The organism is Nocardia sp. NPDC088792, from assembly GCF_044750615.1.
Lineage (GTDB): Bacteria > Actinomycetota > Actinomycetes > Mycobacteriales > Mycobacteriaceae > Nocardia.
In genome coordinates this window covers 336946-452288 of sequence record NZ_JBIVKC010000007.1, presented here as the reverse complement: position 1 = coordinate 452288, position 115343 = coordinate 336946, and the positions used below count along the sequence as shown (strand labels likewise).

General features: G+C 68.1%; 103 protein-coding genes (2 of these 103 only partly in view). 70 read left to right on the top strand and 33 right to left on the bottom strand.

The window, feature by feature from the left end; genetic code table 11:
- Positions 1-726 carry the 5' portion of an IclR family transcriptional regulator gene (locus ACIP5Y_RS42040; protein ID WP_400358787.1) on the bottom strand. 168 nt of this gene lie to the left of the window's left edge, so the window shows 726 of its 894 coding nt (coding positions 1-726); it begins with the start codon at positions 724-726; its stop codon lies off the left edge, out of view.
- 194 nt (positions 727-920) lie between these two features.
- On the opposite strand from ACIP5Y_RS42040, the gene cysD reads away from it, so the two are divergent.
- From cysD to ACIP5Y_RS42015, 5 genes are read left to right on the top strand one after another with little or no spacing between them, the layout of a single operon-like run.
- Positions 921-1826, top strand: a complete 906-nt coding sequence (gene cysD, locus ACIP5Y_RS42035; protein ID WP_400358785.1) for a sulfate adenylyltransferase subunit CysD — start codon at positions 921-923, stop codon at positions 1824-1826.
- Positions 1826-3682, top strand: coding sequence for an adenylyl-sulfate kinase (gene cysC, locus ACIP5Y_RS42030; RefSeq protein WP_400358783.1), 1857 nt, complete (start codon positions 1826-1828; stop codon positions 3680-3682). Before cysD ends, cysC begins: the two co-directional genes overlap by 1 nt.
- A 19-nt stretch (positions 3683-3701) precedes the next feature.
- A complete protein-coding gene (locus ACIP5Y_RS42025) occupies positions 3702-4904 on the top strand; it encodes a hypothetical protein (RefSeq protein ID WP_400358782.1) in 1203 nt (400 codons plus the stop codon).
- Positions 4901-5683: an SDR family oxidoreductase gene (locus tag ACIP5Y_RS42020; protein ID WP_400358780.1), complete on the top strand. Its 783-nt coding sequence runs from the start codon at positions 4901-4903 to the stop codon at positions 5681-5683. Before ACIP5Y_RS42025 ends, ACIP5Y_RS42020 begins: the two co-directional genes overlap by 4 nt.
- 21 nt (positions 5684-5704) lie before the next feature.
- On the top strand, positions 5705-6841 hold the full coding sequence (locus ACIP5Y_RS42015) for a sulfotransferase family protein (RefSeq protein WP_400358778.1): 1137 nt from the start codon (positions 5705-5707) through the stop codon (positions 6839-6841).
- 116 nt (positions 6842-6957) lie between these two features.
- On the opposite strand, the gene ACIP5Y_RS42010 is transcribed toward ACIP5Y_RS42015, so the two are convergent.
- Positions 6958-7662, bottom strand: coding sequence for a TetR/AcrR family transcriptional regulator (locus tag ACIP5Y_RS42010; protein WP_400358776.1), 705 nt, complete (start codon positions 7660-7662; stop codon positions 6958-6960).
- Between the two features lie 96 nt (positions 7663-7758).
- Between ACIP5Y_RS42010 and ACIP5Y_RS42005 the strand changes: the two genes are divergently transcribed.
- Both ACIP5Y_RS42005 and ACIP5Y_RS42000 read left to right on the top strand, forming a co-directional pair.
- On the top strand, positions 7759-8982 hold the full coding sequence (locus tag ACIP5Y_RS42005; protein WP_400358774.1) for an oxygenase MpaB family protein: 1224 nt from the start codon (positions 7759-7761) through the stop codon (positions 8980-8982).
- A 93-nt stretch (positions 8983-9075) separates the two neighbouring features.
- A complete protein-coding gene (locus tag ACIP5Y_RS42000; RefSeq protein WP_400358772.1) occupies positions 9076-9690 on the top strand; it encodes a dihydrofolate reductase family protein in 615 nt (204 codons plus the stop codon).
- A 13-nt stretch (positions 9691-9703) separates the two neighbouring features.
- Here ACIP5Y_RS42000 and ACIP5Y_RS41995 read toward each other — a convergent pair whose 3' ends face one another.
- A complete protein-coding gene (locus ACIP5Y_RS41995; RefSeq protein ID WP_400358770.1) occupies positions 9704-10351 on the bottom strand; it encodes a TetR family transcriptional regulator in 648 nt (215 codons plus the stop codon).
- Between the two features lie 110 nt (positions 10352-10461).
- Between ACIP5Y_RS41995 and ACIP5Y_RS41990 the strand changes: the two genes are divergently transcribed.
- The 5 genes from ACIP5Y_RS41990 to ACIP5Y_RS41970 are packed head-to-tail and all read left to right on the top strand — an operon-like array spanning position 10462 to position 15532.
- The gene (locus ACIP5Y_RS41990; RefSeq protein ID WP_400358768.1) at positions 10462-11613 is read left to right on the top strand and encodes an acyl-CoA dehydrogenase family protein; all 1152 of its coding nucleotides are present in this window, start codon (positions 10462-10464) and stop codon (positions 11611-11613) included.
- A gap of 26 nt (positions 11614-11639) precedes the next feature.
- Entirely contained in the window at positions 11640-12389 is a 750-nt protein-coding gene (fabG, locus tag ACIP5Y_RS41985) for a 3-oxoacyl-ACP reductase FabG (RefSeq protein ID WP_400358766.1), read from the top strand.
- Between the two features lie 20 nt (positions 12390-12409).
- Positions 12410-13567, top strand: a complete 1158-nt coding sequence (locus tag ACIP5Y_RS41980) for an acyl-CoA dehydrogenase family protein (RefSeq protein ID WP_400358764.1) — start codon at positions 12410-12412, stop codon at positions 13565-13567.
- Between the two features lie 31 nt (positions 13568-13598).
- Positions 13599-15083: a long-chain fatty acid--CoA ligase gene (locus ACIP5Y_RS41975; protein ID WP_400358762.1), complete on the top strand. Its 1485-nt coding sequence runs from the start codon at positions 13599-13601 to the stop codon at positions 15081-15083.
- Entirely contained in the window at positions 15080-15532 is a 453-nt protein-coding gene (locus ACIP5Y_RS41970) for a MaoC family dehydratase (protein ID WP_400358760.1), read from the top strand. Before ACIP5Y_RS41975 ends, ACIP5Y_RS41970 begins: the two co-directional genes overlap by 4 nt.
- A 5-nt stretch (positions 15533-15537) precedes the next feature.
- On the opposite strand, the gene ACIP5Y_RS41965 is transcribed toward ACIP5Y_RS41970, so the two are convergent.
- Positions 15538-16209 (bottom strand): YdcF family protein, encoded by a 672-nt coding sequence (locus ACIP5Y_RS41965; protein ID WP_400358758.1) that lies wholly within the window; start codon positions 16207-16209, stop codon positions 15538-15540.
- Positions 16210-16415: 206 nt separating this feature from the next.
- On the opposite strand from ACIP5Y_RS41965, the gene ACIP5Y_RS41960 reads away from it, so the two are divergent.
- Positions 16416-16883 (top strand): carboxymuconolactone decarboxylase family protein, encoded by a 468-nt coding sequence (locus tag ACIP5Y_RS41960; RefSeq protein WP_400358756.1) that lies wholly within the window; start codon positions 16416-16418, stop codon positions 16881-16883.
- Between the two features lie 4 nt (positions 16884-16887).
- Here the strand turns inward: ACIP5Y_RS41960 and ACIP5Y_RS41955 are convergent, their stop codons facing one another.
- Positions 16888-17736, bottom strand: a complete 849-nt coding sequence (locus tag ACIP5Y_RS41955) for an NAD(P)H-binding protein (RefSeq protein ID WP_400358754.1) — start codon at positions 17734-17736, stop codon at positions 16888-16890.
- Between the two features lie 89 nt (positions 17737-17825).
- Between ACIP5Y_RS41955 and ACIP5Y_RS41950 the strand changes: the two genes are divergently transcribed.
- The gene (locus ACIP5Y_RS41950; RefSeq protein ID WP_400358752.1) at positions 17826-18263 is read left to right on the top strand and encodes a MarR family winged helix-turn-helix transcriptional regulator; all 438 of its coding nucleotides are present in this window, start codon (positions 17826-17828) and stop codon (positions 18261-18263) included.
- Positions 18264-18270: 7 nt separating this feature from the next.
- On the opposite strand, the gene ACIP5Y_RS41945 is transcribed toward ACIP5Y_RS41950, so the two are convergent.
- Positions 18271-18837: a TetR/AcrR family transcriptional regulator gene (locus ACIP5Y_RS41945; protein ID WP_400358750.1), complete on the bottom strand. Its 567-nt coding sequence runs from the start codon at positions 18835-18837 to the stop codon at positions 18271-18273.
- A gap of 141 nt (positions 18838-18978) precedes the next feature.
- On the opposite strand from ACIP5Y_RS41945, the gene ACIP5Y_RS41940 reads away from it, so the two are divergent.
- The gene (locus ACIP5Y_RS41940) at positions 18979-19902 is read left to right on the top strand and encodes an NADP-dependent oxidoreductase (protein ID WP_400358748.1); all 924 of its coding nucleotides are present in this window, start codon (positions 18979-18981) and stop codon (positions 19900-19902) included.
- Positions 19903-19939: 37 nt separating this feature from the next.
- Here the strand turns inward: ACIP5Y_RS41940 and ACIP5Y_RS41935 are convergent, their stop codons facing one another.
- Genes ACIP5Y_RS41935 through ACIP5Y_RS41920 form a run of 4 tightly spaced genes read right to left on the bottom strand, consistent with a single transcriptional unit; the run spans position 19940 to position 25449 of the window.
- Positions 19940-21220, bottom strand: a complete 1281-nt coding sequence (locus ACIP5Y_RS41935) for an aspartate aminotransferase family protein (protein ID WP_400358746.1) — start codon at positions 21218-21220, stop codon at positions 19940-19942.
- Complete coding sequence (locus tag ACIP5Y_RS41930; RefSeq protein ID WP_400358744.1) at positions 21217-22452, bottom strand: MFS transporter; 1236 nt, start codon at positions 22450-22452, stop codon at positions 21217-21219. Before ACIP5Y_RS41930 ends, ACIP5Y_RS41935 begins: the two co-directional genes overlap by 4 nt.
- Entirely contained in the window at positions 22449-23711 is a 1263-nt protein-coding gene (gene hemA / locus ACIP5Y_RS41925; protein ID WP_400358742.1) for a 5-aminolevulinate synthase, read from the bottom strand. The genes ACIP5Y_RS41930 and hemA overlap by 4 nt, the downstream gene beginning before the upstream one ends.
- Positions 23712-23730: 19 nt before the next feature.
- On the bottom strand, positions 23731-25449 hold the full coding sequence (locus ACIP5Y_RS41920; RefSeq protein WP_400358739.1) for an acetolactate synthase catalytic subunit: 1719 nt from the start codon (positions 25447-25449) through the stop codon (positions 23731-23733).
- Between the two features lie 123 nt (positions 25450-25572).
- Between ACIP5Y_RS41920 and ACIP5Y_RS41915 the strand changes: the two genes are divergently transcribed.
- Both ACIP5Y_RS41915 and ACIP5Y_RS41910 read left to right on the top strand, forming a co-directional pair.
- Entirely contained in the window at positions 25573-26472 is a 900-nt protein-coding gene (locus ACIP5Y_RS41915) for a LysR family transcriptional regulator (RefSeq protein ID WP_400358738.1), read from the top strand.
- 172 nt (positions 26473-26644) lie between these two features.
- Positions 26645-26920 (top strand): Lrp/AsnC family transcriptional regulator, encoded by a 276-nt coding sequence (locus ACIP5Y_RS41910; RefSeq protein WP_397014055.1) that lies wholly within the window; start codon positions 26645-26647, stop codon positions 26918-26920.
- Positions 26921-26937: 17 nt separating this feature from the next.
- Here ACIP5Y_RS41910 and ACIP5Y_RS41905 read toward each other — a convergent pair whose 3' ends face one another.
- The 3 genes from ACIP5Y_RS41905 to ACIP5Y_RS41895 form a co-directional block, all read right to left on the bottom strand.
- On the bottom strand, positions 26938-27294 hold the full coding sequence (locus ACIP5Y_RS41905; RefSeq protein WP_400358736.1) for a hypothetical protein: 357 nt from the start codon (positions 27292-27294) through the stop codon (positions 26938-26940).
- A gap of 82 nt (positions 27295-27376) precedes the next feature.
- A complete protein-coding gene (gene trpD / locus ACIP5Y_RS41900; RefSeq protein ID WP_400358734.1) occupies positions 27377-28432 on the bottom strand; it encodes an anthranilate phosphoribosyltransferase in 1056 nt (351 codons plus the stop codon).
- A 24-nt stretch (positions 28433-28456) separates the two neighbouring features.
- Positions 28457-28873, bottom strand: a complete 417-nt coding sequence (locus ACIP5Y_RS41895) for a hypothetical protein (RefSeq protein WP_400359012.1) — start codon at positions 28871-28873, stop codon at positions 28457-28459.
- A 157-nt stretch (positions 28874-29030) separates the two neighbouring features.
- On the opposite strand from ACIP5Y_RS41895, the gene ACIP5Y_RS41890 reads away from it, so the two are divergent.
- The 4 genes from ACIP5Y_RS41890 to ACIP5Y_RS41875 all read left to right on the top strand — a co-directional run bounded on the left by ACIP5Y_RS41890 (position 29031) and on the right by ACIP5Y_RS41875 (position 33380).
- Entirely contained in the window at positions 29031-29642 is a 612-nt protein-coding gene (locus tag ACIP5Y_RS41890; RefSeq protein ID WP_397014061.1) for a heme-copper oxidase subunit III, read from the top strand.
- Positions 29643-29728: 86 nt separating this feature from the next.
- Positions 29729-30589 (top strand): c-type cytochrome, encoded by an 861-nt coding sequence (locus tag ACIP5Y_RS41885; protein ID WP_397014063.1) that lies wholly within the window; start codon positions 29729-29731, stop codon positions 30587-30589.
- Positions 30590-30609: 20 nt separating this feature from the next.
- A complete protein-coding gene (locus ACIP5Y_RS41880; protein ID WP_400359010.1) occupies positions 30610-31758 on the top strand; it encodes a ubiquinol-cytochrome c reductase iron-sulfur subunit in 1149 nt (382 codons plus the stop codon).
- A complete protein-coding gene (locus ACIP5Y_RS41875; RefSeq protein WP_400358731.1) occupies positions 31755-33380 on the top strand; it encodes a cytochrome bc complex cytochrome b subunit in 1626 nt (541 codons plus the stop codon). Before ACIP5Y_RS41880 ends, ACIP5Y_RS41875 begins: the two co-directional genes overlap by 4 nt.
- 63 nt (positions 33381-33443) lie before the next feature.
- Here ACIP5Y_RS41875 and ACIP5Y_RS41870 read toward each other — a convergent pair whose 3' ends face one another.
- A complete protein-coding gene (locus ACIP5Y_RS41870) occupies positions 33444-34655 on the bottom strand; it encodes an oxygenase MpaB family protein (RefSeq protein ID WP_400358729.1) in 1212 nt (403 codons plus the stop codon).
- A gap of 98 nt (positions 34656-34753) precedes the next feature.
- Here ACIP5Y_RS41870 and ACIP5Y_RS41865 point away from each other — a divergent pair, with 98 nt between their 5' ends.
- Positions 34754-35803, top strand: a complete 1050-nt coding sequence (locus ACIP5Y_RS41865; protein WP_400358728.1) for an AraC family transcriptional regulator ligand-binding domain-containing protein — start codon at positions 34754-34756, stop codon at positions 35801-35803.
- A gap of 77 nt (positions 35804-35880) precedes the next feature.
- Entirely contained in the window at positions 35881-36096 is a 216-nt protein-coding gene (locus ACIP5Y_RS41860; protein WP_400358726.1) for a heavy-metal-associated domain-containing protein, read from the top strand.
- A 43-nt stretch (positions 36097-36139) separates the two neighbouring features.
- Here ACIP5Y_RS41860 and ACIP5Y_RS41855 read toward each other — a convergent pair whose 3' ends face one another.
- The 3 genes from ACIP5Y_RS41855 to ACIP5Y_RS41845 all read right to left on the bottom strand — a co-directional run bounded on the left by ACIP5Y_RS41855 (position 36140) and on the right by ACIP5Y_RS41845 (position 38705).
- A complete protein-coding gene (locus tag ACIP5Y_RS41855; RefSeq protein ID WP_400359025.1) occupies positions 36140-36331 on the bottom strand; it encodes a hypothetical protein in 192 nt (63 codons plus the stop codon).
- Positions 36279-36536 carry a zf-HC2 domain-containing protein gene (locus ACIP5Y_RS41850; RefSeq protein WP_400358724.1) on the bottom strand — a complete coding sequence of 86 codons (258 nt, stop codon included), beginning with the start codon at positions 36534-36536 and terminating at the stop codon, positions 36279-36281. The genes ACIP5Y_RS41855 and ACIP5Y_RS41850 overlap by 53 nt, the downstream gene beginning before the upstream one ends.
- A gap of 285 nt (positions 36537-36821) precedes the next feature.
- Entirely contained in the window at positions 36822-38705 is a 1884-nt protein-coding gene (locus tag ACIP5Y_RS41845; protein ID WP_400358722.1) for a DEDD exonuclease domain-containing protein, read from the bottom strand.
- A gap of 577 nt (positions 38706-39282) precedes the next feature.
- Here ACIP5Y_RS41845 and ACIP5Y_RS41840 point away from each other — a divergent pair.
- The 10 genes from ACIP5Y_RS41840 (at position 39283) to ACIP5Y_RS41795 (ending at position 49042) form a co-directional block, all read left to right on the top strand.
- Positions 39283-39912: a C40 family peptidase gene (locus tag ACIP5Y_RS41840; protein WP_400358720.1), complete on the top strand. Its 630-nt coding sequence runs from the start codon at positions 39283-39285 to the stop codon at positions 39910-39912.
- Between the two features lie 144 nt (positions 39913-40056).
- On the top strand, positions 40057-41121 hold the full coding sequence (locus ACIP5Y_RS41835) for an NlpC/P60 family protein (protein ID WP_400358718.1): 1065 nt from the start codon (positions 40057-40059) through the stop codon (positions 41119-41121).
- Positions 41122-41154: 33 nt separating this feature from the next.
- Positions 41155-42147: a hypothetical protein gene (locus ACIP5Y_RS41830; protein ID WP_400358716.1), complete on the top strand. Its 993-nt coding sequence runs from the start codon at positions 41155-41157 to the stop codon at positions 42145-42147.
- Between the two features lie 101 nt (positions 42148-42248).
- A complete protein-coding gene (locus ACIP5Y_RS41825) occupies positions 42249-43406 on the top strand; it encodes a glycosyltransferase family 4 protein (protein WP_400358714.1) in 1158 nt (385 codons plus the stop codon).
- 38 nt (positions 43407-43444) lie between these two features.
- Complete coding sequence (locus ACIP5Y_RS41820; protein WP_400358713.1) at positions 43445-43837, top strand: polyketide cyclase / dehydrase and lipid transport; 393 nt, start codon at positions 43445-43447, stop codon at positions 43835-43837.
- 74 nt (positions 43838-43911) lie between these two features.
- Positions 43912-44349 (top strand): SRPBCC family protein, encoded by a 438-nt coding sequence (locus ACIP5Y_RS41815; RefSeq protein ID WP_397014089.1) that lies wholly within the window; start codon positions 43912-43914, stop codon positions 44347-44349.
- Positions 44350-44378: 29 nt separating this feature from the next.
- Positions 44379-45995 carry a TRC40/GET3/ArsA family transport-energizing ATPase gene (locus ACIP5Y_RS41810; RefSeq protein WP_400358711.1) on the top strand — a complete coding sequence of 539 codons (1617 nt, stop codon included), beginning with the start codon at positions 44379-44381 and terminating at the stop codon, positions 45993-45995.
- The gene (locus tag ACIP5Y_RS41805) at positions 45992-47044 is read left to right on the top strand and encodes a hypothetical protein (RefSeq protein WP_400358709.1); all 1053 of its coding nucleotides are present in this window, start codon (positions 45992-45994) and stop codon (positions 47042-47044) included. Before ACIP5Y_RS41810 ends, ACIP5Y_RS41805 begins: the two co-directional genes overlap by 4 nt.
- Positions 47041-48042 carry an ROK family protein gene (locus tag ACIP5Y_RS41800; protein WP_400358707.1) on the top strand — a complete coding sequence of 334 codons (1002 nt, stop codon included), beginning with the start codon at positions 47041-47043 and terminating at the stop codon, positions 48040-48042. Before ACIP5Y_RS41805 ends, ACIP5Y_RS41800 begins: the two co-directional genes overlap by 4 nt.
- 274 nt (positions 48043-48316) lie before the next feature.
- Positions 48317-49042, top strand: a complete 726-nt coding sequence (locus ACIP5Y_RS41795; protein WP_397014097.1) for a lysophospholipid acyltransferase family protein — start codon at positions 48317-48319, stop codon at positions 49040-49042.
- A 62-nt stretch (positions 49043-49104) separates the two neighbouring features.
- On the opposite strand, the gene ACIP5Y_RS41790 is transcribed toward ACIP5Y_RS41795, so the two are convergent.
- On the bottom strand, positions 49105-49608 hold the full coding sequence (locus ACIP5Y_RS41790; protein WP_400359009.1) for a polyadenylate-specific 3'-exoribonuclease AS: 504 nt from the start codon (positions 49606-49608) through the stop codon (positions 49105-49107).
- A gap of 223 nt (positions 49609-49831) precedes the next feature.
- Here ACIP5Y_RS41790 and ACIP5Y_RS41785 point away from each other — a divergent pair, with 223 nt between their 5' ends.
- Positions 49832-51220, top strand: a complete 1389-nt coding sequence (locus ACIP5Y_RS41785; protein WP_400358705.1) for a class II 3-deoxy-7-phosphoheptulonate synthase — start codon at positions 49832-49834, stop codon at positions 51218-51220.
- Between the two features lie 201 nt (positions 51221-51421).
- On the opposite strand, the gene pknB is transcribed toward ACIP5Y_RS41785, so the two are convergent.
- Positions 51422-53419 (bottom strand): Stk1 family PASTA domain-containing Ser/Thr kinase, encoded by a 1998-nt coding sequence (pknB, locus tag ACIP5Y_RS41780; RefSeq protein ID WP_400358703.1) that lies wholly within the window; start codon positions 53417-53419, stop codon positions 51422-51424.
- Positions 53420-53526: 107 nt separating this feature from the next.
- Here pknB and ACIP5Y_RS41775 point away from each other — a divergent pair, with 107 nt between their 5' ends.
- Positions 53527-53895, top strand: coding sequence for an Rv2175c family DNA-binding protein (locus ACIP5Y_RS41775; protein WP_400358701.1), 369 nt, complete (start codon positions 53527-53529; stop codon positions 53893-53895).
- Positions 53896-54182: 287 nt separating this feature from the next.
- Here ACIP5Y_RS41775 and ACIP5Y_RS41770 read toward each other — a convergent pair whose 3' ends face one another.
- From ACIP5Y_RS41770 to ACIP5Y_RS41755, 4 genes are all read right to left on the bottom strand, one after another.
- Positions 54183-55109 (bottom strand): phytoene/squalene synthase family protein, encoded by a 927-nt coding sequence (locus tag ACIP5Y_RS41770; protein WP_400358699.1) that lies wholly within the window; start codon positions 55107-55109, stop codon positions 54183-54185.
- Positions 55106-56797, bottom strand: coding sequence for an alpha-(1->6)-mannopyranosyltransferase A (locus ACIP5Y_RS41765; RefSeq protein WP_400359007.1), 1692 nt, complete (start codon positions 56795-56797; stop codon positions 55106-55108). The genes ACIP5Y_RS41770 and ACIP5Y_RS41765 overlap by 4 nt, the downstream gene beginning before the upstream one ends.
- Before the next feature lie 162 nt (positions 56798-56959).
- Positions 56960-58594 (bottom strand): phytoene desaturase family protein, encoded by a 1635-nt coding sequence (crtI, locus tag ACIP5Y_RS41760; RefSeq protein WP_400359005.1) that lies wholly within the window; start codon positions 58592-58594, stop codon positions 56960-56962.
- 17 nt (positions 58595-58611) lie between these two features.
- Positions 58612-59781: a polyprenyl synthetase family protein gene (locus ACIP5Y_RS41755; protein WP_400359003.1), complete on the bottom strand. Its 1170-nt coding sequence runs from the start codon at positions 59779-59781 to the stop codon at positions 58612-58614.
- 412 nt (positions 59782-60193) lie between these two features.
- Here ACIP5Y_RS41755 and ACIP5Y_RS41750 point away from each other — a divergent pair, with 412 nt between their 5' ends.
- Together ACIP5Y_RS41750 and ACIP5Y_RS41745 are read left to right on the top strand one after the other, a co-directional pair.
- On the top strand, positions 60194-61132 hold the full coding sequence (locus ACIP5Y_RS41750) for a methylenetetrahydrofolate reductase (RefSeq protein ID WP_400358697.1): 939 nt from the start codon (positions 60194-60196) through the stop codon (positions 61130-61132).
- 155 nt (positions 61133-61287) lie between these two features.
- Complete coding sequence (locus tag ACIP5Y_RS41745) at positions 61288-62088, top strand: hypothetical protein (protein ID WP_400358696.1); 801 nt, start codon at positions 61288-61290, stop codon at positions 62086-62088.
- Positions 62089-62283: 195 nt separating this feature from the next.
- Here the strand turns inward: ACIP5Y_RS41745 and ACIP5Y_RS41740 are convergent, their stop codons facing one another.
- The 5 genes from ACIP5Y_RS41740 to ACIP5Y_RS41720 all read right to left on the bottom strand — a co-directional run bounded on the left by ACIP5Y_RS41740 (position 62284) and on the right by ACIP5Y_RS41720 (position 67439).
- Positions 62284-63606 (bottom strand): glycosyltransferase, encoded by a 1323-nt coding sequence (locus ACIP5Y_RS41740; protein ID WP_400358694.1) that lies wholly within the window; start codon positions 63604-63606, stop codon positions 62284-62286.
- A complete protein-coding gene (locus ACIP5Y_RS41735; protein WP_400359001.1) occupies positions 63603-64250 on the bottom strand; it encodes an LppM family (lipo)protein in 648 nt (215 codons plus the stop codon). The genes ACIP5Y_RS41740 and ACIP5Y_RS41735 overlap by 4 nt, the downstream gene beginning before the upstream one ends.
- Positions 64251-64373: 123 nt before the next feature.
- Positions 64374-65162 carry a carotenoid biosynthesis protein gene (locus tag ACIP5Y_RS41730; RefSeq protein WP_400358692.1) on the bottom strand — a complete coding sequence of 263 codons (789 nt, stop codon included), beginning with the start codon at positions 65160-65162 and terminating at the stop codon, positions 64374-64376.
- Positions 65163-65259: 97 nt separating this feature from the next.
- On the bottom strand, positions 65260-66831 hold the full coding sequence (locus ACIP5Y_RS41725) for a phytoene desaturase family protein (RefSeq protein WP_400358691.1): 1572 nt from the start codon (positions 66829-66831) through the stop codon (positions 65260-65262).
- The gene (locus tag ACIP5Y_RS41720; RefSeq protein ID WP_400358689.1) at positions 66828-67439 is read right to left on the bottom strand and encodes a GNAT family N-acetyltransferase; all 612 of its coding nucleotides are present in this window, start codon (positions 67437-67439) and stop codon (positions 66828-66830) included. Before ACIP5Y_RS41720 ends, ACIP5Y_RS41725 begins: the two co-directional genes overlap by 4 nt.
- A 259-nt stretch (positions 67440-67698) precedes the next feature.
- Between ACIP5Y_RS41720 and ACIP5Y_RS41715 the strand changes: the two genes are divergently transcribed.
- From ACIP5Y_RS41715 to ACIP5Y_RS41600, 24 genes are all read left to right on the top strand, one after another.
- Complete coding sequence (locus tag ACIP5Y_RS41715; protein ID WP_400358687.1) at positions 67699-68139, top strand: SAV_6107 family HEPN domain-containing protein; 441 nt, start codon at positions 67699-67701, stop codon at positions 68137-68139.
- A gap of 125 nt (positions 68140-68264) precedes the next feature.
- Positions 68265-68693 (top strand): DUF3040 domain-containing protein, encoded by a 429-nt coding sequence (locus ACIP5Y_RS41710; protein WP_400358685.1) that lies wholly within the window; start codon positions 68265-68267, stop codon positions 68691-68693.
- 458 nt (positions 68694-69151) lie between these two features.
- Positions 69152-69583 (top strand): division/cell wall cluster transcriptional repressor MraZ, encoded by a 432-nt coding sequence (gene mraZ, locus ACIP5Y_RS41705; protein ID WP_397014122.1) that lies wholly within the window; start codon positions 69152-69154, stop codon positions 69581-69583.
- 169 nt (positions 69584-69752) lie between these two features.
- Complete coding sequence (gene rsmH / locus ACIP5Y_RS41700; protein ID WP_400358999.1) at positions 69753-70748, top strand: 16S rRNA (cytosine(1402)-N(4))-methyltransferase RsmH; 996 nt, start codon at positions 69753-69755, stop codon at positions 70746-70748.
- A 268-nt stretch (positions 70749-71016) separates the two neighbouring features.
- Positions 71017-72036, top strand: coding sequence for a hypothetical protein (locus ACIP5Y_RS41695; RefSeq protein WP_400358683.1), 1020 nt, complete (start codon positions 71017-71019; stop codon positions 72034-72036).
- 286 nt (positions 72037-72322) lie between these two features.
- Complete coding sequence (locus tag ACIP5Y_RS41690; protein ID WP_400358682.1) at positions 72323-74122, top strand: peptidoglycan D,D-transpeptidase FtsI family protein; 1800 nt, start codon at positions 72323-72325, stop codon at positions 74120-74122.
- 202 nt (positions 74123-74324) lie between these two features.
- Positions 74325-76262, top strand: coding sequence for a Mur ligase family protein (locus tag ACIP5Y_RS41685; protein ID WP_400358680.1), 1938 nt, complete (start codon positions 74325-74327; stop codon positions 76260-76262).
- The gene (gene murF / locus ACIP5Y_RS41680; RefSeq protein ID WP_400358678.1) at positions 76259-77851 is read left to right on the top strand and encodes a UDP-N-acetylmuramoyl-tripeptide--D-alanyl-D-alanine ligase; all 1593 of its coding nucleotides are present in this window, start codon (positions 76259-76261) and stop codon (positions 77849-77851) included. The genes ACIP5Y_RS41685 and murF overlap by 4 nt, the downstream gene beginning before the upstream one ends.
- Positions 77848-78924, top strand: coding sequence for a phospho-N-acetylmuramoyl-pentapeptide-transferase (gene mraY, locus ACIP5Y_RS41675; protein WP_397014134.1), 1077 nt, complete (start codon positions 77848-77850; stop codon positions 78922-78924). The genes murF and mraY overlap by 4 nt, the downstream gene beginning before the upstream one ends.
- A 49-nt stretch (positions 78925-78973) precedes the next feature.
- Entirely contained in the window at positions 78974-80416 is a 1443-nt protein-coding gene (murD, locus tag ACIP5Y_RS41670; protein ID WP_397014279.1) for a UDP-N-acetylmuramoyl-L-alanine--D-glutamate ligase, read from the top strand.
- A complete protein-coding gene (ftsW, locus tag ACIP5Y_RS41665; RefSeq protein WP_400358677.1) occupies positions 80413-81975 on the top strand; it encodes a putative lipid II flippase FtsW in 1563 nt (520 codons plus the stop codon). The genes murD and ftsW overlap by 4 nt, the downstream gene beginning before the upstream one ends.
- A 128-nt stretch (positions 81976-82103) precedes the next feature.
- Positions 82104-83738, top strand: coding sequence for a UDP-N-acetylmuramate--L-alanine ligase (murC, locus tag ACIP5Y_RS41660; RefSeq protein WP_400358996.1), 1635 nt, complete (start codon positions 82104-82106; stop codon positions 83736-83738).
- 6 nt (positions 83739-83744) lie between these two features.
- On the top strand, positions 83745-84884 hold the full coding sequence (locus ACIP5Y_RS41655; protein ID WP_400358675.1) for a cell division protein FtsQ/DivIB: 1140 nt from the start codon (positions 83745-83747) through the stop codon (positions 84882-84884).
- 321 nt (positions 84885-85205) lie between these two features.
- Positions 85206-86471 (top strand): cell division protein FtsZ, encoded by a 1266-nt coding sequence (ftsZ, locus tag ACIP5Y_RS41650; protein ID WP_400358673.1) that lies wholly within the window; start codon positions 85206-85208, stop codon positions 86469-86471.
- A gap of 202 nt (positions 86472-86673) precedes the next feature.
- Positions 86674-87276, top strand: a complete 603-nt coding sequence (locus tag ACIP5Y_RS41645) for a hypothetical protein (protein ID WP_400358672.1) — start codon at positions 86674-86676, stop codon at positions 87274-87276.
- A 100-nt stretch (positions 87277-87376) separates the two neighbouring features.
- Complete coding sequence (gene pgeF, locus ACIP5Y_RS41640; protein WP_400358670.1) at positions 87377-88117, top strand: peptidoglycan editing factor PgeF; 741 nt, start codon at positions 87377-87379, stop codon at positions 88115-88117.
- Positions 88114-88899 (top strand): YggS family pyridoxal phosphate-dependent enzyme, encoded by a 786-nt coding sequence (locus ACIP5Y_RS41635; protein WP_400358668.1) that lies wholly within the window; start codon positions 88114-88116, stop codon positions 88897-88899. Before pgeF ends, ACIP5Y_RS41635 begins: the two co-directional genes overlap by 4 nt.
- A gap of 104 nt (positions 88900-89003) precedes the next feature.
- Positions 89004-89786, top strand: a complete 783-nt coding sequence (locus ACIP5Y_RS41630) for a cell division protein SepF (RefSeq protein ID WP_400358666.1) — start codon at positions 89004-89006, stop codon at positions 89784-89786.
- 276 nt (positions 89787-90062) lie between these two features.
- Entirely contained in the window at positions 90063-90365 is a 303-nt protein-coding gene (locus ACIP5Y_RS41625; RefSeq protein ID WP_397014150.1) for a YggT family protein, read from the top strand.
- 72 nt (positions 90366-90437) lie between these two features.
- Positions 90438-91271 (top strand): DivIVA domain-containing protein, encoded by an 834-nt coding sequence (locus tag ACIP5Y_RS41620; RefSeq protein WP_397014152.1) that lies wholly within the window; start codon positions 90438-90440, stop codon positions 91269-91271.
- Between the two features lie 157 nt (positions 91272-91428).
- Positions 91429-91638: a hypothetical protein gene (locus tag ACIP5Y_RS41615; RefSeq protein ID WP_397014154.1), complete on the top strand. Its 210-nt coding sequence runs from the start codon at positions 91429-91431 to the stop codon at positions 91636-91638.
- Positions 91639-91945: 307 nt separating this feature from the next.
- Positions 91946-95122, top strand: a complete 3177-nt coding sequence (ileS, locus tag ACIP5Y_RS41610) for an isoleucine--tRNA ligase (RefSeq protein WP_400358665.1) — start codon at positions 91946-91948, stop codon at positions 95120-95122.
- Positions 95123-95537: 415 nt separating this feature from the next.
- Entirely contained in the window at positions 95538-96857 is a 1320-nt protein-coding gene (locus ACIP5Y_RS41605) for an MFS transporter (RefSeq protein ID WP_400358664.1), read from the top strand.
- Positions 96858-97009: 152 nt separating this feature from the next.
- Positions 97010-97546, top strand: a complete 537-nt coding sequence (locus ACIP5Y_RS41600) for an NlpC/P60 family protein (RefSeq protein ID WP_400358662.1) — start codon at positions 97010-97012, stop codon at positions 97544-97546.
- 52 nt (positions 97547-97598) lie between these two features.
- On the opposite strand, the gene ACIP5Y_RS41595 is transcribed toward ACIP5Y_RS41600, so the two are convergent.
- Positions 97599-98012 (bottom strand): organic hydroperoxide resistance protein, encoded by a 414-nt coding sequence (locus tag ACIP5Y_RS41595; RefSeq protein WP_400358661.1) that lies wholly within the window; start codon positions 98010-98012, stop codon positions 97599-97601.
- Between the two features lie 110 nt (positions 98013-98122).
- On the opposite strand from ACIP5Y_RS41595, the gene ACIP5Y_RS41590 reads away from it, so the two are divergent.
- Positions 98123-98659 carry a TetR/AcrR family transcriptional regulator gene (locus ACIP5Y_RS41590; RefSeq protein ID WP_400358659.1) on the top strand — a complete coding sequence of 179 codons (537 nt, stop codon included), beginning with the start codon at positions 98123-98125 and terminating at the stop codon, positions 98657-98659.
- Between the two features lie 22 nt (positions 98660-98681).
- Here the strand turns inward: ACIP5Y_RS41590 and ACIP5Y_RS41585 are convergent, their stop codons facing one another.
- A complete protein-coding gene (locus tag ACIP5Y_RS41585; RefSeq protein WP_400358657.1) occupies positions 98682-99776 on the bottom strand; it encodes a hypothetical protein in 1095 nt (364 codons plus the stop codon).
- Positions 99777-99833: 57 nt separating this feature from the next.
- Here ACIP5Y_RS41585 and ACIP5Y_RS41580 point away from each other — a divergent pair, with 57 nt between their 5' ends.
- Complete coding sequence (locus tag ACIP5Y_RS41580) at positions 99834-100277, top strand: MarR family winged helix-turn-helix transcriptional regulator (protein WP_400358656.1); 444 nt, start codon at positions 99834-99836, stop codon at positions 100275-100277.
- A 338-nt stretch (positions 100278-100615) separates the two neighbouring features.
- Here the strand turns inward: ACIP5Y_RS41580 and ACIP5Y_RS41575 are convergent, their stop codons facing one another.
- On the bottom strand, positions 100616-101503 hold the full coding sequence (locus ACIP5Y_RS41575; RefSeq protein WP_400358654.1) for a UTP--glucose-1-phosphate uridylyltransferase: 888 nt from the start codon (positions 101501-101503) through the stop codon (positions 100616-100618).
- Positions 101504-101964: 461 nt separating this feature from the next.
- Between ACIP5Y_RS41575 and ACIP5Y_RS41570 the strand changes: the two genes are divergently transcribed.
- The 5 genes from ACIP5Y_RS41570 to ACIP5Y_RS41550 all read left to right on the top strand — a co-directional run bounded on the left by ACIP5Y_RS41570 (position 101965) and on the right by ACIP5Y_RS41550 (position 111798).
- Positions 101965-103290 carry a DNA polymerase IV gene (locus ACIP5Y_RS41570; RefSeq protein WP_400358994.1) on the top strand — a complete coding sequence of 442 codons (1326 nt, stop codon included), beginning with the start codon at positions 101965-101967 and terminating at the stop codon, positions 103288-103290.
- 201 nt (positions 103291-103491) lie between these two features.
- Positions 103492-103992 (top strand): hypothetical protein, encoded by a 501-nt coding sequence (locus ACIP5Y_RS41565; RefSeq protein ID WP_400358652.1) that lies wholly within the window; start codon positions 103492-103494, stop codon positions 103990-103992.
- A 266-nt stretch (positions 103993-104258) separates the two neighbouring features.
- Positions 104259-104579, top strand: a complete 321-nt coding sequence (locus tag ACIP5Y_RS41560) for a WXG100 family type VII secretion target (RefSeq protein WP_400358651.1) — start codon at positions 104259-104261, stop codon at positions 104577-104579.
- Between the two features lie 5 nt (positions 104580-104584).
- Positions 104585-108448 carry a hypothetical protein gene (locus ACIP5Y_RS41555; protein WP_400358649.1) on the top strand — a complete coding sequence of 1288 codons (3864 nt, stop codon included), beginning with the start codon at positions 104585-104587 and terminating at the stop codon, positions 108446-108448.
- Positions 108449-108522: 74 nt separating this feature from the next.
- Complete coding sequence (locus ACIP5Y_RS41550) at positions 108523-111798, top strand: arabinosyltransferase domain-containing protein (RefSeq protein ID WP_400358993.1); 3276 nt, start codon at positions 108523-108525, stop codon at positions 111796-111798.
- 110 nt (positions 111799-111908) lie between these two features.
- Here the strand turns inward: ACIP5Y_RS41550 and ACIP5Y_RS41545 are convergent, their stop codons facing one another.
- Both ACIP5Y_RS41545 and ACIP5Y_RS41540 read right to left on the bottom strand, forming a co-directional pair.
- Positions 111909-112613 carry a hypothetical protein gene (locus tag ACIP5Y_RS41545; RefSeq protein WP_400358647.1) on the bottom strand — a complete coding sequence of 235 codons (705 nt, stop codon included), beginning with the start codon at positions 112611-112613 and terminating at the stop codon, positions 111909-111911.
- Positions 112601-113500 (bottom strand): hypothetical protein, encoded by a 900-nt coding sequence (locus tag ACIP5Y_RS41540; protein WP_400358645.1) that lies wholly within the window; start codon positions 113498-113500, stop codon positions 112601-112603. The genes ACIP5Y_RS41545 and ACIP5Y_RS41540 overlap by 13 nt, the downstream gene beginning before the upstream one ends.
- A 258-nt stretch (positions 113501-113758) precedes the next feature.
- Here ACIP5Y_RS41540 and lspA point away from each other — a divergent pair, with 258 nt between their 5' ends.
- Positions 113759-114502 carry a signal peptidase II gene (lspA, locus tag ACIP5Y_RS41535; RefSeq protein WP_400358991.1) on the top strand — a complete coding sequence of 248 codons (744 nt, stop codon included), beginning with the start codon at positions 113759-113761 and terminating at the stop codon, positions 114500-114502.
- Positions 114499-115343 carry the 5' portion of an RluA family pseudouridine synthase gene (locus ACIP5Y_RS41530; RefSeq protein WP_397014186.1) on the top strand. 82 nt of this gene lie beyond the right edge of the window, so the window shows 845 of its 927 coding nt (coding positions 1-845); the start codon lies at positions 114499-114501; its stop codon lies beyond the right edge, outside the window. Before lspA ends, ACIP5Y_RS41530 begins: the two co-directional genes overlap by 4 nt.

Here is a 115343-nt window from a genome sequence, read left to right as displayed (position 1 = left end):
GTGGCCGCCCAGTTCGTGGGGCAGGTAGTCGATGGTGATGAGTTCGGTGATCATGCTGCTGAGGCGGTGGCGGAGGGGGTCCGTCACCGGGGAGTGGCGGAGGGCCGTCAGGGCTTCGAGCATGGGGGCGGAGTCGTCGGCGAGGCGTTCTACGGAGTAGCCGCGGTCTCGGATGGCGTCCAGGACCGCGGTGAGGCGGGGGCGGTGGGCCGGGTCGGCGGCCTCCAGCCAGGCGCTGCGTTCGAAATCCGGGGCCCAGGCGATGAATTCGCGGCAGACCGGGGGTGCGAAGGGCATGCGGCGGGCGGTGCGGATCCAGGGGACCGAGGGGGTGCCGATCACCTCGGTGATGACGATGGCGTCCGCTTCGCGTTCGGCGAGGAAGACCGGAACCCGGTGTGCCGTGGCCAGATCGCGCATTCGATCCAGGGCCAGCCGGCGTAGGGGGAACGCCGCTTCGGCGCGGCGGGCCACGGTCAGCAGGCCGAGGCCGAGGCAGTAGTTGCCGTCCTGGTCGCGGAGGGTCCAGCCGTCGGCGGTGAGCTGGGTGAGGACCGCGTGGGCGGTGGCGCGGGACATGCCGGTGGCGCGCACGATTCGTGCGAGGGAGAGCTGTTCGCCGGAATGCCGGGACAAGAGGTCGATCGTCTGTACGACGCGCCGGGTCGGTGGGGAGACGGCGGCGTCGGCTTCGGATGCGGCTGGGGCGGTGCGAGTTTCGGCCAAGGCGTTCCCCGTCTGTCGGATCGTGCGGCGAATGCATGCTAGCGGCGTGCCGATGAAATCGGCGTGAGGTATTGACCGTCACGCCGCTCCCGACCTATCGTCGGTGTCACATAATCGAACAATAGCGTCGAATATTCGACAACGCAAGTTGTGGGCGACGTGGCAAGTGGGTGAAGCGGGCAGTGAGTACGAGCATGCGAGCGGGATACGAGTTGTCGCATCTGTCTGCCCTCGAGGCGGAATCGGTGCACATCATCAGGGAGGTGGCCGCCACCTTCGAGCGGCCCGTGCTGCTGTTCTCCGGCGGCAAGGATTCGGCGGTCATGCTGGAACTGGCGCGGCGGGCCTTCTGGCCCGCGCCACTGCCGTTCCCATTGCTGCACATCGATACCGGGCGGAACTTCGACGAGGTCATCGAATTCCGGGATCGCACCGTCGCCCGGCTGGGCGCACAGTTGCTGGTCGGCAGCGTGCAGGACGATATCGACGCGGGCCGGGTCACCGAACGACCCGGCGAGACCCGCAATCGGCTGCAGACCACCACGCTGCTGCGCACCATTCGCGAGCACCGCTTCGACGCGGTCTTCGGCGGTGCGCGCCGCGATGAGGAGAAGGCACGCGCCAAGGAACGCGTCTTCAGCTTCCGCGACGAATACGGCGCGTGGGAGCCGCGAGCACAGCGGCCCGAGGTGTGGAATCTCTACAACGGGCGGCACCGCAAGGGTGAGCACATCCGGGTGTTCCCGCTGTCGAACTGGACCGAGCTCGACATCTGGGAGTACATCGGGCAGGCCGAGGTGGAACTGCCCGCGCTGTATTACGCGCACCGCCGCACCGTCGTCGAACGCGACGGAATGCTGCTGGCGGACAACCGATTCCTGACCTTCGGCCCCGAGGAAAAGCGGTTCGAGGCGAACGTGCGCTTCCGCACCCTCGGCGACGCCGACTGCACCGGCTGCGTGGAATCCGACGCCACCGATCCGGCCGAGGTGATCGCCGAAACCGCGGTCACCCGCCTCACCGAACGCGGCGCCACCCGCGCCGACGACCGAATCTCCGAGTCCGGCATGGAAGATCGCAAGCGAGAGGGCTACTTCTGATGCGCCGAAACCTGTTGCGCCTGGCCACCGCCGGCAGCGTCGACGACGGCAAGTCCACCCTGATCGGGCGGCTGCTCTTCGACTCCAAGAGCCTGTTCACCGATCAGCTCGACGCCATCGAACGCGCCAGCGTCGCCCGCGGCAATGACGGACCCGACCTGTCCCTGGTCACCGACGGCCTGCGCGCCGAACGCGAGCAGGGCATCACCATAGATGTCGCCTACCGCTACTTCGCCACGCCGCGAAGGAAATTCATCATCGCCGACACCCCGGGGCATGTGCAGTACACCCGGAACATGGTCACCGGCGCCTCCACCGCCGACCTCGCACTCCTGCTGGTCGATGCCCGCAAGGGCGTCTCCGAGCAGACCCGGCGGCACGCCTTCCTGTCCTCGCTGCTGGGCGTCGGGCACCTGGTGCTGTGCGTGAACAAGATGGACCTGGTCGACTGGTCCGAGCAGCGGTTCGAGGAGATCCGCGCCGAATTCGCGGACTTCGCAACGAAACTCGATGTCGGCGATCTGAGTTTCATCCCGGTCTCCGCCCTGCACGGCGACAATGTGGTGGAGCTGTCCGAGCACACCGCGGGCTGGTATCCGGGCCCGCCGCTGCTGCGTCACCTCGAGGAGGTGCACGTCGCCTCCGACCGCAACCTCATCGACACCCGGCTGCCCGTGCAGTACGTCATCCGGCCGCACGGCGAGAACGTGCGCAGTTACGCCGGAACCGTGGCGGGCGGCATCTTCAAGCCCGGCGACGAGGTGGTGGTGCTGCCGTCCGGCCGCACCAGCAAGGTCGCGCAGATCTGGGCGCCCGGCGGCGGCAAGGTGGAGGAGGCCTTCACCGGAATGGCCGTATCCCTCACCCTCGATGACGATATCGACGTCGGCCGCGGCGATATGCTCGCCCGCCCCGGCAATCAGCCACACCAGGACCGCGAACTCGACGCCATGGTGTGCTGGTTCTCCGACGAGACCCAGTTGCGGCCCGGCAGTGAGTACTCCATCCGCACCGCCGCCCAGACCGCCAAGGTCGAGGTGACCGAACTGGACTACCGGCTCGACGTCAACACCCTGCACCGGCAGACCGACGCGGATGCCCTGGCGCTCAATGACATCGGGCGCATCACGCTGAAGAGCCGGCAGCCACTGCTGTTCGACCCGTACCGGGAGAACCGCACCACCGGCAGCTTCATCCTCATCGACGAGGCCACCGATCAGACCGTCGCCGCGGGCATGATCACCGGACGCTCCACCGGCGCACCGCGGGTCGAGCACAAGGCGTCGAACGTGGTGTGGCACAGCTCCGCCGTGGAACGCGAGCAGCGGCTCAGCGGCGGCGCCACCGTATGGCTGACCGGGCTCTCCGGCTCCGGGAAGTCCACCATCGCAGTCGAATTGGAACGGCAGCTGATCGCCTCCGGGCAGCCCGCCTACCTGCTCGACGGCGACAATCTGCGGCACGGCCTGAACCGCAATCTGGGCTTCACCGACGAGGACCGGCGCGAGAACATCCGCCGCGTCGCCGAGGTGGCCGCACTGTTCGCGGACGCCGGTGTGGTGGCGATCGTCTCGCTCATCAGCCCGTTCCGCGCCGAACGCCGCGCGGCCCGGAAGCTGCACGAGGACAAGCATTTGCCGTTCCGCGAGATCTTCGTCGACACCCCGCTCGAGGAATGCGAACTGCGCGACGCCAAGGGCCTGTACAAGCGCGCCCGCGCGGGCGAACTGCGCGAGTTCACCGGTATCAGCTCGCCCTACGAGCGGCCGGAATTCGCCGATCTGACCTTCACCCCCTCGGACGGGACGCCGTCCGAGATCGCCCACCGGATCCTCCGGGCAATAGGCAGGAACTAGAGAGAATGGCAGACATTCGATGACCCAGCCCGATATCGACAAGGCCGAACTGCCTTTGACGGAGCCGTTCCTCGCGGCCGTCGCCGAGGCCGAGAAGCTCATCGCCGCCGCTGATTTCGTTCGGGACGAGCACGATCTCGCCGAAGGATACGACTACCTGCAGGGCAGCATTGCCGCCGTGCTGCAGCTGTCGCGGGCGCACGGCACCTCGCACCCGTACTTCGTGAGCTCCACGGGGCCGTACACCAAGATGGGCCTGGACAACCCGGACACCCTCTACTACCACGCCAATATCGAACCCGGCGCGGAATACCTGGTGACCGGCGTGCGCGGCAGCACCACCGACCTGAGTTTCCAGGTGCTCAAGGGCGATTACACCGCCACCGACGTCCCCGGCGGCGAGGACGCGTTCGACGATCGGCGGCTCGACATCGCCGCCGACGGCAGCTTCCAGCTCCGCTTCGGCCCGCCCAAGGAGAATCCGGAGCCGAACTACTTCCAGCTCGGCGAGGGCGCGTCCATGCTGGCGGTGCGCGAGGTCTACAGCGACTGGAGCACCGAACGCAAGGGCAGTATTCGCATCGAACGCGTGGATACGATCGGCACCACGCCGGCCGAACCCGATGTGGCGCAACTGCGGAAGCGGTACCGGGCGGCGGGGCGCATGCTGCTGACCCGCGTGCACACCTGGTTCAACTTCCCCAAGTGGTTCTACCTGGATCTGCCGGTGAACACGCTCACCGAACCGCGGCTCACACCGGGCGGATTGAGCACGCAGTACTCGTCGGTGGGGCATTTCGATCTGACCGAGGATCAGGCGCTGATCATCACCGTGCCGAAATCCGATGCGCCGTACCAGGGATTCCAGCTGGGTAGCCGCTGGTACATCTCCCTGGATTACGTGAACCATCAGACGAGCCTGAATCACCAGCAGGCGCAGGTGGATCCGGACGGGTTCATCCGCATGGTCGTTTCCAAGCGGAATCCGGGTGTCGCCAACTGGATCGAGACTACGGGCCGTACCCAGGGCATTCTCCAGTTCCGCTGGCAGCGCGTCGGCCGGGTGATCACCCCCGCCGACGGTCCCACTTACGAACTGGTGCCTTTCGACAAAGTGGCGGAACAACTCCCGCACTACGAACACAATCGCATCGATGAGGCCGGCTGGCGCGAGCGGATCGCCGCTCGGCAGCGGGCCTTCGCTGAAAGGATGCTCGGATGACGGGACTGCTCACCGACAAAGTCGTCGTGGTCAGTGGTGTCGGACCCGGCCTCGGCCGGTCGATCTGCTTGGAGTCGGCCGCGGCCGGAGCCAAGGTGGTGCTCGCCGCACGGACGGAGTCACGGCTGAAGGAAGTCGCGGCCGAGGTGGAGGCCGCGGGCGGCGAAACGCTCTCGGTGCCTACGGATATCACCGATGACGCGGCCGTGCAGAATTTGGTGGCGCGCACTCTCGAGACGTTCGGCCGGGTGGATGCTCTGGTGAACAATGCGTTCTCGCTGCCGTCCATGAAGCCGCTGGCGCGCACCGACTTCCAGCAGATTCGCGACAGCGTCGACCTCACGGTGCTGGGCGGATTGCGCATGACGCAGGCGTTCACCGAGGCGCTCGCCGAGTCCAAGGGCGCGGTCGTCATGATCAACTCCATGGTGCTGCGGCACTCCCAGCCGCGCTACGGCAGCTACAAGCTGGCCAAGGCGGCGCTGCTGGCCATGTCGCAGACCCTGGCGACCGAGCTGGGGGAGAAGGGGATCCGGGTCAATTCGGTTGCCCCGGGCTATATCTGGACCGATCAGCTGAAGCAGTACTTCGCCGGGATCGCCGAGAAGTACGGCATCACCCCGGAGCAGGTGTACCAGCAGACAGCCGCCAATTCCGATCTGAAGCGACTGCCGGAGCCCGGCGAGATCGCTCGCGCCGTCGTCTTTCTCGCCTCACCGTGGGCCAATGCCATCACCGGCCAGACCCTCGATGTCAACTGCGGCGAATTCCATGTCTGAGTGTTCAGGAGTGACCAAGCAATGACCGGACGCACCAACGTCGGCACCCTCGAGGATCTGCACGCCTCGGCGACGAAGGTCGTGGGGCTCGACGATTTCGGGTCCGACGACTACCGGGAGGCGCTCGGCGTCCTACTGGAGTCCTACCAGCGCGACGCCGGGCTCACCGAGCTCGGCAGCAAGATGAGCCGGTACTTCCTGCGCAATGCGCTGGTGGCCCGCGCGCTCAGCGAGGCCTCCTGGAAGGCGAACCCGGAGTACGCCGAAACCCCGGTCGCCAGGCCGATTTTCGTGACCGGCCTGCCGCGCACCGGCACCACCGCGCTACACCGGTTGCTGGCCGCCGACCCACAGCATCAGGCCCTGGAAATGTGGCTGGCGGACTTCCCGCAGCCGCGCCCGCCGCGCGAGACCTGGGCCGACAATCCGATCTACCAGCAGCTCGACGCCGGATTCGCGCAGCATCGCATCGAGAATCCGGAATTCATGGGCGTGCACTACATGACCGCGGCCGAGGTGGAGGAGTGCTGGCAGCTACTGCGGCAGACGGTCAAATCCATTGCCTACGAGTCGCTGGCCTACCTGCCGACCTATTCGCAGTGGCTGCAACAGCAGGAGTGGACCGACGCCTACGCGCGGCACAAGGCGAACCTGCAGCTCATCGGCTTGGGTGATACCCGGCGCTGGGTGCTCAAGAACCCGAGCCATCTCTTCGCGCTGGACGCGCTCATGGAGGTGTACCCGGACGCGCTGATCATTCAGACGCACCGCGATCCGGTGACCATTGTCGGGTCCTCGTGCAGCCTGTCCGAACAGGCGACCAAGGGCTGGTCCACCACCTTCGTCGGCGAGAAGATCGGTGCGACGCAGCTGGAGCTCTGGTCACGCGGCCTGCGCGAATTCACCTCCGCGCGAAAGCGATACAACCCGGACCAGTTCCTGGACATCGAATTCGACGAACTGCGCGCCGACCCGTTCGGGACGGTCGAGAAGATCTACTCGACCTTCGGGCTGGAATCCACCGACACCGGTCGCGCGGCCATGCGGGCACTCGACGAGGACAGCAAGTCCGGTGACCGCAAACCCCAGCACAAGTACTCACTGGCCGACTACGGGCTGACCGAGGATCGGGTGCGGGCGGAATTCGAGATCGCCTGACCCGAGGCGATTTATCGTGCAGTGAGCGGTAGGTGGACCGGCGCGGCCGATCCGAAACCCGAAGAACCCAGGTCCAATTGGTTCAGGAAGTTCTGGATGAGGACGTACGGGTTCATCTACTGCTCCTTCTGCTGTTTCTTCTTCGGGGCGGGTCCGAGCATCGGCACCAGGTAGCGCTCGGCCAGGGCCGCCAATTGCGTCTCGTCGTCGAGATCGACTATCTGACTGGGGATCGCGAGGAACGACGCGCAGAGCCGGACCATCAGTTCCGCCACCATGTCGGCGTCCACCTCCGCCGCGATCAGGCCCGCGCGCTGCTCGCGGCGGAGTTGTGCCGCGGTGAATTCCCGCACGACGGCGACGGTCCGGCCTTGATCGCCCATGATCGAACCGACGAACATGTCCGGTTCGGCCGACAGCAGCCCGCCGATGATCGGGTTGCCGCGGATCGCGCGCAACGAGCCCACGAAACCGGCCACCACCCGCGCACCGGGCGTATCGGCCGGATGCACGTCAGCGCGGAATTGATCGAAGTAGCGCCGGAATTCGCGCAGGATCACCTGCTCGACCAGATCGTCCTTGGTCGCGAAGCGGCGATAGACCGTGATGCGTGAGACCCCCGCGCGGCGGGCCACATCGTCGATGGTCGAGCGGCGCACGCCCAGGGTGGCGAACTGCTCGCAGGCCGCATCCAGGATGCGGGAGCGGAGTTCGTCGCCGGCACCGGCACTTTCGCCTGCTGCGCCGTAGACGCGTTCCAGCAGCGAGGCGGTGTCCGGGGTCCGGTCGGGCGGCGAGGGCGGTGGCTTCACTTTTTCCATTCGGCTGTGGGGGCGGTCTTCGCGTGCTGTGATTCAGGATACATGGATACGAGAGCTGTATCTCTGTATCAGGGCCTCGATGAAGGGAATCGAAGCATGGACGCATATCGACTCACCCGGCGGGACGCATTGCGCGCGGCGGGCGGCGTGCTCGGTGCGGTCGGCACGCTCGCACTCGGCGCGCGCACCGCCAGAGCCGAACCGTGGACCTGGCAGGCCGACGGCTCGATCGCCGGAACCGGCAGCGGCGCAGACCCATTGACGGTCTACGACCCCGAAGCCGACCAAGTCGTCGCCGATGTCATGGACCACGAGGACGTGCCCGCGGTGAACCGGTTGCTGGCAACCTGGGTCAAGAACACCCAGCCCCTGCCCGCCGGACTGCCGAAGGGGCTGAGCGACTTCATCGAATCCGCCCGGCAGCTACCCGCCTGGACCGATCAGGGAAAACTGGCCCAGGCCTTCGAATTCAACAAGAAACGCGGCCTGTACCTCGGCGTGCTCTACGCCTTCGACAGCGGCATGATGTCCACCGTCATCCCGCACGAGGCCCGCGCGGTGTACTACTCCCGCGGCGGCTCCCATCTCAAGGAACGCATCTCCAAGACAGCCAAATTCGGCTACGACATCGGCACCGTCGACGCCTACGGCGACACCGGCGAAATGATCGTCACCTGCGTCAAGACCCGCATCATCCACGCCGCCGTGCGGCATCTGCTGCCGACCTCGCCGCAGTGGCCCGCCGGGGTGATCCCCATCAGCCAGGACGACATCATGGTCACCTGGCACAGCCTGGCCACCACCATCATGCGCACCCTGCGCTCCTGGAACCTGCAGATCCCAGTCGCCGAATCCGATGGCTACCTGCACAGTTGGCAGCTGGCCGCGCACTTCCTCGGTGTCCGTGACGAATACATCCCCAACTCCTGGGATCAGGCCGAAGCCCAGGCGGTCCAGGTCCTCGACCCCATCATCGCCCCCACCCCCGAAGGCAACGACCTCGCCGACCAGCTCCTGAATCTCGGTGAGGATCTCGACCTCACCCTCCTCAGCCGCGGCATCCTCGGCGCCTTCACCCGCTACATCCTCGGCGACAAGATCGCCGACTGGCTCGCCATCCCGCGCGAACCCCTCTGGAACCCCCTCCTCGACGTCGCCTGGCGCCCCTTCGTCGCCGTCCGCGAGGGCGTCGAATCCGTCATCCCCCCGATCGACAACGCCTACTGGATGTTCGACGAATTCCTCCGCCAATTCGCCCTCTGGTACCTAGCCGAACTCCGCATGCCCCTCAGCATCGAAATCCCTCGAACCAACCGATAGTGCGCGTTCGATGGATCGATTACTTTGGGGCTGTCGCGTCGTCCACATGAGCAACCGCGGTTTCCACAGCCCCACACTCACAGGAGAAATTCGATGCGCAAGATCACCGCAGGACTGTTCATCTCGCTCGACGGCGTTATCGGGGAACCGCAGGAATGGCATTTCCCCTACTTCAACGATGAGATGGGTGCGGCTGTGTCCGCCCAGCTCGGCACTGCCGACACGTTGCTGATCGGGCGCGTCACCTATGAGGGCTTCGCCGGCGCGTGGCCGGAGCGGGAGACCGCGGGTGGTCCGGATGAGCCCATGGCCAAGGGGCTCGGGGATGCTCGCAAGATCGTCGTCTCGCATCAGGATCTCGAGCTCACCTGGCGGAACTCCGAGCAGTTGAAGGGGGAGCTGGTCGAGGGGGTCAAGGCGCTGAAGGAGGAGGCGGGCGCGACCGATATCGCCATGAGCGGGTCACCGTCGATCATCCGGCAGTTGCTGGCGGCGGGGCTCATCGACGAATTGCATCTGCTGGTGCACCCGGTCGTCCGCAACAGCGGGCTGCGCCTGTTCGGCGAGGGGGAGCCGATCCCGCTGAAGCTGTTGTCCGCCACGCCGTTCGAGACCGGTGTCGTGCACCTGGTCTACGGGCCGTCCGAGCCGCCCGCCGCGGCCGGGTACGACGAGGCACGCGCGCATCTGGACCAGGACGCGCAGTAACCGCACAACAGAACTACCGACCGCGCTGAGCGCGTTCGCCGAGGAGCTCGTAACGGAGCTGCAGTCCGTCGGTGAACGCGCTCAAAGCCAATTCGAAACTCTCCGAATCGATTTCATCGGCCTTCGCGCGTAACAGGTGCGCCTGCTCCAGATGCGGGTAGCGGTCCCGATAGACCTGGACGTCATCGGCGAAACCGCGGGAGAACGAGCCGAGGGTCGCGCCCATCACCAGATAGCGGGTCGCGGCGCCGATCATGGTCGCGTCCCGCGGCGGCCAGCCCGCGCCGACCAGACCGCCGTGTACCGCGTCGGCGGCCCGCAGATTCTCGTCCCGCTTACCCGGGCCCGACGCCAGGTACGGCACGAAGTTGGGGTGCGCGATCAGGGCCGCGCGATACGAACGCGCCCAGGAGACCAGGCCGTCCCGCCAGCCGAGCCGTTCGAAGGCCGACGCGTCGACGCGGGCCATGATGCCGCTCGCGATATCGTCCAGCAGATCGTCCTTGGTGGGGTAGTGCCCGTATAGCGAAGGGGCTTGAACGCCCAGTTCAGCGGCCAATTTCCGCATGGACAGGTCGGACAGGCCGGCGCGGTCGACGATGGCCAGCGCGGCCTCGCGGATGCGTTCCCGGCTCAGTAGCGGCACTCGTGGCCTGGGCATCTAATCGCCTTCCTGGAAGCATTGCCACACCTCCCTTGAAAAACCGAACGCCGTTAGGATACCGTGGCGAGAGTAAACCTAACAGCGTTTGGTTAGGAGTGATCCGCACCATGGACTTCGAACTCGGCGAGGCGCAGCGCGAACTGCGCGACCTCGCCCGCGCCTGGGTCGACAAGGAGGTCATCCCGCACGCCGCGGCCTGGGATCGCGCCGAAGCGGTCGACACCGCCATCGTCGGCAAACTCGGCGATATGGGCTTCCTCGGCATCGAAATCCCCGAGGAATACGGCGGATCCGGCGGCACCGCCCTCGACTACTGCCTGCTGCTCGAGGAACTCGGGCGCGGCGACAGTTCGGTGCGCGGCATCGTCTCGGTGTCACTGGGACTGGTGGGCAAATCCATCAAGACCTACGGCACCGAGGCGCAGCGGCGGGAATGGCTGCCGCGCTTGTGTTCCGGCCAGGCCCTGGGCTGCTTCGGGCTCACCGAACCCGGCACCGGCTCCGACGCGGGCAACCTCACCACCAAAGCCGTTGCGGACGGCGAGGATTGGCTGCTGTCCGGTACCAAGATGTTCATCACCAACGGCACCTGGGCCGAGGTGGCCATTATCTTCGCCCGCACCGGCGGGCCCGGGCCCAAGGGCGTCACCGCCTTCCTGGTGCCCACCGACGCGCCCGGATTCACCCGCACCGAGATCAAGGGCAAGCTCGGGCTGCGCGGGCAGGCCACCGCGGAATTCGTACTCGACCAGGTCCGGGTGCCCGACGCCAATCGGCTCGGCGAACTCGGCCAGGGTTTCAAGATCGCCATGGGCGCCCTCGACAAGGGACGCATGGGTGTGGCCGCCGGTTGCGTCGGCGTCGCGCGCGGCTGCCTGGAAGCCGCGGTGAAGTACGCCGGGGAACGCGAGCAATTCGGTAAGCCGATCGCCTCCTACCAGCTGGTTCAGGAACTCCTCGCCGATATCGCCGTCGATGTCGAAGCGGCGCGGCTGCTCACCTGGCGGGTCGCGCATCTGATCGAGCACGGAAAGCCGTTCGGCACCGAGGCTTCGGTCGCCAAACTGTTCGCCAGCGAGGCCGCGGTGAAGGCCGCCGACAATGCCATCCAGGTCTTCGGCGGCTACGGCTACATCGACGAGTACCCGGTCTCCAAATACCTGCGCGACGCGCGCGTACTCACCCTCTACGAGGGCACCAGCCAGATTCAGAAACTGCTCATCGGGCGCGCCCTCACCGGCGTGAACGCCTTCCTCTGACGCACCTGACCCACAAGGAGATTCGAATGCCGAAAGTAGCTGTCGTCACGGGTGCGGCCCGGGGCATCGGCGCGGCCACCGCCCGGCGACTGGCCGCCGACGGCTTTACCGTGGTCGTCGCCGACCTCGACGAAGCGGCGGGCAAGGACACCGTCGACGCCATCGTGGCCGCGGGCGGCAAGGCCATCGCCGTCGCCTGCAATGTCGCCGACGAAGCCTCGGTGGACGCCGCCTTCGAACGCGTTGCCGCGGAACTGGGTTCGGTCGACATACTGGTCAACAATGCCGGCGTGCTGCGCGACAACCTGTTGTTCAAGATGTCGGTGGAGGACTGGGACACCGTCATGTCGGTGCACCTGCGCGGCGCCTTCCTGTGCAGCCGGGCCGCGCAGCGGTACATGGTGAAGCAGAAGTCCGGCAAGATCGTGAACACCTCCAGCGTGTCCGCGCTCGGCGCACGCGGGCAGGCCAACTACTCCGCCGCCAAGATGGGCATCCAGGGCTTCACCCGCACGCTCGCCATCGAACTCGGGCCGTACGGCATCAATGTCAATGCTGTCGCGCCGGGCTTCATCGTCACCGAGATGACCGATGCCACCGCCGCCCGCGTCGGCGTCAGCCCCGAGGACTTCCGGAAGGCCGCCGCGGATATCACCCCGCTGCGCCGGGTCGGCGAGCCCGCCGATATCGCGAACGTGGTGTCGTTCCTCGTTTCCGAGAACGCCTCCTTCGTCACCGGTCAGACCATCTACGTCGACGGCGGCCGCAAGCTCTAATCGAGAGAAGCAGAATCACCATGCAGAGAACAGTTTTCGACGCAGACCACGACGCCTTCCGCAAGACGGTGCGCGCGTTCATCGAGTCCGAGGTCGCACCCGTCTACGACGAGTGGTACCAGGCCGGCATCGTCCCGCGCGAGTTCTATTACAAGCTGGCCGATCTCGGCGTCTTCGGCATCGAAGTACCCGAGGAGTTCGGCGGTGCGGGCATCGAATCCTTCAAGTTCCAGACCATCCTCATCGAGGAAACCGCCCGCGCCGCGGTCTCGTTCGGCGGATCCAGCGTGCACGTCGGACTGTGCCTGCCGTACCTGAAGAAACTGGCCACCGCGGAGCAGCGGCGGCGCTGGCTGCCCGGCTTCGTCACCGCCGAGCTCATGTTCGCCATCGCCATGACCGAACCCGGCACCGGCTCCGACCTCGCCGGAATGCGCACCACCGCAAAGCTTTCCGAGGACGGCACCCATTACGTGCTGAACGGGTCCAAGACCTTCATCACCGGCGGCGTGCACGCCGACCGCGTCATCGTGTGCGCCCGCACGGCCCCGCCGAAGGACGAGGACCGCCGATTCGGCATCTCGCTGTTCGTGGTCGACACCGAGTCAACCGGCTACGCGGTCGGCCGCAAGCTGGACAAGCTGGGGCTCAAGGTTTCCGACACCGCCGAACTCAACTTCACCGATGTGCGGGTACCGGTCGAAGACCTGCTCGGCGCGGAGCACAAGGGCTTCCATTACCTCGGCCAGAACCTGCCGCAGGAGCGCCTGTCCATCGCCATCGGCGCCTACGCCCAGGCGACGGCCGCCATCCGCTTCGCCAAGGAATACACGCAGCAGCGCAATGTCTTCGGCCGGCCGGTCGCCGGATTCCAGAACACCAAGTTCGAACTCGCCGCCTGCCAGGCCGAAGTCGACGCCGCCGAAGCCGTCGTCGACCGCGGGCTGGAAGCCCTCGACGCCGGCACCCTGACCGCCGCCGACGCTGCCTCCGCCAAGCTCTTCTGTACCGAGGTCGCGGCCCGCGTCATCGACCGCTGCCTGCAACTGCACGGCGGGTACGGGTTCATCAACGAATATCCGATCGCCCGTTTGTACGCGGACAACCGCGTGAACCGCATCTACGGCGGCACGTCCGAGGTCATGAAGATGATCATCGCCAAGGACATGGGCCTGTAGCCACATCCCCGCTCGACACCACGAGGTCCCAATGAACGCGACTCTCTCCCTCGCCAGCATTCTCGCCGAACCGGCGCGGCGGCGGCCCGGCCATATCGCCCTCATCGAAGGCGAACAACGCGTCACCTTCGCCGAATTGTGGCGGCAGGCCCGCGAACAGGCCGCCGCACTCATCGAACTCGGGGTGCGGCCGGGGGACCGCGTCGCGCTCATGGGGCCCAATACGACCGACTTCCCGCGCGCCTACTTCGCGATCCTGGCGGCGGGGGCGACCGTGGTGCCGGTGCATCTGCTGCTCACCGCCGACGAGGCCGAGTACGTGCTGCGGGACAGTGGGGCCAAGCTGCTGGTCTGCCATGACATGGTGCAGGCCGTCGGCAAAGCGGCGGCGGCGCGGGCCGGAATCGACTGTGTCGCACCGCAGGAACTCACCGGGGAGCCCATCGCCACCTTCGTGACGCGCGGTCCGCTCGATATCGCGGTCGTGTTCTACACCAGCGGGACCACCGGGCGGCCCAAGGGCGCCGAACTCAGCCACCTCAATATGGTCATGTGCGCGACGGTGAATGCGTTCGACGCCAACGAGGTTCACCGTGACGACATCGCACTGGGCGCGTTGCCGCTGTTCCATGTGTTCGGGCAGACGGTGTCCATGAACTCGCACTGGCGGGTCGGGGCGACGCTGGTGCTACTGCCCAGATTCGATGCGGCCGCGGCCATCGACCTCATGGTGCGCGAGGGCGTCAACACCTTCCACGGGGTGCCGACCATGTATCACGGGCTGCTCGCGGCCGCCGGTGATGCGGCGGAGCTACCGCGACTGCGGCTGTGCATCAGCGGCGGCGCCGCCCTGCCGCCGGTCGTCATCGAGGACTTCGAGCGCGTGTACGGGAGCTACATCCTCGAGGGCTACGGACTGTCCGAAACCTCGCCCACCGCAACGGTGAATCAGCCGGAGCTCGGTCCCAGGGCCGGGACGGTCGGGCATCCGGTGTGGGGCGTCGACGTGGAGATCGCCGACCCGGACGCACGCGACAGCATCCGGCTGCTGTCCGCGGACACCGTCGGCGAGGTCGTGGTGCGCGGGCACAATGTGTTCGGCGGCTACACCGGACGGCCCGACGCCACCGCGGAAGTCATGTGCGACGGCTGGTTCCGCACCGGCGACCTCGGCACCAAGGACGCCGACGGGTACCTGCGCATCGTCGACCGCATCAAGGAGATGATCATTCGCGGCGGGTTCAATGTGTACCCGACCGAGGTCGAGGCCGCGTTGCTGCGGCACCCCAAGATCGCGCAGGTGGCGATCATCGGCGTGCCCGACGAGACCTACGGGGAAGAGATCCTCGCCGTGGTCGTGCCCGACGGGCCGCTCACCGCCGACGAAGTCATCGACTACGCCAAAGCACATGTGGCACGGTACAAGTACCCGCGCCGCGTCGAGTTCCTCACCGAACTGCCGCTCGGGCCCACGCACAAGATCCTCAAGCGAGAATTGAAGGAGCGTTTCGCGTGATCGATTTCGATGACTTCGAGAAGTTGCGTTCGGCAGTCGGCACGGAGATCGGGGTGAGCGACTGGATCACCATCGACCAGGCGCGCATCGACAAGTTCGCGGAGGCCACCGAGGACTACCAGTGGATCCACGTGGACGCCGAACGCGCGGCCGCCGGACCCTACGGCAGCACCATCGCGCACGGGTTTCTCACCCTGTCGCTGGTGGTGCCGATGACCGCGCAGATCATGACGGTCAGCGCGGCCGGAATGGCAATCAATTACGGGCTCAATAAGGTTCGCTTCATCAACCCCGTGCCGGTCGACAGCCGGATTCGCGGGCGCATCACCCTCGACACCGTCACCGATATCGCCGGCGGCGTGCAGGCCGAGCGCACCGTCACCGTCGAGATCGACGGCGTCGCGAAACCGGCCTGCGTCGCGCAGAGCATCGCGCGCTACCTCGCCTGAGCTGTCTAACCGGCCCACCGCCCCGGACCGAACGGTTCCGCACCCATCGGCGCCGCGTCCGGGGTCATGGTCGCCACCACGGCGATCCCCGCGGCCTGAAAGTTACTGAGCGCGCGTTGAATATGGTCGTCCGAGGTGACCAGAATGACCGCGTTCACGCCGATGGCCTGCATGAGCTGCGCCGAGAACAACGCGTTCTGCACCGTCGAATCCGCTTGCGTCTCAGTGTGAATGCGCGCCGGATCGATCCCGCGCGCGATCAGCCAATCCGCCATGGCCTGCGCCTCGGTCACGCCGTTCTGCGGATTACCGCCCGTCACGATGATCGGCGAAGCGGGGGACAGTAGGGCCGAGACATAACCGGTGTACAGCCGCGCCATGAGCTCCGGCCGCATCGACCCGTCCGGTTGCAGGCCGTAGCCGAGCACCACGATTGCGGTATTCGGGTTGAAGATCGCGGGCAGGTTCAAACCTGGTAGCCGGAAAGTGGTCAGCCCGTCGACCACGGCGAGCAGATCGCTCGGCAGCCCCGGAACCGGCGGCGGTGGGGCGGCGTGGGCCGGAGCAACAGCCACCGCGATGGCCACCACCGTCACGCTGGGCAGTAAGGCGCGGATCACCTTGGTGCGGAGATTTGTCGGGACCGAGATTTTCCGATGTCTGCGGACAGTGAACATCGCCACCCCCTGAATAGCCGATCGGTGACTACTGGTCGGTTCAGACTCTGCGATCCATGATCACCCCTAATCCGGTCTGCGGTAGGGGGTTTCGCGAAATCTTCGATCATGTGACTGCGATCACATCTCATGCCGTGTCACAGTCCGGGGCGCCGGTTCGTCGACCTGATGTAGCCAACGAACAACACACGGAAAGCGAGAAGACGATGGCACGCATCGACATCACCCAGAGCGAGACCGCCGGCAAGTTCATGAAGCGCTTCGTCACCGCCAGCCGCGCCCTCGAGGACGGCGGCCTGGCCGAGACCACCCAGGAACTCGTCAAGATCCGCGCCTCCCAGATCAACGGCTGCGGCGTCTGCCTCGACGCCCACGTCAAGGACGCCGCGGCCGCCGGCGAAACCCCCGTCCGCCTCGCACTGATCGCAGCCTGGCGCGACACCAACGTCTTCACCGACGCCGAACGCGCCGCCCTCGCCCTCACCGAGGAAGGCACCCGCATCGCCGACCGGAGCCACCCCATCTCCGACGCCACCTGGGCCGAAGTCACCAAGCACTACGACGACGACCAGGCCGCCATCCTCATCGGCCTGATCGCCGTCATCAACACCTACAACCGGATCAACGTCCTCACCGGCCAGCTCGGCGGCGACTACGTCCCCGGAGCCTGGTGACGGTTCACTCGAAGGCCGCCCGGTGGGCATCGCACCACTCCGCGAACGTGCGGGGCGGGCGGCCGAGAAGCGTTGCGACAGTATCGGTGTGGAGGCCCTCCGTGTCCGAGCGCAGGGCGATGAAGGACTCCAGAATGGCCGCCGCCAAGGCGGGCGGGGCGCCATTGGGGAAGCGGGCGCTGATCGCTTCCTCGGGGGTGGCGGCGGTGCGGATTGCTATGTCGCGGCCCAGTTCTCGGCCCAGGGCCGCTACCTGGCCGGCGAAGGTGAAGGATTCGGCGCCGGTGAGGGTATAGCCGGCGGACTCGGAGCTCGTGGTGGTGAGGGCCTGGGCGGCCACCGCGGCGATATCGGCCGGGTCGACAGGGAACGCGCGGCCGGGACCGGTGGGGTCCATCAGCGGGAGTCCGGCGCGGACGGCCGGGGCCCACTCCAGCACATTGGACATGAGCGCGCCCGGGCGCAGGATCGTATGGGGGACACCGCTTTCCGCGAGCAACTCCTCGCGGGCGTGGTGCCAGCGGCCCATGGCCGGGACGGGATCGCCGACGGCGTAAGCCGAGGAAAGCAGGACGATGCGGCGTAACCCGGCCTCCTGCGCGGCCTTCACCGCATGGCGGGTGTGATCCACGCCGGTGCCGGGGACCAGCAGGAACAATGCGGTGACACCGTCGAGAGCGCGCGCCACCGCATCGGGATCCTCCAGGTCACCCACCCGGCGTTCGATATGGGCGGGCAGTGCGGTGGCGCGGGCGGGATCCCGTACCAGAACACGGAATTCGGTCCCGGAAGCGATCAGGGCACGGGTGAGCTCCCGGCCGATGTTCCCGGTGGATCCGGTGAGAAGTAGCATGGCAACTCCAGTTCGTTAGCCGTCTATCGAAAAACGCTAGACGGCTAACGATCGCCCGTCAAGACCTGTCCGCCGACGCTGGAGACGCCATGCCCGACTTCCTCGACCTACACGGCAGTACCTCGAAAGCCTTGCGCGCCTTGGCCGATCGCGACATGCGCAAGTACGGTCTGCATCTGGGCCAGAATCATGTGCTGGCCGTGCTGTGGGAACGAGACGGCCGCACCCCCGGCGAGATGGCCGCTGTCCTCTCGGTGACCACCCCCACCGTCGTCAAGATGGCCACCCGCATGACCACCGCCGGCCTCCTCGTCCGCAAACGCGACGACCACGACAACCGCCTCGTCCGCCTCTGGCTCACCGACCGCGGCCGCGAACTCCGCGAACCCATCGAAGCGGATCGAAAAGCCCTGTCGGACAACGTCACCGCCGACCTGACCCCCACCGAACGGCGCCATCTCATGACCGCCCTCGAAAAGATCCACCGAGCCGCCACCGACCTCCTCGGCGAGTCTGCCGACGGCTGAGGTCGTGTTACTGCACGGCGGCGACTTGCACCTCCGTGAGGGTTCGCCCGACGAGGTCGGCGAAGTCCTCGGTATCGGTGGCGGCGATCCAGCGCTTGAAGGCGATCTCGATTGTGAGCCCGCCCAACTGGGCGGTCACGGCGGAGGTCAGCCCGGGGACGCCGCGCGCTTCGAGTGCCTCGGTCATGGACGTGATGAGAGTGAGGTTCTTCAACGCCTCGCGCTCCCGGAGTTCGGGATTGGCGTCGATGACGGATTGCCGGAGGGCGAGGATTTCGCGGCGTTCCGGAGTGAACCGCTCGCGGCCGGCCGCGGTCAGGGCGGCGGCTATCGCTTCGAGCGGGGTTGCCGAGGGAGGCGCCGAGGCTATTTCGGTGGCCAGTAGGTCGGGCCTCGAGTCGCCGCCGAAGAGAACTTCGCGTTTGTCGCGGAAGTAGCGGAAGAAGGTGGTCTTGCCCAGGCCGGCGCGCTCCACGATGTCGATGACGGTGGTGTTCTCGTATCCGCGCTCGACGAAGAGGGTGAGCGCGGCGCGCATGAGTCGTTCTCGGGCATTGGGCTCCCAGCGGGGCATGGACGCAGTTTAGGGCACTCGGTTCCATCATCGATGCAGTGATGGAACTCGGTTCCTTCATTTGATGGAACTTGGTTCCGTCATTGGGTACGATTATTGATGGAACCAAGTTCCGTCACCACTCTGGTTGGGAGTCCGCGCATGAGCCGAGCTGTTGTGTACGAGACCTATGGAGGTCCCGAAGTGCTGGAAGTACGGGAGGTACCCGAACCGCACGCCGGGCCGGGACAGGTCCGCATTCGGGTACGGGCGGCGGGGCTGAATCCGATGGACGGAGTGTTCTCCTCGCAGCCCGAGTTCGCCGCACGATTCGGCCTCACCGTGCCATCCGGTTTCGGATACGACTTCGCCGGCGTCGTCGACGAGGCCGGGACCGGCGCCACCGGCTTCGCCGTGGGCGACCGGGTCTACGGCGGCGCAATGGCAAGGGCCGTAGCCGATTTCGTGGTGATCGACACGCCCGCCGAGACGCTCTGGCATACGCCGGAGGGCATCGGCGACGAGGTGGCGAGCACCCTTCCGGTAGCCGGCCGCACTGCCGCGGCCGCCCTGGCGGCGATCGGGCTGCGGTCCGGTGACACCGTCCTGATCGGCGGCGCCGCCGGCGGCGTGGGCGTGTTCGCCGTGCAGCTCGCGCGACTTGCCGGGGCCACCGTCATCGGGACCGCTTCGGAAGGCACCTTCGGCTTCCTGCGGCAGCTGGGCGCCGAACCCGTGACCTACGGGCCGGGACTCGAAGACCGGGTGAAAGCGCTGGCGATCGGCGGCGTGCACGCGGCGGCAGACCTGTTCGGCACCGAAACAGCCCAGGCCGCACTCGCACTCGGCGTACCACCCGATCGCATCACCACGATCGCCGTCGGCCCCAACCCACCCCGCGGCGTCCGCGCCACCCGAGGCGGAGCCGATGGCACACCGGCCGATCTGGAGCGCCTCACCACCGGAATCCGCACCGGCGATATCACCGTCCCCATCGCGGCGACCTTCCCGATCGAGCAGATCCGCGACGCCGTGGCATTACAGGCAGGCCGCCACGTCCACGGCAAGATCGTGATCACGTTGTAGGACGGTCACGTTGCGGCAGTGAGGGTGTCGTCGCCGGTCAGGCCCGGGATTCGGTGATCGCCGTGAGCGTCCTGGCGAGCCGGACGGCGAGTTCGTCGATCACTTCCGGGGTGCTGTTGAGCGGCGGCGCCACCAGCACCGACTGAGTGGTCGGGTCGATCCCGGAGGCGCAGAGGACCAGGCCGTTCACCTTGGCGGCGGCCAGGATTCGTTTGTTGGTGTCGGCGGGCTGCCCCGGATCGATGTGCAGGGCGCGCATCAGGCCGATACCGGACTGGTCCGACAGCAGGTCCGGGAATCGTTCGCACAATGTGGTCAGTGCGGCCGCGAGGCGTTCACCCGCTGTGGCGGCGTTGCCCAGCAGCTGTTCGCCCTCGATGACGTCCAGTACCGCGTTGGCGGTGGCACAGGCCAGGGGGTTCGCGGACATGGTGTGGCCCAGCGCGATCGGGCCCAGCGGTTCGCCGATGGCCGCGGCGATCGATTCGGCGACCACGGTGACCGCGAGGCTGGTATAGCCGCCCGTCAGTCCCTTGCCCGAGGTCAGGATGTCGGGGGCGATATTGGAATGGTCACCGGCCCACCACTTTCCGGTGCGCCCGAAACCGGACATGACCTCGTCGGCGATCAGCACGATGCCGTGGTTCCGGGTCTCACGCCGCAGCCACTGCATCGTCTCGGCATCGATCGGCGACGCGCCCGACGACGCCCCGCCGAGGGGTTCGACGACTACCGCCGCCACCTTCGACGGGCCCGCCGCGAGCAGTGCCGTGGCCCATTCCTCATGGGTGGCGCGGCGCCGGCCGGGCTTGGGGCGCACCAGCACTCGCTCACCGGTCGGCCCCAACAACGGTTCGACGGAGGGATCACGCTTACCGGGACTGCCGGTGATCGACAGCGCCGCCGCGGTCATACCGTGGTAGCTCGGCTGTTCGGACAGGATGACCGTACGCCGGGCAGCCCCGCGACGGTGCTGGCAGGCGAAAGCCAGCCGCAGCGCGCACTCGTTGGCCTCCGATCCGGAATTGGTGTACTCGACAGCGGCGGCGCCCGGCACGATCCGGAGCAGCCGCGACGTCAACTCCACTGCCTGCTGGTTACGGAATTGGCTGCGATGCACGAAAGTCAACTGCCTGAGCTGCTTTTCGACAGCCCGCAGCACCGCCGGGTGCGAATGCCCGACATTCACATTGAGGACGCCGGAGGAGCCGTCCAGATAATCGTTTCCGTCGTCGTCATAGATGTAGGGCCCGGTGGCCCGCGCGGCAATGGGGAGTGCGGTTCGGCTGTGGGCCACGGCGGGCGGAACGATGGTCATGCCGGCTGAGAATCCTTTCGGAGGAGTGCGAGCAGCGCCGCCGACGCCACGGCGGCCACGATGCCCAGCGTGAAGGTCAGACCCGTGAAGGCGGCGCTGCCCACGACAGCCGCGCCGAGCACGGTGGTGCCGACGGCGATGCCCGCGTTCATCATCGAGTTGTTCCACGCGACCACCGAGGCGCGCTGGGTCGGGTCGGCAGAGGACAGATAGGCCTGCTGGCTCGAATAGAACGAGCCGCCGAAAACACACCACAATGCCAAGGCCGTCAGCGCGACGACCATATTGTGGGTGCTCAGAGCTACTGCGGCACAGGGTGCGAACGCCGTCGCGGAAACGACGGAAACCCAGACGCCCTTGATGTTTCGCCGATTCAGGCGATCCAGGATGGCCCCGGTGCTCAGCGAACCGATCAGCGATCCGGCGCCCACCAGCAGTCCGACCAGCCCGAGCGTGCCGAGACCGAAACCGAAGCGCTGGGAGAAGAGCACGCCGATGAAGGTGTAGGCGCCGAGCCGGCCCGCCTGCAGGAACAGTGTCGCTATGAGCCCCAGGCTGATTCGCGGTTGCCGCCACGGCGCGAGCAAGGCACGCAGGCCGCGCGAGGTACCGGTCACCGCAAGATGATCCAGGCGCGCGTACAACACCCCCGAGGTCACCACCATCAGCACGCCCACCGCGAGAAACGGCCAGCGCCAACTGGTCAGCGACGCCAGCGCCGCACCGAGCGGCACGCCCAGCACCTGTCCCAGCGAATAGATACTCGCGCCGAGCGAGATCACCCGCCCGCGCTGCTGCTGCGGAGTGCGCTCGGCCAGATAGGCCCAGATCGCGGGGGCCGCGATCGCCGCACCGAGACCGGTGAGGCCGCGCGCCGCCACCAGCAAGGTCAGGGTGCTCGCCGCCGCGCACGCCATATTGCCGAGCAGGAACACGATGGAGCCCACCAGGATCGACCACCGTCGTGGATAACGGTCGGCGATGATCCCGAACGGCGGCCCGGCAACGGCATAGACGAGCACATACGCGGTGACGATGGTGGCGGTGGTGGTCGCCGAGGCATGGAGCGAAAGCGCGATTTCTGGCAACATCGGTGCGACGAGATACATTTCGGCGCCCATGAGGAAGAACACGGCGTAGAGCAGAATGTGCTGAGCCCACGGCACTGTGGGCTCGGCACCCGCCGGAGCCAGGGTCCCCGAGGGAGTGCGCTCCGTCTCGATCGCACTCATACCGAGACCTTCTCCAGATCCGCCTGCGCGGCGAGCGAGACCGCCGGACGCCGCGGCAGACTCAGCCGGGACCACACGGAATCGATGATCTCGGCGAATCTGTGTACGGCCGTGGGACTGTGGACCGGTGACGGGTTGATCCGGAGCCGCTCGGTGCCCCGCGCGACGGACGGGAAGTTGATCGGCTGCGCGTACTGCAGGTGCTCCTCGAGCAGGATATCGGCCAGCTGCTTGCATTTGTGCGCGTCCCCCACCAGCACCGGGACGATATGACTCTCGGTGGACACCATGGGAATCTCGGCGTCGGCCAGCAGACCCTGCAGCAGTCCCGCACGGTGGTGCAACAGGATTCGCTCATTGTCGGACTCCCGCAGATGCCGCACACTCGCCAGCGCCGCCGCCGCGAGGGCCGGCGGCATGGCCAGGGTGAAGATGAACGCGGGCGCGAAACTACGCACGGCGTCGAGGATCGGCGCGGGTCCGGTCAGATAGCCGCCCAGCGTGCCGTAGCCCTTGGCGAAGGTGCCCATCAGCAGATCCACCTGGTCCGCGCAACCTAGTTCGGCGGCCATCCCGGATCCCTCCGGGCCGTACATGCCCACCGAATGCGCCTCGTCGACATAGACCAGCGCGCCATGCTTCTTCGCTACGGCGCACAGTTCGGGCATCGGCGCGATATCACCGTCCATCGAGTAGATCGACTCGAACGCGACGATCTTCGGGCGATCGGGCGCGGTGGCGGACAGGAGTTCGTCGAGATGGGCAAAATCGTTGTGGCGGAAGATCTGCCGCTCGGCGCGGGAGGCCCGCATGCCCAGGATCATCGAGGCATGGTTCTGCTCATCGGAAAAGAACACGGCCCCGGGCAGTTGCTTACCGAGCACCCCGAGTACGGCATCGTTCACCGCGTAGCCGGTAATGAACGTCAGGCCCGCTTCTTTCCGATGTAGTTGTGCCACTTCACGTTCCAGCAGGATGTGGGTGTGATTGTTGCCGGAGATATTGCGTGATCCGCCTGCCGCGACACCCGAGCGATTGACCGAGCGGTGCATCGCGTCGACCACCGCGGGAAACTGCCCCATGCCGAGGTGATCATTGCTGCACCACACGGTGATCTCGCGCAGACCGGCGCTGTGGTGATGCACCGCCTGGGGGAATCGGCCGGCGAGCCGTTCGATCTCCACGAATGTCCGGTACTGGCCCGAAGCGCGGATATCGTCGATCTTCTTCTCGAAAAAGGCCGTGAAATCGAAAGCCATGGAAATCTCCGATGTCGAGCTAATGGTGGGCAAGATGAGAGGTCAGCTCGCCGGCGGTATCCCAGCCCGTAATGGGTGGATAGGCGTCGGGGTCGGTGATGACGTCCAGGACGGTCGTCATCGGTTCGACAATCGCCTTCGCCAGCGCTTCACGCAGTTCCACATCGGTGTGGACGGTGCGACCGTGTGCACCGCACGCGATCGCGATCTGCGCATGATCGACGGAACCGAGTTCGACCGCCGACGTCGGCCGGCCGAATTGAACGATCTCGGCGTGCTTCTGATATCCGAGAATCGAGTTGTTGAGCACCACGACGACAACGGCGAGGCGCTCCCGGACGGCGGTTTCGATTTCGGCCCAGCAATGGGCGAAACCGCCGTCACCGACCAGGCAGATCACCGGGGCCGACGGCCGCGCCGCCTTCGCCCCCAGCGCCAGCGGCAGTCCCCAGCCGAGCCCGGCCATCCCGCGCGGCAGCAGGAAACGCTGACGATCGCTGGTCGCACGGATGTAGTTGGCCGCCCAGATCGAGGAGTAGGAGGCATCCGCGACGACGATCGCATCGCCGGGGAGGCAGGCGCTGATCTCGTCGGCTACCCGCTCCGGACGCAGCGGTTGTTGTGTGGAGGCCCGGACAGTGGCTGTGGCGCTCTCGAATTCGGCGCGTGAGCGGGCGATCTGCGCGACGGTGTCGAGGCGGTCGACGTGGCGGCGGGTCAGGTCGAGCCCCGTGAGTGCGGCCGTCAGATCCGTTATCCCGCTCCGCACGTCCCCGGGCAGCCGCAGCGAGGAGTAGTTGCGCCCGATTTCGATGGGATCGATATCGAGGTGGATGAAGGTCGCGTCGGGTGCGAACAGATTCCAGCCATCGGTGCCGTTCTCATTGGTGCGCGTCCCGGCGAGCAACACCGTGTCCGCCCCCGCGATCCAGTCCCGCATGCCGTGCGCGACGCCGCGCGGACCCATGTAATTGCCGACGACCCCGATACTCAGCTCGGCGGTGTCGAGGACGACCCCCTTTCCCATCGGTGTGGTCGCGACCGGTATCGACGCCAGCTCGCTCAGGCGGGCCAGCGCGGCCCCGGCAGCGGAGGAGACGGCGCCGCCGCCCGCGACGATGATCGGGCGGCGCGCACCGGCCAGCAGTTCCGCGGCGGTGCGGACGGCGGCCTCGGGCGGGCGGATCCGATCGAGCGGGAATGCGGCGGCACCGGGACGTCGGCCCTGCGGTGGCGCGGGCGCGGTCAGTTCCAGCACATCCTTGGGCAGCATCAGCACCGCGGGACCCGGCCGGCCGCTGGTCGCCGCCCGAAATGCCGCATCCAGGTAGTCGTGCCACCGATCCGGATCGTCGAGGCGATCGAACCATTTGGCGCATCCGGAAAACAGGCTGCGATGGTCTATTTCCTGGAACGCATTCTTGTTCCGGAACGGGCGCGGCACATCCTGCACCAGTGCCACCACCGGAATGGAAACCTTCGCGGCCTCGGTCAATGGCGGCACCAATAGCGTTGCCGCGGGACCGTTCTGGGCCACCACCACCGAACACCGGCGCGCAATCCGGGCGAAACCGTCGGCCATGGTGCCACCCGCATTCTCGGTGCGATAAACGATCTGGCGCAGGCCCAGATCCTCGGCGGCCAGCACCAGGCGGGACGGCAGACTTTGACCGAAGAACTCCGAAATTCCCCTGGCCCTGAGGCTTTCGGCAATAGCGGCGGCGACTGTGGTAGGCATCGGAATACCTTCTCGCGGTAGCGGACTGTTCGATGGGTTCAGTCTCTGGCGCGGAAGAGCCACAGGTCCAATACGTATTTGCTTGCCGTTGATAAGGATCGCTTATCCGGCTAGGCTGAGCGCGTGGACGACCTACGTCGTGTGCGTTATTTCCTGGCCGTCGCCGAGCACAAGCACTTCGGGCGGGCCGCCGACGCCCTGCACATCACCCAGCCGGCGCTCTCCCAGCAGATCAAAGCCCTCGAACGGGAACTCGGGGTCGAACTCCTGACCCGCAACGGGCGCACCTTCGCCCTGACACCCGCCGGTATCGCGCTGCACGAAGGCGGGCAGCAGATGCTCACGGCCGCCGCGGAACTCGAGCGTGTGGTCCGGGCCCGCGCCGCCGGCCGGTCGGGCGAACTGAAGGTCGCTCTCACCAGATCGGGTTCGGACAGCGCAATATCCCGGCGACTGCGCGCATTTCGGCAGGAATTCCCGGACGTCGCCGTGTCGACGATTACCGGTTGGACCTCCTGGAATCTGGAACTTCTCGAATCGGGCGCAATCGATATCGCACTCATACGCGGAAACATCGAATACCCGAAGATCCAGACCCAGCTCATAGGACGCGAGGAAGCCGCGGTCACCGTTCCCCGGGAACACCCCCTCGCGGAACGCAGCACCGTCGACTTCACCGACATCATCGACGAGCCGATAGTCCTCTGGGCGCGCGAATCCGGCCCGGAATACTACGACGAACTCGTCTGCCATATCTGGGGCGACGGCGCCCCGAATCTGGTCGCGGTCGAATCCGACGCCGAACAAGTCCTCGACTCGGTCTCCAGTGGCGTCGGAATCAGCGTGCTGGACCGAAGGCGCGCAACCCGAATCGCACACGAAAACATCGCCGTCATCCCATTCCGCGAAAACCCACCGAAAATAGCCATCCAACTCGCCTGGCTACGCGGATCGGACGCCCCCGCCCTCACCCAGTTCCTGGCCTGGTGGCGACGCGGCACAACACCTACCGAAATTGTCTGACAGCGCCCAATCAGATTGCCGCGGTAAAGATGTCGTAAGCATCCGAGCCGAACAACACGAAACGCACCTCCCGCACCGCCGGTTGCGACCGAAGGCGCGGCGCGCCGACGGGGTGGGGTGGGAAAGGCGGGGGACGGGTGGGGAAAGGGCAGGATCGCCTAGGCTTGGGCGCATGATTACCGCGATCGTGATGGTCTGGGCCGAGGCCGACCGGATTCCTGAGACCGCGCAGGAGCTGGCCGATATCGAGGGCGTGACCGAGGTGTACTCGTGCGCGGGCGACGTCGACCTGATCTCGATCGTGCGGGTGCGCGACCACGAGGAGATCGCCGAGGTGGTCACCGGGCGGATCAACAAGTCGCCGGGCGTGGTTCGCACCGCCACGCACATCGCCTTCAAGTCGTACTCGCGGTTCGACGTGGAAGCCGGATTCTCCATCGGCGAATAGCCGGATCGATCGATCGGTCAGCGCGGCAGGATCGAGGCGCCCAGCCCCCTGCCGTCGCGGCCCGCATCGACCACATGCGTGACGCCGCCCTTGCAACCGGGGAACAGGTAGATCCGCACCGATCGATCGAGACTGTTGCTCACCGAGATCCGGCGCGGCACCTTCCGGATCGTGACACACCCCGCCGGATCGCCGTAACCGCGACCGTCCACCGATACCGTGCCGGACGCCGCCTCGGCCCGCATCGCCGTCGTCGTATGCGCCGCACTCTGCGGCAGGCCGACACCCAGCAACGCCATGCCGAGCAGCAAACCGCTCGTCACGAGCAGGCCGCGCCACCACGGGCGGCCGGAGAGCACCAGTGCTTTTCGCATCGGGGAAACTCTAACGCCGCAGGTGGCACCGCGGCCGCAAACAACACGCCCCGGTGTGGTTCGTGCCGGTTCGTTTGATTTCTCAGTGCGAATCGAGCTTGTTGGTGAGCTCCGCCCAGCGTTCCAGCAACGCTCCGGCAGCCCCCGAATCGATTGCCGCCGACACGCGTTCCAGCGCCACCGCGAGCTTGCCGTGCAGATCCGACTCGACCTCGTCGGCGGTGAGCTCGAAGGCCACCACCGCGGCCGCCGAATTCAACAGCACCGCATCGCGCACCGGGCCCGGCTCACCAGCCAGCATATTGCGGGCGATCACCGCGTTCATGGCGGCGTCCCCGCCCTTCAACGCCTCCGGCGACACCCGCGGAATACCGAGTTTCGTTGGGTCGATGGTGGTTTCGGCCAAGCGCCGGCCCGCCACCACCCAGACATCGGTGGTATCCGCCGTGGTGATCTCGTCCAGGCCGTCATTACCGCGCACCACCAGCGCCGACGCGCCACGATCCGCGAACGCGCCCGCGATCACCGGCACCAGCTCCGCGAACGCGCAACCGATCAGCCCCGCCGAGGGCTGCGCCGGATTGGTCAGCGGACCGAGAATATTGAAGACCGTCGGAATGCCGATCTCACCGCGCGCCTGACTCGAATACCGCAGCGACGGATGGAACACCGGCGCGAAACAGAAACCGATACCCAGCTCCCGCACACACTCGGCCACCGACTCCGGGCCCAGCGCGATCCGCACCCCCAGCGCCTCCAGCACATCCGCCCCGCCGCTCTTCGACGACGCCGCCCGGTTACCGTGCTTCACCACCGGAATTCCACTGGCCGCCACCACGATCGAGGACATGGTGGAAATGTTCACGGTGCCGGAACGATCACCGCCCGTGCCCACGATGTCCACCGCCGGCATGTCGATCGGCACCCGCCGCGCGTGCGAGAGCATGCCCTGCGCCAGTCCGCCCAGCTCGACAGGGGTGGGGCCCTTCATCTTCAGCGCCACGCCGAAGGCCGCGATCTGCGCGGTGGTGGCGTTATCGGTGAAGATCTCGTTCATGGCCCACGCGGCCTCGTCCTCCGACAGATCCTTCCGATCGGTGAGGAGGCCCAGAATGTCCCGCCAGCTGCGCGCGCTCATGGGGGCAAGCCTAGTGGGCCGGGCCTATTTGTTTTCCCTCGACGCCGGTTGCAGTGCATCCCAGCCCAGCACGTCGCCATCGTGCCGCTGGGCGAGACCGGCCATCCGGGAACGCTCCTGGGAGCAGTGCAGTGCGTCCAGCACCTGAACCCGCTGCAAAACCAGCTTCGCCGGGTCCGCATCATTGACCGAGCCGGTGTTATAGCCATCCTGCGCGGCAATGATCTGCACCGCATTCACCTGTCCCGCTGGAACTCTGAGGTGGTGCCGGAGGACTACTGGTTCATCAACCGTCCAGTCCAAAGCCTTGCCCAGCGCCGCCGAACATGCCTCGGCGTCATCGAAACTCGACGCCACCACCACCAGATCCGGACGCTCCGGATCCAGCACCGCCGGACCGTTCCGTCCCAATAGCCGCTGCCACCACTTTTTCCCGTCCATCTGCACCTCAGCTTCCTCTTACCTGCACAATCTAGGCTCTGCCGAGACACGCCGAGAGCCCCGCGAGACGGCCGCTCGCCCTGGGCTTTCCGACACGTACGACAAAGTTTCGTACCCGCCTACTCCTGTCGTACTACGACAAGTCATACTTACCGGCGTGACGACCGCAGTAGGGACCCCAGGATCGGCCATTACCCAGCGTGTGCATTCGCTGAACCGGCCCAACATGGTCAGCGTCGGTACCATCATCTGGCTGTCGAGCGAGCTGATGTTCTTTGCCGGCCTGTTCGCCATGTACTTCGTTGCGCGCGCGCAGGCGCACGGAAACTGGCCGCCGGAGCCGACCGAGCTGAACATGAAGCTGGCCGTGCCGGTGACCTGCGTGCTGGTCGCGTCCTCCTTCACCTGCCAGATGGGCGTCTTCTCGGCGGAGCGCGGTGACGTCTTCGGCCTGCGGCGCTGGTACCTGCTCACGTTCATCATGGGCGCCTTCTTCGTCGCCGGTCAGGCCACCGAGTACCACGGCCTGTACTCCGAGGGCACCTCGATCTCCAGCAGCGTGTACGGCTCGGTGTTCTTCATCACCACCGGTTTCCACGGTCTGCACGTCATCGGTGGTCTGATCGCGTTCATCTTCCTGCTGATCCGCACCAAGATCAGTAAGTTCACCCCGGCGCAGGCCACGGCGGCGATCGTCGTCTCGTACTACTGGCACTTCGTCGACATCGTCTGGATCGGGCTCTTCGCCACCATCTACTTCGTCCGCTAGCCGGACCGCCAGCGCGGCAACCAGCCCCAGCCGCCGGCACCCCCAAACTTGTACAAGTCGGTTCCGTCTACTCCAAAGGGACACAGATGAGTTCATCTCCCCCGTCAGTGCCAGACCCCAAGGGGGTCGGCGAGGCCACCAAGACCCGGAAGCAGCGCCGCCTGCGGCGGAAACTTGTCGGCGGTCTGGTGCTGCTGATGGGCCTCGTCGGAGCCGGCTTCGCGGCGTCGGCCCTGACGCCGACGGCTCAGGTCGCGACCGCTAACGAGGACCAGTCCGCGCTGATCCGCGAGGGCAAGCAGATCTACGACACCTCCTGCGTCACCTGCCACGGTGCCAACCTGCAGGGCGTCCAGGATCGCGGCCCCAGCCTGATCGGCGTCGGCGAGGCCGCCGTCTACTTCCAGGTCTCCTCCGGCCGCATGCCGGCCGCCCGCAACGAGGCGCAGATCGAGCGCAAGCCCCCGAAGTTCGACGCGCACCAGACCGACGCGCTGAGCGCCTTCGTGCAGGCCAACGGTGGCGGCCCCACCATGCCGCGTGACGCCAACGGCGAGATCGCGCAGGAATCCCTCGAGCAGGGCACCGACCTCGGCCGCGGCGGCGAACTGTTCCGCATGAACTGCGCCTCCTGCCACAACTTCACCGGTAAGGGCGGCGCGCTGTCCTCCGGCAAGTTCGCGCCCCCGCTGGAAGAAGCCACGGACGCGCAGATCTACGCCGCGATGCTCACCGGCCCGCAGAACATGCCGAAGTTCTCCGACCGGCAGCTGACGCCGGAAGAGAAGCGCGACATCCTCGCCTACATCAAGGACCGCATGGAGACCAAGTCCGAGGGCGGCTACGGCCTCGGCGGCCTCGGTCCGGCTACCGAAGGCCTGGCCATCTGGGTCGTCGGCATCGTCGTCCTGGTCGGTTCCGCCATGTGGATCGGTTCCCGGTCATGAGTGAACAGGAGCGAAACAGCATGGGGGACAACCCCACCGAACCCACCGGGGTGAGCCCCGCAGAGCCCACCGAAGAGCAGCTCGAGGCCATGTCGCGGGACGAGCTGGTCAAGCTCGGTACCGAACTCGACGGCGTCGACGTCGCCTACCGCGCACCGCGCTGGCCGGTCCCGGGCACCCGGGCCGAGAAGCGCGCCGAGCGCCGCGTGGCGCTGTGGTTCGCCATCTCCGCCGTCATGGGCGCCGCGCTCATCGGCGTGTACCTGTTCTGGCCCTGGACCTACAAGGGCCGCCACGAGTCCGGCAACGCCGCGTACTCGCTGTACACCCCGCTGGTCGGCCTGACGCTCGGCATCGCCGTACTGGCCGTCGGCATCGCGGTCGTGCTCATCCGCAAGCACTTCGTCCCTGCCGAGATCTCCATCCAGGACCGCCACGACGGCCGGTCCTCGGAGGTCAACCGCCGCACCCTGGTCGCCGAGCTGTCCGACGCGCTCGACACCTCCACCCTGGGCCGCCGCAAGCTCATCACCCGCACCGCGGGCCTGGGCGCCGGTCTGCTCGGCGTGGGCGCACTGTTCGTCTTCGTCGGCGGCATGATCAAGAACCCGTGGTCCAAGGGCATGAAGTCCCCGCTGTGGGTCTCCGGCTGGACCCCGGACTACCCGGGCCAGACCATCTACCTGCGCCGTGACACCGGCCGCCCCGAGGACATCGTCCTGGTGCGCCCGGAGGACATGGACGCCGGCGCGATGGAGACCGTCTTCCCCTGGAAGGAAGAATGGCGCGGGAACGAAGAGGAGACCCTGCAGTCGCTGCGCGGAATCCGTAACGCGGTCATGCTGATTCGCCTGCGCACCGCCGACGCGGAGAAGGCCATCAAGCGCAAGGGCCAGGAGAGCTTCAACTACGGCGACTACTTCGCCTACTCGAAGATCTGCACCCACCTCGGCTGCCCCACTTCGCTTTTCGAGCAGCAGACCAACCGGATCCTGTGCCCCTGCCACCAGTCGCAGTTCCTCGCGACCGAATGGGGTAAGCCGATCTTCGGTCCCGCCGCTCGCGCGCTGCCGCAGCTGCCGATCACCGTCAACGCCGAGGGCTACATGGTCGCCCAGCACGACTTCATCGAGCCCCTCGGCCCGGCTTACTGGGAGCGTCGTTCATGAGTCCTAGCAAAGCGGCCGTGCAGGCCAACGAACTGGACGAGCGCTACCGCGGTGCTGCGTTCCTCAAGCGATCGATCAACAAGGTCTTCCCGACCCACTGGTCGTTCCTGCTCGGTGAGATCGCGCTGTACGCGTTCATCATCCTGCTGCTGTCGGGTATCTACCTGACGCTGTACTTCGACCCCTCCATGTCGGAGACCGTCTACAACGGCGCCTACCAGCCGCTGCGCGGTGTCACCATGTCGCGGGCCTACGAGACCGCGCTGAACATCTCCTTCGAGGTGCGCGGCGGTCTGTTCGTGCGTCAGGTCCACCACTGGGCGGCCCTGCTGTTCGCGTCGTCGATCATCATCCACCTGTTCCGCATCTTCTTCACCGGCGCTTTCCGCAAGCCGCGTGAGGCGAACTGGGTGATCGGCTCGCTGCTGCTGATCCTGGCCATGTTCGAGGGCTTCTTCGGCTACTCGCTCCCGGACGACCTGCTCTCGGGTACCGGTCTGCGCGCGGCCTTCTCGGGCATCACCATCGGTATCCCGGTCATCGGCACCTGGATGCACTGGCTGATCTTCGGCGGCGACTTCCCCGGCGAGATCATCATCCCGCGCCTGTACATCGCGCACGTGCTGCTCTTGCCGGGCATCATCCTGGCCTTGATCGGCGCGCACGTCGCGCTGGTCTGGTACCAGAAGCACACGCAGTTCCCCGGACCGGGCCGCACCGAGAAGAACGTCGTCGGCGCCCGCATCATCCCGGTGTTCGCCGCCGACCAGGGTGCGTTCTTCGCCTTCACCCTCGGCATCGTCGCCATCATGGGTGGCGTCCTGCAGATCAACCCGATCTGGAACCTGGGTCCCTACAACCCGTCCCAGGTCTCCGCGGGTTCGCAGCCGGACTTCTACATGATGTGGACCGACGGTATGGCTCGACTCATGCCGCCGTGGGAGCTGTACCTGGGCCGCTACACGATCCCGGCGCCGTTCTGGGTCGCGCTGATCATGGGCCTGGTGTTCACCGTGCTGATCGCCTACCCGTGGATCGAGAAGCGCCTCACCGGCGACACCGCCCGCCACAACCTGCTGCAGCGTCCGCGCGACGTGCCGGTCCGGACCGCGATCGGCGCCATGGCCATCGCCTTCTACCTGGTGCTGACCCTGGCCTGCGTGAACGACATCATCTCGCTCAAGTTCAGCATCTCGCTGAACGCGACGACCTGGTTCTTCCGCATCGCCCTGCTGCTGCTCCCGCCGATCGCCTACTTCGCGGCGTACCGGTTCTGCATCGGCCTGCAGCGCTCCGACCGCGCGGTGCTCGAGCACGGCATCGAGACCGGTGTCATCAAGCGGCTGCCGCACGGTGAGTACATCGAGGTGCACCAGCCCCTCGGCCCGGTCGACTCGCACGGCCACCCGATCCCGCTGGAGTACCAGGGCGCCCCGGTGCCCAAGAAGATGGTCAAGCTGGGCTCCGCCGGCAAGCCCGGCACCGGTTCCTTCATGTTCCCCGACCCCGCGTCGGAGCAGGAAGCGAACGTGGCCCTCGCCCACGAGGAGGAGCACAACATGCTCCGCGCCCTGGAAAGCCACCAGGACGCCGCCATCGGCGACAAGCACACCGAGCACTGATCAGCTCGAAAGGGAAGGCCCCGAGTCGAATTCGACTCGGGGCCTTCCCCGTTTTCCCGGGAGTCAGGGGCGGGGAGTGACCGCCGTGCGCGGATCGACCGGGGCGGGAGCGGCCTTCATGAGGTCGAGCGCGCCGGAGAGGACACGGCGCTGGGTCACGGCGATGTGTGCGTCGGCGCCGAGACGGCCGTTGCGGCGCAAGAGCTCTCGTAGTTTCGCGTGCTGCCGCAGGACGCGGATCACCGGGTGATTGCGCGGGAGTTCGGCCTCGGGATCGACGATGGTGGCCACGATCCGGCCCGTCGTGCCCCAGACCAGACTGGAGATCACGGGACGCAGGACCGGCGCCAGGTACGGGTGCAGTGGTTGCGGCAGTACACGTTCGGCGCGCAGCCCGCCCTTCAGCAGGGCGGTGGTCAGGACCGCGGTGTCCTCGTCGGGCGGGGCGAAGATGATGGTCGCGGCGCGGTTGAGGTCGGCGGCGTCCTCGATCGAATGGGGGAGCAGTTCGTCGGGGATGCCCATGAGAAAGGCGATCCAATACCACAGTTGGCGCATGGACTCCGCCTCGTCCGCGGTTATCGGCATGTCCAGCAGCTCGTACATGGTCAGCGGCGTGAGCAGGAAGGCCTGCGCGGTGACCGCCATACCGGTCGTGTGAATGGGTTCGCCCCAGGCTCGGGTGTCCCAGCGGCCGCAGGTACGCAGGTGACGGCGAACCATGGCGTGCACGAAGCGGATTCGGATGGTCGCGTCGAAACCCGTGCCGCCGGGGATCAGGGTGCCCGGGTCGGTGGCGGCCAGCACCCAGCGCGAGGTCTCCTCGTAGCGGCGGGCTGCCATGGTCTCCGAGCGGGAGTTCATGGCCTGCGGCTTGTTGAGATCGCCGAAGGCGTAGGCGGTCAGCAAGGTGCCGCCCAGGCCGACGATGACCGCGGGCGCGAAGCGCCACCAGAGTTCCGCGCCGCGCCGGATTCGGGCGGGATCCAGCCAGTCCGGCGGATTCAGCAGGGGCGTAAGGAGTTCCGTCAGTGACTCCGGGGCGCCGGGCGGGGCGGGATCCTGCGTCCGCAATGCCGTACCCAGTAGCTGCCAACCGGTTCCGCGGTCGAGGGCTGCGAAATCTGCCACGACCCGGTCGATGACGGTATCCGTCCGGAACATGCCCCGCACCACGCGATCCACGGCATGGTCCGGCGCGTACCGCCGAGCCTTCTGGATGCGCTCCACGCGTGCGGCGTCGAACGGAATCGCGGGCACGGTCACCGTGGTCATGAGCTTCCCCTCTGGTCGAAGTCCTGAATTCGACAGTAGGAATTGTGAATTCGCCCAGGTAGGTGACAATCCGACCGGCTTTTGTTAGCTTCCGCCATATGGGGGTGCGCCCGACTCGCTGGCAGGTCGCGAGACCGGCGGTGTCGACCCGGCTACTGGTCGACACCGGGCAGGCGCATGGGCTGTCGGCCGGGGACTGCCTGGCCGGAACCGGCTTGCGTGCAGCGGATCTCGATCAACTGCGGGCCGTCGTGCTGCCCGAGCAGGAATTACGGGTCATCCGGAATCTGCTGGCCTGCGGCGAGGATGCGCGGGTGCTCGGCCTGGAGACCGGGATGCGGTACTCGCTGACCAGCGCCGGCATCCTCGGATACGCCATGCTGTCCAGCGCCACCGTGCGGGAGGCGATCCGGCTACTGCAGCGGTTCACCGAACTCACCTCCGACTTCTTCGAGGTCACATATACCGAGACGGTCGCCGGGATGCTGATCGTGGTCGGCGACGGTGACGTGCCCGCCGACGTGCGGCCGTTCCTGCTGATCCGCGATCTGACGGCAGGATTCCGGATGGCCTCGATGCTGTTGTCGCCGGGCATCCGGGCGCTGATCGAGACCCTCGACCGTCCGGTCCGGCTCGAACTCGCCGCCGCCGAACTGCCCGAATACCTCCTGGTCGGGCGAGCGCTGGTGGAGCCGTTCGGCATTTCGCTCACCATCGAATTCGATGCTCCCCGCAATGCTTTCACCATTCCGCGCACCTTCCTCGACCAGCCGACCCCGGCGCCGGACCCGCATACCGCGGCGCTCTGCATCCAGCAGTGCGAGGAACTACTCGACGAGCACTGCCGCTTCACCGGCGTCGCGGCCCAGGTCCGGCATCTGCTGTTGCGAGATCCCGCCGCCATGCCCTCCCTCACCGTGGTCGCCCGCGAACTGGGTTTCTCCGAACGCACCCTGCACCGGCGGCTCGCCGACGAGCACCTCACCTTCCGGGCAGTACTCGACCAGGTCCGCCAACTCCTCGCCGAAGAACTCCTCGGCCAGGGCCTGACCATCGAAGCGGTCGGCCGGCGGCTCGGCTACTGCGATACCGCCGCATTCAGCCACGCCTACCGGCGCTGGCACGGGCATCCACCCGGTCGGCGGTAGCGCCGGGTGGCAATAGCGACCTGATATCGACCGAAGTAGGATCGGGTGCGCGAAACCCACGGAAGAAGGGACGGACCATGTCCAAGGCCACGTTTTCGGTAGATGGTTTGCACTGTCAGGGCTGCGTCGACACGGTCGAGAAGGCCATCTCGCACATTCCCGACGTCCACTCGGTATCGGTGGATCTGAACATCAAGGGAGTGTCGACGGTCGTCGTCGACGCCGACCACCAGCTGGACGCCGGTGAGGTACAGCAGGCGCTGGACTCGAGCGGAAACTTCAGCGTCGTCTGACGTAGCCGCGCCGGGTCGTCCCTGCGACGGCCCGGCGTCGCCGTCAAGCCGCCCGATGCCGGCTCGCGGGCCGCTGCTTCCGCCCCGAATCACGCTGGGACCCGGGCATATCCGGATGCTCCTCGAACATCGGTCGCCCGGATTCGGTCCAGGGCAGGGCGGCGGCGCGCTGCGGCCGATCGTCATCGCGATGCCGGCGATACACCAGATACAGCAGCGCCACACCGAGCAGCACGGGGCTCCATGATCGCCCCGGCGAGATCGGGTATCTCGGGCGCAGGCTGCAGAATCATGGTGCGCCGCAGGTCTTCCGCACTACGCAACCAGGACCGGCAGGTGGGACAACTCTCCACATGCCGATCCACCGCCTCCCCGGGAATCGGTTCCTGCTCCCCGTCGATGCGCGCGGACAGCGCCTCGCGAACCGTTTCGCACCTCATAACCCCTATGGTCGCGCGATCGGGCCCCGAAGTTCCAGCCGGTCCGTACCCGCCGGCACACGCGCCAACTCCCGCCAGCGGCGATGGCGATGCCGGGGGTCGAGAGGTACGGCCGCACTACGTATTCGAACATCTCGGGTGTGCGGGCGAGTGTGGAGGCCGCTTCGGCGGGGATCGGCAGCTCGGTACTTAGGGTCACCTTACTCGTATGGGAATGGTGAGCGCCCAATCGATCCCGGGCAAGAGCTATTCACGCATCCGAATGCCGCAATACGCCGGGAGGCCTCAGCTCGCATCGAGAGGGGAGGTGACGTCGGCTCGCGCGGCTGCTTCGGCGCGCTCCAGCCACGACAGCCAAGCCCCCGCGCCGAGCCGCGGCTCACCGTAGCCGTCGGTAGTCCGGACGATCCGCGTCCCCGGCTGCTCCAGCCACCGGACGAGCAGGCCCGCCTCCTCCGCGAGCGCGCCACGCAGCGGGGGATAGGCGGGTGTGAGATCCGCCCCGGTGAAATCGAATGCCGCGCCGGGCACTTCCACTCCCGCGTAGCCACCGTCCAACCCGTCCCCGGCGATGGCGTCCGGCTTGCCCCCGTCGGCCGGGTCTCCCGCAGTGCTGTCCAGCCGCGCGTCGGTGGTGCGGCGTGGGGTGTCGAGGCGGGCCGGGATAACGGTTTCGGCCGAGGCGACGAGGCGGTCGACTACGAGCATGGGGGAGATGCCGCGGCGGGCGCAGCCGGCGGCGGCCAGGCGGGCGTGGCGGATGATCGCGAACTCCCAGCCACCGGCGCCGTCGGGGTGGGCAGCTATCAGTTCGGGGATGGCGGCGAGCGCGGCCAGGCGCTGCGTGCGGCGCAGGGCGCGGATCACTGTGACGGTGCGGTCTCGCAGGCGGGCTGCGGCTTCGAAATGCTCTGCGGTCGAACAGGTTTCGATCTTCTGGTGCATGGAATGCAGGAGCGCGTCGTCGCGGCCGGAGAAGAGGGCGCGGACGGCTTCGGGAGCTCGTTCGTATTCCTTTATATATAGGGGGCTGTTTTGGGCGCTCGCGGGGCAACCGCCGACCACGGCCGGCGGGCAATCGTGGCGGCCCGTCTTCGGGATGCGGGTGGTGCAGGTGCGCAGACCGGCATGCTCGGCCACGGTGGCGGCCACCTCGAGCGCGTCGGCCCGGGAACCGAACGGGCCCAGCGCGTCCCGGGCCGGACTGCGGGACACCGTGAACCGAGGGAAGGGCTCCTCGGTGAGTGCCAGCCACCACGCGCGCTGCGGGAACTTGGAACGACGGTTGTAAGGCGGCGTGTGCGCGAGGAGCAGGCGGAGCTCGCGCACACCGGCTTCCAGGCCGTGCGCGCATTCGACGTGATCGACGCGCGTGGCCAGTTGCACCATCTCGCGCATGCGGGCGCGGGTGTCGGAACCGGTGAAGTAGTTGCGTACGCGGCGGCGCAGATTCACCGCTGTCCCTATATACAGGACTTCATCCGAAGGGCCCCGGAAGAGGTACACGCCCGGAGCCGCCGGAAGGTCGGAGGCCAGTACGCGTTTCGCGCGCTGCCGCCGCGTCACCTCGGGCAGGTAATCCAGTAGCTCGGTGAGGCTGTGCACGCCCTGATTGCCGACCCGCTCGATGAGCGCGTGCAGCACGTCCACCGTCGCGCGGGCATCGTCCAGTGCGCGGTGGGTGGGCCGGGTCTGCGCGCCCAGGATCTGCGCCAGCATGGACAGTTTCACCGAGGGTGCCTCGTCGCGGCCCAGCACGCGCCGCGCCAGCTGCACGGTGCACAGGACTTGGAAGGCGGGCCACGGGGTTTCGGTGCGGGCCGCGGCGGCGCGCAGGAAGCCGGTGTCGAAGCGGGCATTGTGGGCGACCAGTACCGCGCCCTCGGCGAACTCCAGGAAGCCGGGCAGCACCGATTCGATGTTCGGTGCGTCGATCAGCATGGCGGTGGTGATGCCGGTGATCTGCACGATCTGCGGCGGGATCGCGCGGCCGGGGTTCACCAGGGTGGCGAACTCGCCGAGCACTTCGCCGCCGCGCACCTTCACCGCGCCGATCTCGGTGATCATGTCGCCGTCGGGGCTGGTTCCGGTGGTCTCCAGGTCCACGACCACGAACGTTGTGTCATAGAGCGGTGATTCGAGCTCGTCGAAGGCCAGCTGTCCGGACACGGTCTGGAAGCCTAGGCGGGGGGTACGACAGTCTCGGGCGATATGGCGATGTGGAATATCGACCTGGAGAAATGTCCGTATATAACATCGAGATTCTCGAGATGAGATCTCCGAAATGTCGAATTATGCGCGATTGTGGTCAGGGTCACATTGATTCGGATATCACATCAATCCGGCTGGAGAGGCCGATCGGTTTACGACGGTTACCGGGACCCGGCGACGCGCTGTCGCGCGGTCGGGCGTGTCGATCGAGTGCCTCGAGTCCGCCCAGGTCGGAGCGTGATGCTTTGACCTGCTGTTATGCTGGATCGGCCCAGGCTGGGAGGGTCTTCGAGGCGCTTTTCCTACCCATGGGTAGCCAGCGGGACGCTCCTCTGAACATTGCCGCTGTTATCGTTTCGTGATTGCTGTGACATTTATCGCAGTGAAATGACACGCCGTAACAAATTCCGACCCCCGGACGTTGGTCTCGGCTTTACAAGGCACCGTTATGTCCTCGTAATCTTCCTGAGACCTCGCGGAGTCCGACGCACCAACCCGGGTGCAGCGTCGCGGGGCAGATTGGAAGTTCCTCACCATGGCGACCCCCACCGTCAAGCGTCAGGTTCGCGGCATGCAGCGCAATGCGCGTCGCATTGCCGTAGCCGGCGCCGTCGGCGCTGCCACGCTGAGCGCGCTGCTGCTGCCCGCAACGCCCGCCTCCGCCCAGCCCGTCTCGATCCCCGGTGTCGGCAACTTCGACGTCCCGGACGCCATCCAGCTGCCGCCCGGCATCCCCGGCCTGCCCGCGTCCATCCCGGTGCAGATCCCGCCGATCCCCGGCATCCAGGTGGGCCCCGCGGCCCCGGCGCCCGCCCCGCAGAACGGCATTCACCAGGCCGCCGTCGACGCCGCCATGAGCCGCCTCGGCGACCCCTACGTGTACGGCGCCGCCGGCCCGGACGCCTTCGACTGCTCCGGCCTCGTGCAGTGGGCCTACGCGCAGGCCGGCATCAGCCTGCCGCGCACCAGCTACGAGCAGCTCGACACCGGCGCCCCGGTGTCCTACGACGACCTGCAGCCCGGCGACGTGGTGTCGTTCTACGGCGGCAGCCACTCCGGCATCTACGTCGGCGACGGCAATGTCGTGCACGCCTCCACCGCGGGCCAGCCGGTGGCGATCGCGGCTGTCTCGTCCATGCCTTTTGCGGGTGCACGGCGCATCTGAGACACCAACGCGGGCCTGTGACCTGCGGCTGAAGCGGCGACCGTGATTATCTTGTGCCCTGCTGGACACAACCGGTCGCCGTTTCGTAATCTTATCGAGACCTTCCTTTCCAGCTCGGGGTAAGAGAACGGGACTGTGCAGACGGTGGTAGCGCGGACTCATCGCACGAAACAACTGCTAGGTGGTGCACTCACGGCAGGCGCCCTCGTCATAGTCGGCGGCACCTACGGAATCGTGCCCGCGGCAGCCGATCCGGCCGCTGCACCGGCCAACGCCGGGGAAGCAGTGCAGCGGCTCATCGACCTGTCGCGGCAATCCGAACAGCTCAACCAGCAGGCCCTCAACGCCCAATCCGACCTGGACACCAAGGTCACCGCCGCGCAGGACGCCGAACAGAAGGCGGTCGACGCCGCCGGCGTCCTCGACGCGGCCAAGGCGGAGGTCAAGCGCTACCAGCCGGTCGTCGACCGCGCCGCCAGTTCGGCCCTGCTCGGCAGCCGCACCAACCGGCTCACCTCGCTGCTCGTGAGCAGCTCACCGCAGCAGCTGCTGGACCAGATGTCCATCGTGGACCTGGTCGGGGCGCGCACGAATGATCAACTGAGCCAGTATCTCAAGGCCACCCAGGCGGCCACCGCCGCCGAAACCACCGCCCGCGCCGCCGCCGACGCCGCCAAGGCTGCCAGCGACCAGGCGGATGCGGTCCGCGTCGACCTGGAGAGCAAACGCGCCGCGCTGCAAGGCTCCATGGCCGGCGTCATCGCCGCCTGGGGACAGCTCTCCGCGGGCGACAAGTCCGCGCTCGCCGGATCCATGTTCCCGCCCGGATTCGACCGCGACTCCCTGCTCAAGGGCCTGGTCCCCGGCAGCGGCACCAGCGCGCTCGCCGCCGGGCTCACCCGCGTCGGCGACCCGTACGTGTGGGGCGCCACCGGACCCGACCAGTTCGACTGCTCCGGCCTCGTGCAATGGGCATTCCATCAGGTCGGCAAGGATGTGCCGCGCACCAGCCAGCAGCAGTCCACCTACGGCACGCCGGTGGACGAGAAGGACCTGCAGCCCGGCGATATCGTCTTCTTCTATTCGGACATTTCGCACGTGGGTATCTACGCTGGCAACGGACTGATGTTGCACGCCTCCACCTTCGGCGTCCCGGTTCAGGTCGCGCCGATGGGATCCACCCCCTTCCACTCGGCGCGACGGTTCTGATCGAGGGCCCGCGCCCATGACCACGAGGTGGCGATGACCGCTCTGCGGCAGGTGCGCGGCTGGCTGGCGGCTCGCCGGCGCTTCCAGTTCGTCGCCACGGTGGTCATGGTGGGCGCACTGACCGCCGCCTGCGGCGCACTGCTCCTGCTGCCGAAATCGGTACTGCCCGGCCTGCACGCCTCGGACGCGCCGGTCGCCACCGATCCCGAACTGCCCGCGGTCCGGCAGATCATGACCTCCTACGGGAAGATCGTCGCCGAAACCGTCGCCACCGGATCCGGTCACGTCGGCATCGTCCTCGGACATCCCGCACACCAGAGCGATATCGAGGTGCTGGCAGGCGAACTCGCCGCCTCCACCGACGCGGTCACCGGACTCTGGGGGACCGCCTGGTCACAGGCCCCCGTCGTGGTGGTCGCCTCCAGCCCCGCCGAATTCGCGGCCCTCACCAACGAAACCGGTGACCTGCCCACCGAAGTCGCGGCCGCAACCGTCGCCGATCCGTTCCGGCCCGGCACCCAGCCCAGCGGGCAACGCGTCGTCTTCGGCTCCACCTCCGGCCACATCCTCGGCGCGGACGGACTGCGCTCGGTGCTGCGCCACGAACTCACCCACTACGCGACCCGCGCCATCACCGCCGACGGCTCACCGCTGTGGATGCTCGAAGGCGCCGCCGAATACACCGCCCACCGCGGAAAAAACCGGCCCATCAGCGAAGTCGCACCCACCCTGACCACCCGCGCCCGCACCGGCGACATCCCCGCGGATCTCCCCGCCGACGCCATGTTCGGGCCCGCCGGCGGGCAGGCCGTCCTGGCCTACGAACAAGGCTGGTCCGCATGCGCTTTCATCGCCGACCGCTTCGGCGACGCCAAACTTGTGGACCTTTACCACCGGATCGCCACCGGCAAGAAGGACCGCGCCGCCAGCGACACGATCTTCCAGCAGACCCTGGGCCTGAACTATGCCGACTTCCTCGGCCACTGGCAGACCTGGATCAAGACCCGCACCGCCGCAGGCGCCTGACCATCGCCTCCGGCCCCATAGCCGGGAATCCTCGGCCGCGCCGCCAACCGACCTCCGGCGCCCAGGATTCCCGGCTATCACGGGTGCAGTAGGTTTGTGCCATGGGGCGAACTCTGCTGGTTACCAATGATTTCCCGCCACGACCGGGAGGTATCCAGTCCTATCTGCATGCGCTGACCATGCAGCTGCCCCCCGATGAGCTGGTGGTCTACGCGCCACGGTGGCGCGGCGACAGCCACTGGAAGTTCGATGCGGCCCAGCCGTTCCAGGTGGTCCGCCACCCCACCACGCTGATGCTGCCCACCCCGCTGGTGCTGCGCCGCGCCGCGAAACTGCTGCGCGACGAGCAGTGCGATCGCGTGTGGTTCGGGGCCGCCGCGCCGCTCGCGCTCATGTCGCCGTTCCTGCGCAAGGCCGGCGCCGAACGCATCATCGCCTCCACCCACGGGCACGAGGTGGGCTGGTCCATGCTGCCCGGCGCGCGGCAGGCGCTGCGAGCCATCGGCGACAACACCGATGTCATCACCTACGTCAGCAAATACACGCGCCGGCGGTTCGCGGCGGCGTTCGGGGCGGAGTCCGCGCTCGAATACCTGCCGCCCGCCGTCGATTCCGAGACCTTCAAACCCGATCCGGCCGCGCGCGAGGAACTGCGCGCCCGCTACGGGCTGGGGGATCGGCCGACCGTGCTGTGCCTGTCGCGGCTGGTGCCGCGCAAGGGACAGGACGTGCTCATCGCCGCCATCAAGGGGATTCGCGAGCGCGTCGACGGCGCGGTCCTGGTGATCGCGGGCGGCGGGCCCTACGAGCAGAAGCTGCGCGCCATGGCCCAGGCGCTCGGCGTCGCGGACCATGTGGTCTTCACCGGCCGCGTGCCCTCGAAAGAGCTGGCCGCCCACCACACCATCGCCGACGTCTTCGCCATGCCCTGCCGCACCCGCGGTTTCGGCCTGGACGTGGAGGGCCTGGGCATCGTCTTCCTGGAAGCCTCCGCCACCGGAGTACCCGTGGTCGCGGGCGATTCCGGCGGCGCCCCGGAAACCGTGCGCGAGGGCGAGACCGGCAAGGTCGTCAGCGGCCGCTCCGTCGCCGCCGTCACCGACGCGATCGTCGACATCCTCGCCGACCGCGACGCCGCCACCCGCATGGGCCACGCCGGCCGCGCCTGGGTCCAGCAACAGTGGCGCTGGGACCTGATGGGCAACCGACTACGCGAACTCCTCGATCCGGAGCTCGCCGTCGGCGGTCGTGTTCACTGAATCACTGCCTTGCGCAGCGCTGTTATAGGCTCAGCGCTGTGAGCAGTATCCAGGTTGCCGACCAGACGTTCATCGCCGCGCCCGGGTCGGCTGTGGGCGAGGTCTTGGCGGATCGGTCCAGGTGGCGCGGCTGGTGGCCCGATCTGCAGCTACAGGTCCGGGAAGACCGGGGCGACAAGGGAATTCGCTGGACGATCACCGGTGGCCTGGACGGCACCATGGAAGCCTGGCTGGAACCCATGCTGGACGGCGTCATCCTGCACTACTTCCTGCACGCCGAACCGCGCGGCGGTATCGACGGCCTGTCCGGACGTGACCTGCTGGCCGCCAACCGGGAACGCCGCGTCGCGGGCAAGAAGATGTCCTTCGAGATCAAGGCGCGCCTCGAAGCCGGGCGCAAGGCCGGCGTCGCACCCGCTCACGCACAGTAGGCTCCGCACCGCACGATCTCGTATCCTCCACCCTCGCACCGGCTTCAGAGCCTGGAAAGGAAGCGTTGTCACCCATGGCCGATCGCACTCAACGGTCGATCGTGATCGACGCCCCCTCGGATCGAGTGATGGGCGTCATCGCGGACCTGGAGTCGTATCCGGAATGGGTCTCCGCGGCCCGCTCGGTCGAAGTCCTGGACAAATACCCCGACGGCCGCGCCCACACGGCACGCTTCGTGCTGGATGCCGGCGTCGTCAAGGACACCTACACGCTGTCCTACACCTGGCGCCCGGACGGCAAGGCCGTCAGCTGGCAGCTGGTCAGCGGTGAACTGCAGAAGGCGCAGGACGGCACCTACGAGTGCATCGCCCTGCCCGACGGCACCACCCAGGTCGTGTACGAGCTGACCGTGGACCTGAACATCCCCATGATCGGCATGTTCAAACGCAAGGCCGAGAAGGTCATCACCGATACGGCGCTCAAGGAACTCAAGAAACGGGTCGAAGACTGACCAGCGGCACCGAACGCTCCGCCACCCGGGTGGAGCTGTTCATCGGTAAGGGCGGCGTGGGCAAGACGACGCTGGCCTGCGCGACCGCCATGGCGTACGCGCGCTGCGGGCAACGCGTGCTGCTCGCCTCCCTGGACCAGGCTCATTCGCTCGGTGACGCCCTCGGCTTCCGGTTCCGGCACGAACCCGGCAGCGTGGCCTCGGTCGCCTCCGGCCTCGACGTGATCGAGGTGGATTCCCTTGCGCTGCTGGAGGATCGGTTCCGGCAGGTGCTGCTCATGCTGTCCGGCGTCGGCCACGAACACGGACTCGACCTGGGCGCACTGGATCCCGCCGAAGTCACCGGCCTCCCCGGCGTGCAGGAACTGCTGGCATTGCTGGAACTGACCCGCTACGCCGCCGAAAAGCGCTGGGACGTCATCATCGTCGACTGCCCGCCCACCGCCGACATGCTCCGCATCCTCACCACCCCCGACACCCTGCTCGGCTATCTGGAACGCGTCTGGCCCGAACACTCCCGCACCATGATCACCGTCGGCGGCGACCTCCGCCGCGCCGTCCTCGCGGTAGCCGTCGAACAGATCGTGCACGCCATCTCCGGCGCCCGCGACCTCCTCGCCGACCGCACCCGCACCGGCGCCCGCCTCGTCACCGCCCCCGAACACGTAGCCGTAGCCGAATCCTCCCGCGTAGTCTCCGCCGCCGCCCTCCTCGGCCTCCGCCTCGACACGGTCCTGGTCAACAAGGTCCTGCCGGACCTGACCGGCTCGGCCGAACCCGGCTCCGCACCAAGCGATTTCGCCTCGGGGCCGCGAGAGTCCGGCATTGCGCCGGATGAATCAGGCCGCGCGCCCGCTGCTTTCGGCTCCGCGTCGGACGCCCACGGTTCGGCGCCGGACACATCAGCACCCGCGGGCTACTCTGCTGCGCCGGGCAGTTCCTATGGACCGGCGGGCTATCCGCCGGGATCAGGCAGTTCGCCCGCGCCGTCCGGTCACCCTGCCGGGCCGGACGGCTCGCGCGGTAGCACTGCCGCCGGTCCGCGTAGCGGCGATCTGCCGCACGGTGCGGATCTCCTGCACGATCGCTCCCGGTGGCGCGGTTTCGGGCCCGGGCCCGACGGCTTCGCGGCGACAGGTGAGCCGGCCGAGCATCCGGCGGTGCAGTGGTATCGGAATCGGCGGGCCGAGCAGCTGGAGGTGGTCGCTCAGTTGCGGAAGTCTCTTCGGGGGGTTCCGGTGCTGGTCGTGGGGCATGCGGGGGCGGAGCCGGTGGGGTTGAGCTCGATTTCGGCGCTGTCGTACGCGGTGGACGCGAGTGGTAACTGGGTGGGATCGGCTCCTGTCCCTATGCTTGGCACAGATGCGGACGGCGTGCTGTACACCGCTCCCGGGCCGGTGGTGCGGCTCGAGTCGGGGGCGGGCGTGCAGTCGGTGTTCGCTATGCGCATGCATCTGCCCGTGGTCGACCCGTCGACCCTGCGGCTGGGACGAGTGGAGGACGATTTGATCGTGGGAGCGGACGGGGTTCGGCGCCGCCTGCGGCTGGCGCCGGTATTGCGGCGGTGCACGGTCGACGCCGCCGAACTCGACGGCGACCAGCTGGTGATCCGTTTCCGGCCCGACCCGCAGGTCTGGCCGCAGTGACCAGCACCCACGGTGAGCCCCGCCTGGGCCACCCCGACGACAACCTCGGCGAGTTCGCCGAGGAACTCAAGCTGCTCGCGGAAGCCGTCCTCGAACGCGTCGAACCGGTGCTGCGCCGCACCGCCGCCGACGGCCGCTCCGATTGGGACAGCTGCAGCTGGTGCCCCGTCTGCGCCGCCGCGGCCATCGTCCGCGGCGAACACCATGACGTGGTAGCCGCTATCGCCGACCACGGCACCGCCATAGTCACCGTCCTCCGCGAGGCCCTCGCCGGCGTCCCCGTCGAACCGGTAATCCCCCCGGACCTCGACCCGGACTCCGCCGAATACCAAGCCTGGCAACAGCATTCACACAGCCGGCTCGCCGAAGACCTGGCCGACGCCTACGCGAACGCCCGCGGCGGCGCTGGCACATCCCAGAGTGACGCCACCGGCCGTCGCGGCGCCGGCGCCTCAGGTCAGGGCGCCGGAGCTGCGAGCCGGGGCGATCGCACCGCTGCAGGCCGAGGTGATCACACCGCTGCCGGTCGAGGTGATGCCGACGCTGCCGGTCGAGGTGATCACACCGCTGCCGGCGGGCGTGCCGCCGCTGGTGCGGGACGACGCGATGCCGCTGCCGCGGGCCGGAGCGATGAAACCGGGGCGGGCGAACATGGCGCGAATGCCGCGGCGCCTCGCGATTCCGCTGCAGGCCACCACGATTCCGCCGCGGGTCGCCCCGCTGCCGGTGCGGGTCACCGTGCGGGTGATGCCGAATCGTCCTCGGGTGGACGCAGGTTCGCTGATTCCGGGGCTCGGGCCGGCGGTGCGGGTCTCAGTGGTGTGTTCGCGCGATTCCTCGCGGGCGCGCAAGGGCATTCGTCCGGTGCACAGGGCCACACGTCATCCGGGCATCATGCGGCGCCTGCCGCGCCCGCCGCTTCGGCCGGTGCGGAGGATGCGCCGCCTGCGGAGGATCCGCTGGGAAACGGCCCGGGTGCTGCCCGCCGGCCCGAGAGCGGGCGGAGGAAGCCCGGGTACGTGCCGATCAATGTGACGATCAAGGCATGACGGGCGGTGATGGAGTGCCGCTGACAGTGGGAATCGATGTGGGCGGCACGAATATTCGTGCGTCGGTGGTCGACGGTGCGGGCGAGGTGCTCGATACCGTGACCGCGCCGACTCCGCATTCCGCGCGGGCCCTCGAGGACGGGTTGGCGCGGGCGGTGCGGGAGCTGTGCCAGCGGCACGCCATCGGCGCGGTCGGGCTGGCGGTCGCCGGATTCGTGGACGAGGACCGGGCGACGGTGCGGTTCGCGCCGCACCTGCCGTGGGAGGATGCGCCGGTCGCGCAACGGCTCACGGATCGCCTGGAACTGCCGGTCATCCTGGAACACGATGCGAATGCGGCGCTCTGGGCCGAGTACCGGTTCGGCGCCGCGGCCGGCGGCCACAATGTGGTGCTGGTGGCGATCGGGACCGGTATCGGGGCCGCGCTGCTCATCGGCGGTCAGCTGTATCGCGGAAGTTACGGTGTGGCACCGGAACTCGGTCATCTGCAGGTGGTGCCGCAGGGCCGCGCCTGCGCCTGCGGTAAGCGTGGCTGCTGGGAAAGGTATTGCAGCGGAACGGCTCTGGTGGATACGGCGTTGGAGCTGCTGGCCACCGATCCGGGCCGTTCGACCGTGCTGGCGCGGGAGGCCCGCCGCGATCCCGGTTCACTGACCGGCCGCCGCATCGCCGGCGCCGCGCAGGACGGTGATCCGCTGGCCATCGAGGTGATGGCGGAATTCGCGCGCTGGCTGGGCCTGGGCCTGGCGTTCGTGAGCGATATCTTCGACCCGGACCTGATCGTGGTGGCCGGTGGCGTGAGCAGTTCGGCGCCGCTGTTCCTCGACGATGCCCGCGACCATTACGCGGCCTCGATCACCGGGGCCCGGCATCGCCGGCTGCCGCGCATCCGGGTCGCTCAGCTGGGTGAGGCGGCGGGCATGATCGGCGCGGCGGAACTCGCTCGCGCGGCGCTGGTCGGCTCGACCAACGGTCTGCCGGCTCCGGCGCATCGCTGAGTGGACGGTCGCCGCGCCGGCCGGGTCCCGATCCTGCCATGTGGGATGGCTATCGGTTTCCGGCCCGATATGTGAGATTTTCCGGCCCGTGGATCGGCCGCCCGGACGGCCGCCCGGCGGACCGCATGATTTCCCCCGGTTAAAGCTTCGTGAAACGGCCGGATCAGGCACCCGATGGTTGGTCACCGGCTGGTCTCGGCGGTAGGGTAGGCAACTGAGTGTGGTGCCCGCAACGAGGCCGGTCCCGGGTATCGAAAACAGGGGAAAGGACACGATGTTCTACTGGCTGCTGAAGTTCGTGCTCGTGGGGCCGCTCATGCACCTCATCAACCGACCCAAGGTTGAAGGCGTCGAGAACATACCCCCGAAGGGTGCAGTCATTCTGGCCGGCAACCACTTGTCGTTCACCGATTGGCTCTTCACTCCGCTGCTGAGCCCGCGGCGCATCACCTATCTGGCCAAGGCCGAATACTTCACCACCCCTGGTCTGAAGGGCCGGCTGCAGAAGTTCTTCTTCTCCGGCACCGGCCAGTACCCGATCGACCGTTCCGGCGCCGACGCCGCCGAGTCCGCCCTCAATACCGCGCGCAAGCTGCTGGAGGACGGTCGCATGGTCGGTCTGTACCCGGAGGGCACCCGCTCTCCGGACGGCCGCTTGTACAAGGGCAAGACCGGTGTGGCACGCCTCGCCCTGGAGACCGGTGTCCCGGTGATCCCGGTGGCTCTGATCGGTACCGACGAGGTGTGCCCGCCCGGACCGTTCCGCTGGCGCCCGCGTCAGGTGACCGTCAAGTTCGGTGAGCCCATCGACTTCTCCCGCTACGAGGGCATGGGCGGGAACCGTTTCGTGGAGCGCGCCGTCACCGACGAGATCATGTACGAGCTCATGAACATGTCGGGCCAGGAATACGTCGACGTGTACGCCGCCAGCCTGAAGAAGGGCGTGCCCTCGGGCAGCCGCCCCGATGCGGACCGTATCCCGCAGACCATGGCGGGCTGACCTTCCCCGTACGAAACGGGCCCTGCGAGACCGAGTCTCGCAGGGCCCGTTCCGTTTTCGGGTCAGGAGGCGTGGCGGCGCCGGTACGCCTCGATGGCCTCGAACTTCGCGAAGTTGTGGCGGGCATCGGCGAGTGCGTCGTGCGCGTCCTTGGGGATGGGTGGCAGCGGCGGCCGCCCGGCCTGCTCCCAGTGCTGGCGCAGCTCATTGGTGTAGCGCGGCAAAGCATTGGGCAGATCGACCATGGATCCCCACAGCTGGCAGAGCGCGACGTGATCGTAAGCGCCCACCCAGGCCCACAGTTCGGGTTCGACCCCGGGCCGCGGCACCAGGAACCGGTACAGGTCGTCGCGGATCTTCTCGCGGCTGCGCCATAGTGGTGAGGACGGCGGCGGTAGCTTGGGCAGCACATTGCGGCGCACGAACGGCCCGGCCTTCTCCGGATCGAATTCGGTTGAGACGGCGTAGTATTCGCGTCCGTCCTCGCACACTACGGCGATGGAGACGAGGTCGATGACGACCCCGTCCTCGATGAATTCCGAGTCGTAAAAGTACCTGAGCGAGATCGGTCCACTCCTTGTTCGCGGTCGCCGGTCACTGGTCCCCGGCGCCGGGGCGCGGGACGATCCGGGCAGATCATCCGGTCTTCCAGCCTAGGTGCCGCCGATCCGGCGTGAGTCGGCGGCCGTGACCGGGGTCGGCCGGTGATCGCGGGCGCCGTCGCCGGTGTGACCGATTCCAGCCCTGGGGGTGGTCCAACTCACGTGGGGTGATCCGTATTCTGAACGGGTGAACTGGACCGTCGACGTACCGATCGATCGCCTGCCGGAACTTCCTCCGCTGCCCGCCGAACTGCGTCGGCGCCTCGACGAAGCCCTGTCGCGCCCCGCGCTGCAGCAGCCGTCCTGGGATCCCGAACAGGCCGCCAATATGCGCACGGTGCTGGAATCCGTGCCCCCTATCTGTGTCCCCGCCGAAGTCGAAGAGCTGCGCTTACGTCTGGCGGAGGTGGCGCGCGGCGAGGCCTTCCTGATGCAGGGCGGTGACTGCGCGGAGACATTCGCCGACAACACCGAGCCGCATATCCGCGGCAATATCCGCACCCTGCTGCAGATGGCGGTGGTGCTCACCTACGGTGCGAGCCTGCCCGTGGTGAAGGTGGCGCGCATTGCCGGTCAGTACGCGAAACCGCGTTCCGCCGATGTCGATTCGCTGGGCCTCAGGTCTTACCGCGGTGACATGGTGAACTCGCTGGTCGCGGATGCCGGTCTGCGCGAGCACGATCCGTCCCGCCTGGTCCGCGCGTACGCGAACGCGTCGGCGGCCATGAACCTGGTGCGTGCGCTCACCTCCGCCGGGATGGCGGATCTGCACAAGGTGCACGACTGGAACCGCGAGTTCGTCGCGCAGTCCCCGGCCGGCGCCCGCTACGAGCAGCTGGCCGCCGAGATCGATCGCGCGCTGGCGTTCATGAAGGCGTGCCGCGTCAACGATCCGAACCTGTCCACCGCCCGCCTGTACGCCTCGCACGAGGCGCTGGTCCTCGACTACGAGCGCGCCATGCTGCGCCTGAGCGCGCATCCGGTCACGGGTGACCCGGTGCTGTACGACCTTTCGGCGCATTTCCTCTGGATCGGTGAGCGCACCCGCCAGCTGGACGGCGCCCACATCGCGCTGGCCGAGCTGATCGCCAACCCGATCGGCCTGAAGATCGGCCCCGGCACCACGCCGGACCAGGCGGTCGAATACGTCGAGCGGCTCGACCCGAACAATGAGCCCGGCCGCTTGACCCTGGTCGCCCGCATGGGCAATCAGAAGGTCCGCGACGTGCTGCCCCCGATCATCGAGAAGGTGCAGGCCACCGGCCATCAGGTGATCTGGCAGTGCGATCCCATGCACGGCAACACGCACGAGGCGTCCACCGGCTACAAGACCCGCCACTTCGACCGCATCGTCGACGAGGTGCAGGGCTTCTTCGAGGTGCATCACGCGCTGGGCACCCACCCGGGTGGCCTGCACATCGAGCTCACCGGTGAGAACGTCACCGAATGCCTCGGTGGCGCGCAGGACATCTCGGACCTGAACCTCGAGGAGCGCTACGAAACCGCCTGCGACCCCCGCCTGAACACCCAGCAGTCGCTGGAGCTGGCCTTCCTCGTCGCGGAGATGCTGCGCTGACCGCCTCCCCGCGACTTCAGCGGGCGGGCCCGGGAGCCGTAGCCGGTTCGCACCCGTGCCGGCGGTAGCTGCCGAACCGATTTCGGCGTGCGCGGGGAGTTACCCCGGGCGGCGCGAAATCAGTTGTCGCCTTTGGCATCGTGCAAAGAGCCCGGACCGCGTCGGCGGCCGGGCTCGTAGCTTTCCTGTGCGCTATGAATGTTAGGGCAGTGCGACGATCGTGATGGTGGAACCGGTTTCGACTGTCCCGCCGGGCGCGGTGCTCTGCGAGACGACCACGGAACCGTCATTGGAGACCAGCTGGCGGACGTTCACCTGTAATCCGAGGGCCTCGAGTTTGGCGCGGGCATTGGCGACTGTCGCGCCGAGCACATTCGGCATCTCGACTCCGCTGTTGGTGATCAGGACGACCCCGTCACCGGATTGGGCGGAACTTCCGGCGGCCGGGTCGGTGCCGATGACCGTGCCGCCTTTGACCCTGTCGTTGAATTCGGCTCTGGTGGAGCTGACGGTGAGGCCGGCGCGTTGCAGGATGGCGCGGGCCTCGTCCTCGGTCTTGCCGCGTACGTCCGGGATCTTCACCGGCTGCGAGCCCTTGCTCTTGTACACCTGCACCATGGCATTGGCGGGGAGGATGGTGCCGGGCGCCGGATCCACCTTGGCGACAGTGCCTTTCGGGGCGGTACTGCTGACTTCCCCGGCCTCACTGGGGGTCAGTCCGGCGTCTCTGATGGCCTGTTCGACGGTCTTCACGTCCTGTCCGGGCGTGATGTTGGGAACCGTGGGTTTGCCGCTGGAGACGAGTACCGCGACCGTCGAACCTTTCACGACTCTGGTGCCCGCGGCCGGATCGGTGCCGACCACGCTCCCGACCGGGATCATATCGGAGGCCTTGTTTCTGGTCTGCGTCTTGAAGCCCGAATCCTGCAGTGTCGCAATGGCTTTCTGGGTATCGAGCCCGGCGATGGACGGGACCGAGGAATAGCGCCCGACGCCTAGCCACCAGCCGCCGATGCCGAGCAGGATGGCCAGTATCAGCACGATGCCGAGCCAGATGGCGACCTTGCGGCGGGATCTGCCGCGGTCCTCGATGAGGTCGTCGCGGTGGGGCGGCGTCCCCGGTGGTCCCGGCGGCGGCGCGTATTCGGGCACGTACTCGGTGGGTAGTTCGCGGGCCGCGGTCATGACTCTGGTGTTGTGCTGCGGCACATGCACGGTCGGCGCGTCGGCGGGTAGCCGGGTGGTGAGGTCGGTGGCGCCGACGGGGACCGGGCGGGCGGCGTGCCGCTGCGGGGCGGGTGGTGCGGGGGTGACCCGGAATTTGGCGCTGAGGTGTTCGGCCGATTCCTTCGGGGCGGGCACGCGGTACTCGGGTAGCTGCAGTTCCCGTGCGATGCGCCGCAAGTCGCCGGCCATCTGGGTGGCGTCGGCGTACCGGTGCGCGGGTTCGCGGGCGGTGGCGTGCGCGACGAGTTCGTCGAATTCCGGTGGCACGCCGTTGATCAGCCGGCTCGGGCTGGGCACGTCCTTCTCGACGCGCTGCAAGGCGATGGAGAGCGAATTGTCGCCGGTGAAGGGGGTGCGGCCGGTGAGCATCTCGAAGATGAGCACGCCCGCGGAGTACACGTCGCTGCGCGCGTCGGCGTGGCCGCTGGTGACCTGCTCGGGGGAGAGGTAGGCGGCGGTGCCGAGAATCACGCTGTCGGAGGTGATCTTCGCCTCGGCGACGGCGCGGACCAGGCCGAAGTCGGCGATCTTCACATCGCCGCTGTCGGAGATGAGGACGTTCTCCGGTTTGATGTCGCGGTGCACGAGTCCGTTCGCGTGCGCCACGCCGATGGCGTAGAGCACGGGTTCGGCGACGGCGCGCACGGCGTGCGGGGGCATGGGCCCGCGTTCGCGCAGTAGTTCGCGCAGGGTGCCGCCCTCGACGAGTTCCATGATGAGGAACGGATGCTCACCGTCGACGCCCTGGTCGTACACCGCGACCAGCGACGGGTGTTTCAGCTTGGCGACGGCGCGGGCCTCGAGTTCGAAGCGGGTGAGGAACTGTGGATCGGAAGCGAATTTCGGATCCATCACCTTGATGGCGACCGGTCGGTCCAGGCGGGTGTCAACTCCCCGGAACACCATGGACATACCGCCACGCGCGATCGGCGCGTCGATGCGGTAGCGCCCTTCCAGCATCTGGCCGATCAACTGCTACCCTTCCGATTTTCGTGCGACCGCCCGGTGCGGCTCACCCGATGGTAGTCGCGCCGGGGTGTGATGCGACCGGAGCGCCACGACGTACTACCGTTATCCGGGTGAGTGCCTTTCCTTGCAGCGAAGACGTCCTACCGGCCTCGGTGACCCTGATCCCGCTGCCCGACGTGGCCGATCAGCTCGGCATGGTGGTCACGCGGGTGCATCAGATGCTGCGCGACCACCAGATCCTCGCCGTCCGCCGGGACGGTGTCGCCGGAATCCCCAAGGAGTTCTTCGACTCCACCGGTGAGGTCGCCAAGCACGTCACCGGATTGATCACCGTCATGCGCGACGCCAAATACACCGACGAAGAAATCCTCGAGTGGATCTACACCGAGGACGAATCCCTCCCCGGCCGCCCCATCGACGCCCTCCACGGCCCCCTGGCCCGCGAGGTCATCCGCCGCGCCGCCGCAGACCCCTTCTGAAATCGGCCACCCTTCCGTCCCGGCATCGACCCTGTCGGGGCGGAAGAACGCGCGGCCACCGTGGCTGTTGCCATCACCGCCGGCGCAGTAGTTGCCGCCGCGTCCGACGCGGGTATCGACTCGGCGTCGCACCGGGTGCGGCACTGATCGCGGTGGGGCCTTTGCAACACCACTTCTGGCGACGTCGATCTCAGGTACGGATTCGGCCTGCCCAGCGGCAGTTTCGGTAATTGTCCTGCCGCGCGTTCCGCTCTATTGCGCGCAGCGGCGCGAGATCCGGCGGGGTGTCAGCGGATCGGGCGGGAGAGCGCGAATTCCTTGGCGGCGACGCGGAGCCGGCGGTGCTGCGGGACTACGGCGCGGCGGGTGAAGACCGCGTAGTCGGTGCGTTCGATCTCATCGAGGATGCCGCTGTAGAGGGTGGCCGCCGTCTGGATGGCCGGACGCACGCGTGGGGTGAGCAGGTCGATTCCGGGTGTGGCGAGCCGGTATACGCCGCGGTTGACCGCGATCAGGTGGGCGAGGGCGCGCCGGACCCGCTGGTCGGTGCGACCGGATTCGCGGCAGTGCGTGAGCAGTTCGTCGTTCACGCCGAAGGCGGCGAGTTCCTCCTGCGGCAGGTAGACGCGGCCGCGGTCGAGATCCTCGGCGATATCGCGGAGGAAGTTGGTGAGCTGGAAGGCTTCCCCGAGTGCAGCCGCGGCGGGTTCGGCCTCTTCGATGGGCACAACCGCGCCGAGGACCGGGAGTAGTTGCAGGCCGATGGCCGCCGCCGAGCCACGCATGTACTCGCGGAGGGCGGTCATGGTGGGGTAGCGGTCGCGGTAGTTCGGGCTGCCGGGGATATCCATGCGCATGGAGTCCAGGAACACCCAGAAGTGTTCGGGGGCAATGGAATACCGGTGGATGGTGTCGGCGAGGGCGATCAGGATGCGCTCTTCGGCCGCGGTGGAGAAGGTGGTGGGCGCGTCGGCCAGGTAGCCGCGTAGGTCGTGTTCGATCCGATCCAGTTGCGTGGCGGAGGCTTCCGCGTGCACGGCGGCCCCGGCCCCGTCCACGATGTCGTCGACCATGCGGGCGAACGCGTACAGCGCGTGCACGGCGGGTCTTCGTTCCGGTTCCAGCAGCCGGGTCGCCAGGAAGTAGGTGCGCCCGTGCTCGGCGGCGATGCGGCGGCAGTCCCGGTAGGCGTGTTCCAGGTGCGGGGACGTCATGCCGTCGTGGGGCCGGCGGGGTCGCCGTATGCGGTGGTGCCGTCGAGCGGCTGCGCGGGCCCGCCGGTCAGCGGGTGAGTGTGGGTGGCGCGCAACTTGAGTGGATCGATGGTGCGCAGCGACACCGCCGCCACGATCGCCGCGAAGGTCGCCAGCGCCACATGCGGGAAGCTGTACAACCCGATCGACCCGTCCGGCTGGAACACCAGCATCAGCCACGTACACAACCCCACCAGCCATTGCAGCGTGGTGATGGACAGCGCGAACCCGGCCGCCAGGGCCAGCGGCCACGAGTAGTACCAGGGCAGCGCGGCCGGCGACAGGATCACGATGGCCACGAACGCGATGAGAATGCCGAACACGGCTTCCTTCTCGCTGTTCTTGAACCGCCACCACATCCACACCAGCAGCGCCACCAGCGTGATCTCGCACAGTTTGCGGGTCACCGACAGCACCGATTCCAGGCGCAGCGGGGTTACCCAGGTGGTCATGTGCGCCATGATGGTCGGCAGCGACAGCCAGTTGATGATCTTGTTCGAGCCGGACAGCGCGGTCAGCCAGCCGATCCCGTGCCGCAGCCCGAGCCCGGTCGCCTCGGTGGCCACCACGAACACGGCCGCGAACACGCTCACACCCAGCCCGGCGATCTTGGCGAAGGTCCACACCGGATGCGGCAGCGCGCCCTCGTTGCGCGCCGCACGGCGTTCCCGTTCGTGAATCATCCAGATCCACACCAGGAATGGCAGCGCCACCCCCGCGGTCGCCTTCACGCCGACACCGACGGCGACGACCATGATGCCCGCCACATGATGATGCTCGAGCACCAGCGCGATACCCGCGGCCATCAGTCCGACCATCAGCATCTCGTTGTGCACGCCGCCGATGAGATGGATGAGCACCAGCGGATTCAGCACCGCCAGCCACAACGCGGTGGTCGGCTTACCGCCGAGATGCTTGGTCAGATGCGGTACCGCCCACATCATCAGCGCCAGCCCCGGCAACATCACGAAGCGCAGCGCGATGGTCCCGGCCACCACATTGTCGCCGGTGACGGCGGTGATACCGCGCGCCATCAGCAGGAAGATGGGCCCGTAGGGCGCGGTGGTGGTGGTCCAGACGGGACTCACATTGTCCAGCAGCACACCGGGATTCACGACCGGCCCGACCGAATACGGATTGAAGCCGTCGCGCAGCAGCGCGCCCTGCGCCAGATACGAGTAGGCGTCGCGACTGAACATGGGCACCGCGAACAACAGCGGGAAGATCCAGATGCCGACGATGGCACGCAGTTCGTTCAAGGTCACCGAGGTGCCCCGCTGGGTGCCGATGACAATGCGCCCGAGCCGCACCCACGCGGTGATCATGGCGATCACGCCGATCCACACGAACACGGTGGACAGCACGTAGCCGTGCCCGAACCGCAGCCAGGACAGGTGCGCAGACTCCAGCAGCGGATCGTTGATGCGCACGCTGCCGGCGCCGAAGCCGCCGAAGGTGATCAGGAGTGCACCGAAGAACCCGAGCAGCGCGGCATGCCCCTCGGGGCTGCGCGCGAAGTCGGTCCAGTTGCGCCACCGGCTGTGGTCCGGCGTGCCGCCGGAGACGATGTGGCGGGTGCGTTCGTATGCGTGTCCGCGGGCGCTCGGTGTGGCCTTGCGGTCACTCGGCGCCTGCTGGTCGCTCGGCATGGCCTTCTGACTCGGCATGGCCTTCTGGTCGTTCGATGGGACGTCCGCGGTGGCTCGGGCGTCCGTGGCTGTGGCTGCGTCCGTGTCGGGGGTCGGCATAGGCGGTCGTTCCCCCCGGAAAGTCGGCGGCGGCTGCCGCGTCTGATTAGGACGCCGGTCAGTCTAGTGCTTGCGTGCCGCTGCTACCGCTCCGGTATCGGAGCCGCGGGCTCGGGCATGTCGTAGATCACCGGTGATCCGTGTGGCCGCCAGTTTTCCCGAAATCAGGACGGTCGGCACGCCGACACCGGGGACGGTGCCCGAACCTGCGAGAACGACATTGTCGCGGGCGCGCACCAGGTTCCGGGTACGGAACGGCCCGGTCTGCCGGAACAGATGCGCGGCCGAGAACGGTGTACCCGCGAGCATGCCCCTGCCGAGCCAGGTTCCCGGCGTATCCAGGTGATCGACGCGGAAGTACCGCGAAATCCCTTGATAGCCGCGCGCTTCCAAGGTCTGCAGCAGTTCCCGCAGGTAATAGGGGCCCAAACGGTCCCAGTCGAAGGCTGCCGCATCCAGATTGGGGCAGGGCGCGAGCAGGGACAACGGCTCGTAGCGCCGCGTCTCGTGCAGATGCCCGGCGATATCGATGTGCTGTTCCGGACGGTCGATGTACAGCGCCGGATCCGTGAGCGCGGGCCGCGTCAGCAGCAGCGACGGATCCGTCATGAGCGCGCCACGGCCGCGCCGGGCGGCGATCTCCCGGAAGGTGCCGTCCCATTCCCGCCCGAAATCGATGGTGTGATGCGCCTGCACCGGCCAGGTCGCGGCCACCTCGGCGGGCACGGTGCCGTGCGCGACCACCGCCGACGGCGAGGCCCGCAGGCCGCGACGCCGGCGCAGGCCGAAACGCGGCAGCGAGCCGAGATCGGCGGTCACCACGACCGCATCGCACGGCAGGCTCCGGCCGTCCGAGGTGCGCACGGCGGTCGCCCGCCGGCCCGCGTACTCGATCCCGGTGACCTCGGTGTTCAACTGCAGCACCCCGCCTGCCGCGGTGAAGGCGCGAGCGAGCGCCTCGGCGATGGCCCGCATACCGCCCTCGGGGTAGTAGACGCCCAGGCAGGTGTCCATATAAGGGATGGCCCCGTAGACGCCGAGCGCCTGATTCGGAGCCATGCCCGCGAACAACGCCTGGAAACTGAACAGCCGCGCCAGTTGCTCATCCCGCACGAGCCGCGCCACCTTGGGCCCGAGTCGCCCGAACGCCCCCAGCCGCACCAGTTTCGTGAGCGCGCCGCGCTTCTCCGGAACCCGCACCATATCCAGTGGCGAATCGAAGTTGGTGTCCATGAAATGCCCGAACTCGGCCTCGTACACGCCCCGCAGCCACCCGCGCAGCCGCCGATACCGTTGCGCCGCACCGGCACCCCGCACCCGCGCGACCTCCGCCGCCATCTCCTCGGCATCCGAGTAGACATCCACCACGGACTCATCCGCGAACCGCGCCCGATAAGCCGGCATCATAGCCAGAATTCGCAACCCGACGGACTCCCGCGTCTGCCCGACCGCGGCCAGCGCCTCGTCGATGAGCTCCGGCACCGTCAAAATCGTTGCCCCGGAATCGATCTCGTAATCGTCCCCGCGATAAGTCCCGACCCGCCCCCCGGGATGATCGGCCCGCTCGACCAGCGTGACCTCCCGCCCAGCACCCCGCAAATGAAGCGCCGCAGCCAGCCCCGACAGCCCAGCCCCCACCACCACGACCCGATCAGTGGGCCCCGCAACCGTTTTCATGCCAACATCCTCCAGCTTCAGCTCGTCCGGCGCCGTGGTCAGTAGGCGCGGGCGGTGGCGGCCAGGGCCATGGAGCGGAGGCGGCGTTTGGCGTCGGGGGTGGTGGTGCTGGCGTCGAGGGCGGTCATGGCCTGTTCGGTGAGGCGGGTAATGCGCTGTTCGACGGCGTCCACGGCGCCGAGTTCGGTGAGGACGGCCCGCAATTCGGCGACCCGGGCGGGCGTGATGTCGGTGCCGAGGCTGGTGCGGATGAGGGCGGCCGCGGCGGGGTCGATGATGTCCGCGCGCTGCAGGGCCTCGGCGATGAGGACGGTGCGTTTGCCTTCGCGCAGGTCGTCGCCGGAGGGTTTGCCGGTGATGGCCGGATCGCCGAAGACGCCGAGCAGGTCGTCGCGGAGCTGGAAGGCGATGCCGATATCGGTGCCGAATTCGCGGTAGGCGGCGATCAGCTGCGGATCCGCGCCGGCCAGTGCCGCACCCATGTGCAGGGGACGTTCGATGGTGTAGGCCGCGGTCTTGTACCGGTTGATGCGCAGTGCGGCCGCGACGGTTTCGTCGCCGGCGGATTCGCCGTGGATGTCGAGCAGTTGCCCGCCCAGCACCTCGGTGCGCATGGCCGCCCACACGGGTGCGAACCGGGCGGCCGCGTCGGCGGGTAGCCCGGTGTCGCGGGTCATATCGTCGGCCCAGGCCAGTGCGAGGTCGCCGATGAGGATGGCGACGCTGATCCCGTAGTGGCCGGCGTCACCGGCCCAACAGCGCTGATCCCGGTGCCGCCCTTCGAAATCCACGTGCACGGTCGGGAACCCGCGCCGCGTGCGGGAGGAGTCGATGATGTCGTCGTGCACCAGCGCGCAGGCCTGCACGAGTTCCAGCGCCGAGCACGCGGTCAGCACCGCGTCGGCGTCCGGATCCTCGGGGCTGCGTCCCGCGCCGAGCCATCCGGTCCAGGCGAAGGAGGGCCGCGTGCGCTTCCCCCCGCGAATGACGAAGTCCTCGAGCGCCCGCGCGGCGTCCACGAACACCGGCCCGAGCGGTTCGACCAGCGTGCGCCGGGTCTCGAAGAATCCGGTGAGGCGTTCCTCCACGGCGGCGACAATCGATCCCGCGCCGGCCGCAGGGCGGGTCGGGGTACCGGGTCCGGCGGACAGAGGAGCCTCCTGTGGTGTGTGCCGCGCTGCCGGCGCGGCGCCGGCAGCGCCGTTCAACGCGTCGGTGTCCCCGGAATCGGCGTTCGGCAACCGGGTTCGCGTGTCCGCGCGCCGCGGCCGCGTCGGGAACGCGCCCGGCTGCCGGTCCAGAATGCGCGAGGCGTGCTGGTCCAGAACGTGCCGAGCATGCTGGTCCCGAACCCGGCCGACCGCGAGCCGCAATGGCCGCGGCGGGGTTCGCTGCCGACTCTACTCAGCCGCGACGCGCCCCGGCCCGCCCGGTCGTGCGGTGCCGCGGCGGCTGTCGGCGGGGTGCCGGGCAGGCACGGCCCGCCGATGTTTTCCGGGGCTCGGCGGGGAATCGCAGGGTGTCGGCCGGAACGCCCTGCTCGCCCCTTAAAATGAGCCGGTGAGTTTCGAGAATGTACGGGGATATTCGACCCCTGGCCGAGTTTCCCGCACATCGCCGGTGTCCGGAACTCGGTCCATCGCGCAACAGCTGGGCCCGCGGCCCGACGGTTCGGTGCCGTTCTCGGTGGAGTTCAATCCGCCGCGGGACGCCGCCGGTGAGGCGCGTCTGTGGCGGGCGGCGCGCGAGTTCGAGCGGTTGCACCCGGCATTCATCTCCATGACCTACGGTGCGGGCGGTTCCACCCGCGATCGCACCATTCGCGTGACGGGTCAGCTGGCGCGGGAGACCACGCTGCTGACGGTCGCGCATCTGACGGCCGTGGATCACAGTGTCGCCGAACTGCGTTCGATCGTCGGCGCGTACGCGGATTCGGGTATCCGGAATCTGCTGGTGCTGCGCGGAGATCCGCCGGGCGATCCGCTGGGGGACTGGGTCAGGCATCCCGAGGGTGTGGAGTACGCCGAGGAACTGGTGCGCATGGTGCGCGATCTGGGCGATTTCCATGTGGGCGTGGCCTCGTTCCCGCAGGGGCATCCGCGGTCCACGGACCTGGAACAGGACACCCGGCACCTGGTGGCGAAACTGCGTGCGGGCGCGGAGTATTCGATCACCCAGATGTTCTTCGATCCGGAGCACTACCTGCGCCTGCGGGATCGGGTCCTCGAATGCGATCCGGTCGAGGGCGCGAAGCCGATCATCCCCGAGCTCATGCCGATCACCTCGCTGCGCACGGTGGAGCGCGCGGTCGAACTGTCGGGCCGGGAACTGCCCGTGAAAGTCCTGGAACGCCTGCGCAAGGCCGCGGGCGACGGCCCCGAGGAGAACCGGGCCGCCGTCCGCGCGGCGGGTATCGAGATCGCGACCGAGATGGCGCAGCGCCTCATCGACGAGGGCGTGCCGTGCCTGCACTTCATCACCCTGAACTTCGCCAAGGCCACCGGCGAAGTATTGGCAAACCTCGGCTACACGATGTCGCCTGCCCCCTCCCACGCCTGAACAGGCAGGAAGCGCCCTGAGTGGCAGGCGCCGAGCGCCCGGAAGTTGGTTCTCCACATCCCTGATGTTCACCCCGGCTTGCCGGGGCAAATGTCCGGTAACCGCTGGTAGAGCGGGTAGCGTCCCCCTCACCGTGACCCCGAGGGGAGACGCTCATGCCCGTGTTCCACCACCTCGTCCGTGTCGCAGGCGTGCTCGGTGCCTGCGCGGCGCTGACCGCGACCGCGGGCCCGGCTACTGCCGCGCCGGCGAATGCCGTTCCGGTTCCGGCCGTTCCCGCCCCGGCGGTTCCGGCGACCACGACTCCTGGCGCACCCATGCAGTCAGCGCCCGCGCTCGGCACCGATGCGAGCTCCGCCCTGGCGGCCGTCATGGGCGCGGCCGATGCCGCCGCCCCGGACTGGTTCGCCGCCTACAACGCGACCTTGGACGGCTTGCAGCGCTTGGGCGTCGAACCCTTCCTGTATCCGACGGCGGCCCCCTTCTGCCTCGGCGGCACCTCCTTCGGCCTGGCGCCCGCCGTGGCCGGCACGGTCCCCGGCCCCTGGCCGCGTTACGCGGTTTCCATTCCCGGCCTTGACCTTTCGGCCGTCAAAGCCGGTCAGGTCCTGTTCGCCTTCGTCCCCTACGGCCTCAACCCGGACGGCGCCGACACCAGCGGCATGCAGGTGGCCTGGGTCAATCTCCGCAACGGCCGTAGCGGTTTCACCCCCATGGGCTCCCTCTCCCAGGTCCTCAGCAATATGATCCCGCCCGGCGTACCCCCGGCCATCCGCCCGGTGGTCGAAACCGCCGTCAACGAATTCTTCGCCGGCGCCCTCCCGAAGGGCGGCGTCCGCGCGGTCCCCGTCGACACCGGTTCCGGCACGGTCCTCGCCGCCATGTTCGGCGTAGTCCGCAACGGCGCCAACAACTGCTTCTTCTTCCCGACGGTCGGCATCACCCCCGTCGCCTGACGGTCGCGGCAACCGCCGCTGGTTGCCGCACCCGTTCGCCGCAGCGGCGGCCCGCCCGCCGCGCGCGCCGCCGCTGCGGGCGGCGCGGCCGCTGTCGACAGCTCGAAATCGGTCTGCGGGCGCCACTTCCGGCGGCCGGGTAGTTGGCCTCCGGCGGTCGGGACCGCTCACAGGTGCGTTTCGTGCCGGGTGTGGTCAGCAAACCGCGCCGATTGCCCGGCCTTTCCACGTCAGGTCGCCGGCGCGGTGCGCGCGATGCGAGCGCACCGACAGCCGCAGGTAGGCCGCGATAGAGACCGGATGTGCGAGCGCCGCAAGCACATCCGCGCTGCTGACGCGGCCGCCGGTCTCGGTCGACCGTGCCAGCAGTCGTCCCGCCACCGCTGCGGCGTATCCGGCCGCTCCGAGCCGTCGAATCCGGCCTCGGCCCAAGAGCATTGCTGCCGGTGGCGCCCAGAATGCGAGTGCGGTGACCGCGCCAACCGCCAGGCTGCCCGGGACGCCGCCGTAGGCCGACCAGAGCCAGCGGCTGTAGCCCTCGTCCAGTTCACGGGAGTTTCGGTACATCCGGGTGCGAGCGAGCTTTCCGCTGCCCACCAGCAGGGTTCGGTGTCCGGCGCGGCGCAGTACCCGCGCGATGGCCAGGTCCTCCGCTACTTGATCGGCCACCGCCGCGTGCCCCCCGATCGCTCGGTAGACGGCCGCGTCGAAGACCAGGAACTGACCGCACGCCACCGCCATCGAGGGCCGTCCACTCCGATTTCCCACCGCCAGCGGCAGACTCGACGCCCACGACCAGGCCAGCAACGGCTGCACCAGCGCCTCAGAGACAGTCGCCGCCAGTTGGGCCGGCCATGGACAGACGAGTCCTGCGTGCTCGCGCCGCAGTTCGTCGACCGCTGCGGCAATGGCCTCGGGGCACAGTCGGATGTCCGCATCCAAGAACACGATGATCTCGGGACTGTCGCCGGCTGTCGGGTTGTCGCCCGCTGTCTGGCTGTCGGCGGTTGTCGGGTTGTCGCTGGCTGTCGGACTGTCACCGGCCGTCGGGCAGTCGTCGGCCGTCGGACCGTCGCCGGCCATCGAACTTTTGCCGGCTGTCGCGCCCCGCGCTGTGTCGTCCGGCCCGAAAGTCAGTTCCGCGAGCCGGGCGCAGGCGGCGGTCTTGCCGGTCCAGCCGGGTGGCGGGTCGATGTCGTTGCGCGCCAGGGTGAATCGCGGGTCGCCGGCTATGGCGGTGCGCGCGGCGGTGGGTGTTTCGTCGGTGGAGGCGTCGTCGAGGATGACGACGCGCAGCCGCGGAATGCCCTGTTGGGCGCGGAGATCGGCGATGAGGTCGGGGAGTCGTTCGGCTTCGTTGCGGGCGGGGAGGCAGATCGTGACGGGTTCGGTCACGGCGTGCGTCCCGGCCCGCAGTTGCCGCAGGCCGAGCCGATTGGCCAGTGCCACAGCGGCTCCGAGGACTGCGAGGGCGGTGCCGGCCCGCACCGCGGTGTCGCGGATGCGGGCCCGGGTCACCTGCGGGTGTCTTGTTTGGGGCGGATCCAGCGGGCGGCGCGGACGTAGGCCGGCGGATCGGGGTTGCGGGTCATGTAGGCGAGCACCGCGACCACGGCCGCGACCGCGAGGGTGATGCCGCCGACGATGCCGGCCCAGCCGGCGAAGGACCGGGTATTCGGGTCGGAGTAGCCGCATTCCGCGTGCAGGGTGCTGACGTCGCCGGCGGGCAGTTTCCAGGTGACCACGGAGTCGCCGTCGCGGGTGCCGTTGGTGGTGGCCACGCGCGCCGGGAAGGCGACGGTGAACTGCACGTCGGAACCCTGCACGGGCAGGCTCTTCAGGTCGACGCGCCCGCTCAGCGTGACCAGGTCGCCGGATCGGTTGAACTGCAGGTTGAACAGGCCCGCGGTTTGGTCGGAGAGTCCGCCGAGCTGCTGTACCTCGCCGAAGGTGAGGTCGTCGAAGTAGACCTGGCTGCCCACGTACCCGTCCTGCGTGTACGGCTCGACCCGCACCTTGCCGGAGAGCTGCTCGGGCACCTTGAGTTCCGGTCCCTTGTCCTTGTCGTTCGCCGGGACGGCCGCGGCGATGATGCGCCCCGACACCCGGTCGTTGGACGAGACGCCCATAGATACCTGCACGCGCAGGCAGCCCGTCAGCATGACGGCGAGTCCCGCGAACAGCAGGGCCGCGACGACCCGTACCCATCGGCGCGGTAACCGCCGTACCGGCGGAGATTCGACCGTTTCAGCTGCGGGGGAGAGGCTCGGACTCGGCTGCACGCGTCACATGTTGCCATGGCCTCCGGGCCGCAGCGTGATTCGACGGGCTCGCAAGCCCAGAACCAGCGGAATCCCCAGCACTCCCAGCCCCGCGAACCCGTACCCCGCCGATACCGGCAGCCCGAGGAACACCGCATGCGCGAGCGCCGACCCGAGCCAGGTCCACAAGAACACCGCCACCGGCACCACCAACGCCTCCCGGTTATCGACCGCCGTCCGATCCCACACCGCAAGCGCTGCCGCCATCACCGCCGACACCCCGAACCACCCCACATAGTTGGTCACCGGAATCTCCGAGATCCCCGGCAGCCCCGCAACCCCCGAGCGCCACGTCCACTGCCCATCCGCCACCATCTGCGAATCCAGGAACAGATCCCACCCGACCGTGCCGACGGCGGTCAGCAGAACCCGCCCTCCCACCCTGGAACTCAACAGCCCGGCCACAATCCACACCGGATACAGCCCGCCGGTCCACGCCAGCGGCACCACCACCGGCACCCCCGAAATCTCCGCCCCCAGCCGCCCGACCGCATAGTCGTAGCTACCGAACGGCACCCCCGTCCGGGTCCCGACCACCTCGGCCGCCAACCCGATCCCCGACACGATCACCAAAAACCCCGCAGCCCACCGCCCCCCACGCGTCACCGCCGCATGCACCAGCGCCGTACCCGCCGACAACAGCACTACCGCCACCGTCACCCGATCCCGCGCCACCCCGTGCGCCAGCGGATACGTGATCTGCACGGCGATCAGCAGCACCGCGGGAATCGCCGCGATCCAGGTCCGAGTCATCGCAGCCCCTGTTCCGGCTACCGCCCGCCACCTGTCGCGCTCGAACGTCCATCCGCCGCTGCCGGTTCCGGCCGGTGCGGGCGGATGCCGCTCGGTGTCAGCCACGTCGGAGCAGGGGGAGGCGGCGCCGGCGGAGGTCGTGGGTGACGAGGTGGGCGGCGGTGCGCCCGCTGGCGCCGGAGACGCCGCCGCCCGGGTGGGTGGAGGCGCCGGTGAGGTAGAGGCCGGGGGCGCCCGGGACACGCTGGCCGGACAGTTCGGGGAGGGGCCGCCACATGAACATCTGGTCGATGGACATTTCGACGTGCATGACATTGCCACCGAGCAGGCCCATCTCGCGTTCCAGGTCGGCGGGGGTCTGCACGTGGCGGTGCAGGATCGTGTCGGCGAAACCCGGTGCGTGGGTGTCGACTTCGGCGATGATGCGGTCGCCTTCGCGTTCGGCGTGGCCGGACCAGGAGCTGCCGTCGGCCAGTGCGTAGGGATGCCACTGCGCCCAGAGCGAGAGCTGGTGTTCACCGGCGGGCGCGATGCTCGGGTCCAGGGCGCTGAAGCTCATGGCCAGCACCACCGGTCGTGGCGGCAGTTCGCCGGCGAGTGCCGCGCCGTGCGCCTGCCGCAATTGCCTGCGGTCGGTGACCAGCAGTTGGAGGCCGTTCGCGGATTCCGTTGCGGGCGCGCCCGGATACTGCGGCAGCGCGCTGGTGGCGGCGCGCACCACCATGCCGATCCCGGGCCCGACGCGGATGCGCCGCCGCCAGTCCGCCAGCCGTGCCGCGTCGAATCCGCCCGCTTCCAGCAGGTTCAGGGTGGTGAGAATGTGGGTGCCGGAGATCACGGTGTCCGCGTACAGGTTTCGCCCGCTCGCGGTGCGTACCTGCCAGCCCTTCCCGGCCGCGGCGACGGAAACCACTGCGTCCCCGGCGCTGACGGTCCCGCCGTCCGAAGCCAGCCGGGCGAGTAACGCGGTGGTGAGCGCCCCGCTGCCGCCGACCGCCCGTCCGGGCGGCAGCGTGTGCATGAGCGCCGCGAAGCCGACCATGGGTGCGGACCCGGGTTCGGACATGGGCGGCCCGGATTGCGCTCCCCACCAGGCCAGGGCCGCTTTCAGGCGTTCGTCGTCGAAATAGCTGTCCAGCAGGGCGTCTCCGCTCTGCATCATTTCGCGGGAGAGCGCGCTCGGCCCGCCGTCGGCGTCCATCCCCCAGAACGAGCGGATGAGCCGGCCGGGCGCGGGCGGCCCGGCGAAGGACCGCATGACGCGGGCCGTGCGCGGCCCCCATACCTGCACGAATCGCCGGTAGGCGTCGGCGTCGCGGGTCCCGCAGGCGTCGGCGATGGAGGCGCAGGTGCGGTCCACGTCCCGGTGGAAGACAATCGGCGGTAGGTGGGTGCCGGGCGGCGCGGGTGCGAAACCCCAAGGGTCACAGTCGATATAGCGCAGCCCGAAGCGTTCGAGTTCGAGTTCCTCGATGATCCCGGTGTGCCGGATCATGATGTGCGCGGACGAGCCGCGGTCGACCTTGTGCCCGGGGAACCGTTCGACGGTGGATACCGCCCCGCCCAGCACCGTATCCCGTTCCAGTACTTCGACTTCGTGCCCGGCGCGGGCCAGATAGCAGGCGGCGACCAGCGCATTGTGGCCGGAGCCGAGGATCGCGACGGTCACAGCGGCAGCCGCCGCCCGAGCACCGCGAAGCGGCGGGTGTCGCCGGAGAAGATGAAATGCCGCACCACGTCGCCGAACCCCTGCCGCCGGTACAGCTTCCAGGCGCGATTGGCCTCGTGGTCGACCTCGGGGGTGGACAGCAGCACGGTCTTCTCGGGCCGGTTCTGCAGCAGCCGGGTGAGTAATATCTCGCCGATGCCGCGTCCCTGCGCGGACGGGTGCACGTGTAATTCGGTGAGTTCGAAGTAGTCCGAGAGCAGGTCGCGCGCAGCGTATTCGGGCCATCCGGTGCGCCGCATGCCGCTGTACACCTGTTGATGCCACCACTGGTGAGGTGCGCCGTGATACCCGTAGGCGATGGCGACGATGGGTGCGGTGCGCAGGTCGAGCTGCCCGTCGTCATCGGGTAGGACGGCGGCCACGGACTGCCACCCGGGGCGGGTGGTGTGTTCGGTCCACATGGGCGCGCGCTGGTGTTCGGTGCCGCGCGGGTAGTCCATGGCCGCGACGTAGACCGCGAGGGCGTCGTGCAGCCGGGCGCGCAGGGTGGCGGCCGAGAAGTCGACCACGACGGGCGCGGGCGTGGTGTTCGGAGTGACGGCGGTCATCGGTTGGGCGCAGCTCTCCTTGGCACGGGCGGATGAATTCGACAGTAATGCCCGCGGGCGGGCCGAACTTGTCGGTGGGTCTCCTTATATTCAAACCCAAGAGAATCCTTCGAATACCTGTTCGATCACTGTGACGGGCGAAATGCCTGGTGGATGCGATTCGTGGGGCGCCGCGGTACAAGAGCCCGGCCTCACACTCCGGGACGGTCCCGGCGCCACCGCTACAGCCGATTCGGGTGTGAGAGTGGGGAGGTACCCGATGTCCGGTACAACTGAACGCCCGAGCCATCCCGGCCGGGCAGGAGAATTACTGCGCCGCGCCGACGGTCTGCTCATGCAGTCCGCAGGGGAGAAGGACCCGTCGGAGCGCTTCCGCACGGCCTATCTGGCCGCGCTACGCGGTGCGGGCGCGGTGCTCGCGCTCACCGGCGCGGATCGCGCGGCCAGGGCGCGGTCCCGCAATGCCTGGGTCCTGATGCAGCGTGCGGCACCGGAATTCGTGATGTGGGCGGACTACTTCACCGGGCAGTCGGAGACCCGCGCGGCACTGGAGGCCGGATTGCCGCGGCCGATCGATGATCGGCGCGCCGACGAGTTCGCTTCGCGGGTAGGCGCATTCCTGCACGACGTGGAGGATTTGCTCACAGCGGCATCACGAGTCAAGCCCAGTACAGGGTGGGTTGCTGGAATGCTGGCCTGAGTATCGGCGAGTAGGTGGTAGCGCTCTGATCGAACTCGTATTATTGGTGGCAGACAGCCGCCAAGGCCGGCTATCCGTCGTCTACCCGGAGACGACCGCCACTACCTAGTGCCGGGGGAGGTACCGTGCCACTCTCCGAGCACGAGCAGCGCATGCTCGAACAGATCGAGAGCGCGCTCTATGCTGAGGATCCGAAGTTCGCCTCGACGGTTCGGGGCGGGCGGTTACGTTCTGCTACCGGCCGACGCAGACTCCAAGCGGCGGCCATGTTCGTCCTCGGTCTGTTCCTGCTGGTGGCCGGCATTGCCGCGCCGGTTTTGAAGCCGGGCGGTTTTCCGATCATCAGTCTGATTGGATTCTTGGTGATGTTCGGCGCCGGTCTGCTGTTGCTGATGGGTGGCCCCAAGATGCGTTCGGGTGCTGCTCGCAGCGCCGAAGGCTCTGCGGCGCCCGGCAGCGGCCCTGCTCCTCATCGCGGGAAGCAGCGCAAGACCGGCGGGTTCTCCGCCCGAATGGAGGACCGCTTCCGTAAGCGGTTCGAAGACGGGAGTTGAGCGGCGCGGCCGTGCAGTCCGGTTCGCCGGGCGGCGCACGACGGCCGATCATGAAGAACTAACTGAACGAACGCGACACGCCGTGGCGCCACACCGAATTCGGGTGTGGCGCCACGGCGTTTCTGGTTGGTGTGTGTACGGCGTGTCGGAGTTCACCCACTTTCCCCACCGCGCCCCACCCGGAACCCCCACAACCACCCACGAACGCCTGAAATGGGCGCTATCTGCGGGTTTGCTGGCTGTTTCCGGATGCTCTCCGCCGCGCGCCGCGCGTGTCGGGGAACTGCGAGAAATTGTCCCCACCCTGGTGATAGCTGGTGTGACCTGCGAAGTTCGCCAAGCGGGGACCGAGATCACCGCTGCTTTCGATTGAAAGTGGGGGAAAGTGGGGTAATGTGGAGCGCGCACTACAGGAGGCCGAACAGTCGAGAGGGTGATCCGGTAGGAGGTGTCGGGGCTTGTTTCTCGGTACCTATACCCCTCGGTTGGACGACAAAGGGCGACTCACGTTGCCTGCGAAGTTCCGAGACGAGCTGGCGGGAGGGTTGATGGTCACGAAAGGTCAGGACCATAGCCTTGCCGTATATCCGAAGGATGAGTTCACCGCGTTAGCGCGGAGAGCTGCGGCCGCGTCCAGGAGCAACCCGCAGGCCCGCGCATTCGTCCGGGCCTTGGCGGCTTCCACCGATGAACAGCGTCCGGACGCCCAAGGCCGGATCGTCTTGTCGGCCGAGCACCGCCGCTACGCGGACCTGACGAAGGACTGCGTGGTGATCGGATCGGTCGACTTCCTCGAAATATGGGACAAGACGGCGTGGGATTCCTACCTCGCCGAGCACGAGGAGGATTACTCGCAGGCCCGAGACGAGTCGCTGGGCGGGATCTTCTAGCCCGCAGCGAGGCGAGTGCCCTGCGGCCTCTGCCCGACACCGACCCTGACGTACTTCCCCAACGCCAGGTGCGGTGCTTCGGTCAGAGACCACGGGGCATTCGCCACCGATTTGGAGTCCGAATCGCAAGCGACCCGTATGCGGCCGTGCGAACGAATGTGAAGGCAGGATACGGGAGGTCGAGGTGCACCGTAACAGTGACGGTCCCCGCCATGTTCCGGTCCTCCTCCATCGAGCAGACGAAATCCTCGGCCCCGCACTGCATTCCGACGGCGCGGTCTATCTCGACTGCACACTCGGTCTCGGCGGTCATGCCGAATACTTCCTGCGGACCTATCCGAACATCCGCCTGGTCGGGCTGGATCGCGACACCAACGCGCTGCGACTGGCGGGTGAGCGACTAAGCCCTTTCGCGGACCGGATCACCCTGGTGCACACCAGGTATGACGGCATTCCCGCCGCGCTCGAGCAGGCCGGATTACCCGAGAAGGGTTCGGTCAGCGCCATTCTCATGGACCTGGGCGTGTCCTCCATGCAGCTCGACGAGGCCGACCGCGGCTTCGCCTACTCCGTGGACGCTCCGCTCGATATGCGCATGGATCCGAGTACCGGTCCCACCGCCGCCGATGTCCTCAATACCTACAGCCACGGTGATCTCGCCCGGGTGCTGAAGGTCTACGGCGAGGAGCGTTTCGCGGGCAAGATCGCCTCCGAAGTGCTGCGCCGGCGCCAGAAAACGCCGTTCGCCACCAGCGCCCAGCTGGTGGAACTGCTCTACGCCACCATCCCCGCCGCCGCCCGCCGCACCGGCGGCCATCCTGCCAAGCGCACCTTCCAGGCGCTGCGCGTCGAAGTGAACCGCGAACTGGAATCCCTGGAAGCCGCCATGCCCGCGGCCCTGGACGCGCTCGCCCCCGGCGGCCGCATCGTGGTCATGAGCTACCAGTCCCTCGAGGACCGCGTGGTCAAGGCCGAACTCGCCAAGCGCACAGCCTCCCGCACTCCGCTGGACCTGCCGGTCGAACTCCCCGGCATGGGCCCGGAATTCAAGATCCTGACCCGCGGCGCCGAAAAGGCGACCGACCAAGAGATCGAAGACAACCCGCGCGCCGCCCCCGTCCGCATGCGCGCCGCCGAACGGATCTCCGAGGAGACCACGCCATGAGGCCGGCCTCGGCCCCCCGCGCGAGAACCCTCGCCCGGGGCGATGACCCGAAGCCGATCCCGGTCTGTCGCGCTGGAACCCCGGCCGGCGTCGGAGCCTGTGGCGCAGGACGAATTCGGGCCGATTCTGACGGGGCGGCAGCCGGCGGCGGTGACCTGGGGCGGGTTGCCGGGAGAGTTGATCGTAGGGGAGGAGCAGCGGTGCTGGAGGCTCGAAGGGCCGGGGTGGGTGCGCGGTGGGCGGGGATCCGCCCGAGCGGGGCCGCCCTATGACGATTCGGACACAGGTGGCGAACCGGGGGGCGCGCCGGGTGCAGGCCGCGGAACGGGTGAAAACCGGTGCGGCGCAACGTGCGTATGCGCGGCGGCGGAATCGGGAGGGGCGGAGCGAGCTGCCCGGCGTGCGTCGCGGCCGGCGCAGTCAGTCGGTGCCGCGCGGCCGGATGTCGTTCGTGGCCACCATTATCGCGTTGCTGGGCTGCGGCCTGGCCCTCACCTTGTTGCTCACCACCCGCGCCACCGAGGACAGCTACCAGCTGGGTGACGCGCGTCGCGCCAACCAGCAGCTCTCCGATGAGCGGGACGCCCTCCAGCGTGAGGTCGCCTCGGCCGACTCCGCCCCCGAACTGGCCAAGCGCGCAGCCGAACTCGGCATGATCCCGGCCAAGGATCCGGCCCGCCTCCTGGTGGGCCCGGACGGCCAGGTCACCGTGGTCGGCAATCCGCAGCCCGCCCAGGGCGCCCCCGCCCCGCCCCTCAACACCACCCCGCCCCTCCCCACGACCCAGCCGCACATCCCGGCCCAGGGCGAACGCGTGGTCCCCGTACCCACCACCCCCAACCCCCCGCCGACCACCGTCGCGAATCCGGTTCCGCCCCCGGCGAACCCGGCCCCACCGGCCGCAAACCTGGCCCAGCCCGCCGCAAACCCGGCCCAGCCCCCCGCGAATGGTCAGCCGCCCGCGAACCCGGCCCAACCCGCAGCGAATGGTCAGCCGCCTGCGGCCCCTCCTGCCGCCAATGGTCAGCCGCCAGCCAATCCGGCTCAACCCGCCGCGGATTCGCCCCCGGCGAATACCGTTCCGCCGCAGCAGAACCCGGTCCAGCCGCCGGTAAACCCGGTACAGGCCCCCGTGAACCCGCCGCAGCCGGATCCGGCGCAAGCGCAGCAGAATCCGCCCCAGGCCCCGGTGAGCCCGGCCCCCGCCCCAGCGAATCCGCCCCAAGATCCGCAGAATCCGGCACAGCCGCAGAATCCGCAGGTCCAAGCGAACGGGACCCCTCGATGATCCTGCGTATGCCGCCACCCGCCACCACAACTCACCGCGCTCACCGCGCAGCATCCGCTGTGTGGGTGAATCCAGCTGTGGTGGTGTGGGATTCGCGGCTTTTGAATGGAGGCTTGCGATGAGTCCTTCCCGCGCGGGGCGCGGGCGGGATGTGGGGCGGGCTCGGAACGAGTCTGCTCGGGCTCGGGCTACTGCCGGGCGGGGGCGGGCGAGTGCTGCGCGGTCGGGGTCCGGGCGGGCCGGGTCGGGGCCGGGGAGGCGGGCTCGGGCTCGGGCGGCCTCGGGGATGGATTGGTCTACTCGGTTCCGGTTCGGGGCCGGGCGGTTTGTGATGTTGGTGGCGTTGCTTGTTGCCGGCGCGCAGTTGTTGTGGATTCAGAGTGTGGCCGCGCCCAAGTTGTCGGCGCAGGCGGCGGATCAGCGGACCGTGAAGTTGACGGATCAGGCGACGCGGGGGCCTATTACGGATCGGTACGGTCGGTCGCTGGCATTCACGATCGCGGCTGAAGAGTTGACGTTTCAGCCGATCAAGGTGCGTAAAGACCTGTCGGACGCGCATGAGAAGAAGCCGACCGCGCCGACGGTGGATGATCGGTTGTCGGCGATTGCCAAATACATTCACGAGAAGCTCGGCAAGGACGCGGCCGAGAAAGACGTGCTCACCAAGTTGAAGAGTGATGAGCCGTTCGTGTATCTGGCGCGCAATGTGGATCCGCGGGTGGCCGACGACATCAATCTGCAGTTCCCCGAGGTCGGTGTCGAGCGCAAGGACATGCGGGAATACCCGGGTGGAGCGCTGGCCGCCAATGTGATCGGCGCGACCGGCTGGGACGGGCACGGTCAGATCGGCCTGGAATCCTCGATGGACGCCCTGCTGGCCGGTTCGGACGGTTCCATGACCTACGACCGCGGCTCGGACGGCGCGGTCATCCCGGGTTCGTGGCGGGACCGCCAGCCCGCCGTGAACGGCAATGGCGTGGAACTGACGCTGGATTCGGATCTGCAGTACTACGTGCAGCAGCAGGTGCAGCAGGCCAAGGACCTGTCCGGCGCGCAGGCCGCCTCCGCGGTGGTGCTGGACGCGAAGACCGGTCAGGTACTCGCCATGGCCAACAATTCGACCTTCAATCCGCAACTGGGACCGCAGTATTGGTCGTCGTCGGATCTGGGCAACCCGTCGGTGCAGGAGGTGTTCGAGCCCGGTTCGGTCAACAAGATCGTGACGGCGGCCGCCTCCATCGAGTACGGCCTCACCACTCCCGATGAGGTGCACCAGGTTCCGGGCAGCATCTATATGGGTGGCGTGACCGTGCACGACGCCTGGGATCACGGCGTCGCGCCGTACACCACGACCGGTATCTTCGGTAAGTCCTCCAATGTCGGCACCCTGATGCTGGCGCAGCGCGTCGGTGAGGACCGCTGGTTCGATCTGGCCAAGAAGTTCGGTATCGGCCAGCGCACCGGGGTGGGTCTGCCGGGTGAGAGCGCGGGCGTGCTGCCGGCTCGTGACCAGTGGTCGGGTTCCACCTTCGCGAACCTGCCGATCGGTCAGGGTCTCTCGATGACGACCCTGCAGATGACGTCCATCTATCAGGCCATCGCCAATGACGGGGTGCGGATTCCGCCGCGCATCGTGAAGGCGAAGGTCGCCCCGGACGGCACCCGCAGCACGGAGGATCAGCCGGACGGCATCCGGGTGGTGAGCCCGCAGACCGCGCAGACGCTGCGGCAGATGTTCGAGGCGATCGTGCAGAAGGATCCGCGCGGCATCCAGTCCGGCACCGGTACTCCCGCGGCCATCGACGGCTATCAGATCGCCGGTAAGACCGGTACCGCGCAGCAGATCGATCAGGCGTGTCACTGCTATTCGAGTGACCGTTACTGGATCACCTTCGCGGGCATGGCGCCCGCCGACAATCCGCGCTATGTGATCGGCCTGATGCTGGACGCGCCGGTGCGCAGCTCCGACGGCAGTGGTGGCGGGTCGGCCGCGCCGCTGTTCCACAGCATCGCTTCCTGGGCTTTACAGCGGGATCGGGTGCCGCCGTCGCCGCCCGCCAAACCATTGATTCTGCAGGCGAGTTAGACCGATTCTGCAGGCGAGTCAGAGCAAGGAACGAGTGGACGTGACGTACACCGCGCCCGGCGCGCGCACCGGCGACTGACCGAACGCCGCCGTGCCGCGAGCGCGGCGATCGAACACAGGTAACCTGACTCGTCGATCCGAGTCCTCCAGACCGGATTCCACATACCGACCACAACCCGACCACATTCCGGAGAGGAGCTTCGTGCCCGCGCAGTCGCCTTCGCGAAGCGGAGATACGACAGAGCCCCAGGTGCTTCGGCCCGCCCACCCCCCGGCGACCGCCCTGCGCACGGTGGCAGAGCTCACGGGCGCGCGCCTCGCCCCGGCGGGAGTCGAATCCGGCGTTGCCGGCCTGCTCGACGAGGTGTTCGTCACCGGTATCGAGCAGCGGTCCAACGCGGTGCGGCCGGGTGATCTGTTCGTCGGTCTGGCCGGTGCGCATGCGCACGGTGCGCGTTTCGCCGCCGATGCGGTGGCGCGTGGCGCGGTGGCGGTGCTGACCGATCCGGCCGGGCTCGAATTGCTGGACGAGATCGGCGTGCCGGTGCTGGTGCACGATGCGCCGCGTTCGGTGCTCGGTGAGCTGTCGTCGGCGCTCTACGGTGATCCGTCCCGCAAGCTGCGCATCATCGGCATCACCGGCACTTCGGGCAAAACCACCACCTCGTACCTGGTCGAGACCGGTCTGGCCGCGGGCGGTTTCCGCACCGCGCTGATCGGCACCATCGAGACCCGCATCGGCGGCCACCGCGTGCCGTCCGCACTGACCACGCCCGAGGCTCCGCAGCTGCACGCCATGTTCGCGCTCATGGTCGAGCAGGGTGTGCAGGCCGTGGTCATGGAGGTGTCCAGCCACGCACTCGCGCTGGGCCGCGTCGACGGCGTCCATTTCACGGTGGGCGCGTTCACGAATCTCTCCCAGGACCACCTCGACTTCCACAGCGATTTCGAGGACTACTACGCCGCCAAGCGCCGGCTGTTCATCCCCGATGGCCCGGACAGCGCCGCCTCGCCCCGCCCGTCGGTGGCCGCGGACACCGCGGTCGTCTGCGTGGACGACCAGTGGGGCCGCCGGCTGGCCGCCGAGATCGCCGCCTCGCTCGCGGACGATGCGCGCACGATTGCCGCGGGACCCGCTGTGGCGCGGCCGTCGGGACCCGGTAGCACGGCGCTGTTCACAAGCGCCACAGCTGATTTCACCGCCGAACCGGCCCCGGAGCCGGGTGCGCCGGCGGCTGCCGCGGTTTCCGATCCACTCGCATCGCGAGCTGCCAGGCTGGTGACGGTGTCCACGGCGGCCGGCACCCCGGCGGACTGGACCGCCACTTCCGTGATGGCCGGTATCGCGATCCAAGAGTTCACCGCGTCGGGGGCCGGTGTGAATCTGGATGTCCGGCTGCGGCTTCCGGGTGCGTACAACATCGCCAACGGACTGCTGGCGGTCGCGGTGTGCGCGGCGGCGGGCGCGGAGGCCGCGGTCGCGGCGGCGGCGCTGGCCGAGGTGGATGTGCCGGGCCGGATGCAGCGGGTCGACGCGGGGCAGAAGTTCCTGGCCGTGGTGGACTACGCGCACAAGCCCGCGGCCATCGAATCGGTGGTCGCGACGCTGCGCACGCTGCTCGCCGAGCAGGGGCTGCACGAAACTGCCGAGCTCGGCGCGCAAGGCGGTGCCGGGCAGAGCACGCCGCACAGTGCCGGGCAAGGCACGCCGGGTGGCGCCTGGCAAGGTTTGCCGCACAGTGCGCCGGAAGGACGTTTGGCGGTGGTGGTCGGTGCGGGCGGTGACCGTGATGCCGGGAAGCGTCCCCTGATGGGCGCGGCCGGGGCACGCGGGGCCGATCTGCTGATCATCACCGATGACAATCCGCGCAGCGAGGATCCGGCGGCCATTCGCGCCGCGGTCCGGGCCGGCGCCGAAGCGGTGCCGGCGAGTGAGCGCGGGACGGTCCGGGAGATCGGGGACCGGGCGGCCGCGATCGGAGCCGCAGTCGACTGGGCACAACCCGGCGACGTGGTCCTGGTGGCGGGCAAGGGACATGAGACAGGGCAGGAGATCGCTGGCGTGAAGCATCCGTTCGACGACCGAGAGGTGCTGGCGGCAGCGCTGTCCCGAAAGACGAGGGACCTGACGCATTCATGATCGAGATGACACTGCGGGAGATCGCGGACATCGTGGGCGGCACGCTGCACGATGTCCCGGACCCCGAAGCGAAGGTCACCGGGACGGCCGAATTCGATTCGCGCCGTATCGGTTCCGGTGACCTGTTCCTGGCCTTGCCGGGTGAGCGCGTGGACGGCCACGATTTCGCCGCCCGCGCGGTCGCTCAGGGCGCGACGGCGGTACTGGCCGCCCGGCCGGTGGGTGTGCCCGCCGTCGTGGTGGCGCCGCGTCCCGGCAATACCCGCGCCATCGCACTGGCACACGATGCCGACGGATCCGGGGCCGCGGTCCTCGATGCGCTCGCCAAGCTGGCCCGGGCCAGTGTGGACCGCCTGGTGGCGGCCGGCGGGCTCACCGTGGTCGGCGTGACCGGTTCCTCGGGCAAGACCTCCACCAAGGATCTGCTGGCCGCCGTGCTGGCGCCGCTGGGATCCGTTGTGGCCCCGCCGGGTTCGTTCAACAACGAGCTCGGTCACCCCTGGACCGCGCTGCGCGCCGACGCCTCGACCCGTTTCCTGGTGCTGGAGCTGTCCGCGCGCGGACCGGGACATATCAAGGCGCTCACCGAGATCGCCCCGCCGAGTGTCGGCGTGGTGCTGAACGTGGGCACCGCGCACCTGGGCGAGTTCGGTAGCCGCGAGGTCATCGCGCAGACCAAAGGTGAACTGGTGGAAGCGCTTCCGGCCACGGGGCTGGCGGTGCTCAATCTCGACGATCACCTGGTCGCCGGCATGGCGCACCGCACGCATGCCCGCGTGGTGACGGTCGGTCAGGCCGCCGATGCCGACGTGCGCGCCACGGATGTGACGCTCGACGAGCAGGCTCGTGCGCGATTCACCTTGCACGCCAACGGCGACAGCATCGAGGTGCGGTTGGCCGTGCACGGTGAGCACCAGGTCGGCAATGCGCTCTCCGCGGCCGCGGTGGCCCTGCACCAGGGCGCGGATCTCGCGACCGTCGCGCAGGCGCTGTCCGGCGCGCACGCGGCCTCCGCACGCCGCATGGATGTGCAGACCCGCGCCGACGGTGTCACCGTCGTCAACGACTCCTACAACGCCAACCCGGATTCCGTGCGTGCCGCGCTGAAGGCGCTGGTCACCATGGCCAAGTCCGGTGACACGCCGCGCCGCAGCTGGGCGGTGCTGGGCGAAATGGGCGAGCTGGGTGAAGAATCCGTGCTCGAACACGACAAGATCGGCCGCCTGGTGGTGCGCCTGGATGTGGATCAGCTCATCGTGGTCGGCGCGGGCCGTCCGGTGCGCGCCCTGTTCCAGGGTGCGGTGCAGGAGGGCTCCTGGGGCGAGGAGGCGATTCACGTGCCGGACATCGCCGCCGCCATCGAACTGCTGGAGACCGAATTGGCGCCGGGCGATGTGGTGCTGGTGAAGGCGTCCAAGTCCGTGGGACTGTGGGCGGTCGCCGAACGCCTCCTCCAGTCCGCGGTGCCGGTGGACGAGACCGGGCTGCCTGCGGGCGTCGCCGCGCAGCCGTCGAGCGAGACCGCGCCGGCTGCCGGTGCGGCCGCGGGGCCGAATGACACCGCCACAGCGCAGGAGGCCGCGCGATGACCCAGATTCTATTGTCGGCCGCGATCGCGCTGGCCGTCTCGATCCTGTTGACGCCCGTCGTCATCCGCTACTTCGCCCGGCAGGGCTTCGGCCAGGAGATCCGGGTCGACGGCCCGGAGAGCCACAAGGCCAAGCGCGGCACCCCGACCATGGGTGGCGTCGCCATCCTGATCGGCATGTGGGCCGGTTACCTGGGCTCGCACCTGATTTCGATGACCTACGGCGAGCCGGGCCCGTCCGCGTCCGGTCTGCTGGTGATGGGCCTGGCCACCGCGCTCGGCATGGTCGGCTTCCTGGACGATCTGATCAAGCTGCGCAAGGGCCGCAATCTGGGTCTGACCGCGGCCGGTAAGTACATCGGCCAGTTGTCGGCGGCCATCGTGTTCGGTGTGCTGGCACTGCAATTCCGTAATGTCAACGGTCTCACCCCGGCCAGCAAGCATCTCTCGTACACCCGCGACATCACCACGGTGTCCATGGGTGTGGTGATCTTCCTGGCCTGGGTCTGCCTGCTGGTCGTGGCCTGGTCGAACGCGGTGAACCTGACCGACGGCCTGGACGGTCTCGCGGCCGGTTCCATGAGCCTGGTGCTGGGCGCGTACATGATCATCACCTTCTGGCAGTGGCGCAATGCCTGCTCCACGCATCCGGAGGCGGGCTGCTACAACGTCCGCGATCCACTCGATCTGGCATTGGTGTGCGCGGCGGGCGGCGCGGCGTGTATCGGATTCCTCTGGTGGAACGCGTCTCCGGCGAAGATCTTCATGGGCGACACCGGTTCGCTGGCGTTGGGCGGGCTGCTGGCGGGCCTGTCCATCACCACCCGCACCGAGCTGCTGATGGTCGTGCTGGGCGCGCTGTTCGTGGCCGAGACCGCGTCGGTGGTGCTGCAGGTGGCGGTGTTCCGCACCACGCGCAATCGATTGTTCAAGATGGCGCCGTTCCATCACCACTTCGAGTTGAGTGGCTGGGCGGAAACCACGGTGATCATACGGTTCTGGCTATTGGCCGGGATGGCTTCGGCCGTCGGCCTTGGCTTGTTCTACAGCGAATATCTGTCCGCGGTCGGGTGATAGGTCGATGGTCGAACATTCTCCGAGGGTCCTGCGTTCTCCGGGACCCATGCTCGAATTCCTGCGTGGCCGTGACGTTCTCGTCGCCGGATGGGGGGTGTCCGGGCGCTCGCTGATCGAGCCGCTGCAGGACATCGGCGCCCGCCCGGTGGTGACGGACGGCGGCGAGAAAGCCCTGGCCGAGGCCGCCGAACTGGGCCTGGCCACCGCCACCGGCGCGGACCTATTGGAACCCGATGCGCTGCAACGGTTCGCGCTGGTCATCACCAGCCCGGGCTGGCGGCCGGATTCCCCGGTCCTGGTCTCCGCCGTGACCGAGGGCATCCCCGTGTGGGGTGACGTCGAGTTCGCGTGGTGGGTGGATCAGGCGCGCATTTACGGTCCGGTCCGCAAGTGGCTGGTGATCACCGGTACCAACGGCAAGACCACCACCACCCAGATGACGCACGCCATCCTGCGTGCCGCCGGCATTCCGTCGGTGGCCTGCGGCAATATCGGCCTGCCCATCCTGGACGCGCTGCGCCGCAGCCCGGGACCGCAGGTGCTGGCGGTGGAACTCTCGTCGTTCCAGCTGCATTGGGCGCCGTCGGTGCGGCCCGAGGCCGGTGTGGTGCTGAATGTGGCCGAGGATCACCTGGATTGGCACGGCGGGCTCGACGCCTACGCCGCCGCCAAGGCGCGCGCCCTCACCGGCCGCGTCGGCGTGGTCGGCCTGGACGATCAGGTGGCGGCCGCGCTGGCGCGAAAGTCCAAGGCGCGCCGCACCGTCGGCTTCCGCATCGGCGTCCCCGCCGACGGTGAACTCGGCGTGGTGGACGGCAAACTGCTGGACCGCGCCTTCACCAAGGCCGCCATCCTGGCCGAGGTGAGCGATATCAGCCCGCAGGGCCCGGCCGGCGTGGCCGATGCCCTCGCGGCGGCCGCGCTCACCCGCTCCATCGATGTGGCCCCGCAGTTCGTGAAGGAAGGCCTGCAGGAACACAAGGTGGGCCCGCATCGCGCCGCGTTCGTCCGCGAACTGTCGGGTGTGGAGTTCGTCGACGATTCGAAGGCGACCAATCCGCATGCCGCGCGGTCCTCGATCCTCGCGCACCCGAATGTGGTGTGGGTGGCGGGCGGTCAGCTCAAGGGCGCGGGCGTCGAGGATCTCGTCGAGGAGACCCGTGATCACCTCGTCGCCGCCGTGCTGTTCGGTGTCGACGCGCCGGTGATCGCCGCCGCACTTGCGCGACACGCCCCGGATGTCCCGGTCGTGGAGCTGAATTCGAGGGACGATGCCGGTATGGGTGAAGCCTTCACCGAGATCGAACCTGACGCGGTGATGGCTCGTGCGGTGCGGGTGGCCGCGGGATACGCCCATCGCGGCGATACCGTGCTGCTGGCTCCGGCGGCGGCATCCCTGGACATGTTCGCCGACTACACGCATCGCGGCCGCAGTTTCGCCGCGGCGGTGCAGGCCTTGGACGAGAAGGACATCGGGAGATCGGAATGACGGCGGCGCCGGGACGGGCCGCGAATCGGGCCGGGAAGCAGACAGCGGTACGACGGCTGCCGATGAACTGGTTCGGGGCCTGGCTGGCCCGCCCGCTCGCCTCCTTCCACCTGGTGGTGGCCATCGCGGTGCTGCTCACCGTGCTGGGCCTGGTCATGGTGCTCTCGGCGTCCAATGTCGAGGCGTACGCCAATGGCTCGTCGCCGTACTCGCTGTTCATCCAGCAGGCGCTGATGGCCCTGTTCGGCGGGCTGCTGTTCTATATCGCCCTGCGCGTGCCCATCCGGGTGCTGCGGCAGCTGTCGTTCCCGGTGTTCGCGATCTCGGTGGTGCTGCTGGTCCTGGTGCTGATTCCCGGCATCGGCACCGAGGTGCAGGGCTCGCGGCGCTGGTTCGACCTGGGTTTCGTCTCGGTGCAGCCGTCCGAGATCGTGAAAGTCACGCTGGTGGTGTGGGGTTCACACCTGCTCGCCTCCCGGCAGGCCGAAAAGGCGAGCTACAAGGACATTCTCATGCCGCTGGTCCCCGCGGGCCTGCTGGTGTGTTTCCTGGTGGTGCTGGAACCCAACCTGTCCACCACCATCGCGCTCGGCATCGTGCTGACCGCGCTGCTGTGGTTCGGCGGGCTGCCGCTGCGCATGTTCGTCACCATCGCCATCTCGGGCGCGGCGGCCGCGGGCATCCTGGCTCTGTCGGCGGGCTACCGCTCGGACCGCATGCGCGCCTTCTTCAGTCCGGGCTCGGATCCGCAGGGCATCGGCTATCAGGCGCGGCAGGCCAAGTATTCGCTGGCCGACGGCGGTATCTGGGGTCGCGGGCTCGGGCAGTCCCGCGCCAAGTGGAGTTACCTGCCCAACGCCCACAACGACTTCATCTTCGCCATCATCGGCGAGGAACTCGGATTTCTCGGATGTGCGCTGGTACTGGGGCTTTTCGCGCTGTTCGTGTACACCGGCCTGCGCATCGCCAGCCGCTCGGTGGACCCGTTCCTGCGGCTGCTGACCGCCTCGGCCACCTGCTGGATCACCGGCCAGGCGCTGATCAATGTGGGCTATGTGGTGGGTCTGCTGCCGGTGACCGGTCTACAGTTGCCGCTGGTGTCCGCGGGCGGTTCCTCGCTCGCCATCACCCTGCTCATGTTCGGCATCATCGCCAGTGCCGCCCGGCACGAACCCGAGGCGGTGGCCGCCCTGCATGACGGCCAGGACGGCCGTTTCTCCAGGATGCTGCGGCTGCCCAAACCCGAAATGTATTCGCCCGCACGGGCACAGGCGGCCCGCGCCAAGTCGAAGGCCAAGGCGAAAGCGAAGGCCGCCGCGAAAGCGAAGGCCGGCGTCAAACCGGGTCCGCAGCGGCGGGCCCTGCCCTCCGGCAAGGGCGCGAAGAGTGGGAAAGGCGTCAAGAGCCAGGGCGGCTCCGACCGCGTCCCGCGCAGATCGATAGATTCGGATTCGGCCCGGCGCACCACCAGCCGCTCCACCGAATCGTGGCGTAGCACCCGGGCCTGGGAACCCAGCTATCCGATGCGACATTCGAGGGAACGAGGTAATTCGAGGTGACGTCCGAGCAGTCGAAGAGTGCCGAAACCGGGTCGGTGGGCACTACGGCGGAGCAGGCGACGTCGGCGGAGCAGGTGACCTCGGCCGGGCAGCACACCGATCTGCCGGAACTGCTGCAGCGGGTGCACATGATCGGCATCGGCGGCGCGGGCATGTCCGGTATCGCGCGAATCCTGTTGTCGCGCGGCGGCATGGTGTCCGGCTCGGACGCCAAGGAGAGCCGCGGCGTCCTCGCCCTGCGCGCCCGCGGCGCCCAGGTCCGCATCGGGCACGACGGCAGCGCACTGGATCTGCTGCCCGGCGGGCCGACCGCCGTGGTCACCACCTATGCCGCGATCCCCAAGACCAATCCCGAACTGGTGGAGGCACGCGAACGCGGCGTCCCGGTACTGCTGCGCCCGACCGTGCTCGCCGAACTCATGCAGGGCCACAAGACCCTGCTGGTGTCGGGCACCCACGGCAAGACCTCCACGACCTCCATGCTGGTGGTCGCCCTGCAACACTGCGGCTTCGATCCGTCCTTCGCGGTCGGTGGCGAGCTCAACGAGGCGGGCACCAATGCCCACCACGGCACCGGCGGCATCTTCGTGGCGGAGGCCGACGAGAGCGACGGCTCACTGCTGCAGTACGCGCCGGACGTCGCCGTGGTCACCAATATCGAATCCGACCACCTGGATTACTTCGGCACCGACGAGGCCTACATCCAGGTGTTCGACGACTTCGTCGACCGGCTGCAGCCCGGCGGGCGGCTCGTCGTATGCCTGGACGATCCGGGCTCGCTCGGACTGGCCCGGCGTTCCGTGGCGCGACTGGCCGGCGATCCGCGCCACATCGAGGTGATGGGTTACGGCTCAGCCGATTTCGCGGCTGCGGGCAACGATGCGGTTGCGCTCGATAACGCGGCTGTGCTCGATGACGCGGCTGCGTTCAGCGATGCGGCTGTGCTCGATAACGCGGCTGTGACCGGCGATTCGGGCGCAGTGGCGAGCAAGCCCGCAGACGGTGCCTCGCGCCCGGACGGAGCTGCCGAGCGGGATAGTGCCGCACGGTCGGCCGCCGTGGAGGTGCCGATCGGCGCGCGGCTGCTGTCCTGGGAGCCCCGGGATGTGGGCGGCGTGGCTGTTTTCCAGCTCGCGGACGAGCCCGCGCCGCGCACCCTGCGGCTCTCGGTACCCGGCCGGCACATGGCGCTCAATGCGCTGGGCGCGCTGCTGGCCGCCCGCGCCGCCGGCGCCGATATGGGCGAAATCATCCAGGGCCTGGAGGGTTTCGGCGGAGTACACCGTCGCTTCCAGCTCACCGGGCGGGAGAACGGCGTGCGCGTCTTCGACGATTACGCCCACCACCCGACCGAAGTACGCGCGGTGCTCAGTGCCGCCGCGGAACTGGTGGCGCAGGAGGCGCGGGACGGCGCCCGCTCGCGGCCGGGCCGGGTCATTGTGGTCTTCCAGCCGCACTTGTACAGTCGCACCGCCACTTTCGCGACCGAGTTCGGCGCGGCCCTGTCGCTGGCCGACGAGGTCGTGGTGCTCGATGTCTACGGTGCGCGCGAGGAACCGCTGCCCGGAGTGAACGGTGCGCTGGTGGCCAATGCGGTCACCAAACCCGTGCACTACCAACCGGATATGTCGCGGGTCGGCAAGCAGGTCGGCGCGCTGGCGCGGCCCGGCGACGTGGTCATCACCATGGGCGCCGGCGATGTCACCATGCTGGGCAGCCAGATTCTCGACGGGCTGCGGGCACGACCTTCACACGGGCGGTGAGCGGGCATGGGCTCGGGTGGGGGAGCGGATCGGCCGGACAACGGCAGCACTGAGCCGGACAACGGCAGCACTGAGCCGGACCGCGGCCGCGATGGGTCGGGCCGAGCCGAATCCGAGCACGGCCGCGCCGCGCCGGAAGTCGGCCACGCCGACGAAGTCTGGGACGACGAGGACGGGTACGACACCGAAGCGGGTGGCCCGGACGCCGCTTACGGCTATGACGACGCCGATGGCGCGGACGACGACCTCGACTACGAGGACGACGGTTTCGACTACGAGGACGACGAGTACGAGCCCGGCGACGACGGTTTCGAGGGAGACGCGGCCGGTTTCGAGGATGACGCAGCCGCTTTCGCGGCCGGGGCCGCCGGTTCTGCCGCCGCGGCAGCGGATTCCGACCGGCAGGAGGGTGCCGCGACCCGGCGGGCCCGATTGCGGCGCGAGCGCGGGCGGGACCGCGGCGAATCGCGGGTGGTGACGGCCTGGCGGTCGCGCAAGACGCGCATCGGTGTCGCCGCCGGACTGGTGGCGGTCCTGGTGCTCGCGCTGGTGGCATGGTTTTCGCCGATCCTGGCCGTGCGTACCGTCCGAATCGACGGTCTGGCAGCGGTTCCGGAGCAGCAGGTGCGCGATGCCCTGCAAGTACCGGATGGTCTGTCCATGCTGCGCCTGGACACCACCGCCATGGCCGACCGGGCCGCCAAGCTACCCAAGATCCGGACCGTCCGGGTACAGCGCAAGTTTCCGTCCAGCGTGGTGGTGACCGTGGTCGAACGCACCGCGGTCCTCTACTTCGACAGTCCCGACGGCACCCACCTGCTCGATTGCGACAGCGTGGAATTCGCCATCGAACCGCCGGGACCGGGTGTGCCCAAACTCGTCACGGACCATCCGGGCGGTTCGGATCCGGTCACCAAGGCGGCCGTCGCGGTGATCTCGTCGGCCCCGCAGGGCCTGCGTGATCAGGTGGGACAGGTTGTGGCCCGCTCGGTTTCGGACATAGCCCTCGAGTTGCGCGACGGTCGTACCGTGTTGTGGGGCGGGGCGAACGATTCCCCGCGCAAGGCGGCGGTCGTCTTGCCGCTGCTCACCCAGGACGGCAAGGTCTTCGACATTTCGAGTCCGAATCTGGTAACGGTAAAGTGAGCGATACCCATTGAGCCGCCGAATTTTTCGGCGGCTTGCCGGAATGTCACCGTCGGTTCCATCTCGGCACCGGAGGGCAACCGTCCACGATACGATGCCTGGGTGGGCCGAACGGGCTGAATCACACAAGATTCTGACACTCGTGTCGGCGCGCCTGCGCTGGTAACGCGGTGGCCGCGAATAACGTTCCGCACCAGTCGGGTACTTGACATAACGCTGAAGCTATGGTTGAGGGTTTATCGGACCGAGACCATGAGCGTCGGCATACGGCGAGCATCCGAAGACGACAAGCTGTTTCAGATCGAAGGAAGGCGAGAGCCCATGACGCCCCCGCACAACTACCTTGCTGTGATCAAGGTCGTCGGTATCGGCGGCGGCGGCGTGAACGCCGTCAACCGGATGATCGAACAGGGACTCAAGGGAGTCGAGTTCATCGCGGTCAACACCGACGCGCAGGCTCTGCTCATGTCCGATGCCGACGTCAAGCTCGATGTCGGCCGTGAACTCACCCGTGGTCTCGGCGCCGGCGCCGATCCCGAGGTGGGCCGCAAGGCCGCCGAGGACCATAAGGACGAGATCGAAGAGGTGCTCAAGGGCGCCGACATGGTCTTCGTGACCGCCGGCGAAGGCGGTGGTACGGGTACCGGCGGCGCCCCGGTCGTCGCGCAGATCGCCCGCAAGCTCGGCGCCCTCACCATAGGTGTTGTCACGCGGCCCTTCTCGTTCGAGGGCAAGCGGCGCAGCGGCCAGGCCGAGGCCGGCATCCAGCAGCTGCGCGAATCCTGCGACACCCTCATCGTCATCCCCAACGACCGGCTGCTGCAGCTCGGCGACGCGGCCGTCAGCCTGATGGACGCCTTCCGTTCGGCGGATGAGGTGCTGCTCAACGGTGTTCAGGGCATCACCGACCTGATCACCACCCCGGGCCTCATCAATGTCGACTTCGCGGACGTCAAGTCCGTCATGTCCGGTGCGGGCTCGGCCCTCATGGGCATCGGCTCGGCGCGCGGTGAGGGCCGGTCGGTGAAAGCCGCCGAGGCCGCGATCAATTCGCCGCTGCTGGAGGCGTCCATGGACGGCGCCCACGGTGTGCTGCTCTCCATCGCCGGCGGTTCGGACCTCGGGCTCTTCGAGATCAACGAGGCCGCTTCGCTGGTGCAGGAGGCCGCGCACATCGAGGCCAACATCATCTTCGGAACGGTCATCGACGATTCGCTCGGCGATGAGGTCCGCGTCACCGTGATCGCGGCCGGTTTCGACGGCAACGGCCCGGCGCGCCGGATCGAACCCGCCGTGGCCCGCAACTTCAGCTCGACGAATGCCGCCAGTACCGCCAGCGCCTCGGCCGGAACCGTCAGCCGCACCAGCGAATACAGCTCGGCGCGGGCTCCGGAGCCGGCGCCCCGCCAGGAGCCGGCCCCCGCGGCCCCGCCCCCGGCGCCGGTGTCCGAGCGCGGCCCGGTCCCGTCCTACGGCGCGCCGCGGCCCGCGGTCGACCCGACGGTTACCACCAATCCGCGCAGCCACATTCAGCCCCCGGACGCGGACGACGACGATGTCGACGTCCCGTCCTTCATGCGCCGCTGACGCGGTCATGATCTCCTCCGGCGCACCGGTCATCCGCTCCGCGGAACCCGGTGCGCCGTGCTTTCCGCCGGTGACATACCTCTTCTGAAGTGACGCAGCCTCTGATGTGACGCAGCGCTCATTCGACCGGGTGCTAGCGTGCTCGATCGTTGATTGCTAGAGGGTAGCTGTTCGCCTATGACGGGTTTGACCAGGAGGAATCATGACGATACGACGCACGATCGGCAGCGGAATCGCGCTGCTCGCCGCCACCGGCCTGACCGCGGCAGGCGTCGCACACGCCGCCCCCGGCGCCGAACTCGTGACCACTCCGAGCGCCGAGTCCGCGGCCACCCCCGTCCTGCGGCTCACCGCCGCCCAGAACCTGGTCGTCAACCCCGCCTTCGCCGACGGCGGCAACGGCTGGGGCGTGCACCTCTACAACGCCGACCTGAACAACGGCAGCGCCTCCGTCCACGACAGCGGCTACGTGGGCCAGGACGTCCCGGTCACCAAGGGCGCCGAATACACCTTCTCGGTCCAGGTCTCGGCGGCCGACGGCGGTGGCGTCCTCGCGCTCGCCCTCGACTCGGTCTCCAACAACGCCTACGTCAGTCAGACCGTGAATTCCACTGCCCCCACCGCGATTTCGCAGACCTTCACCGCCCAGGGGGCCAAGGTCTACATCGCCTGCCAGGCCACCGCCGGCCCCGGCGGCACCTGCACCGACTTCAGCGTCACCCCCACCGGCCGCACCGCCGGCACCGGCTCGGCCAGCGGCTCGGCAGGCAGCTCCACCGGCACCGGTTCCTTCGGGTCGAGCTAGTCCCGGCCTTACCCGGACGAGTTCCGCCGCATCGGCGGGGCGAGATTCGCCACGTGCGCGCAGTCGGGGTTGCCGCGTGGTGGCCACTACCCTCGAAGGTATGACTTCTGCTGCACAGGCTTTCCGGACCAGGCGCGTGGTGACCACGCGTGCGGGCGGGTTCTCCCAGGCGCCCTACGACTCGTTCAACCTCGGTGATCATGTGGGGGACGATCCGGAGGCCGTGCGGCGCAATCGGGTTCGGCTCGCGGAGAACATCGGGCTGTCGCCGGACCGGCTGGTATGGATGGAACAGATCCACGGGCGGAATGTGGAGATCGTGGACGGGCCGCGCGGTGAGCCGGTGCCCGCCACGGATGCGCTGGTGACGACACGGCGCGAGCTGGCGCTGGTGGTGCTGACCGCCGACTGTGTGCCGATTCTGCTGTCCGATGACGAGGCCGGGGTGATCGCGGCCGTGCACGCGGGTCGGGTCGGGGCGCGCATCGGCATCGTGCCGCGGGTGCTGGAGGCCATGATCTCGGTGGGCGCGAAGCCCGAGCGCATCGGCGCGTTCCTCGGACCGGCGGCCAGCGGTCGCCAGTACGAGGTGCCCGCCGCCATGCGCGCGGATGTCGACAGGCATCTGCCGGGCAGCGCGACCACCACCGCCAAGGGCACCCCCGGACTGGATCTGCGCGCGGGCATCCGCCGGCAGCTGGAAGCGGCGGGCGTGCCCGGGGTCGCGGTGGACCCGCGATGCACCATCGAGGACAAGACGCTCTTCTCACATCGGCGCGGCGCGCCGACCGGACGACTCGCCGGTGTGATTTGGATGTCATCGGAGGGAATCGCAGAATGACCGAGAATATCGCTGCCGCAACCGGTTCCGGACCGACCGCGGCGCCCGCCGACGAGAGCCTCGTCACTGCCCGGGCGACAGAGTTGTCGGCGAGCCTGACGGCCCTCACCGCGCGCATCGACGCAGCGTGCCGGGCCGCGGGCCGGACGTCCGCCGAGGTCCGGCTGCTGCCGGTGACGAAGTTCTTCCCCGCCTCGGATATCGAGATCCTCTATGGCCTCGGCCGCCGCGAGTTCGGTGAATCGCGTGAGCAGGAGGCTTCCGGCAAGGTGGCGCAGCTGCGCCACCTGTCGCAAGTACGCTGGGAATTCATCGGCCGCCTCCAGCGCAACAAGGCGAAACACGTTGCACGCTGGGCAGATACGGTCTATTCGGTCGATAGCGACAGGCTGGCAACAGCCCTTGACGCCGGTACCGAAGCGGCCCTGGAAGCCGGGGAGCGGCACAGCCCCTTGCGAGTGCTCCTCCAGGTGAGCCTGGACGACGATCCGGAGCGCGGTGGCGTACGCGGAGCAACCTTGCTCGCGCTCGCCGATCAGGTCGCCGCTTCGGCATCACTGCAGCTAGCGGGCTTGATGGCGATTCCGCCGGTGGACGCCGATCCCGATGCCGCGTTCGCCGAACTGGAGCGGGTCCACGCCTCCTTGTTGCGCACACATCCCGAGGCCACGGAGCTGTCGGCGGGCATGTCGGGGGATCTCGAGGCCGCCATCCGCCACGGCTCGACCTGCGTGCGTGTCGGTACGGCACTGATGGGCGCGCGACCGATAACCTCGGCGTAGCAAACAAACCTCATCAGTCACATATGAAACATATGCTTGGTGGCGGACGAGGACTGAGCAGGACAACACCTCAGGCCAACCGGGGCCGAAGGAAGGTCGACCAGATGAGCACGCTGCACAAGTTCAAGGCGTACTTCGGGATGGTTCCGCTCGAGGACTACGAAGACGACTACGTCGATGACCGTGGTGTGGGTGGGGGAGCCCGGAGTGCCGACGAGCGGGCCCAGCGCCGCCCCCGGCCGTATGCCGAACGTGAGTACGACCGTTACGACGAGCGGGATCGCTACGACGACGAGCCCGCCTACGAACCGGCGTACAAGCCGCCGTACAAGCCTGCCTACAGCGCGTCCCGCCGTGACGACTACGACGAGCGGGACCGCTACGAGGACGACCGGTACGAGCCGCCGCGCCGCCCCACCCGCATCGACACCGCGCCGTCCAGCCGCACGCGTTCGGTGGGCGGCAGCGCGCCCATGGTGCGCGGCACCACGCGGGGCGCGCTCGCCGTGGATCCCGAGGCCGAGCGCCGAATCGAGGAGATGCGGATCGAGGAGCGCCGGATCGAATCCGCCCGCAACCGCTCCGAGATCTTCGCGGACGGAGGGCCCTTGTCCAAGATCACCACGCTGCGCCCGCGCACCTATGCGGAAGCCGCCATCATCGGTGAGCGCTTCCGGGACGGCACCCCGGTGATCATGGACCTGGTGGAGATGAGCAACTCCGACGCGCGTCGTCTCGTGGACTTCGCCGCCGGTCTGGCATTCGCGCTGCGTGGTTCCTTCGATAAGGTCGCCACCAAGGTGTTCCTGCTGTCGCCCGCCGATGTCGACGTCTCCGCCGAGGAGCGCCGCCGCATCGCCGAGAACGGTTTCTACAACCAGAAGTAGCGTTTCCCGAGAGGTGGCCGCGGGCAGGCGGTTGCCGTGCCGGGGGCGAGAAGTGAACGGCGGCAGCGTAATTCGGCCGCGTCCATGGGGGTAGCACAAAATGTGTCGCCGCCGCTGAAGCGCAGTTGCGCGCGCGGCGGGCGCGCTGGGGGAGTCTCGAGTGTCCGGGTTGTCGTGTGTCGTGTCCGACATGCCCGAGTTGCATGAACCGCGCTGTGACCGGGGCGATGGCGTTTCTTATTTTGCAACCCAGTGAATCTCGGGCAGAGTGGCAGGGTGGCCTTGTTCCAGGTGTTGAACCTACTGCTGTTCCTCTTCTGGCTGCTGCTGATCAGCCGTGTCATCGTCGAGTTCATCCGCAGCTTCGCGCGGGACTGGCGGCCGACGGGCTTCGTCGTGATCATCCTGGAGGTGATCTTCACGATCACGGACCCGCCGGTGAAACTTCTGAGGCGTTTGATACCCCCAGTGAATCTTGGGGGAATTCGGCTCGATCTGTCGATAATGGTCCTGCTTTTCATCGTCTTCATCTTGATGACGATCACGGGCCAGGCAGGGCAGTCGATAGCTCAGGTGTGACAGAATGGGCCGAAAGAAAGCTTGCCCAGATCTACCGCTAGATCTCCATACGAAGCGCGAAGGGATCGTTCCATGCCGCTGACCCCCGCCGATGTTCATAACGTCGCGTTCAGCAAACCACCGATCGGGAAGCGCGGCTACAACGAGGATGAAGTCGACGCCTTCCTCGACCTGGTCGAGCAGGAGCTCTCCCGCCTCATCGAAGAAAACGCGGATCTGCGTCAGCGTGTTGCCGAGCTGGATGCCGAACTCGCTGACGCCAAGAAGAACCGGGGTCCGGTGCAGGTTGCCAAGCAGCCTCCGGTCCCGGAGCCGGTGAAGGCGGCGCCGCCGGTCGCGCCCCCGCCGCCCATGCCCGCCCCCGCGCCGGTCGCGGCCGTCAAGCAGGACGCGGCCCCCAGCGCGGACGCGAATCTGCAGGCCGCCAAGGTCCTTTCGCTCGCTCAGGAGATGGCCGACCGCCTCACCTCGGACGCGAAGACCGAGGCCGAGCAGCTGCTGGCCAATGCCAGAGCCAATTCGGAACGCCTGGTCAGCGATGCGCGCAGCCGCTCCGAGGCCATGATCGCCGACGCCCGCCAGAAGGCGGAGGCCATGCTGTCCGACGCGCAGAACCGCTCGGATTCGCAGCTGCGCCAGGCCAAGGAGAAGGCCGACTCGCTGCAGGCCGATGCCGAGCGCAAGCACACCGAGATCATGGCCACCATCACTCAGCAGCGCAGCGTGCTGGAGAGCCGTATCGAGCAGCTCAAGACCTTCGAGCGCGAGTACCGGGTGCGGCTGAAGTCCTACCTGGAGTCGCAGCTCGAGGAGCTGGAGAACCGTGGATCGGCCGTTCCGGTCGACGGCGGCGAGTTCAACGAAGGCGCGGCCGGCAACGGGGCACTTCTGAAGGGCAGCAAGTAAACTCGATACCGAGGCCAAGGCGCCGCTCCCGGGGTTCCGATCCTGGTGGTGACGCCGCCACCGCCGTCACGGCGGTAGCGACGGGCCCGAGGGGCTTTCCGCACCATGCGGAGCTCCGCGAACGCCGCTATCGACTCAGCGCGAGGGGGTGGTGCTCTTGCTCGTGATAACGCTCGTCCTGGCCGCAATAGGCTTCGGCCTGTTGGTAACCGCACTGACCACCGGTTCGGTGATCTGGGCTTGGGGCTGCATCATCGTGTGCGTGATCGGCGCGGTGCTGCTGCTCGTCAGTGCGTTGTCGTTGCGTCAGGAGAACAACGATGAGGAGGCGCAGGCCAGGCCCGGCGGCCGGCATGCGAAACACTAGGTAGATCTTGGGCAAGATCTGCAGGACACGGGTCCGGGGAATATTCCCTGGACCCGTCCGGCTAGAATCAGCAGTAGCAATACGGCGTCGATCCGGCCATCACCGGGGAGTCTTCGGAAGAACGGCGCGTCGGCGCTCAGTAGAACCGAACGGGTGAGCCCGTCACAGCTCGTCACGAGAGGTTCGGTCGCACAAGGGTTCTCGATCCTGGGCCGAGCAAGCGGGGTGGTACCGCGGTACCGGCGCACAGGCGCCGAGATCGTCCCCGTGCCCATGATTGATGGCACGAGGAGACTGAGAGGCCGCCATGGCGGAGGACACCACCACCCGAACCACCGATTCGACGGCGCGTTCCGCGTATCCCCGCGTTGACCTGAGCCGCACGTCCGGCCAGGTGTCGTTCCCCGAGCTGGAACAGCGGGTACTCGACTACTGGGCGGCCGATGACACCTTCCGCGCGAGCATCGAGAACCGTTCCGATGCACCGGAATTCGTCTTCTACGACGGCCCGCCCTTCGCCAATGGGTTGCCGCACTACGGGCATCTGCTGACCGGATATGTCAAGGATTTGATCCCGCGCTTTCAAACCATGCGCGGGAAGAAGGTCGAGCGACGATTCGGTTGGGATACTCACGGCTTGCCCGCGGAAATCGAAGCTGAGAAGCAGCTCGGTATCACGGACAAATCACAGATCGATGCCATGGGGCTCGCGGAATTCAATGCCGCATGCAAATCTTCGGTACTGCGCTACACGAACGAGTGGCGTAACTATGTGACACGCCAGGCACGCTGGGTCGACTTCGACAACGACTACAAAACCCTCGACCTCGACTTTATGGAGTCGGTCATGTGGGCGTTCAAGTCGTTGTACGACAAGGGGTTGATCTACCAAGGTTTCCGGGTTCTGCCCTACAGCTGGTACGAGCAGACGCCGCTGTCGAATCAGGAGGCGCGCCTCGACGACGCCTACCGGATGCGCCAGGATCCGGCGGTCACCGTGGACATGCTGCTGCAGGTCCCCGCGGACCACCCGCTGCACGCGCTGCACGGCGCCAACGCGCTGATCTGGACCACCACGCCGTGGACCTTGCCGTCCAACCTGGCTGTCGCCGTGCACCCGGATCTCACCTACGTGCACGTCGAGGGCAAGGACGGCAAGCGCTATGTGCTGTCCGCCGAACGGGTCTCGCACTACGCACGGGAACTCGGCGAGGAGCCGACGGTGCTGTCCGAGCACTCGGGCGCCGCGCTGGAGGGCCTGCACTACCTGCCGCCGTTCGACTTCTTCCGCGGTCACCCGAACGCGCACCGGGTGCTGAACGCCGACTACGTGACCACCGACTCCGGTACCGGCGTGGTGCATCTCGCGCCCGCGTTCGGTGAGGAGGACATGGATGTCGCCACCTCCTACGGCATCGAGGTGGTGCAGCCCCTCGATGCGGGCGGCAAGTTCACCTCGATGGTGCCGCCGTACGAGGGCCTCATGGTCTTCGACGCCAACCCGGTCATCATCAAGGACCTGAAGGCGGCCGGAAAGCTGCTGCGGCACGAGACCATCGAGCACTCGTACCCGCACAGCTGGCGTTCCGGGCAGCCGCTGATCTACATGGCGGTGCCGTCCTGGTTCGTGGCGGTCACCACCTTCCGGGATCGCATGGTGGAGCTCAACAAGGAGATCACCTGGGTCCCCGAGCACATCCGCGACGGCCAGTTCGGCAAGTGGCTGCAGAACGCGCACGACTGGAACATCAGCCGCAACCGCTACTGGGGTGCGCCCATCCCGGTGTGGGTGTCGGACGATCCCGAGTACCCGCGCGTGGATGTGTACGGCTCGCTGGACCAGCTGGAGCACGACTTCGGCGTGCGGCCGACCGATCTGCACCGGCCGGCCATCGACGAGCTGGTGCGCCCGAATCCCGATGACCCGACCGGGAAGTCGATGATGCGGCGTACGCCCGAGGTGCTCGACTGCTGGTTCGAGTCGGGTTCCATGCCGTATGCGCAGGTGCACTACCCGTTCGAGAACAAGGAGTGGTTCGAGGGCACCACGGACGTAGCGCCGCACAGCCCCGGCGACTTCATCGTCGAGTACAACGGTCAGACTCGTGGCTGGTTCTACAACCTGCACATCCTGTCGACCGCGCTCTTCGATCGCCCGGCGTTCAAGTCCGTTGTCGCGCACGGCATCGTGCTCGGCGACGACGGCCTGAAGATGTCCAAGTCCAAGGGCAACTACCCGGATGTCAACGAGGTCTTCGACCGCGACGGCTCGGATGCCATGCGCTGGTTCCTCATGGCGTCCCCGGTGCTGCGCGGCGGCAACCTGATCGTCACCGAGCGCGGCATCCGCGAGGGTGTCAGCCATGCGTTGCGCCCGCTGTGGAACGCGTGGACCTTCCTGCAGCTCTACGCCTCCCAGCCGGGTGAGTGGCGGACGGACTCCGAGAACGTGCTGGATCGGTACATCCTGGCGAAGCTGGCGCAGACCCGCGACGTCATGACCGATGCGCTCGAGGTGTACGACATCGCCACGGCCTGCGACGAGTTGCGCTCGTTCGCCGACGCGCTCACCAATTGGTATGTGCGCCGGTCGCGTTCGCGCTTCTGGGAAGAGGATCGCGACGCCATCGACACCCTGCACACGGTGCTCGAGGTGACCACGCGGCTCGCCGCGCCGCTGCTGCCGCTGCTCACCGAGGTGATCTGGCGGGGCCTGACCGGTGGCCGTTCGGTGCATCTGGCCGATTGGCCGGCCGCGTCCGAACTGCCCGCCGATCCGGAACTGGTGGCGGCCATGGACGAGGTGCGCACCGCGTGCTCGACCGTGCTGAGCCTGCGCAAGGCCCAGAACCTGCGGGTGCGGCTGCCGCTCTCGGAGGTCACGGTGGCGGCCGCGGACGCGGATCGCCTGCGTCCCTTCGTGGATCTGATCGCCGACGAGGTGAACGTCAAGCGCGTCGACCTCACCACCGATGTGGCCGCGCACGGCCGCTTCGAACTCGTGGTGAACGCGCGCGCCGCGGGCCCGCGTCTCGGCAAGGAAGTCCAGACGGTCATCAAGGCGGTCAAGGCCGGCGAGTGGAGCGAGGCCGACGACGGCACCGTCACCGCCGCGGGCATCGCGCTGCTCCCGGAGGAGTACACCCAGCGCCTGGTCGCCGCCGAACCCGAGTCCACCGCCGCCCTGCCCGGCAATTCCGGTCTGGTGGTGCTGAATTCGCTGGTGACCGAGGAGCTGGAGGCCGAGGGCTGGGCCCGCGACCTCATCCGCGACCTCCAGGAGACCCGCAAGTCCCTGGGCCTGGACGTCTCCGACCGCATCACCGTGACCCTCGAGGTCCCGGCCGACCGCCTGCCCTGGGCCGAAACCCACCGCGCGCTCATCGCCGGTGAAATCCTCGCCACCACACTGACTTTCGGTGCGGCCGGCGCGGACGCCAGTGAGGTCGTGGGCGGCGTCAAGGTCTCGATCACCAAGGCCTGAGCTGTCTTTCCCGCGGGCAGCGGGAGAGTGAGATATGAAGGGGCGGAGCGCAATCGCGCTCCGTCCCTTCGCTGTTTCGAAGAGAGGCGCAACCGCGGGGTCCGGGCGCCGGTCCGGCCGTGCGGCAGGGCTTTCCGGGCGCCGGTCCGGTCGCGGCTCGCGAGGGTAGGGGAGTGGATTCAGTTCGAGTGAAGGGCCGCCACCTCGCCCAGGCGAGGGTAGTTCGGCCGGGCGAGTGGTCGGCGCTGAACGGGTTCGGCCGCGCCGCGCGGGCTCGACGGCCGTCCAGCCTGCGGGGAAATCATGTATTTCCCATATCGTGGGAGACGATTCCCGTGTACTGGTAGGTCCGGCGCGCCCGGTCTGCACTCCTCGGCGTACTATCCCTACACCTTTGTTGTGGATGGGGAAGTGCATGGACCAGCAGGCGACGGCGGCCGCGGGTGTGGCCGCGGCGAGCAGTGCGGTGAACAGCGGCCGGCGCATCGCCGCGGCCAGTTTCATCGGCACGGCGATCGAGTTCTACGACTACTACATCTATGGCACGGCGGCGGCGCTGGTGTTGAACAAGCTGTTCTTCCCGACCTTGTCGTCGGTGGCGGGGACGCTGGCCTCGCTGGCCACCTTCGCCATCGGGTTCATTGCCCGGCCGGTGGGCGCGGTGGTGTTCGGGCACTTCGGGGATCGGATCGGGCGTAAGGCGACGCTGGTGGTGTCGCTGCTGCTGATGGGGCTGTCCACCGCGTGTGTCGGTCTGCTGCCGGGTTATTCGTCGATCGGGGTGGCCGCGCCGATCCTGCTGGTGCTGCTGCGGGTGTTGCAGGGCATCGGGCTGGGCGGCGAATGGGGCGGGGCTGCATTGCTTTCGACCGAGTACGCGCCGCAGGGGAAGCGAGGGCTGTATGCCTCCGCGCCCCAGATGGGTTCGCCGGTGGGCTTTTTCGTGGCGACCGGGGTGTTCTGGGCGCTGTCGGAGTGGCTGCCGAAGAGCGCGTTCGATTCGTGGGGCTGGCGGATACCGTTCCTGCTGTCGTTCGTGCTGGTGATCGTCGGGCTGCGAATCCGGTTGCGGGTGGCGGAGACTCCGGCGTTCGCGGATTTCATGGCGAAGGAGTCCGCGGCCAAGGTGCCGACCCTGGAGGTGATCCGGCGCTACCCGAAGCAGCTGCTGCTGGGTGCGGGCAGCATCGTGGTCGTGTACGTGATGTTCTACACCGCGTCCACCTACTGCCTGAGCTACACGACGAAAAACCTGGGAGTGCCACGTAATACGGTGCTCGGCCTGACCTTGATCGCGGTGGTGGTGCTGGGCATCGCCACCTTCACCGTGGCGCGGTGGTCGGATCTGGTGGGCCGGCGCCGGCTCATGCTCGCGGGTTCGGCGTTCGCGCTGGTGTGGAGTCTGGTGCTGTTCCCACTGCTGAACACGAAGAGCCCGTTGGCGATCGTGGTGGGCCTGTCCGGTGCGCTGCTGTGCATGGGCATCGTGTGGGGTCCGCTGGGTGCGTTCCTCCCCGAGTTGTTCGGCACCGATGTGCGCTACTCCGGTGCGGGTATCGCCTACAACATCGGCGGGGTGCTGGGTGGCGGTGCGGCGCCGCTGATCGTGGCGCGGCTGGGGGAGACCAGCGGTACGACGGCGGTGGGCCTGTTCATGGCGGCCATGGCGGTGATCTCGCTGCTGTCGATCCTGGCCTTGCCCGAGACGCGGCATCGGGACCTGTCGGAGGTCTGACCGCTGAACCGGAGTCTGTGACAGCTATCGGGGGTGACGTGGATCTCCGGACACGCCAGGCTGGGATTTCAGGTGAAGATTGTGATCTATGAGATAAATGAGCGATCAGATAGCTAATTCGAGTTCGCATGCTGTTCCGAGAGGGCAAGTGCATGACCCGAACACTGCTACGCCGATTCGCTCGATTACTCAGCATCGCGGCCACTTTCCTGCTCACCGCGACCGTCCTCGCCACTGCCGCCCACGCCGACACCGGTTCCGCCTCGGGATCCTCGTCCGGTAGCGGTTCGGGCTCGGCCTCCGGAAGTGCGAGTGGCTCCGCCCAACTCCCGTTCACCAGCCCGCGCGCCCTGGTCGCGCTCAACCTGGCCACCACGCAGACCGGTAAGCCCTATCGCTGGGGCGGCGTCGGCCCCGACGACTGGGATTGCTCGGGCCTCGTGCAGTGGGCCTTCCGCAGTGTCGGCATCGATATGCCGCGCACCACTTGGCAGCAGGCCGAGGCCGGGCTCGAAGTCCCCGTCGGCGCAATGCAACCCGGTGATGTGGTCGTCCTCAACGACGACGCCTCCCACGTAGGCATCTACGCGGGAGGCGGCAACGTGTTGAACGCGTACGACTGGGGTGTGCCGGTCGGCCTGACTCCGCTGAGCCAGTTCGCCATCTACTCCATTCGCCGTTTCTATTGAGCTGCTGAGCTACTGAACTACCGAGCTACTGCTCGGGTATCGCCGAAACTGCTTACTCGACAACCAGTTCCACGGGGATGTTGCCGCGGGTGGCCTTCGAGTACGGGCAGACCTGGTGAGCGGCCTCGACGAGCGCCTTGCCCTCGTCGTTCTGCAGGTGCTCGGGCAGCTCGACGTGCAGCACGACGGAGATGCCGAAGCCGGTCTCGTCGTCCTTGTGCAGGCTGACGTCGGCGGTGACGGTGGTGTCACCCAGGTCGACCTTCTGGTTGCGCGCGACGGCCTGCAGCGCGCCGGCGAAGCACGCCGAGTAGCCGACGGCGAACAGCTGTTCCGGGTTGGTGCCGTCACCGGTGCCGCCGACCGACTTGGGCTGGGCCAGCTTCAGGTCGAGGTAGCCGTCCGAGCTGACCGAGCGGCCTTCGCGGCCGACCGAGGTGGCGGATGAGGTGAAGAGCGTGGTCATTTCGTTCCTCCTAGACAGACTTGTCTGTTCGCGGTCGAGCTTCAGAGTAGACAGGTCTGTCTGCTATCGTCAAGGGTGAGTTTCGAGCCCGGAAGGAGTGCTGGTCGGAGATGAGCGAAGCGCGTGAGCGTCTACTCGATACCGCCACCCGGCTGTTCTACGCCGAAGGCATCCACACCGTGGGCATCGACCGCATCATCGCCGAGGCGGGGATCGCCAAGGCCACCTTCTACCGGCACTTCAAGACCAAGGACGACCTCGTCGTCGCCTACCTGGTCCGCGAATACGGCCGCCAGCGCGAGGTACTGGAATCCGTGCCCGGCAGTGGCGCCGAATCCATCGCCGGCATCTTCGAGCGCCTCGGTGAACTCAGCTGCGGGCCCGGCTTCCGGGGTTGCCCGTTCCTCAATGCGGCCGTCGAGTTCCCGGATCCGGAGCACGCGGTCCGCAAGGTGGTCGACGACTATCGCGGCTGGTTCCGCGACCTCATGGCGGATCGCTTGCGCACCGCCGGCTACGAGGCGACCGGCGATGCCGCCCGCGCCCTGCTGCTGACCCGCGACGGGGTGGCGGTCAGCGGCGGCTTGAACGACATCGAGACGGTCCGGGTCGGCATCCAGGTCGCCCTGTCGGGCCTGCGGAACTGAGTTGCCGGGCGTCGAAGGCTGATCAGACGCCGACGGTTTCTTCCATCTCCGCTTCGGCCTGCTCCTCGGTTTCGATGGGCGCAGCGGTCGCGGCCGGCGCGGGCTCGATCGGTGCGGGCTCGATGGGTGCGGCGTGGCGCGGCCCGGCCGAAGCCGTTGCCGCCCGGCGCTTCTCGGCGAATCCCGCCGCGATCATGAGCACGATGCCGACGGCCAGCCACGCGAACAGGCTGCTCAGCCGCGAGCCGAAACCGTTGCTGTCGAAGTAGAGCAGGCTGCGCGCGCCCTCCACGAATCCCGCACCGTTCCAGAAGGAATGCAGCGATCCGAAGAATCCGTTCTGCAGCCACGGGGTGTAGACGCCGCCCGAACTGGTGAAGTTCAGCATGACGAACAGCACCATCAGGGCCAGGGTGGTCCACCGCTGCAGGAAGGTGTGCAGCCCGATGCCGATGGTCAGGATGCCCGCCGAGTACAGCCAGGACATGGCCCAGATGGCGGCATTGTCATGGTCGACCACATGGAAGATGGGGCCGGACAACGCGACTCCGATGAGGCTCACCAGCAGTGAGGTGACCAGGCCGATCAGTCCGCGCACCCAGATCGACAGGCCCGCGCCCGCCGCGCCGATGGCCGCGACGCTGCCGTAGGAGCCGATGCTCAAGGCCACCAGCAGGAAGAAGATGCCCTGCGCGGTGGGGTCGCCCGAGGCGGGCGTGGTGATATCGGTGATGGTCAGCGGCACACCCTGCTGCGCGGTGACGCGGTCGAAGACCGCTTCGGCGGCCATGGCGGTGGTGTCGGATCCGGCCTTGGCGACCAGCAGTTCGGGATGCTGGGCATCGGGTACGAAGGCCCCGGCCAGGTCGCGGTGCCGCAGTTGGCCGACGGCGTCGTCGCGGGTGGGCAGGGTGATGATGTCGAGGGCGTTGCCGCCGTTGTCCTTCAGGGTCTGCGCGAGTACCTTCACCTGCGCGCTGTCGCCGACCACGGCGAGGCCGAGGTGGTTGGGTTCGGGCTGGTGGAAGGCGCCGAGGTAGGCCAGGCCCATGCCCAGGCACATGAGTAGCGGGGTGAGTAGGTGGGTGACTACGTGCCGGATCTGCTGGGTGGCCATGGGCTTTCTTCTCCAATAGTTGGTAAATACAACCAAGCGAGGTTGTAGTCTACAACTATGGAGAAGGATCCGGCATTCCCCGCCCGCACGGATGCGATCGACGTCATACAGCGCGAACTCACCGCCTTCGCCCGCCGCGCCCGCGGCAAGGCGGCCGAACTGCACCCCGAGCTGTCCCTGGTGGCGTCGAGCATCCTGGACCTGGTCATCGAACGCGACGGCTGCCTGGCAGCGGACCTGGCCGGCCACTTCCACCTCGACAAATCCACCGTCAGCCGCCAGGTGGCCGCCCTCGAACAACTCGGCTACCTCGACCGCGAGGCGGATCCAACCAATCGCCGCAACCACGTCCTGCGGGCGACCCCGCTGGGCCGCCGAGTCGCCCGGGAAGCTGCCCGCAGCCGCACCGAGGCGTTCACCCTGCGCTTCCTCGACTGGGACGACGACGATGTCGCGCGCCTCGCTGAATACCTGGTCCGCTACAACGCCGCTGATGAATAGGCCCCCTCGCTGGGCGAAACGGCCGACCGCATACACAGCGCCGATAGCGAGTGGACCGGCCGCTGCGGTGTCGAGCGCCCGCTGAGCGGTGTGGCCGCCGGGTAGGCCCGGGACGGCGGCCGCCGAATTTCCTGGCGCTGAGTGCCTCTGTCGCACGCCATGCCTTGTGCACCCCCAACGCACCGATGGCGAGTAAGCCAGGCCACCGAGCGCAGTCGCTCACGAGTCGAGCGGCTGTTGAGCCGGAGGGCTGCCGAGCGGACCGGTTGCTCGGCGCCCACAGCGGCGGCTATCGGGGGTGAATTCCCTTGGTGCTCAGCGCCTGCCGAGGGGCAGCGTCAGCGTGTGGTGTCGGCGACCAGCTGGCGCAGGCGCGGGCCGTACTCGGGATGGGCCAGGGCCGAGGCGAATTGGGCCACCAGATAGTCGGCCGGGTTGCCGGTGTCGTACCAGTTGCCGCGAATCACCTGGCCGTACACCGGATTCTCGATGGCGAAGAGGTTGATGGCGTCGGTCAGGTACACCTCGCCGGTGCGGTGCGTGTACCAGTTGTCCACCTGGCGGCGCAGTTCCGCGATGATGCCGGGCGTGACCACGTAGCCGCCGATGGCCGCGAACGAGGAGGGCGCGTCGGTCGGCTTGGGCTTCTCCTTCAATCCGCTGATGCGCATGAGGCCTTCGCCGACGGTCTCCTCCACCACGGGCACGCCGTAGCGCTGCGATTCCGACGGGTCCATGGGCATGAGGGCGAGGACCGGTGCGCCGGTCTTCTCGTAGGCGTCGATGAGCTGCTGGGCGCGCGGCACCTCGGCGACGAAGACGTCGTCGGGCCACAGCACCAGCATGGGCTCGTCGCCCAGGTGGCGGGCGGCGTTCAGGACGGGGGTGCCGTTGCCGTAAGGGCCGTGCTGGTCGAGGTAGGTGATGTGGCCGCGGCGGCTGAGCTCGCCGACCTCTTCGACGGCGTCGGCGTACGCGGTCTTACCGTCCGCGCGCAGCTGCGCGACGAGGGCCGGGTTGGGCCGGAAGTGGTCCTGGATCAATGACTTTCCGCCGCTCACCACGATGGTGATGTCCGTGATGCCGGAAGCCACCAGTTCACGCACCGTGTGTTCGATAACCGGCTTGTCGCCGACCGCGAGCATCTCCTTCGGAATCGCCTTGGTCAGTGGCAGCAGCCGGGAACCGATGCCGGCGGCGGGGATCACGGCCTTGCGAATCGTCATGGGTCGATCATCACACACAGGCTGCGGCGGACTTGTCGGTAGCCGCTTGTAGATTTCCCGGTGTGAACACGGCTGCCCACCCCGCGGACCGGGACGTCCGTCCTGGTCGAAGCGCCGCGGACGGCCCGCATCCGGCCGCCGCGAACGCGGGCGTGGCGGCTGCGGATACGCAGCAAACCGGCAGCCGGTTCCCAGCTACCGGCAAGTCTGTGAGCGAGTTTCGCGCGGATACTCCGACTGCGACCGGCGCGGATCGTGTTGCCGGGCACGGCGGCAAGACTCCGCTCGGGCGCGGCGGCATGAGTCCGCATGGGCGTGGCGTCGATGCTGCTGCGTCCGCGCGCACCGGCGATGCTTTGCTCGTGCGCACTGCGGATACCACTGCCGGGCGTGGTGGGGATGTCACTGCCGGGCGCGGCGGAGATACCACCGTCGGGCGGCGGTGGGTGCTGCATATAGATATGGACGCGTTCTTCGCGTCGGTCGAGCAGCTCACGCGGCCGACATTGCGGGGGCGGCCGGTGCTGGTCGGCGGGATGGGTGGGCGCGGGGTGGTGGCGGGGGCCAGTTATGAGGCGCGGGTGTTCGGGGCGCGTTCGGCCATGCCCATGCATCAGGCGCGGCGGCTGGTGGGGGTGACGGCGGTGGTGGTGCCGCCGCGCGGCGCGGTGTATTCGGAGTTGAGCGGGCAGGTGTTCGAGACCTTGCGGTCGCGGATACCGGTGCTGGAGACACTGTCTTTCGACGAGGCCTTCGCCGAACCGGCGGAACTGGCCGGGGCCACGGCGGCGCGGGTGCTCGACTTCTGTGAGGAACTGCGCGCGGTGGTGCGTGCACGCACCGGGCTGGTGGCGTCCGTGGGTGCGGGCAGCGGGAAGCAGCTCGCCAAGATCGCGTCGGGATTGGCCAAACCCGATGGGGTGCGGGTGATTTCACCCGCCGAGCAGCGGGATTTCCTGTCCGCGCTGCCGGTTCGCAAACTGTGGGGTGTCGGCCCGGTGGCCGAGCATCGTCTGCGCTCGCTGGGCATCGAGACCGTCGGCGCGTTCGCGGCGCTACCGGAGTCCGAGGTGACCTCGATCCTGGGCAGCGCCATGGGCGTGGCCCTGCATCGGCTGGCGCGCGGTATCGATGACCGGCCGGTCGCGGAGAATACGCAGGCCAAGCAGATCAGCGCCGAAACCACCTATGAGAGCGACATTCTCAATCTGGCCCAGCTACGACCCGCCATCGACGCCATGGCCGTCTCCGCGCATCGACGGCTGACCGCCGACGGCCGCGCGGCCCGCACGGTGGTGCTGAAGCTGAAGAAATCGGATATGAGCATCGTGACGCGCTCGTCCACGCTGCCTTATGCCACAGAGGATCTCGCCACCTTGACCGCGGCGGCCCAGCGTTCCGCCATCGATCCCGCCGAGCTGGGTCCGATTCGCCTGGTGGGTGTGGGTTTTGCGGGGCTGTCGGAGATCCGGCAGGAGTCGTTGTTCCCGGAGCTGGATCAGACGGTCGACAATGCCGAGGCGGTGTCGGAGGAGCCGACGCTGGGTGTGGCCCTCGATTCGGAACCGCTGGTGCCGCCCGCGACTCGTTCCTATGCGACCGGGATCTGGTATCCCGGGCTGGATGTCGAGCATCCGGAGCACGGGCACGGCTGGGTGCAGGGCGCGGGCCACGGCCGGGTGACCGTGCGTTTCGAAACCCGCAGTACCGGGCCGGGTCCCACGCGCACGTTCGGCGCGGACGATCCGGAGTTGGCCCGGGCGGATCCCCTGGGCAGCCTGCGCTGATGCGCCGACCGGAGCTGCGCCTACCCGGTTCAAGGGTTGTTTGCGCCAATTATGAGGATTCAGTCTGAAAAAGCGATATGCCCGCTTCTGGAGTCGGCTTTCCGGACTACCCGTTGGTAGTGTCGGGCCCCGTGCAGCGTCGCCGGTCGGGTGCAGCTGTCACGTGTCGAACGGACCTACTGGAACGTAAAGGACGAGCAGTTGAAGCTTCAGAACACTGGACGCATTGCGGTTGCCACTCTGGCCCTCGTGGCCGCACTCGGATTGACGGCGTGCGGTAGCGGTGACAAGGGGACCACCAAGCCGGCTGCCACCACCTCCGCCTCCGCGGCGGCCCAGAACTCCAACTTCCCGCCGGCCCCGACCACGGCGGACCTGAACGCGGAACTGCAGAAGGCGCTGGACCCGAACGTCCCGGATGATCAGAAGCTGGATCTGATGCAGGGCGTGTCGGCCGATCCTTCGCTGCCGTCGCGCCTGGCCGCCGCCTTCAAGCAGAACAACGCCTCCATCACCGTCAACAATGTGACCGACCTCGGCAATGGCAGCGCCACCGCCGACGCGACGGCGACCATCAATGGCGGCGCCCCGAACCAGATGGTGGTTCCGCTGGTGGTCGAGGACGGCAAGTGGAAGGTCCAGAAGGAGTGGATCTGCAACAGCCTGCAGCTGGCCAACCAGACCTCCCCGGCCTGCAGCTGATCCCGGCTTGCGGCGGGCCGACCGGATCTCCCGGCCCGCGGCAGATTCCGGCCTGCGGCTGATGGATCCGTGACGGGCCCGGCACCCAGCAGTGGGGGTGCCGGGCCCGTTCGCTTTCCGTACGGGCGGCATCAAGATCGCGTCAAGATGGGATGCGGTGTGCCGCAGGACATGTCAGGGAGCCGTTAATTCGGCGTCACGGAACTGTCGGGCGCCGTTCACCTTCTGTCATCGTCGGAAGCCGGTTTTCCGGTTGAGAGGACGACATGGCAACGCGGGTGGGTGCGACTCCTGAGCAACTGCTGTCCGCCGCAGGGCGGATGCACGAGCTGTCCACCCGGATGACCGGCATCGTGAACCGGCTCGAGTCCGCGCTGTCGGCGCAGGGCGCGGCGTGGGGCGACGACAGTTACGGCAGCGCCTTCACCGACGGGCCGCAAGGCTATACGGCCGCGCACACGAATCTCCAGGCCGGATTCCGCAATCTGGCAACGACTCTGCAGTCGTATGCGGACGGCCAGGTGCAGGCGGCCGGGACGCTGGCGGGCATGGAGCACCGCAACAGCGCCGGATTCGGCGGGGCGTAGCGACGTTGGGTTTCGATCTGCCCGAGGTGCTGGGCTGGGTCGCCGGTTCGGATTGGCCCGAGGGCGATGAAGACCGCATGTGGGCCATTGCCGGCGACTGGCGCACGGCCGCACAGGAATTGCGCGACCTGCTGCCCGACCTCGCCACCGCCAAGAACGCCACCATCGCCGCCTACCCCTGGGGTGACGGTATCGAGGCCATGATCACGGCGCTCGACAAGCTCGATCACGGCCCCCAGTCGATCGAGGAGTTCGCGACCATCTTGGAGAAGGTCGCCGACGGCGCCGACTCGCTCGGTACCGAGATCGAGTACACCAAGGTCCTCATCATCAGCTCCCTGGCGATGCTTGCCGTGGAAATGGCTGCGGCCTGGATCTTTCCGCCCACCGCGCCCGCCGAGGAGGCGGCCGCCGTCGCCGCCACCCGCATCGCCATCCGTGAACTGGCGGGCCGCGCCCTGAGCGCGATCGCACGCGAAGTCCTGAAAATGGCTCTCGCCGCCACCGCCAAGTTCCTCGCCAAACATGTTCTGATCAGTACGGCCCTCGGCGCGGGCCAGGATCTGGCGATCCAGGAGGGGCAAGTACTCGCCGGCCATCGCAAATCCATCGACTGGAACCGGGTCGGCACCACCGCCTACACGGCCGCCGCGGCAGGCGCAGTCGGCGGCCCCGTCGGCGACCTCTTCGGCAAGGCCGCCGCCAAACTCCCGTTCACCGCAACCCCTTTCGCCAGCGCGGTCACCGGCGCCGCGGTAGGCACCGGCTCCGGCGTGGCCGGCGCCCTCGCCTCCTGGGGTGTAGGCGGCATAGCCAACGGCTGGACCTGGGACCCCCGCCTCCTGACCAGCGCCACCTCCTACGGCGTCCTCACCGGCGGCATCAAAGGCTTCCGCCACCCCGCCGCGGCAACCCCGGCCACCGCCGCATCCACCTACGAAGCCCCCACCGGCGCCCGCACCGGAACCCCCACCACCGGCGACGGCAGTACCCCCCACTCCTCCGATCCCACAGCCCCCCAACCGACTTCCGCCACCCTGCACCCTCAATCCGCCCCTTCCTCAGCGGACCCTTCCGCTACCCCCTCCACCTCAACCCAGCCCACCCGAGTCGAAACCCCGCCGTCCCCGACATCGCTCATTCCCACCGAATCAACCCCGACGGTCCGCCTCTCCGAACCTCGCGCCGCCGCCCCCGAACCCACCAGCGCGAGCTCGGCTCCGACAGTCCGAGACCCCAACGCCCCCAACGCGACTCCAGCCCCCTCAGCAAAACAGCAACCACCTTCCGAGCCCGCCGCAAAACCGCAGCCCGGCCCAGAGCCCAGCACCAAACCACAGGCTGCCCCAGCGCCACAGTCGAAGCCGCAAGGAGCCCCTGAAGCAGGCCCCAAACCCGCCGCCGCCCCACCCCCGGAACCATCCACCCGGCCCGTGCCCGCGAGTACGCCTGGGTCCGAACCGAAGTCCCCCGCGAGTACGCCTGGGCCCGAACTGAAGTCTCCCGCGAGTACGCTTGGGTCCGAACCGAAGTCCCCCGCGAGTTCGCCTGAGCCTGAACCGAAGTCACCCGCGAATACGCCTGAGCCCGAACCGGAATCGTCCGCGCACGCGTCCGGGGCTGAATTGAAGTCCCGCGGCAACACGGTGCCCAACGCCGAAACTCGCCCGGAGGCCGCAGCGCAACCGAACCCCCAGCCTCACCGGCCACCCGAACCGTCGGCCGAGACAGGCGATGGTCGAGGTGTGCACGACGGCTCGGCTGAGGTTCCACCTCGCGGCGCGCCCGAACCCGCGAAGTCCGCAGCAGAGCATGGGTCGCCAGTTGAACCCGAGTCATCGGCGCAGCCGGCACGAGGTCCCGAGAGCGCGGCGGTCCCGAGGGAATCAGCCCAGGCTCTCGATGCGATGCGCGGGCACCTGCGCGAGCTCGGCGTGGATCCGGAGGGGATGACCGCGGCGCAGATGCAGCGCGCGGGCGCAGATGCCGTCATGCGCCGGACCGCCGAGCTGTCAAGCCAAATCGAGCAGTTGAACAATACGCACCAGGGCAATCCCGCCGAGTACTTCGATGCCCGCAACCGCATCAACGAGCAGATGAGCGAGGTGCGGAATCTACGCAAGCAGCTCGGCGCCGACCTCGACCGCTACCGCGATGCCCTGGCCGCAGAAGCCGCCGTCCCAGCGCCCCCACCCCCGCCCTCCAATCCGCAGCCCGAGCGGCCCGCCACGAAACACGAAGCGCCCGAACGAACCCCGAACCACCCCACCGAACCGACCCCGAAGCTCGAGAGCGAGAAGCCTTCAGGCCCAGCGAAATCGCAGGATCTCGAGGCTTCCACGGACAGCGAACCCACTATCCGGTTGGGGTCTTCCCCGGACAGTGAACCGACGCTCCGGCTCGGGCGTGCTCCGGAGGATGAGCCGACGGTCCAGCTCGGGCGTGCTCCAGAGGACGAGTCCACGGTCGAGCTCGGGCGCTCCCCGGACAGCGAGCCCACGGTCCCAGCCGAGCGTTCCCCGGACAGTGAATCCACGGTTCCGGTCGAACGTTCCCCCGATATCGAGCCGACGGTCCGGCACGAGCCTGCTACGAATGATGAGCGGACGATACGGCTGGGCCGTTCTTCGGATGATGAGCCGACGATGCGGCTGGGGCGTTCTTCGGATGATGAGCCGACAATGCGGCTCGGGCGTTCTCCCGATGAGCCGACGATGCGGCTCGGGCATTCGGCCGACCATGAGCCGACGGTCCCGGTCGAGCGTTCCCCGGATAGCGAGTCCACGGTGTGGCTGGGGCGTTCCCCGGATAGTGAGCCCACGGTGTGGCTGGGGCGTTCTCCGGATAGTGAGCCGACCGTGCGTGTCGAACCTGCCGCAGGGGAGGAGCAGCCGCGGGTGGGGGAGGCCGGCGGAGGCGAGGGGCATGCTGCCGGAGGCGAAGGAGCCGCGCGCGTCGAGGGACAGCCCGGTCGCGAGGGTGAGCAGCCCGCACCGGGTGGGCACAAGCCGCATCCGCCGGATACGTCCTCGAAGATCCCTTATACGCCAAGGTATTTCGGCCCTCTGGAGTTCCCGCAATACAGCGCGCCGACGGCACCTGACGACAGTGTGTGGGAGCCGAAGCATCCGCCCACCCACCAGCCGCCGCATGAACCCAGGCACTTGCCGCCGCACGAGCCGAAGCACTTGCCGCCGCATGAGCCAGGGCATTCACCCGGGCATGGGACACACCATCGCCCGAAGCATGAGCCGGGGCGTGAGCCGCACCATCGGCCCCCATACGAACCGCCTCATCGGCCTCCGGATGAACCGGGCCATGAGCGGCTTAATGAATGGACGCCCGAACCCGGGCGTTCGCCCGTGCATGAGTCGCATCATGAGCAGGCGCCTGAACCCGCGTATTCGCCTGTGCGGGAACCATCGTCTGGGGTGAGGTCGCATGCTCTTGTCGGGGATGGGCGTGGGTGGGTTGGTGGGCCTGGGGTTACCGTGCGGTCGTTGGCGGATTTCGGGGAGTTCGCGGAGTTGAATCAGCCGACGGGGATTCTGCGGGCGGCGCCTGCGGTGGCGGACGTCGGCGGTGTGTATGGGGAGCTGCAGGGGGAGCCGGTGGTGTTCTACCGGGATCGAGGGCAGTTGATGTTGCGGGTTGGGGAGCAGGTCGTGCATCTGGATCAGCCGGGCGCAACTGTTGAGTGGGAGTCGGGTGCGGGGCTGTCGCGGTTCACGGTGACTGATGGGTGGGGGCAGGTGCTCGACCTGCGGTATCCGGGTTTGCCGGCGGAGGGGGATATCGGGTTGTTCGTGCGGGATGTGCTGGCGAGTGCGGTGCGGCGGGGGCGGTTGTTCGGGGGTTCGGGGCGGTGAGGGTCACTTGTGTGTGGTGACCGTGAGCGATGGAAACGGGTTGCCCTTTAGGATCTCCGATCGTGACCGACGTGATGGAGAGGGCGGGGCAGAATTCCGCCGGGAGAGCTGGTGCCGAGACCGTGAATCGGTCTCCCGGGGGATGGGAACGACCGCTCGCCCTGATCGCGGGTCTCCTTGCGGTGCTTGCGGCATTGGCGGTTCCGCTGTTGCCGGTGCAGGTGGATGCGACGACGCTGTCCTGGCCGCAAGGTGACTCGAGCAAGAGCATTCAAGCGCCGCTGGTGTCCTATGCGCCTTTGACTTTCGACGTGACCGTTCCGTGTTCGAATGTGGCGCAGCTCACTTCGCATGGTGGCACGCTGGTAGCTACGGCTCCGAACGGCGCGCCCGACCTCGATCGATACGGGTTTGCCGCGCGTGTGACCGCGCCCACGGTCGCCGAGAGTGAGTCCACTCCGGGCAAGCTGGAGGCGGTGCTGCGCAACCAGACGCTGTTCAGCGTCCCGGTGGATCAGCTCCCCGCGGACTGCACGCTGACGGTGCACTCGGACCTGACCTCGACCACCGCGTCCCTCACCGGTTCGGCCCCGGTCACCCTGGCCGGTGACAATCGCCCGCAGCTGGTCGGCGTCTTCAGTGATCTGACCGCCGTGCAGGGCGCGAAGGTGACCGCGCAGGTGGACAGCCGCTTCTCCGCGCATCCGAGCCTGTTGAAGCGCCTGGCCATCTGGACCGCGATCGTCGGCACCTTGATCGCCTTGTTCGCGCTGTTCCGGCTGGATCGCCTGGACGGCCGCCGTGCGCGCCGTTTCCTGCCGCAGCGCTGGTGGACGTTCAAGCCGGTGGATGCCGTGGTGCTGGGCACGCTGGTGCTGTGGCATTTCATCGGCGCGACGACCTCCGATGACGGCTATCAGTTCGGTATGGCCCGCACCTCCATCAAGGCGGGCTACATGGCCAACTACTTCGGCTATTTCGGTGTCCCCGAAAACCCGGTCGGCACACCGTATTACGACATTCTGGGCCGGATGGCGCAGCTCAGCGTGGCGAGCCCGTGGATGCGGCTGCCCGCGCTGCTGGCCGGAATCGTGTGCTGGCTGGTGATCAGCCGCGAGGTGATTCCGCGGCTGGGCGTGCGGATTCGGCGGGATCGGGTCGCGGTGTGGACGGGTGCGCTCGGTTTCCTGGCGATCTGGCTGCCGTACAACAACGGCCTGCGCCCGGAGCCGATCGTGGCCGCGGGCGTCCTGCTGACCTGGGTTTCGGTGGAGCGCGCGATCGCGACCCGTCGTCTGCTGCCTTATGCCATCGCCTGTTTGATCGGTGCGTTCGCGTGCACGGTCGGCCCGTCGGGTCTCATCTGTGTGGCGCCGCTGCTGGCCGGTATCCGCCCGATGTGGCGGCTGCTGGATCGCCGCGCCCGGGAACTGAGCCGCCCGGCCCCCGAGGGCGCGGGATTCCTTACCGTCCTGCGTATCCGGGGCCTGGCGTACCTGACCTTGCTCATGCCGATCGCCGCGGCGGGTGCGGTGGTGCTGTCGATCATGTTCGCGGTGCAGCCGCTGAGTTCCATGTTCGAGATGCAGCGCGTACATCATCTGGTCGGCCCGGATGTGAAGTGGTACGACGAGTACATCCGCTACCAGTACCTGTTCATGCCCACCATCGATGGTTCGCTGGCGCGCCGTTTCGGCATGTTCATGCTGTGGATCGGCTTGGCGGCATGCGCATTGGTGTTGCTGCGCAAGGGTGGTCGCATTCCGTTCACCGCGCCCGGTCCGGTGCGGCGCGTGCTGGGCAGCACGGTCGGCGCGACTCTGCTCATGATGCTGACCCCCACCAAGTGGACGCATCACAATGGCATCTATGCCGGTCTGGCCGGTGTGGTGGCGGTGCTCGCCGCGGCGTCGGTGGGCCCGCGCGTGATGAAGTCCCCGCGTAACCGCGCACTGTTCGCGGCGGTGGTGTGTTTCGCCATGGCGCTGGCGTTCTCCAGCATCAACGGCTACTGGTACGTCTCGAATTACGCGATCCCGTGGAACGACAAGCCGGTGGTGCTGGCGGGTATCGATGCGAGCAAGGTCTTCCTGCTGCTGACGGTGGCAGCCCTGGCGCTGGCCGCGTTCTGGCATGTGCGAGCCCCGGAACCGTCTGCCCCGCACCGTATTTCGCGGCGTGGCTGGAAGCTGGTGACGATTCCGCCGCTGACGGTGGCGGCGGCGTTCATGGTGTTGTTCGAGATCGCCTCGCTGGCGAAGGGCGCGGTCGTCCAGTATCCGGCGTATTCGCTGGCCCGCTCGAATGTGGATGCGGTGCTGGGCATGCAGTGTGGCCTGGCGCGGGATGTGCTGGTGGAGCCGGATCCCAATGCGGGTTTGCTGAAACCGCTTGCGGGCGATGCCTTCACCGCGTTCGGCGCGAGCGCCGTCGGTTTCACGCCGACCGGTGTGGGTGATCTGCGCACCGACGACGAGCTGGATACCGGTGGCGGTGTCGCGAGCGCGATCAGCAACCGCGCCAAGACCGGTGTGGACGGAACCAGCACGGCCCCACTGCCGTTCGGCCTGGATTCGGCCGGCACGCCGGTGCTGGGCAGCTCCGGCAGCACGGAGGCGGTCTCCACCCTGACCACCGGCTGGTACGGCCTGCCGAAGGATCGGGCCGGCATCATCGCGCTGGCGGCGGCGGGCCGGATCCGTTCGGTGAACCACGACGGCGTGGTGACGCCCGGTCAGTCGGTCGAGATCGAGTACGGCGTAGCGGGTTCCGACGGTGCGCCGCAGCCGCTGGGCCGCGTCACGCCGATCGATCTCGGCCCGGCCCCGGCCTGGCGCAACCTGCGGGTGCCGCTGACCGAGATTCCGGCGCAGGCCACGGCCGTCCGGGTGGTGGCGAGTGCGCATGATCGGGATCCGAAGCAGTGGGTGGCGTTGACGCCGCCGCGTATTCCGCAGACTCGCACGCTGCAGGATTTCGTCGGTTCGCAGCGCCCGGTGCTGCTGGATTGGGAAGTGGGCCTGCAGTTCCCGTGCCAGCGCCCCTTCGATCACAAGGACGGCATCGCCGAGGTGCCGGACTACCGCATCCTGCCGGATCGCGGCGGTGCGGGCATGACCACGCTGTGGCAGAGCCATGACGGCGGCGGCGCGCTGGGCTGGAGCAATATGCTGCTGCGCCCGCACACCATGGCCACCTACCTGCAGGACGATTGGCGTAATGACTGGGGCGAGCTGCAGCGCCTGGATCCGATCGACGAGTCGGCGGTGACGGCGCAGCCGGTGGTCACGCCCGAAACCCATTCGGGCCTGTGGACTCCGGGGCCGATCAATGTGGACGGCTGGCGCTAGCTGAAACGAGAAGGGCCGGTGTCGCACCCTCTGCGGGGTGGGACACCGGCCCTTCTTCGATGACTCCGGCTGCGGTCGAGGTGCTGCCGCAGGACTACAGAATTACCGTGTTACGGCCCTGCTGCGCCTTGCAGTTTGCGCACCTGCGCGGTGGTGATCGTGGTGAGTTGTTTCAGGTCCGGCTGTTTGGAGTCGGACCAGGCGATCTGCACGACCGTCGACCCGACCAGCACCACGTTCACGACGGTGTGCAGCGTGAGCCCTTGACTGGTCGTGTTCAGCTGGAACGCCGTGGACGCATTGCCGGCCTGCGGCTGGTCCAATCCGCCCGCACGGAATTCCACATTGGTGCCGTCGGCGTCCTTGCCGGAGTACTTCGCGCATTCCCGTACGAGGGACTGCACCGTCGAGAACGCCTGTGCCGCCATACCGTTCGGGTACGAGGCGGCATCCACGTCCACGCTGGCGAAATCGTTCCCACCGAACTGCGCGGCGGCCTGCCCGGTCGCGCCGGGTACCTGATCGGCGATGGCGGCAAGGACTTTCGCGCACTGCGACGGATTGGTGGTCGAGCCCGCCCCGGAAGTGCTGCCGGGCGGTGGATCGGGCAGCGCGGTGAATCCGCTGGGCAGCGCGGACACGTCGATCAGGTCACCGCGCAGGGTGATCTCGTCGAGTGCCGCCGCGGCCTGCCCGCTCGGCGGGGCCACGGTGGGCTGGAAGGTCGGCAGCGGCGCGGAACCTTTGGAGCCGCAGGCTGTCAGCGTGAGTGCGAGTGCGGCGGCCAGCAGCGCGGGCCGGGTCAGTCCCCCCACGCCACCTCCGTGCGCTGGGTCTGGCGCACCGTGACCGCGGTGTGCGGGTCGCGGTAGGTCTGATTGCCGCCTATGGTGACGGTGCCGGAAACCGGCAGCGGCAGACCGAGATCCACGTTGATGGTGCCGGTGCCGTGCATCAGGTAGTCGACGATCTCGAGTTGCCCGGCCTGGTTGGGCAGCTGCCAGACATTGACTTTCGGGGTCTGCACCACATCCAGCTGGATGGTGCACTGGTTGCCTTCGCGGTGGGTGAGGGTCGCGGTGGTCACCTGCTCCAATGGCACGGTGCCCGAGACCTGCTGGCGCACCGTCCATACCGCGCCCTCGCCGATGGCGGCGTCGGGGAAGGCGATGGACTGGTACACCGCTTGATAGAAGGCCTGTTCCAGCGCGGCGCGCGCGGCGTCGGAGGTGGCGGGTTTGGGCGCCATGCGCAGGGCGGTGATGGCGCCGAGTTCGGTGATGTCGAATCCGGCCCGCGATCCGTCGGCGGGCAGCAGGGCCTTGGCCAGGTTCGGATCGGGGGAGGTGACATTGCCGAGGGTCAATTCGACGCCGTCGGTGCCGGCTTCCGCGCTGAGCGGAATGGTGATCGACGGCGGTGAGACATCGTGCACCGCCTGCTGATCGATCTGCTGCTCGAAGTGGTGCTCGGTGCGCAGCGTGACCTGTTGGGTGGTGCCGGACTCCAGTGCGGGCCGCAGGGCCGACTTGGGTTCGGCGCCGGCTTCCACGACGGTGGTGGTGACCGCCGGGATGGGCATGGTCACCTCTTTGCCGATGCCCGCGGGCTCGGCGCCGTCGACTTCGGTGGTCGTTTCCGATCGGTCGCTGCAGCCGACTCCGAAGGCGGACAGCGTGACCGCCAGTACCAGGAGCAGCACCCCCGATCGGGCAGTGCGTACTCGTGGGCGTCGAGGGGAGCCGGTACAGCGTGCGGTGGCGTTCGCCGAGCTGGGGGATGAAGACAACACCGTCACGTCGAACAGGTTACGGCTCGATCCTGATAATCAGCTGGGATCACGTTCGCGTCACGCCGAACGAAAATCGGCGGCTGACACCGCATCGGCCGGAGCCGTCCCCGGTGTGCTGTCGGGTGCTGTCTCGGGCGAGCGACAGCCGTGCCATGGCAATAGGGAATGATGTCAGGAGTGAGTACCGACCGGCAGCGCGATCCCGGCGCAGAGGAATCAGAGAAGTCGCCCGGCGACAGCGCACCCATCGGCACCCCCGCCGCCGAGGCCGAGCACGATGCGGATGCCGCCGTGACCGGCCGGGCGGGTTCGGAATCGGCGGATGCGAAGTCGCAGGAGACCGACGAGACCGGCGCGTCCGATGAGTCCGATGAGCCCGGCAGCTCGCGCCGTCCGAAGCGGCTGCGGAATCTGCTGGTGGTCGCGGCCGTGATCCTCGGACTCGATCTGCTGACCAAGACCCTGGTGGTCGCGAACATGACGCCCGGCCGGCCGATCTACTTGATCGGCGATTGGGCGCGGCTGATGCTGACCCGCAATCCCGGCGCCGCCTTCTCCATGGCCACCGGCATGACCTGGCTGCTGACCCTGATCGCGGTGGCGGTGGTGGTCGGCGTGATCCGGATCGGCCGCACGCTGCGGTCGCTGCCGTGGGCGTTCGGCCTGGGCATGGTGCTGGGTGGTGCGCTCGGCAATCTCATCGATCGGCTCTTCCGGGCGCCGGGTCCGTTGCAGGGGCATGTGGTGGATTTCGTGGCGATCGGCTGGTGGCCGGTGTTCAATGTCGCGGACTCGTCGATCGTGTGCGGCGCGATTCTGCTGGTGGCGTTGACGGTCTTCGGTTTCGAGCCGGATGGTTCGCGCATGCACCGCTCATCGGCGGACGACAGCACCGAGGAGCAGACCGCATGAGGGAAACTCGGAGCATGCCCGTGCCGGACGGGCTGGACGGCATGCGGGTCGATGCCGGATTGTCACGGCTGCTGGGTCTTTCGCGCACCGCGGTGGCGGCCATGGCCGAGGAGGGCTCGGTACAGCTGGACGGCGTCGCCGCCGGCAAGTCCGATCGCCTGACCGCGGGCGCCTGGCTGGAGGTCGAATTCCCCGAGCCCAAGCGGGAACTCACCGTCGAGGCCACGCCGGTGGACGGCATGAAGATCCTCTACGCCGACGATGACATCGTCGCGGTGGACAAGCCGGTCGGGGTGGCGGCGCATACCGGCGTCGGCTGGACCGGGCCGACCGTGGTCGGCGGGCTGGCGGCCATGGGCTACCGCATCTCCACCTCGGGCGCGCACGAACGCCAGGGCATCGTGCACCGATTGGATGTCGGCACGTCGGGTGTCATGGTGGTGGCGCAGTCCGAGCATGCGTACACGCAGCTCAAGCGGGCGTTCAAGTACCGGACCGTGGACAAGCGGTATCACGCTCTGGTGCAGGGGCATCCGGATCCGAGCAGCGGCACCATCGACGCCCCGATCGGCCGGGCGCGCGGCAACGACTGGAAGTTCGCGGTCATCGCGGACGGCCGCCCGTCGGTCACGCACTACGACACCATCGAGGCGTTCCAGGCGGCGAGCCTGCTCGACATCCACCTGGAAACCGGTCGCACACACCAGATCCGAGTGCACTTCTCGGCCGTCCGCCACCCCTGCTGCGGTGACCTCACCTACGGCGCGGACCCGCGCCTGGCGGAGCGCCTCGGCCTGGAGCGCCAGTGGTTGCACGCCCGGCAGTTGGGTTTCAACCATCC

What these genes read in the sequence shown, in the direction of transcription:
- ACIP5Y_RS41920 (WP_400358739.1), bottom strand. Translation starts at nt 25,449, where the DNA reads ATGCCTACCACAGTCGCCGCCGCTATTGCCGAAAGCCTCAGGGCCAGG.
- ACIP5Y_RS41840 (WP_400358720.1), top strand. Translation starts at nt 39,283, where the DNA reads ATGGCGACCCCCACCGTCAAGCGTCAGGTTCGCGGCATGCAGCGCAAT.
- ACIP5Y_RS41655 (WP_400358675.1), top strand. Translation starts at nt 83,745, where the DNA reads ATGGGCTCGGGTGGGGGAGCGGATCGGCCGGACAACGGCAGCACTGAG.
- ACIP5Y_RS41730 (WP_400358692.1), bottom strand. Translation starts at nt 65,162, where the DNA reads ATGACTCGGACCTGGATCGCGGCGATTCCCGCGGTGCTGCTGATCGCC.
- ftsW (WP_400358677.1), top strand. Translation starts at nt 80,413, where the DNA reads ATGACGGCGGCGCCGGGACGGGCCGCGAATCGGGCCGGGAAGCAGACA.
- cysC (WP_400358783.1), top strand. Translation starts at nt 1,826, where the DNA reads ATGCGCCGAAACCTGTTGCGCCTGGCCACCGCCGGCAGCGTCGACGAC.
- ACIP5Y_RS41905 (WP_400358736.1), bottom strand. Translation starts at nt 27,294, where the DNA reads ATGCGAAAAGCACTGGTGCTCTCCGGCCGCCCGTGGTGGCGCGGCCTG.
- ACIP5Y_RS41850 (WP_400358724.1), bottom strand. Translation starts at nt 36,536, where the DNA reads ATGAGGTGCGAAACGGTTCGCGAGGCGCTGTCCGCGCGCATCGACGGG.
- ACIP5Y_RS41765 (WP_400359007.1), bottom strand. Translation starts at nt 56,797, where the DNA reads ATGCCGAGCGACCAGCAGGCGCCGAGTGACCGCAAGGCCACACCGAGC.
- ACIP5Y_RS41620 (WP_397014152.1), top strand. Translation starts at nt 90,438, where the DNA reads ATGCCGCTGACCCCCGCCGATGTTCATAACGTCGCGTTCAGCAAACCA.
- murC (WP_400358996.1), top strand. Translation starts at nt 82,104, where the DNA reads ATGATCGGCATCGGCGGCGCGGGCATGTCCGGTATCGCGCGAATCCTG.
- ACIP5Y_RS41800 (WP_400358707.1), top strand. Translation starts at nt 47,041, where the DNA reads ATGACGGGCGGTGATGGAGTGCCGCTGACAGTGGGAATCGATGTGGGC.
- ACIP5Y_RS41605 (WP_400358664.1), top strand. Translation starts at nt 95,538, where the DNA reads ATGGACCAGCAGGCGACGGCGGCCGCGGGTGTGGCCGCGGCGAGCAGT.
- ACIP5Y_RS41830 (WP_400358716.1), top strand. Translation starts at nt 41,155, where the DNA reads ATGACCGCTCTGCGGCAGGTGCGCGGCTGGCTGGCGGCTCGCCGGCGC.
- ACIP5Y_RS41600 (WP_400358662.1), top strand. Translation starts at nt 97,010, where the DNA reads ATGACCCGAACACTGCTACGCCGATTCGCTCGATTACTCAGCATCGCG.
- ACIP5Y_RS41815 (WP_397014089.1), top strand. Translation starts at nt 43,912, where the DNA reads ATGGCCGATCGCACTCAACGGTCGATCGTGATCGACGCCCCCTCGGAT.
- ACIP5Y_RS41940 (WP_400358748.1), top strand. Translation starts at nt 18,979, where the DNA reads ATGAGCCGAGCTGTTGTGTACGAGACCTATGGAGGTCCCGAAGTGCTG.
- pgeF (WP_400358670.1), top strand. Translation starts at nt 87,377, where the DNA reads ATGACTTCTGCTGCACAGGCTTTCCGGACCAGGCGCGTGGTGACCACG.
- ACIP5Y_RS41560 (WP_400358651.1), top strand. Translation starts at nt 104,259, where the DNA reads ATGGCAACGCGGGTGGGTGCGACTCCTGAGCAACTGCTGTCCGCCGCA.
- ACIP5Y_RS41570 (WP_400358994.1), top strand. Translation starts at nt 101,965, where the DNA reads ATGGACGCGTTCTTCGCGTCGGTCGAGCAGCTCACGCGGCCGACATTG.
- ACIP5Y_RS42020 (WP_400358780.1), top strand. Translation starts at nt 4,901, where the DNA reads ATGACGGGACTGCTCACCGACAAAGTCGTCGTGGTCAGTGGTGTCGGA.
- ACIP5Y_RS41550 (WP_400358993.1), top strand. Translation starts at nt 108,523, where the DNA reads ATGGAGAGGGCGGGGCAGAATTCCGCCGGGAGAGCTGGTGCCGAGACC.
- ACIP5Y_RS41950 (WP_400358752.1), top strand. Translation starts at nt 17,826, where the DNA reads ATGCCCGACTTCCTCGACCTACACGGCAGTACCTCGAAAGCCTTGCGC.
- ACIP5Y_RS41595 (WP_400358661.1), bottom strand. Translation starts at nt 98,012, where the DNA reads ATGACCACGCTCTTCACCTCATCCGCCACCTCGGTCGGCCGCGAAGGC.
- ACIP5Y_RS41860 (WP_400358726.1), top strand. Translation starts at nt 35,881, where the DNA reads ATGTCCAAGGCCACGTTTTCGGTAGATGGTTTGCACTGTCAGGGCTGC.
- murD (WP_397014279.1), top strand. Translation starts at nt 78,974, where the DNA reads ATGCTCGAATTCCTGCGTGGCCGTGACGTTCTCGTCGCCGGATGGGGG.
- ACIP5Y_RS41865 (WP_400358728.1), top strand. Translation starts at nt 34,754, where the DNA reads ATGGGGGTGCGCCCGACTCGCTGGCAGGTCGCGAGACCGGCGGTGTCG.
- fabG (WP_400358766.1), top strand. Translation starts at nt 11,640, where the DNA reads ATGCCGAAAGTAGCTGTCGTCACGGGTGCGGCCCGGGGCATCGGCGCG.
- ACIP5Y_RS41585 (WP_400358657.1), bottom strand. Translation starts at nt 99,776, where the DNA reads ATGGCCACCCAGCAGATCCGGCACGTAGTCACCCACCTACTCACCCCG.
- ACIP5Y_RS41770 (WP_400358699.1), bottom strand. Translation starts at nt 55,109, where the DNA reads ATGACGTCCCCGCACCTGGAACACGCCTACCGGGACTGCCGCCGCATC.
- ACIP5Y_RS41955 (WP_400358754.1), bottom strand. Translation starts at nt 17,736, where the DNA reads ATGCTACTTCTCACCGGATCCACCGGGAACATCGGCCGGGAGCTCACC.
- murF (WP_400358678.1), top strand. Translation starts at nt 76,259, where the DNA reads ATGATCGAGATGACACTGCGGGAGATCGCGGACATCGTGGGCGGCACG.
- ACIP5Y_RS41965 (WP_400358758.1), bottom strand. Translation starts at nt 16,209, where the DNA reads ATGTTCACTGTCCGCAGACATCGGAAAATCTCGGTCCCGACAAATCTC.
- ACIP5Y_RS42025 (WP_400358782.1), top strand. Translation starts at nt 3,702, where the DNA reads ATGACCCAGCCCGATATCGACAAGGCCGAACTGCCTTTGACGGAGCCG.
- trpD (WP_400358734.1), bottom strand. Translation starts at nt 28,432, where the DNA reads ATGAGCGCGCGCAGCTGGCGGGACATTCTGGGCCTCCTCACCGATCGG.
- ACIP5Y_RS41735 (WP_400359001.1), bottom strand. Translation starts at nt 64,250, where the DNA reads ATGCTGACGGGCTGCCTGCGCGTGCAGGTATCTATGGGCGTCTCGTCC.
- hemA (WP_400358742.1), bottom strand. Translation starts at nt 23,711, where the DNA reads ATGGCTTTCGATTTCACGGCCTTTTTCGAGAAGAAGATCGACGATATC.
- ACIP5Y_RS42000 (WP_400358772.1), top strand. Translation starts at nt 9,076, where the DNA reads ATGCGCAAGATCACCGCAGGACTGTTCATCTCGCTCGACGGCGTTATC.
- ACIP5Y_RS41990 (WP_400358768.1), top strand. Translation starts at nt 10,462, where the DNA reads ATGGACTTCGAACTCGGCGAGGCGCAGCGCGAACTGCGCGACCTCGCC.
- ACIP5Y_RS41875 (WP_400358731.1), top strand. Translation starts at nt 31,755, where the DNA reads ATGAGTCCTAGCAAAGCGGCCGTGCAGGCCAACGAACTGGACGAGCGC.
- ACIP5Y_RS41930 (WP_400358744.1), bottom strand. Translation starts at nt 22,452, where the DNA reads ATGAGTGCGATCGAGACGGAGCGCACTCCCTCGGGGACCCTGGCTCCG.
- ACIP5Y_RS41880 (WP_400359010.1), top strand. Translation starts at nt 30,610, where the DNA reads ATGGGGGACAACCCCACCGAACCCACCGGGGTGAGCCCCGCAGAGCCC.
- ACIP5Y_RS41795 (WP_397014097.1), top strand. Translation starts at nt 48,317, where the DNA reads ATGTTCTACTGGCTGCTGAAGTTCGTGCTCGTGGGGCCGCTCATGCAC.
- ACIP5Y_RS41635 (WP_400358668.1), top strand. Translation starts at nt 88,114, where the DNA reads ATGACCGAGAATATCGCTGCCGCAACCGGTTCCGGACCGACCGCGGCG.
- ACIP5Y_RS41885 (WP_397014063.1), top strand. Translation starts at nt 29,729, where the DNA reads ATGAGTTCATCTCCCCCGTCAGTGCCAGACCCCAAGGGGGTCGGCGAG.
- ACIP5Y_RS41910 (WP_397014055.1), top strand. Translation starts at nt 26,645, where the DNA reads ATGATTACCGCGATCGTGATGGTCTGGGCCGAGGCCGACCGGATTCCT.
- mraY (WP_397014134.1), top strand. Translation starts at nt 77,848, where the DNA reads ATGACCCAGATTCTATTGTCGGCCGCGATCGCGCTGGCCGTCTCGATC.
- lspA (WP_400358991.1), top strand. Translation starts at nt 113,759, where the DNA reads ATGTCAGGAGTGAGTACCGACCGGCAGCGCGATCCCGGCGCAGAGGAA.
- ACIP5Y_RS41895 (WP_400359012.1), bottom strand. Translation starts at nt 28,873, where the DNA reads ATGGACGGGAAAAAGTGGTGGCAGCGGCTATTGGGACGGAACGGTCCG.
- ACIP5Y_RS42010 (WP_400358776.1), bottom strand. Translation starts at nt 7,662, where the DNA reads ATGGAAAAAGTGAAGCCACCGCCCTCGCCGCCCGACCGGACCCCGGAC.
- ACIP5Y_RS41870 (WP_400358729.1), bottom strand. Translation starts at nt 34,655, where the DNA reads ATGACCACGGTGACCGTGCCCGCGATTCCGTTCGACGCCGCACGCGTG.
- ACIP5Y_RS41690 (WP_400358682.1), top strand. Translation starts at nt 72,323, where the DNA reads ATGGATTGGTCTACTCGGTTCCGGTTCGGGGCCGGGCGGTTTGTGATG.
- ileS (WP_400358665.1), top strand. Translation starts at nt 91,946, where the DNA reads ATGGCGGAGGACACCACCACCCGAACCACCGATTCGACGGCGCGTTCC.
- ACIP5Y_RS41575 (WP_400358654.1), bottom strand. Translation starts at nt 101,503, where the DNA reads ATGACGATTCGCAAGGCCGTGATCCCCGCCGCCGGCATCGGTTCCCGG.
- ACIP5Y_RS41945 (WP_400358750.1), bottom strand. Translation starts at nt 18,837, where the DNA reads ATGCCCCGCTGGGAGCCCAATGCCCGAGAACGACTCATGCGCGCCGCG.
- ACIP5Y_RS41645 (WP_400358672.1), top strand. Translation starts at nt 86,674, where the DNA reads ATGACGATACGACGCACGATCGGCAGCGGAATCGCGCTGCTCGCCGCC.
- ACIP5Y_RS41580 (WP_400358656.1), top strand. Translation starts at nt 99,834, where the DNA reads ATGGAGAAGGATCCGGCATTCCCCGCCCGCACGGATGCGATCGACGTC.
- ACIP5Y_RS41960 (WP_400358756.1), top strand. Translation starts at nt 16,416, where the DNA reads ATGGCACGCATCGACATCACCCAGAGCGAGACCGCCGGCAAGTTCATG.
- ACIP5Y_RS42015 (WP_400358778.1), top strand. Translation starts at nt 5,705, where the DNA reads ATGACCGGACGCACCAACGTCGGCACCCTCGAGGATCTGCACGCCTCG.
- ACIP5Y_RS41825 (WP_400358714.1), top strand. Translation starts at nt 42,249, where the DNA reads ATGGGGCGAACTCTGCTGGTTACCAATGATTTCCCGCCACGACCGGGA.
- ACIP5Y_RS41720 (WP_400358689.1), bottom strand. Translation starts at nt 67,439, where the DNA reads ATGACCGCCGTCACTCCGAACACCACGCCCGCGCCCGTCGTGGTCGAC.
- cysD (WP_400358785.1), top strand. Translation starts at nt 921, where the DNA reads ATGCGAGCGGGATACGAGTTGTCGCATCTGTCTGCCCTCGAGGCGGAA.
- ACIP5Y_RS41995 (WP_400358770.1), bottom strand. Translation starts at nt 10,351, where the DNA reads ATGCCCAGGCCACGAGTGCCGCTACTGAGCCGGGAACGCATCCGCGAG.
- ftsZ (WP_400358673.1), top strand. Translation starts at nt 85,206, where the DNA reads ATGACGCCCCCGCACAACTACCTTGCTGTGATCAAGGTCGTCGGTATC.
- ACIP5Y_RS41745 (WP_400358696.1), top strand. Translation starts at nt 61,288, where the DNA reads ATGCCCGTGTTCCACCACCTCGTCCGTGTCGCAGGCGTGCTCGGTGCC.
- ACIP5Y_RS41935 (WP_400358746.1), bottom strand. Translation starts at nt 21,220, where the DNA reads ATGACCATCGTTCCGCCCGCCGTGGCCCACAGCCGAACCGCACTCCCC.
- ACIP5Y_RS41715 (WP_400358687.1), top strand. Translation starts at nt 67,699, where the DNA reads ATGTCCGGTACAACTGAACGCCCGAGCCATCCCGGCCGGGCAGGAGAA.
- ACIP5Y_RS41975 (WP_400358762.1), top strand. Translation starts at nt 13,599, where the DNA reads ATGAACGCGACTCTCTCCCTCGCCAGCATTCTCGCCGAACCGGCGCGG.
- ACIP5Y_RS42005 (WP_400358774.1), top strand. Translation starts at nt 7,759, where the DNA reads ATGGACGCATATCGACTCACCCGGCGGGACGCATTGCGCGCGGCGGGC.
- ACIP5Y_RS41980 (WP_400358764.1), top strand. Translation starts at nt 12,410, where the DNA reads ATGCAGAGAACAGTTTTCGACGCAGACCACGACGCCTTCCGCAAGACG.
- ACIP5Y_RS41590 (WP_400358659.1), top strand. Translation starts at nt 98,123, where the DNA reads ATGAGCGAAGCGCGTGAGCGTCTACTCGATACCGCCACCCGGCTGTTC.
- ACIP5Y_RS41695 (WP_400358683.1), top strand. Translation starts at nt 71,017, where the DNA reads ATGACGATTCGGACACAGGTGGCGAACCGGGGGGCGCGCCGGGTGCAG.
- ACIP5Y_RS41630 (WP_400358666.1), top strand. Translation starts at nt 89,004, where the DNA reads ATGAGCACGCTGCACAAGTTCAAGGCGTACTTCGGGATGGTTCCGCTC.